Annotated in this window: 107 protein-coding genes and 1 pseudogene (2 of these 108 only partly in view); 58 read left to right on the forward strand and 50 right to left on the reverse strand. The window is 70.8% G+C overall.

Annotated elements, in window-relative coordinates:
• On the reverse strand, positions 1-583 hold the 5' portion of the coding sequence (purM, locus tag G9Q37_RS02365) for a phosphoribosylformylglycinamidine cyclo-ligase (protein ID WP_166224039.1). 449 nt of this gene lie to the left of the window's left edge; the window shows 583 of its 1,032 coding nt (coding positions 1-583); it begins with the start codon at positions 581-583; its stop codon lies beyond the left edge, outside the window.
• Between the two features lie 151 nt (positions 584-734).
• Between purM and G9Q37_RS02370 the strand changes: the two genes are divergently transcribed.
• The 5 genes from G9Q37_RS02370 to folK are packed head-to-tail and all read left to right on the forward strand — an operon-like array spanning position 735 to position 5,305.
• On the forward strand, positions 735-1,832 hold the full coding sequence (locus G9Q37_RS02370) for an AI-2E family transporter (RefSeq protein ID WP_166224042.1): 1,098 nt from the start codon (positions 735-737) through the stop codon (positions 1,830-1,832).
• On the forward strand, positions 1,829-2,515 hold the full coding sequence (gene hda, locus G9Q37_RS02375; RefSeq protein WP_166224045.1) for a DnaA regulatory inactivator Hda: 687 nt from the start codon (positions 1,829-1,831) through the stop codon (positions 2,513-2,515). Before G9Q37_RS02370 ends, hda begins: the two co-directional genes overlap by 4 nt.
• Positions 2,516-3,184, forward strand: a complete 669-nt coding sequence (locus G9Q37_RS02380) for a histidinol-phosphatase (RefSeq protein WP_166224048.1) — start codon at positions 2,516-2,518, stop codon at positions 3,182-3,184.
• Positions 3,181-4,833, forward strand: coding sequence for a polynucleotide adenylyltransferase PcnB (gene pcnB, locus G9Q37_RS02385; RefSeq protein WP_166224051.1), 1,653 nt, complete (start codon positions 3,181-3,183; stop codon positions 4,831-4,833). Before G9Q37_RS02380 ends, pcnB begins: the two co-directional genes overlap by 4 nt.
• Complete coding sequence (folK, locus tag G9Q37_RS02390; RefSeq protein ID WP_166224054.1) at positions 4,820-5,305, forward strand: 2-amino-4-hydroxy-6-hydroxymethyldihydropteridine diphosphokinase; 486 nt, start codon at positions 4,820-4,822, stop codon at positions 5,303-5,305. The genes pcnB and folK overlap by 14 nt, the downstream gene beginning before the upstream one ends.
• A gap of 14 nt (positions 5,306-5,319) precedes the next feature.
• On the opposite strand, the gene pdxH is transcribed toward folK, so the two are convergent.
• Both pdxH and G9Q37_RS02400 read right to left on the reverse strand, forming a co-directional pair.
• Positions 5,320-5,952 carry a pyridoxamine 5'-phosphate oxidase gene (gene pdxH, locus G9Q37_RS02395; RefSeq protein WP_166224057.1) on the reverse strand — a complete coding sequence of 211 codons (633 nt, stop codon included), beginning with the start codon at positions 5,950-5,952 and terminating at the stop codon, positions 5,320-5,322.
• Positions 5,949-6,575: a gamma-glutamylcyclotransferase gene (locus G9Q37_RS02400; RefSeq protein WP_166224059.1), complete on the reverse strand. Its 627-nt coding sequence runs from the start codon at positions 6,573-6,575 to the stop codon at positions 5,949-5,951. The genes pdxH and G9Q37_RS02400 overlap by 4 nt, the downstream gene beginning before the upstream one ends.
• Before the next feature lie 57 nt (positions 6,576-6,632).
• On the opposite strand from G9Q37_RS02400, the gene G9Q37_RS02405 reads away from it, so the two are divergent.
• Positions 6,633-7,130, forward strand: a complete 498-nt coding sequence (locus G9Q37_RS02405) for an OmpA family protein (protein ID WP_166224062.1) — start codon at positions 6,633-6,635, stop codon at positions 7,128-7,130.
• Positions 7,131-7,200: 70 nt separating this feature from the next.
• On the opposite strand, the gene gloA is transcribed toward G9Q37_RS02405, so the two are convergent.
• Together gloA and G9Q37_RS02415 are read right to left on the reverse strand one after the other, a co-directional pair.
• Positions 7,201-7,614, reverse strand: coding sequence for a lactoylglutathione lyase (gene gloA, locus G9Q37_RS02410; protein ID WP_166224065.1), 414 nt, complete (start codon positions 7,612-7,614; stop codon positions 7,201-7,203).
• A gap of 11 nt (positions 7,615-7,625) precedes the next feature.
• Positions 7,626-8,156: a PaaI family thioesterase gene (locus G9Q37_RS02415; protein WP_205710712.1), complete on the reverse strand. Its 531-nt coding sequence runs from the start codon at positions 8,154-8,156 to the stop codon at positions 7,626-7,628.
• 52 nt (positions 8,157-8,208) lie between these two features.
• On the opposite strand from G9Q37_RS02415, the gene G9Q37_RS02420 reads away from it, so the two are divergent.
• The 17 genes from G9Q37_RS02420 to G9Q37_RS02505 all read left to right on the forward strand — a co-directional run bounded on the left by G9Q37_RS02420 (position 8,209) and on the right by G9Q37_RS02505 (position 27,288).
• Positions 8,209-8,691, forward strand: a complete 483-nt coding sequence (locus tag G9Q37_RS02420) for a MarR family winged helix-turn-helix transcriptional regulator (RefSeq protein ID WP_166224071.1) — start codon at positions 8,209-8,211, stop codon at positions 8,689-8,691.
• Entirely contained in the window at positions 8,678-9,898 is a 1,221-nt protein-coding gene (locus G9Q37_RS02425; RefSeq protein ID WP_166224074.1) for an MFS transporter, read from the forward strand. Before G9Q37_RS02420 ends, G9Q37_RS02425 begins: the two co-directional genes overlap by 14 nt.
• Positions 9,899-10,027: 129 nt before the next feature.
• Positions 10,028-10,306 (forward strand): hypothetical protein, encoded by a 279-nt coding sequence (locus G9Q37_RS02430; protein WP_166224077.1) that lies wholly within the window; start codon positions 10,028-10,030, stop codon positions 10,304-10,306.
• Between the two features lie 19 nt (positions 10,307-10,325).
• The gene (locus G9Q37_RS02435; RefSeq protein WP_166224080.1) at positions 10,326-11,762 is read left to right on the forward strand and encodes a pilus assembly protein TadG-related protein; all 1,437 of its coding nucleotides are present in this window, start codon (positions 10,326-10,328) and stop codon (positions 11,760-11,762) included.
• A 61-nt stretch (positions 11,763-11,823) separates the two neighbouring features.
• Positions 11,824-12,642, forward strand: coding sequence for a hypothetical protein (locus G9Q37_RS02440; protein WP_166224083.1), 819 nt, complete (start codon positions 11,824-11,826; stop codon positions 12,640-12,642).
• Entirely contained in the window at positions 12,639-13,361 is a 723-nt protein-coding gene (locus tag G9Q37_RS02445; protein ID WP_166224086.1) for a hypothetical protein, read from the forward strand. The genes G9Q37_RS02440 and G9Q37_RS02445 overlap by 4 nt, the downstream gene beginning before the upstream one ends.
• Positions 13,358-13,537, forward strand: coding sequence for a hypothetical protein (locus G9Q37_RS02450; protein WP_166224089.1), 180 nt, complete (start codon positions 13,358-13,360; stop codon positions 13,535-13,537). Before G9Q37_RS02445 ends, G9Q37_RS02450 begins: the two co-directional genes overlap by 4 nt.
• A gap of 26 nt (positions 13,538-13,563) precedes the next feature.
• Positions 13,564-14,415: a Flp pilus assembly protein CpaB gene (gene cpaB, locus G9Q37_RS02455; RefSeq protein WP_166224091.1), complete on the forward strand. Its 852-nt coding sequence runs from the start codon at positions 13,564-13,566 to the stop codon at positions 14,413-14,415.
• Between the two features lie 25 nt (positions 14,416-14,440).
• Positions 14,441-15,895, forward strand: a complete 1,455-nt coding sequence (locus tag G9Q37_RS02460; protein WP_166224093.1) for a type II and III secretion system protein family protein — start codon at positions 14,441-14,443, stop codon at positions 15,893-15,895.
• 23 nt (positions 15,896-15,918) lie between these two features.
• A complete protein-coding gene (locus tag G9Q37_RS02465) occupies positions 15,919-17,613 on the forward strand; it encodes a TadA family conjugal transfer-associated ATPase (protein ID WP_166224095.1) in 1,695 nt (564 codons plus the stop codon).
• A gap of 5 nt (positions 17,614-17,618) precedes the next feature.
• Positions 17,619-18,473: a type II secretion system F family protein gene (locus tag G9Q37_RS02470; protein WP_166224097.1), complete on the forward strand. Its 855-nt coding sequence runs from the start codon at positions 17,619-17,621 to the stop codon at positions 18,471-18,473.
• A gap of 7 nt (positions 18,474-18,480) precedes the next feature.
• Positions 18,481-19,359 (forward strand): type II secretion system F family protein, encoded by an 879-nt coding sequence (locus G9Q37_RS02475; RefSeq protein ID WP_166224099.1) that lies wholly within the window; start codon positions 18,481-18,483, stop codon positions 19,357-19,359.
• A gap of 5 nt (positions 19,360-19,364) precedes the next feature.
• The gene (locus tag G9Q37_RS21805; RefSeq protein WP_240936485.1) at positions 19,365-20,579 is read left to right on the forward strand and encodes a DUF192 domain-containing protein; all 1,215 of its coding nucleotides are present in this window, start codon (positions 19,365-19,367) and stop codon (positions 20,577-20,579) included.
• Positions 20,580-20,584: 5 nt separating this feature from the next.
• Complete coding sequence (locus tag G9Q37_RS02490) at positions 20,585-25,540, forward strand: RHS repeat-associated core domain-containing protein (RefSeq protein WP_166224101.1); 4,956 nt, start codon at positions 20,585-20,587, stop codon at positions 25,538-25,540.
• Between the two features lie 2 nt (positions 25,541-25,542).
• Positions 25,543-26,115, forward strand: a complete 573-nt coding sequence (locus G9Q37_RS02495; RefSeq protein ID WP_166224103.1) for a hypothetical protein — start codon at positions 25,543-25,545, stop codon at positions 26,113-26,115.
• Positions 26,116-26,136: 21 nt separating this feature from the next.
• Complete coding sequence (locus tag G9Q37_RS02500) at positions 26,137-26,694, forward strand: hypothetical protein (RefSeq protein ID WP_166224105.1); 558 nt, start codon at positions 26,137-26,139, stop codon at positions 26,692-26,694.
• Between the two features lie 24 nt (positions 26,695-26,718).
• Positions 26,719-27,288 (forward strand): hypothetical protein, encoded by a 570-nt coding sequence (locus G9Q37_RS02505; RefSeq protein WP_166224107.1) that lies wholly within the window; start codon positions 26,719-26,721, stop codon positions 27,286-27,288.
• Positions 27,289-27,294: 6 nt separating this feature from the next.
• On the opposite strand, the gene G9Q37_RS02510 is transcribed toward G9Q37_RS02505, so the two are convergent.
• From G9Q37_RS02510 to G9Q37_RS02520, 3 genes are read right to left on the reverse strand one after another with little or no spacing between them, the layout of a single operon-like run.
• A complete protein-coding gene (locus G9Q37_RS02510) occupies positions 27,295-28,224 on the reverse strand; it encodes a LysR family transcriptional regulator (protein WP_166224109.1) in 930 nt (309 codons plus the stop codon).
• Positions 28,225-28,234: 10 nt separating this feature from the next.
• Positions 28,235-29,569, reverse strand: coding sequence for a sensor histidine kinase (locus G9Q37_RS02515; protein ID WP_166224111.1), 1,335 nt, complete (start codon positions 29,567-29,569; stop codon positions 28,235-28,237).
• A complete protein-coding gene (locus G9Q37_RS02520; RefSeq protein WP_166224113.1) occupies positions 29,566-30,234 on the reverse strand; it encodes a response regulator in 669 nt (222 codons plus the stop codon). The genes G9Q37_RS02515 and G9Q37_RS02520 overlap by 4 nt, the downstream gene beginning before the upstream one ends.
• 117 nt (positions 30,235-30,351) lie before the next feature.
• Here G9Q37_RS02520 and G9Q37_RS02525 point away from each other — a divergent pair, with 117 nt between their 5' ends.
• On the forward strand, positions 30,352-30,735 hold the full coding sequence (locus G9Q37_RS02525) for a cupin domain-containing protein (protein ID WP_166224115.1): 384 nt from the start codon (positions 30,352-30,354) through the stop codon (positions 30,733-30,735).
• Positions 30,736-30,844: 109 nt separating this feature from the next.
• On the opposite strand, the gene G9Q37_RS02530 is transcribed toward G9Q37_RS02525, so the two are convergent.
• Positions 30,845-32,569, reverse strand: coding sequence for a DEAD/DEAH box helicase (locus tag G9Q37_RS02530; protein WP_166224117.1), 1,725 nt, complete (start codon positions 32,567-32,569; stop codon positions 30,845-30,847).
• A 252-nt stretch (positions 32,570-32,821) separates the two neighbouring features.
• Here G9Q37_RS02530 and ettA point away from each other — a divergent pair, with 252 nt between their 5' ends.
• The 7 genes from ettA (at position 32,822) to G9Q37_RS02565 (ending at position 43,476) form a co-directional block, all read left to right on the forward strand.
• On the forward strand, positions 32,822-34,483 hold the full coding sequence (gene ettA / locus G9Q37_RS02535) for an energy-dependent translational throttle protein EttA (protein ID WP_166224119.1): 1,662 nt from the start codon (positions 32,822-32,824) through the stop codon (positions 34,481-34,483).
• The gene (locus tag G9Q37_RS02540) at positions 34,480-35,025 is read left to right on the forward strand and encodes a DUF1415 domain-containing protein (RefSeq protein WP_166224121.1); all 546 of its coding nucleotides are present in this window, start codon (positions 34,480-34,482) and stop codon (positions 35,023-35,025) included. Before ettA ends, G9Q37_RS02540 begins: the two co-directional genes overlap by 4 nt.
• Before the next feature lie 90 nt (positions 35,026-35,115).
• Positions 35,116-37,197: a DUF1631 family protein gene (locus tag G9Q37_RS02545; protein ID WP_166224123.1), complete on the forward strand. Its 2,082-nt coding sequence runs from the start codon at positions 35,116-35,118 to the stop codon at positions 37,195-37,197.
• A 319-nt stretch (positions 37,198-37,516) separates the two neighbouring features.
• Complete coding sequence (locus G9Q37_RS02550; protein ID WP_166224126.1) at positions 37,517-38,449, forward strand: SEL1-like repeat protein; 933 nt, start codon at positions 37,517-37,519, stop codon at positions 38,447-38,449.
• Position 38,450: 1 nt separating this feature from the next.
• Positions 38,451-39,755 carry a hypothetical protein gene (locus tag G9Q37_RS02555; RefSeq protein ID WP_166224129.1) on the forward strand — a complete coding sequence of 435 codons (1,305 nt, stop codon included), beginning with the start codon at positions 38,451-38,453 and terminating at the stop codon, positions 39,753-39,755.
• A 17-nt stretch (positions 39,756-39,772) separates the two neighbouring features.
• Entirely contained in the window at positions 39,773-42,034 is a 2,262-nt protein-coding gene (locus tag G9Q37_RS02560; RefSeq protein WP_277345028.1) for a type I secretion system permease/ATPase, read from the forward strand.
• A complete protein-coding gene (locus tag G9Q37_RS02565; protein ID WP_166224132.1) occupies positions 42,034-43,476 on the forward strand; it encodes an HlyD family type I secretion periplasmic adaptor subunit in 1,443 nt (480 codons plus the stop codon). Before G9Q37_RS02560 ends, G9Q37_RS02565 begins: the two co-directional genes overlap by 1 nt.
• Positions 43,477-43,489: 13 nt before the next feature.
• Here the strand turns inward: G9Q37_RS02565 and G9Q37_RS02570 are convergent, their stop codons facing one another.
• The 14 genes and pseudogenes from G9Q37_RS02570 to G9Q37_RS02630 form a co-directional block, all read right to left on the reverse strand.
• Positions 43,490-44,824, reverse strand: coding sequence for a TAXI family TRAP transporter solute-binding subunit (locus G9Q37_RS02570; protein WP_166224134.1), 1,335 nt, complete (start codon positions 44,822-44,824; stop codon positions 43,490-43,492).
• 60 nt (positions 44,825-44,884) lie between these two features.
• Positions 44,885-46,447, reverse strand: coding sequence for a methyl-accepting chemotaxis protein (locus G9Q37_RS02575; RefSeq protein WP_166224137.1), 1,563 nt, complete (start codon positions 46,445-46,447; stop codon positions 44,885-44,887).
• Between the two features lie 133 nt (positions 46,448-46,580).
• Positions 46,581-46,868, reverse strand: a complete 288-nt coding sequence (locus tag G9Q37_RS02580) for a copper-binding protein (RefSeq protein ID WP_166224140.1) — start codon at positions 46,866-46,868, stop codon at positions 46,581-46,583.
• Positions 46,869-46,884: 16 nt separating this feature from the next.
• The gene (locus G9Q37_RS21810; RefSeq protein ID WP_240936611.1) at positions 46,885-47,313 is read right to left on the reverse strand and encodes a DUF411 domain-containing protein; all 429 of its coding nucleotides are present in this window, start codon (positions 47,311-47,313) and stop codon (positions 46,885-46,887) included.
• Positions 47,293-47,787 (reverse strand): annotated as a pseudogene (locus G9Q37_RS21755) (cupredoxin domain-containing protein); the annotation flags it as partial. The gene G9Q37_RS21810 and the pseudogene G9Q37_RS21755, both read right to left, overlap by 21 nt.
• 10 nt (positions 47,788-47,797) lie before the next feature.
• Entirely contained in the window at positions 47,798-49,183 is a 1,386-nt protein-coding gene (locus tag G9Q37_RS02590) for a multicopper oxidase family protein (protein ID WP_166224146.1), read from the reverse strand.
• Between the two features lie 2 nt (positions 49,184-49,185).
• The gene (locus G9Q37_RS02595; protein WP_166224149.1) at positions 49,186-50,544 is read right to left on the reverse strand and encodes a hypothetical protein; all 1,359 of its coding nucleotides are present in this window, start codon (positions 50,542-50,544) and stop codon (positions 49,186-49,188) included.
• Positions 50,545-50,620: 76 nt separating this feature from the next.
• Complete coding sequence (locus G9Q37_RS02600; RefSeq protein WP_166222750.1) at positions 50,621-51,028, reverse strand: hypothetical protein; 408 nt, start codon at positions 51,026-51,028, stop codon at positions 50,621-50,623.
• A gap of 38 nt (positions 51,029-51,066) precedes the next feature.
• Positions 51,067-51,345, reverse strand: coding sequence for a hypothetical protein (locus tag G9Q37_RS02605; RefSeq protein ID WP_166224152.1), 279 nt, complete (start codon positions 51,343-51,345; stop codon positions 51,067-51,069).
• A gap of 12 nt (positions 51,346-51,357) precedes the next feature.
• The gene (locus tag G9Q37_RS02610) at positions 51,358-52,410 is read right to left on the reverse strand and encodes a glycerophosphodiester phosphodiesterase (protein ID WP_166224155.1); all 1,053 of its coding nucleotides are present in this window, start codon (positions 52,408-52,410) and stop codon (positions 51,358-51,360) included.
• A gap of 53 nt (positions 52,411-52,463) precedes the next feature.
• Positions 52,464-53,207, reverse strand: a complete 744-nt coding sequence (locus tag G9Q37_RS02615; RefSeq protein ID WP_166224158.1) for an amino acid ABC transporter ATP-binding protein — start codon at positions 53,205-53,207, stop codon at positions 52,464-52,466.
• A gap of 10 nt (positions 53,208-53,217) precedes the next feature.
• Complete coding sequence (locus G9Q37_RS02620) at positions 53,218-54,321, reverse strand: amino acid ABC transporter permease (protein WP_166224161.1); 1,104 nt, start codon at positions 54,319-54,321, stop codon at positions 53,218-53,220.
• A 4-nt stretch (positions 54,322-54,325) separates the two neighbouring features.
• Complete coding sequence (locus G9Q37_RS02625) at positions 54,326-55,498, reverse strand: amino acid ABC transporter permease (RefSeq protein ID WP_420810317.1); 1,173 nt, start codon at positions 55,496-55,498, stop codon at positions 54,326-54,328.
• 123 nt (positions 55,499-55,621) lie between these two features.
• Positions 55,622-56,659, reverse strand: a complete 1,038-nt coding sequence (locus tag G9Q37_RS02630; RefSeq protein ID WP_166224164.1) for an amino acid ABC transporter substrate-binding protein — start codon at positions 56,657-56,659, stop codon at positions 55,622-55,624.
• A gap of 350 nt (positions 56,660-57,009) precedes the next feature.
• Here G9Q37_RS02630 and G9Q37_RS02635 point away from each other — a divergent pair, with 350 nt between their 5' ends.
• From G9Q37_RS02635 to G9Q37_RS02645, 3 genes are all read left to right on the forward strand, one after another.
• Positions 57,010-58,731 carry a long-chain fatty acid--CoA ligase gene (locus G9Q37_RS02635; protein ID WP_166224167.1) on the forward strand — a complete coding sequence of 574 codons (1,722 nt, stop codon included), beginning with the start codon at positions 57,010-57,012 and terminating at the stop codon, positions 58,729-58,731.
• Positions 58,732-58,746: 15 nt separating this feature from the next.
• The gene (locus G9Q37_RS02640) at positions 58,747-59,001 is read left to right on the forward strand and encodes a hypothetical protein (RefSeq protein ID WP_166224170.1); all 255 of its coding nucleotides are present in this window, start codon (positions 58,747-58,749) and stop codon (positions 58,999-59,001) included.
• A gap of 97 nt (positions 59,002-59,098) precedes the next feature.
• Positions 59,099-59,458, forward strand: coding sequence for a hypothetical protein (locus tag G9Q37_RS02645; RefSeq protein WP_166224173.1), 360 nt, complete (start codon positions 59,099-59,101; stop codon positions 59,456-59,458).
• Here G9Q37_RS02645 and G9Q37_RS02650 read toward each other — a convergent pair.
• Complete coding sequence (locus G9Q37_RS02650; protein WP_166224176.1) at positions 59,446-60,255, reverse strand: DUF2189 domain-containing protein; 810 nt, start codon at positions 60,253-60,255, stop codon at positions 59,446-59,448. The two genes, G9Q37_RS02645 and G9Q37_RS02650, sit on opposite strands and share 13 nt — an antisense overlap.
• 85 nt (positions 60,256-60,340) lie before the next feature.
• Here G9Q37_RS02650 and G9Q37_RS02655 point away from each other — a divergent pair, with 85 nt between their 5' ends.
• The gene (locus G9Q37_RS02655; protein WP_166224179.1) at positions 60,341-61,084 is read left to right on the forward strand and encodes a 2OG-Fe dioxygenase family protein; all 744 of its coding nucleotides are present in this window, start codon (positions 60,341-60,343) and stop codon (positions 61,082-61,084) included.
• 4 nt (positions 61,085-61,088) lie between these two features.
• The gene (locus G9Q37_RS02660; protein WP_166224181.1) at positions 61,089-61,496 is read left to right on the forward strand and encodes a YkvA family protein; all 408 of its coding nucleotides are present in this window, start codon (positions 61,089-61,091) and stop codon (positions 61,494-61,496) included.
• Between the two features lie 10 nt (positions 61,497-61,506).
• On the opposite strand, the gene G9Q37_RS02665 is transcribed toward G9Q37_RS02660, so the two are convergent.
• Genes G9Q37_RS02665 through G9Q37_RS02675 form a run of 3 tightly spaced genes read right to left on the reverse strand, consistent with a single transcriptional unit; the run spans position 61,507 to position 62,682 of the window.
• On the reverse strand, positions 61,507-61,824 hold the full coding sequence (locus G9Q37_RS02665) for a hypothetical protein (RefSeq protein WP_166224184.1): 318 nt from the start codon (positions 61,822-61,824) through the stop codon (positions 61,507-61,509).
• Entirely contained in the window at positions 61,811-62,104 is a 294-nt protein-coding gene (locus tag G9Q37_RS02670) for a BrnT family toxin (protein WP_166224187.1), read from the reverse strand. Before G9Q37_RS02670 ends, G9Q37_RS02665 begins: the two co-directional genes overlap by 14 nt.
• Positions 62,105-62,154: 50 nt before the next feature.
• The gene (locus tag G9Q37_RS02675; RefSeq protein WP_166224190.1) at positions 62,155-62,682 is read right to left on the reverse strand and encodes a cupin domain-containing protein; all 528 of its coding nucleotides are present in this window, start codon (positions 62,680-62,682) and stop codon (positions 62,155-62,157) included.
• A 94-nt stretch (positions 62,683-62,776) separates the two neighbouring features.
• On the opposite strand from G9Q37_RS02675, the gene G9Q37_RS02680 reads away from it, so the two are divergent.
• Positions 62,777-63,352 carry a DUF2889 domain-containing protein gene (locus G9Q37_RS02680; RefSeq protein WP_166224193.1) on the forward strand — a complete coding sequence of 192 codons (576 nt, stop codon included), beginning with the start codon at positions 62,777-62,779 and terminating at the stop codon, positions 63,350-63,352.
• Positions 63,353-63,460: 108 nt separating this feature from the next.
• Positions 63,461-64,363, forward strand: coding sequence for a c-type cytochrome (locus G9Q37_RS02685; RefSeq protein ID WP_166224196.1), 903 nt, complete (start codon positions 63,461-63,463; stop codon positions 64,361-64,363).
• Positions 64,364-64,402: 39 nt separating this feature from the next.
• Here G9Q37_RS02685 and G9Q37_RS02690 read toward each other — a convergent pair whose 3' ends face one another.
• The 6 genes from G9Q37_RS02690 to G9Q37_RS02715 all read right to left on the reverse strand — a co-directional run bounded on the left by G9Q37_RS02690 (position 64,403) and on the right by G9Q37_RS02715 (position 70,027).
• Positions 64,403-65,596 (reverse strand): serine hydrolase domain-containing protein, encoded by a 1,194-nt coding sequence (locus G9Q37_RS02690; protein WP_166224199.1) that lies wholly within the window; start codon positions 65,594-65,596, stop codon positions 64,403-64,405.
• Positions 65,593-66,615: a methionine synthase gene (locus G9Q37_RS02695; protein ID WP_166230879.1), complete on the reverse strand. Its 1,023-nt coding sequence runs from the start codon at positions 66,613-66,615 to the stop codon at positions 65,593-65,595. The genes G9Q37_RS02690 and G9Q37_RS02695 overlap by 4 nt, the downstream gene beginning before the upstream one ends.
• Positions 66,616-66,722: 107 nt before the next feature.
• A complete protein-coding gene (bktB, locus tag G9Q37_RS02700) occupies positions 66,723-67,907 on the reverse strand; it encodes a beta-ketothiolase BktB (protein WP_166224202.1) in 1,185 nt (394 codons plus the stop codon).
• A 60-nt stretch (positions 67,908-67,967) separates the two neighbouring features.
• Entirely contained in the window at positions 67,968-68,531 is a 564-nt protein-coding gene (locus G9Q37_RS02705; protein WP_166224205.1) for a histidine phosphatase family protein, read from the reverse strand.
• A 22-nt stretch (positions 68,532-68,553) separates the two neighbouring features.
• Entirely contained in the window at positions 68,554-69,333 is a 780-nt protein-coding gene (locus tag G9Q37_RS02710) for an SDR family NAD(P)-dependent oxidoreductase (protein ID WP_166224208.1), read from the reverse strand.
• A gap of 10 nt (positions 69,334-69,343) precedes the next feature.
• Complete coding sequence (locus G9Q37_RS02715) at positions 69,344-70,027, reverse strand: RluA family pseudouridine synthase (protein WP_166224211.1); 684 nt, start codon at positions 70,025-70,027, stop codon at positions 69,344-69,346.
• A gap of 34 nt (positions 70,028-70,061) precedes the next feature.
• Between G9Q37_RS02715 and G9Q37_RS02720 the strand changes: the two genes are divergently transcribed.
• Together G9Q37_RS02720 and gshA are read left to right on the forward strand one after the other, a co-directional pair.
• Positions 70,062-71,048: a tRNA dihydrouridine synthase gene (locus G9Q37_RS02720; protein ID WP_166224214.1), complete on the forward strand. Its 987-nt coding sequence runs from the start codon at positions 70,062-70,064 to the stop codon at positions 71,046-71,048.
• A 35-nt stretch (positions 71,049-71,083) separates the two neighbouring features.
• The gene (gene gshA, locus G9Q37_RS02725; protein WP_166224217.1) at positions 71,084-72,652 is read left to right on the forward strand and encodes a glutamate--cysteine ligase; all 1,569 of its coding nucleotides are present in this window, start codon (positions 71,084-71,086) and stop codon (positions 72,650-72,652) included.
• Between the two features lie 21 nt (positions 72,653-72,673).
• Here the strand turns inward: gshA and G9Q37_RS02730 are convergent, their stop codons facing one another.
• Entirely contained in the window at positions 72,674-73,156 is a 483-nt protein-coding gene (locus tag G9Q37_RS02730) for an SRPBCC family protein (RefSeq protein ID WP_166224220.1), read from the reverse strand.
• A gap of 147 nt (positions 73,157-73,303) precedes the next feature.
• Between G9Q37_RS02730 and ylqF the strand changes: the two genes are divergently transcribed.
• Positions 73,304-74,254, forward strand: a complete 951-nt coding sequence (gene ylqF / locus G9Q37_RS02735; protein ID WP_166224223.1) for a ribosome biogenesis GTPase YlqF — start codon at positions 73,304-73,306, stop codon at positions 74,252-74,254.
• Between the two features lie 49 nt (positions 74,255-74,303).
• Complete coding sequence (locus G9Q37_RS02740) at positions 74,304-74,897, forward strand: NAD(P)H-dependent oxidoreductase (RefSeq protein ID WP_166224226.1); 594 nt, start codon at positions 74,304-74,306, stop codon at positions 74,895-74,897.
• A 1-nt stretch (position 74,898) separates the two neighbouring features.
• Here G9Q37_RS02740 and G9Q37_RS02745 read toward each other — a convergent pair whose 3' ends face one another.
• From G9Q37_RS02745 to G9Q37_RS02760, 4 genes are all read right to left on the reverse strand, one after another.
• Positions 74,899-75,438, reverse strand: a complete 540-nt coding sequence (locus G9Q37_RS02745; RefSeq protein ID WP_205710713.1) for a DUF4399 domain-containing protein — start codon at positions 75,436-75,438, stop codon at positions 74,899-74,901.
• Between the two features lie 105 nt (positions 75,439-75,543).
• Entirely contained in the window at positions 75,544-75,684 is a 141-nt protein-coding gene (locus G9Q37_RS02750; RefSeq protein WP_166224229.1) for a hypothetical protein, read from the reverse strand.
• An 86-nt stretch (positions 75,685-75,770) separates the two neighbouring features.
• Positions 75,771-76,352, reverse strand: coding sequence for a DsbC family protein (locus G9Q37_RS02755; RefSeq protein ID WP_166224232.1), 582 nt, complete (start codon positions 76,350-76,352; stop codon positions 75,771-75,773).
• 25 nt (positions 76,353-76,377) lie between these two features.
• Positions 76,378-76,812 carry an RcnB family protein gene (locus G9Q37_RS02760; protein WP_240936489.1) on the reverse strand — a complete coding sequence of 145 codons (435 nt, stop codon included), beginning with the start codon at positions 76,810-76,812 and terminating at the stop codon, positions 76,378-76,380.
• 308 nt (positions 76,813-77,120) lie between these two features.
• Between G9Q37_RS02760 and G9Q37_RS02765 the strand changes: the two genes are divergently transcribed.
• The 5 genes from G9Q37_RS02765 to pcp all read left to right on the forward strand — a co-directional run bounded on the left by G9Q37_RS02765 (position 77,121) and on the right by pcp (position 85,391).
• Positions 77,121-79,238 carry an Ig-like domain-containing domain gene (locus G9Q37_RS02765; protein ID WP_166224235.1) on the forward strand — a complete coding sequence of 706 codons (2,118 nt, stop codon included), beginning with the start codon at positions 77,121-77,123 and terminating at the stop codon, positions 79,236-79,238.
• A 195-nt stretch (positions 79,239-79,433) separates the two neighbouring features.
• Entirely contained in the window at positions 79,434-80,900 is a 1,467-nt protein-coding gene (locus G9Q37_RS02770) for a hypothetical protein (protein ID WP_166224237.1), read from the forward strand.
• The gene (locus tag G9Q37_RS02775; RefSeq protein ID WP_166224240.1) at positions 80,897-83,878 is read left to right on the forward strand and encodes an Ig-like domain-containing protein; all 2,982 of its coding nucleotides are present in this window, start codon (positions 80,897-80,899) and stop codon (positions 83,876-83,878) included. Before G9Q37_RS02770 ends, G9Q37_RS02775 begins: the two co-directional genes overlap by 4 nt.
• Positions 83,879-83,923: 45 nt before the next feature.
• The gene (locus G9Q37_RS02780; RefSeq protein WP_166224243.1) at positions 83,924-84,679 is read left to right on the forward strand and encodes a tRNA-uridine aminocarboxypropyltransferase; all 756 of its coding nucleotides are present in this window, start codon (positions 83,924-83,926) and stop codon (positions 84,677-84,679) included.
• Positions 84,680-84,719: 40 nt separating this feature from the next.
• Positions 84,720-85,391, forward strand: a complete 672-nt coding sequence (gene pcp / locus G9Q37_RS02785; protein ID WP_166224246.1) for a pyroglutamyl-peptidase I — start codon at positions 84,720-84,722, stop codon at positions 85,389-85,391.
• 9 nt (positions 85,392-85,400) lie between these two features.
• Here the strand turns inward: pcp and G9Q37_RS02790 are convergent, their stop codons facing one another.
• Positions 85,401-85,727: a hypothetical protein gene (locus tag G9Q37_RS02790; RefSeq protein WP_166224249.1), complete on the reverse strand. Its 327-nt coding sequence runs from the start codon at positions 85,725-85,727 to the stop codon at positions 85,401-85,403.
• A gap of 75 nt (positions 85,728-85,802) precedes the next feature.
• On the opposite strand from G9Q37_RS02790, the gene G9Q37_RS02795 reads away from it, so the two are divergent.
• Together G9Q37_RS02795 and G9Q37_RS02800 are read left to right on the forward strand one after the other, a co-directional pair.
• Positions 85,803-86,825 (forward strand): phosphotransferase enzyme family protein, encoded by a 1,023-nt coding sequence (locus G9Q37_RS02795; protein WP_166224252.1) that lies wholly within the window; start codon positions 85,803-85,805, stop codon positions 86,823-86,825.
• A gap of 13 nt (positions 86,826-86,838) precedes the next feature.
• Positions 86,839-88,014: a hypothetical protein gene (locus G9Q37_RS02800; protein WP_166224255.1), complete on the forward strand. Its 1,176-nt coding sequence runs from the start codon at positions 86,839-86,841 to the stop codon at positions 88,012-88,014.
• Here the strand turns inward: G9Q37_RS02800 and G9Q37_RS02805 are convergent.
• Complete coding sequence (locus G9Q37_RS02805) at positions 87,974-89,791, reverse strand: glutamine--tRNA ligase/YqeY domain fusion protein (RefSeq protein WP_166224258.1); 1,818 nt, start codon at positions 89,789-89,791, stop codon at positions 87,974-87,976. The genes G9Q37_RS02800 and G9Q37_RS02805 overlap by 41 nt on opposite strands.
• A gap of 74 nt (positions 89,792-89,865) precedes the next feature.
• Between G9Q37_RS02805 and G9Q37_RS02810 the strand changes: the two genes are divergently transcribed.
• Positions 89,866-90,963, forward strand: a complete 1,098-nt coding sequence (locus G9Q37_RS02810; RefSeq protein ID WP_166224261.1) for a DUF2157 domain-containing protein — start codon at positions 89,866-89,868, stop codon at positions 90,961-90,963.
• Positions 90,964-90,966: 3 nt separating this feature from the next.
• Here the strand turns inward: G9Q37_RS02810 and G9Q37_RS02815 are convergent, their stop codons facing one another.
• The gene (locus tag G9Q37_RS02815; RefSeq protein WP_166224264.1) at positions 90,967-92,850 is read right to left on the reverse strand and encodes a choice-of-anchor I family protein; all 1,884 of its coding nucleotides are present in this window, start codon (positions 92,848-92,850) and stop codon (positions 90,967-90,969) included.
• 124 nt (positions 92,851-92,974) lie between these two features.
• Positions 92,975-93,589 carry a DUF924 family protein gene (locus tag G9Q37_RS02820; protein ID WP_166224267.1) on the reverse strand — a complete coding sequence of 205 codons (615 nt, stop codon included), beginning with the start codon at positions 93,587-93,589 and terminating at the stop codon, positions 92,975-92,977.
• Between the two features lie 112 nt (positions 93,590-93,701).
• Here G9Q37_RS02820 and G9Q37_RS02825 point away from each other — a divergent pair, with 112 nt between their 5' ends.
• Complete coding sequence (locus tag G9Q37_RS02825; RefSeq protein ID WP_240936490.1) at positions 93,702-94,085, forward strand: hypothetical protein; 384 nt, start codon at positions 93,702-93,704, stop codon at positions 94,083-94,085.
• A gap of 15 nt (positions 94,086-94,100) precedes the next feature.
• Here G9Q37_RS02825 and G9Q37_RS02830 read toward each other — a convergent pair whose 3' ends face one another.
• Genes G9Q37_RS02830 through G9Q37_RS02840 form a run of 3 tightly spaced genes read right to left on the reverse strand, consistent with a single transcriptional unit; the run spans position 94,101 to position 96,255 of the window.
• Positions 94,101-94,910, reverse strand: coding sequence for a LytR/AlgR family response regulator transcription factor (locus G9Q37_RS02830; protein WP_166224270.1), 810 nt, complete (start codon positions 94,908-94,910; stop codon positions 94,101-94,103).
• Positions 94,907-95,950 carry a sensor histidine kinase gene (locus G9Q37_RS02835; RefSeq protein WP_240936492.1) on the reverse strand — a complete coding sequence of 348 codons (1,044 nt, stop codon included), beginning with the start codon at positions 95,948-95,950 and terminating at the stop codon, positions 94,907-94,909. Before G9Q37_RS02835 ends, G9Q37_RS02830 begins: the two co-directional genes overlap by 4 nt.
• A gap of 23 nt (positions 95,951-95,973) precedes the next feature.
• Entirely contained in the window at positions 95,974-96,255 is a 282-nt protein-coding gene (locus G9Q37_RS02840) for a 2TM domain-containing protein (RefSeq protein ID WP_166224276.1), read from the reverse strand.
• Between the two features lie 170 nt (positions 96,256-96,425).
• On the opposite strand from G9Q37_RS02840, the gene G9Q37_RS02845 reads away from it, so the two are divergent.
• Positions 96,426-97,259, forward strand: coding sequence for an undecaprenyl-diphosphate phosphatase (locus G9Q37_RS02845; protein WP_166224279.1), 834 nt, complete (start codon positions 96,426-96,428; stop codon positions 97,257-97,259).
• Here G9Q37_RS02845 and G9Q37_RS02850 read toward each other — a convergent pair.
• From G9Q37_RS02850 to mutS, 4 genes are read right to left on the reverse strand one after another with little or no spacing between them, the layout of a single operon-like run.
• Positions 97,243-99,165 (reverse strand): PAS domain S-box protein, encoded by a 1,923-nt coding sequence (locus G9Q37_RS02850; protein WP_166224282.1) that lies wholly within the window; start codon positions 99,163-99,165, stop codon positions 97,243-97,245. The genes G9Q37_RS02845 and G9Q37_RS02850 overlap by 17 nt on opposite strands.
• Positions 99,166-99,174: 9 nt before the next feature.
• The gene (locus tag G9Q37_RS02855; protein ID WP_240936493.1) at positions 99,175-100,053 is read right to left on the reverse strand and encodes an alpha/beta fold hydrolase; all 879 of its coding nucleotides are present in this window, start codon (positions 100,051-100,053) and stop codon (positions 99,175-99,177) included.
• A gap of 13 nt (positions 100,054-100,066) precedes the next feature.
• Positions 100,067-100,894 carry a proteasome-type protease gene (locus tag G9Q37_RS02860; RefSeq protein WP_166224285.1) on the reverse strand — a complete coding sequence of 276 codons (828 nt, stop codon included), beginning with the start codon at positions 100,892-100,894 and terminating at the stop codon, positions 100,067-100,069.
• Positions 100,891-103,491, reverse strand: coding sequence for a DNA mismatch repair protein MutS (mutS, locus tag G9Q37_RS02865; RefSeq protein WP_240936612.1), 2,601 nt, complete (start codon positions 103,489-103,491; stop codon positions 100,891-100,893). The genes G9Q37_RS02860 and mutS overlap by 4 nt, the downstream gene beginning before the upstream one ends.
• Positions 103,492-103,733: 242 nt before the next feature.
• On the opposite strand from mutS, the gene G9Q37_RS02870 reads away from it, so the two are divergent.
• Genes G9Q37_RS02870 through G9Q37_RS02890 form a run of 5 tightly spaced genes read left to right on the forward strand, consistent with a single transcriptional unit; the run spans position 103,734 to position 107,888 of the window.
• Complete coding sequence (locus G9Q37_RS02870; RefSeq protein ID WP_166224288.1) at positions 103,734-104,504, forward strand: endonuclease/exonuclease/phosphatase family protein; 771 nt, start codon at positions 103,734-103,736, stop codon at positions 104,502-104,504.
• Entirely contained in the window at positions 104,501-105,706 is a 1,206-nt protein-coding gene (clsB, locus tag G9Q37_RS02875) for a cardiolipin synthase ClsB (RefSeq protein ID WP_166224291.1), read from the forward strand. Before G9Q37_RS02870 ends, clsB begins: the two co-directional genes overlap by 4 nt.
• Positions 105,703-106,677 carry a lysylphosphatidylglycerol synthase domain-containing protein gene (locus G9Q37_RS02880; RefSeq protein ID WP_166224294.1) on the forward strand — a complete coding sequence of 325 codons (975 nt, stop codon included), beginning with the start codon at positions 105,703-105,705 and terminating at the stop codon, positions 106,675-106,677. Before clsB ends, G9Q37_RS02880 begins: the two co-directional genes overlap by 4 nt.
• Positions 106,678-106,687: 10 nt before the next feature.
• A complete protein-coding gene (locus G9Q37_RS02885) occupies positions 106,688-107,206 on the forward strand; it encodes a helix-turn-helix domain-containing protein (RefSeq protein ID WP_166224296.1) in 519 nt (172 codons plus the stop codon).
• The gene (locus G9Q37_RS02890; protein WP_166224299.1) at positions 107,199-107,888 is read left to right on the forward strand and encodes a nucleotidyl transferase AbiEii/AbiGii toxin family protein; all 690 of its coding nucleotides are present in this window, start codon (positions 107,199-107,201) and stop codon (positions 107,886-107,888) included. The genes G9Q37_RS02885 and G9Q37_RS02890 overlap by 8 nt, the downstream gene beginning before the upstream one ends.
• A gap of 12 nt (positions 107,889-107,900) precedes the next feature.
• Here the strand turns inward: G9Q37_RS02890 and G9Q37_RS02895 are convergent, their stop codons facing one another.
• Positions 107,901-108,662 carry a sensor histidine kinase gene (locus tag G9Q37_RS02895; RefSeq protein WP_166224302.1) on the reverse strand — a complete coding sequence of 254 codons (762 nt, stop codon included), beginning with the start codon at positions 108,660-108,662 and terminating at the stop codon, positions 107,901-107,903.
• A gap of 173 nt (positions 108,663-108,835) precedes the next feature.
• Between G9Q37_RS02895 and G9Q37_RS02900 the strand changes: the two genes are divergently transcribed.
• A protein-coding gene (locus G9Q37_RS02900; RefSeq protein WP_166224305.1) for a helix-turn-helix transcriptional regulator crosses the window boundary here: on the forward strand, positions 108,836-108,957 show its beginning. It continues 868 nt past the right edge of the window; the window shows 122 of its 990 coding nt (coding positions 1-122); it begins with the start codon at positions 108,836-108,838; its stop codon lies beyond the right edge, outside the window.

Raw genomic sequence — 108,957 nt, forward strand, 5'->3', positions numbered from 1 at the left:
GCGAGAAGCCGTTGGAGTGCACGCCGTGCGAGGCCAGGCCCAGCACCACGTCGCCCTCGGCCACGTTCTGGCCCGTGAGGATCTTGGATTTTTCAACTGCGCCCACGCAGAAGCCGGCCAGGTCGTATTCGCCCGCCGGGTACATGCCGGGCATTTCGGCGGTCTCGCCGCCGATCAGCGCGCAGCCCGAGAGCTCGCAACCCTTGGCGATGCCGCCGACCACGGCCGCGGCCGTGTCCACGTCGAGCTTGCCGCAGGCGAAGTAGTCGAGAAAAAACAGCGGCTCGGCGCCCTGCACCAGCACGTCGTTGACGCTCATGCCCACCAGGTCGATGCCCACGGTGTCGTGCATGTTCCATTCGAAGGCCAGCTTGAGCTTGGTGCCCACGCCGTCGGTGCCGCTCACGAGCACGGGTTCGCGGTAGCGCTTGGGCACCTCGAACAGCGCACCGAAGCCGCCGATGCCCGCGAGCACGCCTTCGCGCATCGTCTTCTTCGCCAGCGGCTTGATGCGTTCGACCAGGGCGTCGCCCGCGTCGATGTCGACGCCGGCGTCTTTGTAGGACAGGGGGGTGGTGCTCATGAGGAGGGGGCGCGGGGGCAGGGCCGCGGGCTGTGAACGGGGGGAGGGCGCACGCCCGGGGGCCGGGGGGTGACCGATAGAATCCGAAACCGGATTTTACGGGCTCGGTCCGGGCCCCGGCCGGGCCCCGATGGCGCCAAGCCCCCACCGCATGACCTTCACCCCCATCCAAACCCGCGTCGCCGCCTGGCTGGGCATCGCCCTGGTGGCCGTGCTCGTGCTCGTGCTGCTGGCGCCGGTGCTCATGCCCTTCCTGGTGGCCCTGGTGATCGCCTACGCCATGCACCCGCTGGTCGAGCGCCTGGCCGCGCGCGGCTGGCCGCGCTGGCTGGGCGCGGGGCTGTCGGTCACGCTGCTCATGCTGGTGCTGCTCGCGGTGTCGCTGCTCATCGTGCCGGTCATCACGCAGCAGATCCCGCTCCTGAGCGAACAGGTGCCGGCCTTGTTCGACCGCATCGGCGCGGGCCTGTCGGCCCTGGCCGCGCGCTTCGGCTTCGAGCTGCGGCTCGACCTGAGCCAGCTGCGCCAATGGGCTTCGCAGCTCGTGAGCGGCAAGGAAAGCGAACTGCTCGCCGGCCTGCTGTCGTCGCTGCGCATCGGCGGCAGCGCGCTGGCCGCGCTGTTCGGCAACCTGTTCCTCATGCCCATCGTGGCCTTCTACCTGCTGCTCGACTGGCGCGCCCTGATGGCGCGCTGCCGCGCCCTGGTGCCGCCGCGCTGGCGGGAGTCGGTCCAGGACTTCCTCAACGAGACCGACGAGGTGCTGGGCCGCTACCTGCGCGGCCAGCTCATGGTCATGGGCATCCTCGCGGTGTTCTATTCGGTCGGCCTGTTCGCGGTGGGCCTGAACCTGGCGCTGCCCATCGGCGTGTTCACCGGCCTCGCCACCTTCGTGCCCTACCTGGGCTTCGGCCTGGGCTTCGTGATGGCCGTGCTGGCCGCGCTGCTCGAGTTCCAGTCCTTGAGCGGCGTGGCGCTGGTGGTGGGCGTGTACATGGTGGGGCAGCTGATCGAGAGCTACTTCCTCACGCCGCGCCTGGTGGGCGAGGCCATCGGCCTGCACCCGATTTCGGTGATCTTCGCGCTGCTGGCCTTCGGCCACCTGCTGGGCTTCGTGGGCGTGCTGATCGCGCTGCCCGCGAGCGCGGTGCTGCTGGTGGCGCTGCGCCGGCTCAAGCGCCAGTACCTCACGAGCGACCTGTACCTGAAGGCGCCCGTGGGGCACAAGGAACCACCCCGACTGCCATGAAGCAACTCGCGCTCGACATCGGCCTGGCGCCGCTGCCCACGCTGGACAACTTCGTGGCGGTGGGCAACGAGGCCGCGCTCGAGCACCTGCGGCTGTGGGCCCGCAACCCCCAGCGCTCGCCCGTGCCCACCTTTTTGTGGGGCGAGAGCGGCTGCGGCAAGACCCATCTGCTGCGGGCCGTGCGTGAAGCGCTGCGCGAGCAGGGTGCGTCTGTGGGCTGGATGGATGCCTCGAGCTTCGATCCGCCCGATTACGACGAGCGCTGGGAAGCCGTGCTGCTCGACGACGTGCAGCTCTACACCGCCGCCCAGCAGGCCGCGGCCTTCAACTGGTTCGTCAACGCGCAGAGCCCGGCTCACGGGCCTGCGCGCTGGGTGCTCGCGGCCTGCGACCGGCCGCCCGCCGACCTGCTGCTGCGCGAAGACCTGCGCACGCGCCTGGGCTGGGGCCACGTGTTCCAGCTGCGCGCGCTCGGCGAAACCGAGCGCCGCGCCGTGCTGCGCCGCGCCGCCGACGAGCGCGGCGTGTTCCTGGGCGACGAGGTGATGGACTTCATGCTCAAGCGCTTCTCGCGCGACCTCTCCAGCCTGATGCTGCTGCTCGAACGGCTCGACGGCTACGCGCTGCGCACCCAGCGCGGCATCACCATCCCCCTCATCAAATCCATGCTGGAAGACGAGTGAATGCGACTCGCCCTGTTTGACCTCGACCACACCCTGATCCCGCTCGATTCCGATCACGCCTGGGGCGAGTTCACCGTGCGCCTGGGCTGGCGCGACGCCGAGGCCTTCCGCCGTGCCAACGACGGCTACTACCAGGCCTACAAGGCCGGCTCGCTCGACATCCATGACTACGTGCGCTTCGCCACCGGCGCGGTGCGCGAGCGCGGACTGGCCGAAGGCCGGCGCGCGCACGAGCGCTTCATGGCCGAGGTGATCCGCCCCGCCATGACCGAGGCCGCGCGCGCCCTGGTGCGCCGCCACCAGCAGGCCGGCGACACGGTCATCATCGTCACCGCCACCAACGCCTTCGTGACCCGGCCCATCGCCCAGGCCTTCGGCGTCGAACACCTGATCGCGATCGACCTCGAAACCGATCCGCGCGGCGAGTACACCGGCGCCATCGCGGGCGTGCCCTCGTTCCGCGAGGGCAAGGTCGCGCGTGTGGAACAATGGCTCGCCGATCGCGGCCTGCGCTGGTCCGATCTGGCGCACAGCACCTTCTACAGCGACTCGATGAACGACCTGCCGCTGCTCGAGAAGGTGCACGAACCGGTGGCCACCAACCCCGACGAGCGCCTGCAGGCCCTGGCGCAAGCGCGCGGCTGGCGCATCCTGAACCTCTTCGAATGATCAAGAAATTCATCGACAAGCTGCTGGGCAAGTCCCGCGGCCCCCGCGCGGGCGCGCGCTTCGGCAAACGCGAAGACGTGCCGGCCAGCGTGCACGGCATCAACCCCAAACTGGTGGACCCGCGCGCGCTCGAGGTGGTGCACACCCTCAAGCAGGCCGGCTTCGAGGCCTACATCGTGGGCGGCGCCGTGCGCGACCTGCTGCTCGGCCTGCGCCCCAAAGACTTCGACGTCGCCACCAGCGCCACGCCCGAGCAGGTCAAGGGCCTGTTCCGGCGCGCCTTCATCATCGGCCGGCGCTTTCGCATCGTGCACGTGGTGCATGGCCGCGGGCGCGAGCACGAGGTGATCGAGGTTTCGACCTTCCGCGCCTACCTCGACAACGCCGACGCCGAGCAGGTGGCCGGCAACGAGCGCACCAGCAAGGGCGAGCTCTCGGGCATGAAGCACGCCGTGGACGCGAGCGGGCGCGTGCTGCGCGACAACGTCTGGGGCCCGATCGAGCAGGACGCGGCGCGCCGCGACTTCTCGGTCAACGCCATGTACTACGACCCCGAGACGCAGACCGTGGTCGACTTCCACCACGGCATCCGCGACGCGCAGAAGAAGCTGCTGCGCATGATCGGCGACGTGCCCACGCGCTACCGCGAAGACCCGGTGCGCATCATCCGCGCCGTGCGCTTCGCGGCCAAGCTCGCGCCGCTGGGCTTCAAGCTCGATGCCAAGACGCGCGAGCCGCTGATCGCCTCGGTGCAGCTGCTGCAGGACGTGCCGCAGAGCCGCCTGTTCGACGAGATGCTCAAGCTGCTGCAGACCGGCCACGCGCTGGCCAGCGTGGCCCAGCTCAAGGCGCTGGGCGTGGACCGCGGCATCTACCCGCTGCTCGACATCGTGGTGCAGCGCGCCGACGACCCCTTCGTGAAGCTCGCGCTGCAGGACACCGACCGCCGCGTGGGCGAGGGCAAGCCCGTGGCGCCGAGCTTCCTGCTGGCCTGCGTGCTCTGGGCCGACGTGCGCCGCGGATGGGAGCGCCGCCTCGAAGCGCGTCCCGGCCACAAGCCCGTGCCGGCCTTTGCCGCGCTGCAGGACGCCATCGACGAGGCCTTCGACGCGCGCATCGGCGACGTCTCCGGCCGCGGCAAGCTCGGCGCCGACATGCGCGAGATCTGGCTCATGCAGCCGCGCTTCGACAAGCGCACCGGCAGCGGCGTGTTCACGCTCGTGGAGCAGCCGCGCTTCCGCGCCGGCTTCGACTTCCTGCGCCTGCGCGCGCAGGTCGGCGAGTGCGACGAAGAACTCGCGCACTGGTGGGAAACCTTCAGCACCGCGAGCGACGAGCGCCGCCAGGACATGATCGACGCCCAGCGCAACGCGGGACGCGGCGCGCCCAAGGCGCGGCGCGTCAAGCGCGGTGACGCCGACCATCCGGCCAGCGCGGCGGCGCCGGTCGACGACGACCCGCGCTGGCGCGAGCCCGCGGGCGACGAGGGCGAAGGCCCCGAAGCCGATGCCGAGGCCGCGCCGCTGGCCGAAGGCGAAGCCGCGCCCGCCAAGAAGCGCCGCCGCCGCCGCCGCAAGCCCAACGGCGCCCCGCGCGCCGAGGGCGGCGCCGACAACGGCCCGCCCGGTGGCGGCGATGCGCCCGCCTGAATCGCGCCCGCCGGTCCAGGCCTTCGTGGCCCTGGGGGCCAACCTCGGTGACGCCGCGCAGGCCGTGCGGCAAGCCCTGCTGGCGCTGGAGCACACGCCGGGCCTGCGGCTCGTGAAGGCGTCCAGCCTCTACCGCACCGCGCCCTTCGAGGCCAGCGGCCCCGACTTCATCAATGCCGTGGCCGAGGTCGCCACCACGCTGCACGCGCCCGCGCTGCTCGGCGCGCTGCAGGCGATCGAAAACGCCGCGGGCCGCGAGCGGCCCTACCGCCACGCGCCGCGCACGCTCGACCTCGACCTGCTGTTCTACGGCGACGGCACCATCGATTCGACCGCGCTCACGGTGCCGCACCCGCGCTGGCGCCAGCGCGCCTTCGTGCTGCACCCGCTGGCCGAGATCGCGCCGCAGCGTGTGCCCGCGGCCTGGCTGTCCGCCGTCGCCGACCAGCCGATCGAGCGGCTGACCGGCTGAGGCGCCGGGTCGGCTCAGGGAGCGAGCCGCTCGCGCACCCAGGCGCCGCCATCGAGCCGGTAGCGCAGCCGGTCGTGCAGCCGGCTCTTGCGGCCCTGCCAGAACTGCCAGGTGTCGGGCACCAGGCGGTAGCCGCCCCAGTGCGGCGGGCGCGGCGGCTTGAGCAGGAACTGCGCGCCGTACTTCGCGGCGTTGGTCACGAGCACCGTGCGGCTCTCGATCACCTCGCTTTGCGGGCTCGCCCAGGCGCCGATGCGGCTGTCGAGCGGGCGGCTGTGGAAGTAGGCGTCGCTTTCTTCGTCGCTGGTCTTCTCCACCCGGCCTTCGATGCGCACCACGCGCTCGAGCTCGACCCAGTGGAACTGCAGCGCCGCGAACGGATTGCCCGCGAGCTCGCGGCCCTTGCGGCTCTGGTAGTTGGTGTACCAGACGATGCCGCGCGCGTCGTAGCCCTTGATGAGCACCACGCGCGTGCTGGGCCGCAGGTCGGAACCCACGGTGGCCAGGGTCATGGCGTTGGGCTCGGGCACCTCGGCCGCGATGGCTTCTTTCAGCCATTGGTCGAACTGCTGCAGCGGGTCGGCGTGCGAGGCGTCTTCGCTGAGTTCGGCTTTTTCGTAGCTCTTGCGCAGGTCGGCGATGTTCATGGTGTGGTGGGTGTGGGGAGGTCGTCGGCCAGGCGCAGCAGTTTTTCGAGCGCGTGGTCGTGGATGCCGTGGGCCTTGAGGCCATGGAAGGTCTGGCGAGCGTAGTCCAGCGTGGTGCCGTAGCGGCCGCACGAGACCGAAAAAATCTCGCGGTAGCGCTCGGGCGGCAGCTCGCCGGTGTAGCTCGGGCTGCGGTGCGAGAGCGTGAACGCCAGCGCACGCACCTCGCCCTGCGGCGTGCGTGCGCGCAGCCATTTGGGGTCGTAGACGGGGTTGGGCATCTCGCGCGCCCACAGGCGCGGCATGAGGCCGGCCACCTGCTCGCGCGGCACGCGCAAGGCCAGGCCGTCGCAGCTGCCGCCGGCCATGAGCGCGAACACCAGGCCCGGGCATTCGGGCGTGCCGCGGTTGACGCGGCTCCACATCTGCAGGCAGCGGTGGTAGCCGTGCACGCGGGCGGGGCGGGTTTCGGCGGCTTCGAATTCGGGCCGCCACACCAGCGAGGCGTAGGCGAACACCCAGAGGTCGGCCTCGGGGCCCTGGGTGTGCCAGTCGGCCAGGGTGTCGGCCATCATGGCCAGGCCGTCGCGTTCCGCGGGGTTCCAGGTCGTCAAACGCTTCATGCCGATTCACTAGAATGCCGGGTTTTCCCCGAACACCCGATCACAGGAGTCCATCGCATGGCCACACAGGATAACGAACCCGAACAACGCGTCGTCGCGGTGGTGCTCATTGCCCTCATCGTGCTCATCATCGGCGGTGTGCTGGGCCTGGGCGTGTTCTCGGCGCGCGGCGCCAAGCCCGCCAAGGCCGCGGCGGCGCCCGCCGCGGTGGTCGTCTCGGCCACCGACGCGAGCGTGGTGGTGGAAAACGGCGTGGTGAAGTTCTACTTCGCCACCGGCAAGGCCGACCTGGCCCCGGGCGCCCTGGTGGCGCTGGCCGAGTCCATCGAAGCCGCCAAGGGCGGCGCCCGCCTGGTGCTCTCGGGCTTCCACGACGCCACCGGCGACGCCGCCTTCAACGCCGAACTGGCCAAGCAGCGCGCCCTGGCCGTGCGCGACGCGCTGGTCGGCGCCGGTGTGGCCGAAGCCAGCCTGGAGCTCAAGAAGCCCGAGGTGACCACGGGCAGCGGTGCCGACGCCGAGGCGCGCCGCGTCGAGGTCGTGATCGTGCGCTGAACGCGCAGCGCAGCGCCATGCAAAAGGCCCGGTGTCCCCGGGCCTTTTGTTTGGGCGCTCGCGCCGCTGGTCAGCGCAGGCCCTGGCCGCTGGCCTGGTCATCGGCGCGCTGGATCAGCTCGATCTTGTAGCCGTCGGGATCGGTCACGAAAGCGATCACCGTGGTGCCGCCTTTCACCGGGCCGGCTTCGCGCGTCACGTTGCCGCCCGCGGCCTTGATCTTCTCGCAGGCCGCGTAGGCGTCGGACACGCCCAACGCAATGTGGCCGTAGGCCGTGCCCATCTCGTACTGCTCCACGCCCCAGTTGTAGGTGAGCTCGATCTCGGCCTGCGCCGGGTTGCTCTCGAAGCCCAGGAAGGCGAGCGAGTACTTGTACTCGGGGTTGTCGGAGGTGCGCAGCAGCTTCATGCCGAGCACGTTCGTGTAGAAGTCGATCGAGCGCTGGAGGTTGCCCACGCGCAGCATGGTGTGGAGGATTCGCATGGGCCGTATTGTCAGCGCGTCTCGAAAACCAGGCAGGTCGTCGTGGCATGCGCGTACAGCGTGCCGTCGGGCCCCACCAGCCGGGCCTCGGCCGTGGCGAGCTGGCGGCCGCAGTGCACCACCTGGCCGATGGCGCGCACGCGCGGCACCTTGGGCGTGAGCGCGCGCACGATGTTCACGCCGAGTTCGGCCGTGGTGTAGGCGCGGCCGGGCGGCATCTTGGTGTGCACGGCGCAGCCCAGGGCCGAGTCGAGCAGGGTGGCGAACCAGCCGCCGTGCACCGTGCCCATGGGATTGAAATGGCGGGGCAGGGGCGTGCCCTGGAAGGTCGCGGTGCCGTCGCCCACGCCCACGATGAGGAAATCGAGCGTGGGCGCGATGGCCGCATAGGGCAGCTCGCCGCGCAGCATGGCGTGCATCAGCTCGAGGCCGCTTTTGCCCGCCACCTGATCGGGCAATGCCACGCCCGGTCCCGGGCCCTTGGCCAGTGCGGCCAGCACGGCCTCTTCGTCGGCCAGCCATTGCTGCAGGGTATCGCTCATGGAAATCTCCGATTCGGTTGCATATGCATTGATTGTAGATACAATTGATCGCATGTCAGCTGTCACACCCGCGTCAAGCAGCCCCCCGGCGGTGCGCCCGCAGGGCTGCACCAACTTCAAGCTGCGCCAGCTGGTGCGGGTGGTGGGTGCGCACTACGATGCCGAGGTCGGCAAGACCGGCCTCAAGACCACGCAGTACACGCTGCTCTCGCACATCACCAAGCTCGGCCCCATCCGGGCGGTGGAGCTCGCGCAGCAGATGCACATGAGCGCGTCCACGCTGTCGCGCAACCTGCGCCCGCTGATCGAGGCCGGCTGGGTCGAGCAGGCCCCCGGGCCCGACGCGCGCAGCTGGTTCATCCAGGCCACGCCCGAGGGACAGGCCAAGCGCAGCGAAGCCCAGCGCCGCTGGCGCGCGGCGCAGGAAGCGCTCAACGCGCGCCTGGGCCCCGAGCGCGTGGTGGCCTTGCATGCGTTGATCGACGAATCCCTGCAGATCCTCGACGAGGAAGGAGCCGGCCATGGCCTTGAATGAACCCCGCGCCCGCCTGTGGTGGCTGGTGCTGCTCGCGGCCGCGGGCACTTTTGCGCTCACCATGGGCACGCGCCAGACCATGGGCTTCTTCCTGTCGCCCATCAACACCGCCACCGGCCTGGGCGTGGCCAGCATCAGCCTGGCCTTCGCCTTCGGCCAGCTCTGGTGGGGCCTCACGCAACCGTTCGCGGGCGCCTTCGCCGACCGCGTGGGCGCGGGCCGCGTGCTGCTGCTGGGCGTGAGCCTGGTGGCGCTGGGCACCTTCCTCACGCCCTTCATGACCAGCACCTGGGGCCTGATCCTGTCGCTGGGCATCCTGGCCGCGGGCGGCGCGGGCATGGCCGGGCCTTCGGTGCTGATGGCCGCCACCAGCCGGCTGATGCCGCCCGAGCGCCGCGGCCTGGCCACGGGCGTGGTCAACGCGGGCGGCTCTTTCGGCCAGTTCCTCATGGCGCCGCTGGCCGCCGCGCTCACCGCCAGCCTGGGCTGGGTGGGGGCGCTGCAGGCGCTGGCCTTCATCGTGCTGCTGGCCCTGCCCGCGGCCCTGGTGCTGCGCGGCGGGCCGATGGCCACCGCCGGTGCGCCCGCGGCCGCGGCGCTGCCGGCGCGCGAGGCCCTGGCCCGGGCGCTGCGCCACCCGGGCTACCTCATGCTGTCGGCGGGCTTTTTCGTTTGCGGCTTCCACGTGGCCTTTCTCGCCACGCACCTGCCCGGCGTGGTCGCGGCCTGCGGCCTGCCCGCACCCGTGGGCGCCTGGGCGCTGGGCATCATCGGCCTGTTCAACATCATGGGCAGCCTGGCCATGGGCTGGGCCGTGGGGCGCTGGCGCATGAAGTCGCTGCTGTCGCTGGTGTACGCCACGCGTGGCCTCGCGGTGCTCGTGTTCCTGCTCGCGCCCAAGACCGAGGCCGTGATGCTGGTGTTCGCCGCGGTCATGGGCTTCACTTTCCTGTCGACCGTGCCGCCCACGGTGGGCCTGGTGGCCAAGTTCTTCGGCGTGGGCAACCTGGCCATGCTGTTCGGCGCGGTGATGTTCGCGCACCAGATCGGCGGCTTCCTCGGGGCCTGGCTGGGAGGGCGCGTGTTCGAGGCCACGGGCAGCTACGACTGGGTCTGGTATGTCGACATCGTGCTGGCCGTGGGCGCGGCCCTGGTGCACCTGCCCATCACCGAGGCCCGTCCCGCGCCCCGCGTTGCGGCGGCCTGAGCCATGACTTTTGTGTTTGCGATCGGCCGCGCGATACCTCCCCGATGTAATGGCTGAGCGTGCTTTCCTCCTAGCATTCGCGGCGCCACAAGGCGGCACACCGTCCGCCAGGCATTCAGGAGGGACACCATGGGTTTGCACGCACGCCGCCCTGGCCGCCGCTGTCACCGCGGCCAGGGCATGACCGAATACATCGTCATCGTCGCGCTGATCGCGGTGGCGGCGATCGCGGTCTACCAGTTCTTCGGCCAGACCATCCGCAACCAGACCGCGGGCATCGCGCTGGAGGTCTCGGGCCAGTCGGCCAGCACGGCCATTCAGCAATCCAAGACGGCCGCCGACGCGGCCCTGGCCGAAGGCAACAAGAAGAAGGGCCTGGGCAGCTACCAGAACGACGAGTCGCGCTAGTCGCGCCCGTCGCTGCGCCATGCAAGCCCCCTGCCGCTTCGCGCGCGGGCCGGGTTGCACCGGAAGAAGGCGGGGGCGGAGCGCCCGCCAGCAAGGCCAGGCGCTGGTCTACGGTCTGTTCGTCCTCGTGGGCGGGCTGGCCGCGCTGTTCTTCCTGTTCAACACCGGCCAGCTCACCCGCGAAAAAACCCAGCTCGTGAACACGGCCGACGCCGTGGCCTACAGCGCGGGCGTGATGAACGCGCGCGCCCTCAACCATGCGGCGTACACCAACCGCGCCCTGATCGCCAATGAGGTGGCCATCGCGCAAATGGTGAGCCTGTCGTCGTGGGCGCAGTATGTGCAGACGCATGCCGACAGCACGGCGCAGCTGGGCTGCTCGGTGCCCCAGTACGCCGAGCCCACGGCCAAGGCCATGCTGATGTACGCGCCCGTGTGCATCGGCCTGTACTACGCCAATGCCTATGGCTTCGTGGAGCCCGTGGCGCAGGCCGTGGAGCAGGCCACCGAGGCGGCCGTGCTGCCCGCCGAAGCGGCCAAGCTGGCCCTGCAGGCGGCCCAGGCCACCATGGCCGCGGCGCTGCCCGGCATGCGACAGGCCGTGATGGAGGAAGTGGCGCGGGCCAACTACGCCGACGACGGCGAGGTGCATGTCGATGCCGTGCCGCTGGCCGATGGCTACCTCGACTTCGACGGCCGCCCCTTCATGCACCGCTACAGCGGCGACGAACGCGAGCGCTTCAAGCAGGCCACGCTGGCCGCCGCGGGCCTCGACCCCTTCCTGCCCACGCGCAGCTGGCGCAGCGAATCGGGCTATCCCACCTGCGTCGACCTCGGGGGCGGGCACAACGACCGCGTGGAGCGCGCCGGCGGCACCACGCTGGTGGGCTACGACGAATGGCGCGCGCTCGACACGGTGTCGATCTGGCGCTTTCGGCTGCGCGGGCGCTGGGTGCCGCGCTGCCGCGCCAGCGAGCAGGCGCTGGGCGAGGGCGCGCAGGCCGCCAACACCGGCGATGGCGACGGCGACAACGGCGATGCGCCGGGCGCGCGCACCAACCCCAGAGCCACCGCGCAGGCCTCGTCGAACGACTGGCGCTACAGCGGTCTGCCGGGCTTCTTCGAGCTCTCGGCCGCCGCGCGCTCGCAGGCCGGCGGCGACCCGCGGCTGGACTTCGCGGTGCGTGTCACGCGCGCGGCCGACCAGACGCGCACCTCCGATGCGCGCGCGCAGGTGCCGGCCTCGGCGCGGCTCAACCGCTACGCCGCGCGGCCCGCGCGCGCGGTCTACGCCGGTGTGTCGGCGTCGCAGGCCTACTTCGAGCGGCCCACGCCCCGCGACGACGGCAACGCCGAACTCGCGAGCCTGTTCAACCCGTACTGGCAGGCGCGGCTGATCGACGCCTCGCCCTACCTGGGCCGCGCGGGCGCGCTGCAGGGCGTGGTGATGCCATGAGCGCCGCCGGGCCGTTCCCAAGGCGCTCAGCCCCGCAGTGCACGGCACGGAGGGTAGGCCAGTGAGCACGCCGGCCTTCCTCCTCGCGACCGTACAGAAGCCCGCGGGTCGACGGCCGCGCCAGCGCGGCCAGGCGCTCACCGAGTTCCTCGTGGTCGCGCTGGCCCTGGTGCCGCTGTTCCTGCTCATGCCCTGGGTGGCGCGCTACCAGGACGTGGCGCACAGCACCCTGCTGGCCGCGCGCCACGCGGCCTTCACCGCCATGGCGCGCCACGCCGCGGGCGGCGGCTTCGAGCCCGAAGCGCAACTCGCGAACGAGCTGCGCCAGCGCTTCTTCGCCGGCGTCGACGCACCGATCCGCAGCGGCGAGACCCCTCGCGGCGCCCCGGCGTTCTGGCAGCGGCCCGACGGCACGCCCCTGGTGCGCCCGGCCGAGGACGTGACGCTGGCCTTCGGCCCGGGCCCCGGGGGCGCCACGCACGGCGAGGCCTTCTCCGCCGCGGGCGACGGCCGCGCCTTTCCCTTGCACGGCGCGCTCTCGCTGCAAAGCCGCGGCCTCTACACCGCGCGCGTGCAGGTGCGGCTGGCCGATCTGCCGCCGGGCCTGCGGGCCTACCAGCCCTTCGATCGGATCGGCCTGGTGGTGTCGCGCCGCACCAGCCTGCTCATCGACGGCTGGGGCGCACGCGATCCCGCCCAGGTGCAGGGCCGGCTCGACAACCCGCTGGTGTTTCCCGGCAGCGTGCTGCGCCCGCTCTCGGGCCTGGTCGATCCCCTCATGCAGGCGATCGAACTGCCCGGCGGCATCGGCGCACCCCGGCTGGGCCAGCTCGACTTCTGGCAGGACGTGGTGCCGCCCGACCGCCTGCGCCAGCCATGAGCATCGACCGTCTTGCACCGCCCGGGCGGTGGCTCTGTGCGCTGGGCGTGTATGTCCTGCTGGCCGCGTCCGCGAACGCCGAGCGCCGCTGGCCCGAGCTGGCGCTGCCCGCGGCCGTGAGCCGCTCGCCGATCACCGACGGGCTGGAACTCAATGGCGTGCCGCTGCGCGTGCAAAGCCTGCGATCGGCCTTGTCGGCCCCCGCGCTCGCGGCCGCCCTGCGCGCCAGCCTGGGCGGTGCGGTGGTCGAAAGCCGCCTGGGCCGGCAACGCGTGCTGGGTCATGCCCATGGCGGCTTCTACACCACCGTGCAGATCGACGAGGGCGAGGCCGCGTCGGGTGGCTCGCGTGCCTTGCTGGTGACCGCCGACCTCGCGCGGGCGGCCGGGCAGCGCGAGCACCAGCAGGCGCTGGTGCGGCGCTGGCTGCAACGGCTGCCCGCGGGATCGCAGCTGCTGAGCCACACCCGCGCGCGCGACGGCGATCGCTGGTCGAACCAGCTTGTCTACCGCAACGGCCTGAGCCAGGCGCTCAACGCCCGAGCGCTCGGCACCGCGATGAAGGATCTGGGCATGGCGCTGCGGCACACCGCCGAGACCGGGCGCGTGCTGCTGTTCGAGGGGCCGGGCCGCGAAGCGCTGGCCGTGATCGGCCGCCTGCCCGACGGGCGCGCGAGCGTGGTGCTCACCACCGTCACCCCGCGGGAGCCGCTGCCGTGAAGGCCCGACCCCGCGCGCGCGGCCAGTCGAGCCTGGAGTACGTGGTGGTCTGCGCCGCGCTGGCCCTGGCGCTGGGCATCGGCATGGGCAGCGACGCCAGCGTGCTGGTGCAACTGCTCGACGCCCTGCGCGTGGCCTACCAGCGCTTCGGATTTGCGCTGTCGCTGCCCTGGTGAACCCCTTTGTTTTTGTCCATCCGCCCATGAAACCGCCCGCCGCCTTCACCCGCCTCAAGCCCAACCGACTCTGGATCGTGCTCGGCGTGGCCCTGTCCATCGGCCTGGCCGCCGCGCTCGGTGCGCGCAGCTACCTGGCCAGCCAGCTCGCCGCGATCGAGGCCCAGGGCAAGGGGCGGATGGTCGAGGTGGTGGTGGCCAAGGTCGACCTCGCCAAAGGCGAGCGCCTGAGCAGCGACAACCTCGCACTGCGGCCCGTGCCGGCCGACTTCGTGCACAGCCTGGCGCTGCGGCCCGAGCAGTTCGACCGCGTGGACGGCAAGGCGCTGGCGTTCGACGCCAAGGGCGGCGAAGCGATCCTGCTGGGCATGGTGGAAGGCACGCGCGTGCCCACCTTCTCCGCGCGCGTGGCCCCGGGCCGGCGTGCGCTGACGGTGCCGGTCGACGAAATCAACGCGATCTCCGGCCTGCTCGAGCCCGGCGACCTGATCGACCTCGTGCTCACGCTCGAACACCAGGGGCGCAAGCGCGTGTTCCCCTTGCTGCAGGCCGTCACGGTGATGGCCACGGGCCAGCGCGCCCTGGACGATCCGCGCAGCGGCGAGTCGCGGCTGTACGCCACGGTCACGCTCGACGCCGACCCGGCCGAGGCGCGCAACCTGATCGCCGCGCGCGAGCTCGGCAAGCTCACCGCGCTGCTGCGCCATCCCCAGGACAAGGCGCCGCTGCCCGGCGCACCGCGAGACCTGCTGGCCTGGCTCGCGGGCGGCGGCGACCCGCTTGCGCGCGAAGTGCCCGTGCTCTACGGCGGGCGCGCCGGCAAGGTGGCCGCGGGCGACCTGCACCTGGGCGCGCGCCCGGCTGAGCCCAGACCCTGACCCCACCCCTTTCACGGACCTTCCCATGCCGCATGTGCCCCGCACCGCGCCGCTGCTCGCCGCGCTGGTTCTGTTGCCATGGCCGTCGCTCGCGCGGCCGGCCGACACGCTTTATGCCGACAGCCCGCCGCCGCGCATTGGCGCGGCGCCCCCCACCCGCCGTGCCGCGCGGCCCGTGCGCCCCGCTTACGCACCCATCCGCGAGACCGAGAGCGAGGCCGCGGACGTGGCGGAGATCGAGATGTTCGTGGGCGAGTCGCGCGTGTTCCCCACGCCGGGCGTGGCACGCATCGCGGTGGGCAACGGCAGCCTGCTCACGGCCGCCGCGCTCGACGACCGCGAGGTGATCCTTTTTGCCAACGGCGCGGGCACCTCGTCGCTGTTCGTGTGGAACGCCGACGGCCGGCACCAGCGCATCAAGGTCCACATCGTCGCGGGCGACGTTGGCCGCGTGGCGCGCGAGGTCGCGGCCTTCCTGGGCGCCATTCCCAACGCGCGCGCCTCGGTGATCGGCGACAAGGTGATCGTCGAGGGCGAGCAGCTCTCCGACCTCGACCTCGCGAAGATCGAGGTGCTGGCCAAGACCTACCCGCAGATCGTCAACTTCACCAACCGCCTCGGCTGGGAGCAGATGGTGCTCATGGACGTGAAGGTGGTCGAGTTCCCCGTCAACGAGCTGCGCGAGATCGGGCTGAAGTGGACGGCCATGGGCGGCGCGGCCGTGGGCGGCATCTGGTCGCCCGGGCACCGCGGCCCGGTGGCGCCCTACCAGATCGGCGTGCCCTCGGGCACCGGCGGCCTGCCCATCACCAACGCCGACGGTTCGGCCAGCGGCATTCCCGTGCCGCGCGCGCTCACGCTGCTCAGCGCGGTCAACGCGGGCCTGGGCGCGCAGCTCAACCTGCTGCTGCAGAACGGCCACAGCACCGTGCTCGCCGAGCCGCAGCTGTCGGCGCGCAACGGCGCCAAGGCGAGCTTTCTCGCGGGCGGCGAATACCCGTACACCGTGTCCACGGTCAACGGGCCCACGGTGCTGTTCAAGCCCTATGGCGTGCGGCTCGACATCCAGCCGCGCGTCGACGCGAGCGGTGTGATCCGCGCGACCGTCGAGACCGAGGTGAGCCAGATCGATCCCTCGGTGAGCACGCCCGCGGGGCCGGCGCTGCTGTCGCGCAAGACCAGCACCGAGTTCAACGTGCGCGACGGCCAGACCCTGGTGCTCAGCGGCCTGATCCAGCGCGAGCAGGCCGGCCAGGTCGACAAGGTGCCGCTGCTGGGCGACCTGCCCGTGCTCGGCGCGCTGTTCCGCTCGCGGCGCTTCCAGAACAAGGAGACCGAGCTGGTCGTCTTCGTCACGCCCACCGTGGTCGATGCGCACACGCCCGCGCTGGCCGAGCGCGTGCAGCGCACCGGCGAGCGCCTGCGCTCGCAACTGGGCCCGCCGCCGCACCTGAGCGAGCCCTTGCAGCCCCTTCCCTGAGCCCCCATCCCCTGGAGACCCCCATGTTGGAGATACAGATCGAGTTCCCCGACGGCAGCCAGCACACCCTGCAGGCGCCCGACGATTGCGGCATCGGCAAGGGCGCGCACAACGAGGTGCGGCTCGACAGCTGGCGCGTGGGCAAGGAGCACGCACGGCTGTTCGCCACGCCCGCTGGGTTGCTGATCGAAGACATGGGCGCGCTCGGCGGCGTGCTGGTCAATGGCAGCCGCATTGACGCGCAGCACGGTCCGCTGCAGCCGCACGATGTGATCGGCATCGGCCCGTTCCGCCTGCGGGTGTCGCAGCGCGCGGCAGCGCCCGCGCCCGCGGTCGAGGCCGCTGCGCCGCAAAGCGCGCCCCCGCCGTGCCCGGTGCCCGACGCCACGCCCACACCTGCGCCCGCTTCGGACCGCGAGACCCTGCAGCGCGGCTTCGAATGGCGCCGGCGCATCCACGGCAAGCTGATCGACACCATGGACCTGCGCCGCCACGACGTGTCCGCCATGAGCGACGATCGCCTGCGCCGCGAAACCGAGAACCTCTTGCGCCAGATCCTGGCCGAGCTCGACCCCGAGATCCCGCCCGACATCGACCGCGCGCTGCTGTGCCGCCAGGTGCTCGACGAGGCCATCGGCCTGGGGCCGCTCGAAGCCCTGCTGGCCGACGAGGGCGTGACCGAGATCATGGTCAACCGCCACGACGAGATCTACATCGAACAGGCCGGCCGCCTGCGGCGCCACCCGCTGAGCTTCACGGGCGACCGCGCGGTCATGGGCGTCATTGAACGCATCGTGGCGCCGCTTGGCCGGCGCATCGACGAATCCTCGCCCATGGTGGACGCGCGGCTCAAGGACGGCTCGCGCGTGAACGCCATCATCCCGCCGCTGGCGCTCAAGGGCGCCTGCCTCACCATCCGCAAGTTCGCGCGCCACAAGCTCACCGCCGACGACCTCGTGCGCTTCGGCTCCATCAGCCCCGCGATGGCGCGCTTCCTCGAGGTCTGCGTGGTGGCGCGCAAGAACGTGGTGGTCTCGGGCGGCACCGGCTCGGGCAAGACCACGCTGCTCAACATCCTGTCCAACTTCATCCCCGCGGGCGAGCGCATCGTCACGGTCGAAGACGCGGCCGAACTGCGGCTGCACCACGAGCACCTGGTGAGCCTCGAATCGCGGCCCGCGAACGCCGAGGGCAAGGGCGCGGTGCCGATCCGCGAGCTCGTGCGCAACACGCTGCGCATGCGGCCCGACCGCATCGTCGTGGGCGAATGCCGCGGCGGCGAAACCCTGGACATGCTGCAGGCCATGAACACGGGCCACGACGGCTCGCTCACCACCCTGCACGCCAACACGCCGCGCGATGCGCTCGCGCGGCTCGAAACCATGGTGCTGATGGCGGGCATGGACCTGCCGCTCACGGCCATCCGCGAGCAGGTGGCCTCGGCCGTGCACCTGATCGTGCAGCAGACGCGGTTCGCCTGCGGCTCGCGCCGCGTCACGAGCATCACCGAGGTCTGCGGCATGGAAAGCGGCAAGCTGCAGCTGCAGGAGCTGTTCCGCTTCGAGCCCCAGGGCTATGGCGGGCCCGACGGCCGCATGCGCGGGCACTTCACGGGCTGCGACGCCGTGCCCTCGTTCTACGAAACCCTGCGCGCCCTGGGCCAGGCGCCCGCGCTCGACATCTTCAAGCCGGTGACCGCGCCGGTGCACGAGGGCTGAGCGCGATGAATGCCCGCCTGTGGCTCATCACCGCCGTGGTGGCGGTCTCGGCCGCGCTGCTGGCCTGGTTCGTGATCGATGTCGGCACCGGTTCGCTCGCGCGTTACCGCGCGGCCTTCACCGAACGCACGCGCTTCCAGGCGCAGGAGTTCTTCCTGTTCATCGAGCCGCAAAAGCTCTTCGTGGCCAACCTCGCGGTGATGGCCCTGGGTGCGCTGCTCACCTGGTTGCTCACCGGCAGCGCGTGGCTGGCGCTGCCCGCGTTCTTCGCGCTGGCCCTGCTGCCGCGCTGGGTGTACGCCACGCTGCGCGCGCGCCGCCTGCGCTGCTTCGAGCACCAGCTGCCCGACGCGCTGATGATGCTCGCGGGCGGCATGCGCGCGGGCGTGGGGCTGACCTCGGCGCTGCAGCAACTGGTGGCCGAAAGCGCCCCGCCCCTGGCCCAGGAGTTCGCGCTGCTGCTGCGCGAGCAGCGCCTGGGCGTCACGCTCGAGCAGGCGCTGACGCACCTGGCGCGGCGCATACCCACGCCCACCACGACGCTGGTGGTCTCGGCCATGCGCGTGGCCACCGAGACCGGCGGCGCGCTGGCCGAAACGCTGGAGCGCACATCGCACACGCTGCGCGCGCGCCTGCAGATGGAGGGCAAGATCGGCGCGCTCACCGCCCAGGGCCGGCTGCAGGCCTGGGTGGTGGGCCTGCTGCCGCTGCTGCTCATGGCCGTGCTCAACCGCATGGAGCCCGAGGCCATGGCGCTGCTGTGGCACACGCCCCTGGGCTGGGGCACGCTCGCGCTCATCGGCGTGCTCGAGGTGCTGGGCATCGTGGTGATCCGCCGCATCGTCGCCATCGACGTCTGAGCCCGCCATGCTGACCCTGATCGCCCTGGGTTTTGCCGTGCCGGTGGCGCTGATCGCGTGGGTGCTCGCGCGCGCCGCGGCCGCCGTGCCCGACGAAGACCGCCAGTACAAGGACGCACCGCCGCTGGGCTTTCGCCTCGTGTGGTGGCCGATCCAGTGGATCAGCCACTACCTGGAGCCCCTGCTCACCGACCGCGCGCAGGGCGCGCTCGCCGCGCGCTTGCGCAAGGCCGGGCTCGACTACACCATCCACCCGGCGCAGTTCGTGGCCGCGCGCACCGTGGGCGCGCTCGCGGTCGCGGCGCTCGCGGCCTGGGGCGTTCACGCGATCGCGCCCGCGCGGCCCCAACTGTTGCTGCAGGCCTTGCCCGCGGGCGCGCTGCTGGGCTGGCTCTGGCCGGGCCTGTGGCTGCGCGACCGGCTCCAGGCGCGCCAGCGCGAATTGCTCAAGACGCTGCCGTTCTTCCTCGACCTCGTCACCCTGTGCGTCGAAGCCGGGTTGAACCTGCAGGGCGCGCTGGTGCAGGCCGTGGCCAAGGGCCCGCCCGGCGTGCTCAACGACGACATCCAGCGCGTGCTGCGCGACATCCGCGCCGGCAAGCCGCGCGCCGAGGCGCTGCGCGCCATGGCGCAACGCCTGGACGAGCCCGTGGTGGGCCACTTCGTGACCGCGGTGGTGCAGGCCGAGAGCATGGGCATGAACCTCGGGCCGGTGCTGCGCGCACAGGCCGACCAACGCCGCAGCGAACGCTTCCTGCGCGCCGAAAAGCTCGCCATGGAAGCGCCCGTGAAGATGCTCTTCCCGCTGCTGGCCTTCATCTTTCCCTGCACCTTCATCGTGCTGTTCTTCCCGATCGCGATGAAGTTCATGCACTCGGGCCTGTGAGCGCCATGGCCGCCCCCCGACCCCGCGCCGTGCTGCACACCGCCACCGGCCGGCACCCCCTGCACCTGCATCTGGCCGACCGCTTTCTGTCGCGCACGCGTGGCCTCCTGTTCGCGCCGCCGCTGCCTGATGGCCAGGGCCTGCTGCTGTTGCGCTGCGCCAGCGTGCACACCGGCTTCATGCGTTCTTCGATCGACGTGGTCTACCTCGATGCCGGTGGTGCGGTGCTGCGCTGCGTGCCCGAGCTGGCACCCTGGCGCCTGAGCGCCTGCGGCCCGCTGCCGCCGGGCCGCGGCCGGCACACGCTCGAACTGCCCGCGGGCAGCATCGAGCGCCTGGGCCTGCGCCCCGGCGACCGGCTCGAACACCCGCTGTTCGCCACCGGCCTGCCGCGCCCTTCACGCCCGCGCACGCCGCGGCGCGAACGCGGGGCGACCCTGGTGGAGTTCACCGTGGTGGGGCCGGTGATCACGCTGCTGGGCCTGGCGCTGCTGCAATACGGCCTGCTGTTTTTCGCGCGCAATGGCTTCAACCACGCGGCCTTCATGGCCGCGCGCGCGGGCGCGGTGGGCAATGCCAGCCTGGCCAGCGTGCAGGCGGCCTACGTGCGCGCGCTGGTGCCGCTGTACGGCGGTGGCCGCGACAGCGCGGAGCTCGCGCAGGCCCATGCGCGGGCCGCGGCCGACGTGGCGGCCCACACCCGCATCGAGCTGCTCAACCCCAGCCGCGCCAGCTTCGACGACTGGAACGACCCTGCGCTGCAGCGCGCGCTGGGGCAGGGCCGGCGCGTCATTCCCCACGCGAACATGGCCTTCAGGAACCCGGCCGAGGTGCGTGCGTCTTCGGGCCAGAACATCCACGACGCCAACCTGATCCGGCTGCGCATCACCCAGGGCTACGCACCCCCGGTGCCGCTGGTGCGCCAGCTCTACAGCCAGTACCTGCGCTGGCAGGACCCGGGCACCGACGCCTTCCGCACGCAACTGATCGCGGCCGGGCGCATCCCCATCGTGGCGCACGTGACCCTGCAGATGCAGTCCGATGCGATCGAGCCCGACACGCCCTCGACGCAGCCCGCGGGCGAGGGCGGCGGCACGCCGGCCGGCGAGGGCGGTGCGGGTGGTGGCGGTGGCGCGGGCGGGGGCACGGACCCGGGTCCGTCCGATGGCGCTGGCGACCCGGGCGGGGGTGGTTCGGCCGTGTGTGGCGTAGCGGGGTGAGCACCATGAAACGGACCATGGCCTTGCTGGCCCTGCTGCTGTGCACGACCCTGGCGGCCCACGCCGCCTGCGACCCCACCCAGATGTGCTGCGCCGGCGGCGACGGCGCGGGCCTGGGCAGCCCCTGCGGCGGCGCGGGCGTGGCCACGCTGGGCAATGCCTCGGGCACCGACCAGGGCGTGGGCAACCCGATCCACGTCATCGGCGGCAACAAGCACCAGCGCGAGGTCGACATGGCCGCGCTGCCCGGCGTGCTCGGGCTCGAACTCGTGCGCCACTACAACAGCGCCGAACACGGCAAGGGCGTGCTCGGGCGCGGCTGGCGGCTGAGCTACGAGAGCGAACTCAGCGTGCGCGGCGACGGCCTGCAGATCGTGCAGGGCGACGGCACGCGGCTGCGCTTCGAGCGCGTGCCCCAGCGCCCCGACACCTACCGCACCCGCGAGCCCCTGCAAGGCCGGGTGCGCGCGCAGGCCGTGGCCGGCGGCACCCAACACGTCTGGACCTGGGCCGACGGCCGCGAACTGCGCTTCGACCCCCGGGGCCGGCTCGAACAGATCCGCGTGCCCAGCGGCGAATTCCTGAGCCTGCGCCACGACGAACGCGGCTGGCTGCGCGAGGTCATCGACCCCGCGGGGCGGCGGCTCGTGCTGCACTACCCGGGCCGCCGCGGCGAACACAGCGAAGACGGCTTCCGCGGCGTGTACGCCATCGACACCCCCGTGGGCCGTTTCGGCTACGCGCACGGCGCCGCGCTGCCCGCGGGCTCGCGCGCCGACCCGCGCGAACGCATCGCCAGCCTGGTGCGCGTCACCGCCCCCGCCGCCGCGGGCCAGCCCGCGCGCGTGCGCCACTACCACCACGAAGACCCGCGCTGGCCCGTGCTGCTCACCGGCATCAGCGAACAGCAGGGCGAGCCGCCCCCGCAGCGCCTGAGCACCTGGGCCTACGACGCGCAGGGCCGCGCCGTGCTCAGCTTCAAGGGCGAGCGCCGCGCCGGTGCACCCGGCCTCGAACAGGTGCGCCTGCAATGGCTGCCCACGCACGGCGGCCGCGCCGGCCAGGGCCACACCCGGCTCACCAACAGCCTGGGCCAGACCACCGACTACACCACGGCCCTCGTGGCGGGCCAGCCGCGCATCCTGCAGGTGCGCGGCGCGGGCTGCGCCGCCTGCGGGCCGGCCAACGTGCGCTACGCCTATGACCGCCTGGGCCGGCTCGTCGAAGAAACCCGGCTCGACGCGCGCGGCCGGCCCGTGCTCACCCAGCGCAGCGAGCGCGACGCGCAGGGCCGCGTCACGCAGCGCAGCCTCGTGCGCTACCGCCGCGGCCGGCCCCTGCCCGCGCAATGGCGCGTGCGCTACGCCTACGCGCCGCTCGACACGAGCGACCCCGACGCGCTGCCCGAGCCGCAGCCGCTGCGCATCGAGCGCCCGAGCGTGGTGGCGGGGCGGGTGCACACGCTGCGTCTGGCCTACAACGCGGCGCGGCAGCTGCTGCGGGTGGACGAGAGCGGGTACAGCCCGGTGGACGGGCAAGGCCGCGTCGTGCCCAACGGCGTGGCGATCGAACGCAGCACCGGATACGGCTACGCGACCATCAACGGGCGCAGCGTGCGCGTGCAACAGGACGGGCCCCTGCCCAACGGGCCGCTGAACAGCCCGGCCGACTCGGACATCACGCGCTACGGCTGGGACGCGCGCGGCGACCGGGTGGTGCAGATCACAGGGCCGGGGGGTGAGGGGGTGCGCATGGCGCGCGAGCCGGACACGGGCCGTTTGCGGCAGGCGCCTGAGGCCGCCGGCCACGGCGCGCCTGCCATCCGCGAAGCCTTCGACGCCGCAGGCCGGCTGCTGTGGCAGGCCGACGCGCGCGGCATCCTGCGCCAGGCAAGCTACGACTGCGAAGGCCATCTGCTCGCCACGCGCGTCGTCGGCGCCGGCATCGACCAGCAGGAGCGCTACGAGCGCGATGCCCGGGGCCGCCTGCGGCGCGTGAGCGACGACAGCAGCGCGCATACCGATCTCGTGCGCGACGAAGACGGGCGCCTCGTGGCGAGCATCGATCCCCTGGGCCGCTGGACCCGCTACGAGCGCGAGGCCGCCGCCTTGCGCGTGGTGCAGGCGGCCAACACCCATCAGCCGCTGACCTTGCACCACGCCATCGACGCGCAGGGGCGCTGGCACACCCTCGGCGCCGAGGCCCACGACGGCCGGCGCGTGCTGCGGCGCGTGACGCACCGGCGCTGGTGGGACGACTTCGGCCGCGAGGTCGCGGTGGAGCACCCCGACAGCGGCCGCGAGCTGCGCCGCTTCGACGCCATGGACCGCCTGGTGGGCATGCTGCCCGCCGATGGCAGCCGGATCACGCTCGAGCGCGACACGGCGGGACGCCTCGTGCAGCGCCGGGTGACGCCGCCCGCGGGCAGCGCGAACACGCCCGCGCAGACCGTGCACTACCGCTACCAGGGCGGCGCGCTCGCGGCCGTCGAAGGGCCCGAGCAGACCGAGCGCTACGCGCGCGACGAACAAGGCCACGTGGTCGAGAAGGCCGTGTCGCTGCGGCTCAACGACGGTCGCTGGGTGCGCAGCACCACCCGCTACCGCCGCGACGACCAGGGCCTGCTGGCCGCGCAAAGCCTGCCCGACGGCAGCGAGCTGCAGTTCGAGCGCAACGGCCAGGGCCAGGTGGTGGCGCTGCATTGGCAGGCCGGGCCGTGGGCGCCGTTCGGCGCGGGCCGCGTGACCCTGGCCCGCGACCTGCGGCGCGACCTCATCGGTCTCACGCACATCGCCTACGGCAACGGCATCGAAGGCGATTGGCAGCGCAGCCGCCAGGGTGTGCTGTCGCGCGTGGCGTACACGGCCGCGCCGCACACCGCGCCCGGCCCGCGCGAGCCCCGCGGGCTGTGGGACAGCCGCCTGCGCTTCGATGCCGCGGGCAACGTGCTGATGAGCCGCGACGACGCGAGCGGCCTCGGGGCCGGCGTGGCGCAACTGGCGCTCGCCTACGGCCCGCAGGACCAGTTGCTGCAGGCGGTGCGAAACGCCGGACCCGACGCCCCCGCCACCACCTGGCGCTACCACCACGACAGCCTGGGCGATCGGCTGCTCGCCCAGCAGCCCGGACCCGGTGGCGGTGCGGCGCCCACTGAGCGCGACCCGGGCCGCGACCTGCCACGCGATGGCGCGGGACGGGTGCTGCGCGACGGCACGCGGCAGTACGCCTGGGACGTCCTGGGCCGGCTGACCGGCGTCACGCAGGCGGGCGAGACCACCCGCTACCGCCACGACCACCGCGGACTGCGCGTGGCCGAGCGGGGCCGGCGCTCGCAACACCACCTGCACGACGACGCGCGCCACCGCATCGCCGACCTCGATGCACAAGGCCGCATCACGCGCCAGTACGTGTGGCTGGGCGAGCGGCTGCTCGCGGTGATCGACCCGCCCCAGCCCGTGCCGCTGCGCGCGCCGGCCGAGGGCGTGTGGCAGGCGCTGGGCCGCGCCGCGGCGCTGGCCTGGCAGGGCCTGCGCGGCGCGCGGCCGGCGATACGCTACGTGCATGCCAACCACCTGGGCGCGCCCGTGGCGGCCACCGACGAGCGCGGTGCGACGCTGTGGACCGCGGTGTACACGCCCTTCGGTCAGCGCCTGCCCGCTCCGTGGAGCCTGTCGCGCGGCGGCTTCCGGCTCGACCTGCGCCTGCCCGGGCAATGGGAAGACGAGGCCACCGGCCTGCACGCCAACGACCAGCGCGTCTACGACCCGCAGGCCGGGCGCTACCTCAGCCCCGACCCCCTGGGCCTGGCGGGCGGGCTCAACGCCTACGCCTACGTGGGCAACAACCCGCTGGGCCACGTGGATCCGCTCGGGCTGGTGCTGTTCGCCTTCGATGGCACGGACAACACCAACGACGAGGAATGGCTGCGGGCGCGTGGGGGGTCGGTGTCGAACGTGTGGCGGTTCAGGCAGCTGTACGCCGATGGTTCGGCGCGCTACATCACCGGCGTGGGCACGCTGCACCGCGACCCGAACTACGGCGACATCGTGCCGCCCTGGCTGGACAACGCCCTCAATTACTCGGGCGTGGCGCGCATCGACCGCATGCTGCGGTACTTCAACGACGAGGCCGATCTCGCGCTCGACGACGACGCCGCGATGGCGGTCGACATCGTCGGCTTCAGCCGCGGCGCGTCCGAGGCGCGCGACTTCGCGAACCAGATCGTGGCCGCGACGCGCGATGGCTTCTACCACTACACGGCGATCGGCAGCGACGGCGCGCCGCAGGCCCGCTGCCAGCGCGTGGACCTGCGCTTCATGGGCCTGTTCGACACAGTGCTCAGCACAAACGCCGGCCGCGACTACCAGCTCGCGATCCCCGACGCTTTCACCCACGTGGCGCAGGCCGTGGCCTTGAACGAGTACCGGGGCAACACCCTGCATCCCTACGGGTCGGTGGGCGCCTTCCCGCTGGAATCGATTGCCCAGGCGGCGAACGGTCCCGAGGAGCCCGGGCCGGGGCGCACGCGCATCGAGCGGGGGTTTGTGGGCGCGCACGCCGACATCGGCGGGGGCTTTGGGGAAAGCGAGAACCAGCTGGCCAGGGTGGCGCTGGTGTGGATGGTCGAGCAGGCCGAGGCGGCGGGGATCAGGATGCAGGAGGCCCCCTCCACGGTCATGGCGAACCCGGTCGTTCACGACCGCAGCAACAGCATCCTGACCGGCGCACCCGATCCCGGCGCCGAAGACCGTCAGGTGCGCTACGGCGGCGGTGATCGCGCCACCCAGCGCCAGATGCCCTTCGTCTCGGGCATGAGCTGGGCCGACACCGGGGCCTTCATCGACTACCTGCCGCCCGACGACCCGCAACGGCAGCGCTTCGTGACCGGCACGGTGGACATGGCGGGCTACCTCGACTGGTTGAACCGCAACGGCTACGGCCTGAACCTGAAAGTGGAGTGACGATGGACCCTTTGAACGACGAACAAGCGGCGCGCCGCCGGTGGCTGGCGCTGATGTCCCTATGTTTCTGCGGCCCAGGGTGCACCACGGGCACTGTGGACTCGGAAGCAGGGGGCGTGGATCAGCAGCGGCGGTTTCGCGGGATCGGGCTGGTGCTGGTGGTGGATGCGGTGCCGGGGGTGGAGATGGCCGGCGTGGTGTTCGAGGACGACAAAGGCGCGACCGTATATGCGAAGTCGGTTTTAAGCAGGAGAACCCGCGAAATCATGGCCTTCGGCAGCACGCGAGTGCCTTTGTTCGTGCGGGTCCTGTGGCGTGACCACCCCAAACCCGTCTGGGGCCGCCAGGGCAGCATCGACTACGAGGGTCCCATCATCGGCGACCACACCGTGCCCGTCGCCGCCCGCATCCCCGACGCGGTCCTGCGCGACATCCGCGCCAAGCCCGGCAGCCTGCGCCTGAAGTTCCGCCTCAAACCCGACGGCGTGCTGTTCGGCTGGGACATCGAGCGCGATGGCGGCGGTGTCTCGCGCTTCGACAGCCCGGGCGGGGATTTTCTGGAAACGCGGTACTGAGCGGTAGACAAGGGCACAACCATGCAATCCAAACGAACGCTTTGCCTGGCGCGCCGCCAGTGGTTCGCCGTGATATCCCTGTGTTTCTACAGCGCAGGCTGCACCACGGGTCCGGATGCGCCAACCGTGGACCAGCAGCGGCGGTTTCGCGGGGTCGGGCTGGTGCTGGTGGTGGACGCGGTGCCGGGGGCAGAGATGGAGGGCGTTACCTTCCACGACGAACGGGGAACGTTGATCTTCGCCTCGGCGGTCGTGGCCAGGCGCAACCGAGCGATCATGGCCACCGGCGCCACCCATGTGCCGGAAACGGTTCACGTGGTCTGGCGACAGAACGGGCAATACGACTTCAGCCGCGCCACCTGGTACGGCGGGACGGTCCTCGGTGACCACTCTGTGCCCGTCGCCGCCCGCATCCCCGACGCGGTCCTGCGCGACATCCGCGCCAAGCCGGGCAGCCTGCGCCTGAAGTTCCGCCTCAAACCCGACGGCGTGCTGTTCGGCTGGGACATCGAGCGCGATGGCGGCGGTGTCTCGCGCTTCGACAGCCCGGGCGGGGATTTTCTGGAAACGCGGTACTGAGCGGCCGCGGCCGCGGGAGTGACGATGGGACGCGAACGCAAGAATCCACAAGCGCCGGGCAGTCCCTGGTCGGGGTTGATGCCCTCGGGCGTGACGCCCACGGGCGGGGCGCCGACCGACACCGGCACGCCCCTGAGGCCGGCCGATCTGGTGCGGCGCTTTCGCGGCATGGACTGGTTGATGCTGGTCGATGCGGTGCCCGACACCCGCATGCACAGCGTCACCTTCCACGACGACCTCGGGGCCCTGATCCATGCCTCGGCGCGGGTGACGAGCCGCTACCGCGAGATCCGCGCCTTCGTGCAGCGGCGCGTGCCGCTGAGCCTGCGGGTGGTGTGGCGCCAATGCGGCCACTGCCCGGCGGAGCGCATCGCCTGGGTCGACGACGGCGCGATCGGCGACCACACCGTGCCCGTGGCGGCCCGCATCCCCGACGCAGTACTGATCGACCTGAAGGCCAGGCCCGGCAGCTTGCGCCTGAAATTCCGGCTCGCGCCCGAGGGCGTGCTGTTCGGCTGGGACGTGGAGCGCTACAGCCGCGGCGTCGTGCGCTTCGACTGCCCGGGCGGCGATTTTTCGGAGGCGCGCCGCTGAGCCCGCTCAGGCCACGCAGATCGACAGCGCCTGGTCGACGCGCGCGCGCGTGCTCTGCGTGAGGTGGTCGAGAAACACCTGGGTGCGCCGCGGCACGAATTTGCGGCTGGGCAGGGCGGCATAGAGCGTGAGGCGGTTGGTGATCCAGGGGCTGAGCACGCGCACCAGATCGCCGTCGGCCAGCAGCGGCGCGGCGAGCTCCACCGAGGTGGCGGTGATGCCCGCTCCGTCCAGCGCGGCATGCATCAGCGTGTCGGTGTGGTTGGCCCAGAGCACGGGCTGCACGTCGATCTCGACCGCGCGGTCTTTTTCGTTCGCATTGAGCAGACGCCACTTGCGCGAGCGCCCGCCCGCGGGCTTGAGGCGCAGCACGTCGTGCTGCGCGAGGTCTTCGGGCGTGGCGGGCAGGCCGCGGCGCGCGATGTACTCGGGCGAGGCGAGCAGGATGCCTTCGGTGCTGATGACCTTGCGCGCGATCACGTTGGCGTCGAAGCTGCCGTCGGCGCCGATCAGGGTGACGTCGTAGTCCTCCACCGGCGGCTCGCGGTGGGTCTCGACGTCGATGTCGAGCCGGATCTTGGGGTAGGCCTGCCGAAAGCCCGCGACCATGGGCGCGAGCACGTGGGTGGCCAGCACCGGCGGCGCGAGCACGCGCAGCACGCCCGCGAGTTCCTGGGTCTGCGAACTCACGAGCGCGCTGGCTTCTTCGAGGTCGAGCAGGATCTGGCGCACGCGGTCGAGGTAGATCTCACCCGCTTCGGTGAGCGAGACGCGCCGCGTGGTGCGGTGCAGCAGCCGCGTGCCCAGGTGGTCTTCGAGGTCGGCCACCAGGCGCGTGACCACGGCGGGGGAGAGGTCCATGGCGCGGGCGGCGGCCGCAAAGCCGCCCTCGTCCACCACCTTCTGGAAGGTGCGCATCGAATGCAATCGGTCCATGGGCCGGAGCTTAACCGCGCAGCGGCAGGCCCACGCGCACGCGCAGGCCGCCGCCCTCGGCCCCGTCGAGCTGCAGCTGACCGCCGTGGCGCTGCACGATCTGGTGCACGATGGCCAGCCCGAGGCCGCTGCCCGTGGTCTGTTCGGGGCGCAGGCGCGCAAAGCGCTGCAGCGCGCGCTCGCGGTCGGGCGCGGCGATGCCGGGCCCGTTGTCGCTCACGGCCAGCCAGGCCCAGCCGTCGCGCGCGCGCACCTCCACATCCACGCGGCTGCCGCGCGGCGTGTGGCGCAGGGCGTTGTCGATGAGGTTGTCGACCAGCACACGCAGGTCGTGCGGGTCGCCCATCACGTCCAGCGGCTCGCTGGGCGACAGGCCCAGGTCGACCTCGCGCTCGTCGGCGCGCGCCGAGAAGCTACCCACCGCCTCGGCGGCGAGGCGGTCCAGCCGCAGCGGCTCGGGGCGGTGCTCGCGCACGCCGGGTTCGAGCCGTGCGATCTGCAGCAGCTGGGCCACCAGGTGGGTGGCGCGCGCGATGCCGCGGTCGAGCTCGTCGAAGGCCGCACGGCGCTGCGCCTCGGTCTCGGCGCTGCGGCGCGCGAGCTGGGCCTGCAGCTTGATCGCGGCCAGCGGCGTGTTGAGCTCGTGGGCCACGTCGGCGAGCAGCGCGCGCTGGTCGTTGAGCAGGGTGTCCACGCGCGCGAGCAGCGAGTTGAGCGCGTCGCCCAGCGGCACCAGTTCGTCGGGCAGGGCCTGGGTGGCCACGGGGTGCAGGTGCTGCACGTCGCGCCGGCGCAGGTCGCGCCCCCAGGCATCGAGCGGGGCGAGGGCGCTGTTGACGGCGGTGGGCATGAGCAGCCACATCACCGCCACCAGCAGCGCCAGCGGCGCCAGCAGCCAGGGCACGAATTCGGCGAAGCGCGCGAGGCGGTCGGCCGAGGTCACGGCCACCTGCACGGTCTGGCGCGGATCGGCGAGGGTGTAGACGCGCCATTCCTCGCCGCCCCAGGGCACCACGTGCAGCCCGGGCGGCTGCAGCGCGGGCCCGCCGCCCGCGAGCGAGCTGTACAGCAGCCGGCCATCGGGGCTCCAGATCTGGGTCGTGAAGTGACCGAGGTCGCTCGAGATGGGCTGCGAAGTGGCCAGGGCGTCTGCGGCCGCGCCGGGGTCGCCGGGCGGGGGCACGCCGTGGCGCACCACCGAGTGCGCGATCAGCTGCAGGCTGTTGTCGCGCACATCGTTGAACGCGCCCCAGGCCAGGTGGTGGGTGAGCAGGCCTTCGAGCACGGCCGCAACGATCAGCGCGCCCACCTGCCACGACAGCAGGCGCTGGCGGATCGACCTCATGCCGGACCCGGTTCGACCAGCTTGTAGCCCACGCCGCGCACGTTGCGTATCCAGGCCGCGCCGAGCTTGCGGCGCAGGTGGTGCAGGTGCACTTCGATGGCGTTGCTCGCGACCTCGTCCTGCCACGAGTACAGGCGCTGCTCGAGCTGCTCGCGCGAGAGCACGTGGCCGGGGCGTTCCATGAGCGCGGCCAGCAGGTCGAACTCGCGCGGAGAGAGCTGCACGGGCTGGCCCTCGAGCGTGACCTCGCGGCGCTGCGGCTGCAGCATGAGCGCGCCCAGCCGCATTTCGGGCTGGGGCCGGCCCTGGCGGCGCCGCGCCAGCGCGTGCACGCGCGCGATCAGCTCGTCGAGATCGAAGGGTTTGGTGAGGTAATCGTCGGCGCCCAGGTTCAGGCCGGTCACGCGGTCGTTCACGCCGTCGCGCGCCGACACCACCAGCACCGGGATGTCGTGCTGGTCGGCGCGCAGCCAACGCAGCAGCTGAAGGCCGTCCTGGCGTGGCAGGCCGATGTCGAGCACCAGCACCTCGTGGCCGCCGGCCTCGAGCGCGGTCTGGGCCTCGACGCCGTCGCGCACCCAGTCGACCGCGAAGCCGGCCATGCCCAAGCCACGCTCTAGGCCGGGTCCGAGCATGGGATCGTCTTCGGCGAGCAGGATTCGCATGAACCGAGAGTGTGCGCGAAAAAGCGCGTGTCCCGCGACCCCGTCGGCGGCGCCCGTGCCGGGAAACCTTGTCGGCGGCCCGGGTGGCGCGGCGCGGGATTCGGTTAGTGTCGGGGCATGAGCAGCTTAACCCGCGTCATCCTCTTCACCGACACCGACGGCCGCGCGCGCTTTCGCGAAGAGCGTCTGCCGCTCGACCAGGGCACGCCGGCGGCGCGCCTGTCGGCCCTGCAGCCGGCCACCGGCCTGCAACTGCGCGAGAGCCCGGTGGGTTTTCGCAGCGCCTTCCATTGCACCGAGAGCCCGCAGTGGCTGTTCGTGCTGCGCGGGCGCATGGAGATCGGCCTGCAGGATGGCAGCAGCCGGGTCTTCGGCCCGGGCGAGCATTTCTATTCCGCCGACACGCTGCCGGCCGGCGCCACCTTCGACCCCACCGTGCACGGCCACTGGAGCCGCCAGGTGGGCGACGAGCCGCTGGTGACGGCCTTTGTGAAGGGCTGAGCGACCCACGCAGCGTGGGGGCCGACACGATCCGGCGCCGGGCCGCCCCAAGCCGGATCAGCCCCCTCGGGGGGCAGCGACCCGCGCAGCGGCGGAGCGTGGGGGCGCTTCAGTTGTTTCCGATGCGGCCGAAGGAGGTGCGCAGCGGATCCACCGGACCATCGCCACGCGGGCCGCCGCCGCCGCCCTTGCCCTTTTTCTTGTGGCGGTTGCTCGTGCGCATGGCGTCGATGCCGGTGCGCAGCGGATCGGGCTGGCCGTTGGGGTTGGCCTGGCGCGGCTTGGGGTCGCGGATGCGCAGGCTGCCCAGGTGGGCGTTCGGGCCCGGCTGGCGCTCGTGGCCCTCTTCGCCCTCGAAGCGCGGCGGGCGATCGCCGCGCGGCGGGCGCTGGCGCTGCTGGCCGCCGCCGGCGTTGAAGTTCTGGCCATTGCCCTGGCCCTGGCCCTGCGGGCGCGGGCCCTTGGCCTTGTGGCGGTTCTGGCCGTTGCGGTTCTGGCCCTGACCCTGGCCGTTGCCTTCGCCCTGGCCGCGGCCCGGGCCTTCGTTGGACTTTTTCTCGCGGATGCGCTGCACCATCTCCTGGCGCGCGGCCTTGGCGGCCGCGGCCATCACCTCGCGGCTGGGCGGCTTGCCGGCGCCGCCCCAGAGGGTCTGGCGGCCCATGGCGATGGGCTCGGCCTTCTCGCCCGGTTCGGGCATGAACTCGGCGAACATCTCGACCGGGATCTGCTGCTTGGTGAAGCGCTCGATCTCCATCATGAAGCCCTCTTCGTCGAGGCTCACGAGGTTGACCGCCTGGCCTTCGCGGCCCGCGCGGCCGGTGCGGCCGATGCGGTGCACGTAGTCTTCGCAGATGTTGGGGATGTCGTAGTTGACGACGTGCGGCAACTCGTCGATGTCGATGCCGCGGGCGGCGATGTCGGTGGCCACGAGGGCGCGGATCTCGCCGCTCTTGAAGCCGGCCAGCGCCTGGGTGCGCGCACCCTGGCTCTTGTTGCCGTGCAGCGCCATGGCCGTGACGCCGTGCTTGTTGAGGTACTCGGCCACGTTGTTGGCGCCGAACTTGGTGCGCGTGAACACCAGCACCTGGCTCCAGTTGTGCAGCTGGATGATGTGCACCAGCAGCGCCTTCTTCTTGCCGCGGCCCACGGGGTGGATGACCTGGGTGATGCGCTGCACCGTGGTGTTGGGCGGCGTGACCTGGATGTGCTGCGGGTCCTTGAGCAGGCCGTTGGCGAGTTCGCGGATCTCGTCGCTGAAGGTGGCCGAGAACAGCAGGCTCTGCTTGCTCTGGGGCAGCAGGGCCAGCACCTTCTTCACGTCGTGGATGAAGCCCATGTCGAGCATGCGGTCGGCTTCGTCGAGCACCAGCATCTGCACGGTGGACAGGTCGAGGAAGCCCTGTTGCTGCAGGTCGAGCAGGCGGCCGGGCGTGGCGACCAGGATGTCGACGCCGCGCTTCATGGCGTTGATCTGGGGGTTCATGCCGACGCCGCCGAAGACCACGGCGGAGCTCAGGTCGACGTGCTTGCCGTAGACGCGCACCGACTCTTCGACCTGGGCCGCGAGTTCGCGCGTGGGCGTGAGCACCAGGGCCCGGATGCCGATGCCGCCGAAGCGGTTGGCGCCGCGCGGACCCTGCGAGAGGCGCTGCAGCATGGGCAGCGTGAAGGCGGCGGTCTTGCCGGTGCCGGTCTGCGCGCCGGCGAGCAGGTCGCGGCCCGCGAGCACGGCGGGGATGGCCTCGACCTGGATCGGGGTCGGGGTGTTGTAGCCGTGCTCCTGCACGGCTTGCACGATGGCCGGGGCCAGGTTCAGTTCTTCGAAATTCATTGTGTGAAGCGGCACCCTTCCTGGGTGCTGGGGGGCATCGGCCGCTCGGGGGTGCCGGTTGGGGCGCCGCCCCGCTCAGTCGGGGGCCGATGGATTTCCGGGGGATTGGGCGGCTTCCGCGCGGGAAGCGCGCCCCCAGCAGACAGCTGGTGCCGGGCCAACTGATGTGCCCAGACGGCCCGTATTGTGGCATGGGTCGATAATCCAGGGTTTTGCGCTGTGCCCGGCGCTGCAAATTCTTCACAGACCACCATGGCCCAATACGTCTTCACCATGAACCGGGTCGGCAAGATCGTGCCGCCCAAACGCCAGATCCTCAAGGACATCTCGCTGTCCTTCTTCCCCGGCGCCAAGATCGGCGTGCTCGGCCTCAACGGCTCGGGCAAGTCCACGCTGCTCAAGATCATGGCCGGCCTGGACAAGGAGATCGAGGGCGAGGCCACGCCCATGCCGGGCATCCGCATCGGCTACCTGCCGCAGGAGCCGCAGCTCAACCCCGAGCAAACCGTGCGTGAGGCCGTGGAAGACAGCATGGGCGAGGTGCGCGCCGCGCAGAAGCGCCTCGAAGAGGTGTACGCGGCCTACGCCGAGGAAAACGCCGACTTCGACGCGCTCGCGGCCGAGCAGGCCCAGCTCGAGGCCATCATCGCCACCGCCGGCACCGACTCCGAGCACCAGCTCGAGATCGCCGCCGACGCGCTGCGCCTGCCGACCTGGGACGCCAAGATCGGCCTGCTCTCCGGTGGCGAAAAGCGCCGCGTGGCGCTGTGCTGCATGCTGCTGTCCAAGCCCGACATGCTGCTGCTCGACGAACCCACCAACCACCTGGACGCCGAGTCGGTGGAGTGGCTCGAACACTTCCTGCAGCGCTTCTCGGGCACCGTGGTGGCCATCACCCACGACCGCTACTTCCTCGACAACGCGGCCGAGTGGATCCTCGAACTCGACCGCGGCCACGGCATTCCCTACAAGGGCAACTACTCGAGCTGGCTCGAGCAGAAAGAGGCCCGCCTGGAGCAGGAACAGCGCTCCGAAGACGCGCGCCGCAAGGCCATGAAGGAAGAACTCAAGTGGGTGCGCTCCAACGCCAAGGGCCGCCAGGCCAAGAGCAAGGCGCGCCTGGCCCGCTTCGAGGAACTCAGCGACGTCGAATACCAGAAGCGCAACGAGACCAACGAGATCTTCATCCCCGTGGCCGACCGCCTGGGCAACGAGGTGATCGAGTTCAAGGGCGTGAGCAAGAGCTACGGCGACCGCCTGCTGATCGACAACCTGAGCTTCTCGGTGCCCGCGGGCGCCATCGTGGGCATCATCGGCCCCAACGGCGCCGGCAAGTCCACGCTGTTCAAGCTCATCACCGGCAAGGAACAGCCCGACAGCGGTGAGGTCAAGATCGGCCAGACCGTGAAGATCGCCGCCGTCGACCAGAGCCGCGACGGCCTGGCCGGCGACAAGACCGTGTGGGAAGACATCTCGGGCGGCCTCGACATGATCACCGTGGGCAAGTTCCAGATGCCCAGCCGCGCCTACTGCGGCCGCTTCAACTTCTCGGGCGGCGACCAGCAGAAGCTGGTGAAGAACCTCTCGGGCGGTGAGCGCGGCCGCCTGCACCTGGCCAAGATGCTCAGCGAGGGCGGCAACGTGCTGCTGCTCGACGAACCCTCGAACGACCTCGACGTGGAAACCCTGCGTGCGCTCGAAGAGGCGCTGCTCGAGTTCGCGGGCTCGGCGCTGGTGGTCAGCCACGACCGCTGGTTCCTCGACCGCATCTGCACCCACATCCTGGCCGCCGAAGGCGACAGCCAGTGGTTCTTCTTCAACGGCAACTACCAGGAATACGAGGCCGACAAGAAGCAGCGCCTCGGTGAAGAGGGCGCCGCGCCCAAGCGCCCGCGCTTCAAGTCGCTCGCGTGAACGAAGCCGCCGTCATCGCCGCGACGCGGCACTGGGTGGAGAAGGCCGTCATCGGCCTCAACCTGTGCCCGTTCGCGCGCGCCGTGTGGGTGAAGAACCAGGTGCGCATCGTGGTGAGCCAGGCGCGCCACGTGGACGGCCTGCTCGACGACCTCGACCGCGAACTCGATCTGCTCGCCGCCACGCCGGCCGAGCAGATCGACACCACGCTGATCGTGCACCCCACGCTGTTCCCCGACTTCCTGGTCTTCAACGACTTTCTCGACATCGCCGACGAGGTGGTTGCCGAGCACGGGCTCGAGGGTGTGATCCAGGTCGCGGCCTTCCACCCCGACTGGCGTTTCGAGGGCACCGAGCCCGACGACATCACCAACGCCACCAACCGCGCGCCCTTCGCCACGCTGCACCTGCTGCGCGAAGACAGCGTGGCGCGGGCCGTGGCCACCGAGGGCGGCGACGCCGAGGCCATCGTGGCGCGCAACATCGAAACCCTGCGCCGCCTGGGTGCCGAAGGCTGGGCCAACCTTCTGCCGAAACCGTGAATTGATCGGCCAAAAGGGCCCGATCGATCCTTGTTGGGATACGGTGGCGGGTAGACAATGCGTCCGGCCCCACCGTCGCCCATCCGACTCATGCCCAACGCCCCGCTGCCGGTTTACGAGCAATGCCTGACCGAGGCGCTTGAAGCCTCCCGCCAATGGATCCCCGCCTGGCTCGACCGTCTCCAGGTCCAGCTGCGCGAGCGCGAGGCCATGGCCCCCAACTACCCCGAGCGCAATGCGCTGATCGACGCCTACACGCTGCTGCAGCGCCAGCGCGACAACGTGGCGCGGCACTGGCTGTCGGCACTGGCCGAAGAGCTCGAAGGGGTGTCGGGCGAGGCCGCGGGCCCGGTGCGCCGCACCTCGCTGAGCCTGGACGAGCTCGAGCTCATGGGCGACGACCAGGTGCAGGAGAAGGTCGAGACCGCGCGCGTGCAGCAGCTCGCGACCATGGCCGCCGAGGAGCACTTCAACGAATTCACGGCGCGGCTGTCCACGGCCCAGGGCCTGCGCGCGGTCAACGCCGACGCCAATCCGCTGCGCGTGTCGGTCTACATCGACACGCTCACGGGGGCCCTCAAGGCGCTGCAGATCGCGCCCGCCATGCGCGCGCGCTGGCTGCAGGTGGGCGCCAAGTCGCTCGGCGCAGCGCTGGCCGACATGTACGTGCGGCTCGACAGGATGCTGGCCGCGCGCGGCGTGCAGCCTGCGGGCTACAACGTGGTGACCTCGCCCGATTCGCGGGTCTTCCTCGACGAACAGCTCGAAGGCCCCGACCTGCTCGAAGAGCCGATGTCCGAGCGCGCGGCCCTGCTCACGCTCGACCACCTGCACCAGCTGCTGGTGGGCAGCGAAGAGGTGGGGGGCGACCAGGCCGCCGACGACGGCATGTCGCGCTCGATCGCGGCCGAGGTCGTCACGCTGCTCACGCAGCGCATCACCGGTGACCGCCGCCTGCTGCGGCCGGTGCGCTCGGCGCTGCGCGACATGTCGCCGGCGCTGCACGAGCTCGCGCGCGACAACCCGCGCTTCTTTGCCGACAAGAACAACCCGGCGCGCCGCCTGCTCGACAACGTCACGGCGCGTGGCCTGGCCTTCACCAGCGAGAAGGACGAAGGCTTCAGCAGCTTCCTGTCGGAGCTGCGCCAGATCGTCACCGAACTGCGCCGCCCCGGCGGCAAGCTCGAGGCGCGCTTCCCGGCGCAGCTCGAGCGGCTGCGCCGCTCGCAGGACGAATCGCTGCCGCGCGGCGAGCTCGAGGCGCGCGGCCGTGCCGTGCAGACGCTGGTGCGTGTGGAGCAGCGCAAGCTGCTGGCCGAGAAGGTGGCCGAAGAATTCCGCGCCCGGCCCGACTACCCCAAGGCGCCCGGTCCGGTGCGCCGCTTCCTCACCAGCGTGTGGGCGCAGGTGGTGGCCAAGGCGCGCATCGACGAGAGCGAGCAGCCGCCCATGCTGTCGGGCGATTCCACGGCCAAGCGCTACGTGGACATCCTGTCCGATCTGCTGTGGTCGAGCCAGCTCGCGCTCGCGAGCCAGAACCGGCCGCGCCTGGTGAAGGTGATCCCGCCGGTGCTGCGCACGCTGCGCGAAGGCCTGGATTCGATCGACTACCCGCGCGAGAAGGTCGAGGCCTTCTTCCAGACTCTCATGGGGCTGCACGAAGCGGCCTACAAGACGCAACGCAGCGAGCGCGCGGCGAGCGCGCTCGAGGCCCAGCCCGAGGCGCCGGTCGACCCCGACGCCAGCCGTCTCAACCCCGACGACGCCGAGCTGTGGATGCGCCACCAGGAGGCGCGCGAGACGAACTTCTACGACGACGCGCTGCCCGAGACCACGCAGCCGGCGTTCATGAACACCCTGCCCATGCAGCGCGACTGGTCCGAGATCAAGGCCGAGGTGGCGCTGCGCGACGCCTCGTCGCTCGCGGTGGGCAGCTGGTTCGACCTGGCGCAGGACGAACAGACGCTGCGCGTGCAGCTCACCTGGGCCAGCCCGCACGGCACGCTGTTCCTTTTCGGCACGGCCTCGGGGCGCTCGCTGTCGATGACGCGCCGCGGCGTGGACCGGCTGATCGAGACCCAGAAGCTGCGCGTGGTGGCCGACCACAGCGTGGTCGACGAGGCGCTCGACGCGGTGGCCGAGCAGGCGCTCAAGAACTCGGGGAAGCGCTGAGCGCCAGGGCGCCAGAGGGATGGGGCCGAGCGGCCCCGCACTCGATCTGTGGCCCTTGTGCCACAACCTCAATCCGCCATCAGCGCGGCAAATACGCGCGCAATTACCTGGGTTGGTAACCGCACCAACCGGTGAATTCAATGCCTTGCCGGGTATTGGCAGGCGGTTCAATGCCCGATTTGAACAATTGTCTCGAATCTGATGTATTCGTGACGGTTGTCGCTGCCCTTTTCCGGCCACGTTTGAATTGAGGGCAGGTCGCTACAGTTGCGGCTTCGGCGTTTACCGGAATCCTCCGGGACGCGATCGGGAGCGGAATGTGACAGAGGCCCAAGCAAGCGCCGCGATAACCGGCCGACGCAAGCGCCGGGGTTCCACCCTTGGGCTGGTTCTGCTGATGGCTGCCGGGCTGATCTGGTGGAACTGGCAGACGCTTTGCATTTGGGCCCATTTCGTGCATCCCTTTGCCAGTCCACGCGTGGTTTTTGATGCCGACAAGGCCGCCACCTTGAGCGCCGAACGCCGCGCCGAATTCGAGCGCGAATTGTTCAAGGAGGTGTACATGTGGAACACCTGGAGCCGCCGTTACAACGCCCCGGATGGGCTTGTTCAAAGGGAGGCGCGCTGGCGGGCCATGGCCGCAGAGGGCTTCGAGCTCGCCTATCTGAGTTTGACGGTGTTCGAGCCCAGCACCGTTCAGGTGCACAACCCCTTGCCCGCACTCAATCGGCTGCAAACCTTGGCGCGGCAAGGGGACGCCGGGGCCATGTGTCTGTTTTCCGCCATCAGCGTCATGTTGCCCACGCGCCCGGGCGTCGATTGGTCCAGGCTCAGGGCGCAGGCCAGAGACTGGATGCAGAAAGGGGCGTATCTCGGCCATCCGGACTGCTTCATCCAGCTGGGCGGGCGGTTGCGCACGGGCAACGATGGTTTTCGACAAGACGTGGCGCGGGGCACCGACCTGCTGATCAAGGCGCTTCGAGCGGGCTACCTGCGGGCGGCGGGTTCGTTCTGGAGCGACATCGACAGACAAGGCTTGGACAGCGCACGCAACCGGCGGCTGGTGTACTGCTGGGGTTACCAGATGGCCCAGTACGAATCCTCCGATGCCGACCTGTCGCTGAGGGTGTATCGAAACCAGGCGCCCCGCGAGCAGCAGGCCGCCCTGGACGACGAGAGAAACCAATTGCGTCGATGGCACCCTGCGCTCGACGAATGCATCGCGTTGAACAACGCAACCCCAGGAGAATAGTATGAACACTGGCCCTTCATTCCTGCCGGAAGTCAAGGCGCAATGGCGTGATCAATTGGAATTGTTGCAAAAGGCCAATGAGGTCGCGCAGAAGCAAGTAAATGATGTGCGAAACCAGTTGCCCAGGGGCGGTGCTACCGAAGCCCAATTCGAACAGGCCCAACTCGACCAGCTCGAAGCCGCGCAGAAATACAACAGCTTTCTCGAGCTCGACCGCCAATACATCCGCATGGCGATGGACGCCGAAACGCGCAATCAGCAGCGCAACCTGACGATCATGGAGCACATGCAACTGGCGACCACCCGGGAAACCATGTACGCGCTGTCGGCGGAATTCACCCAGTTCAAGACCGAAAGCCAGGCGTCCTTGCTGATGCTGTCCCCGGTCCAGGCCGGTGGCCACACCTATTACACCGACGGTCGCGTCGAATGGAACAACACCCTGACGGGCATGGCGGGGCAGGCCTGGGAGGGTTTGAAGGACCTCGCCGCCGGCACCAAGGACAGCTTGATCCGGGGGCCTTTCACACCGGCCGAAAACTACGCGATTTGCCAGTCGGCGCTGGGTGGCGTGTTGCCCGAACTGGTGGGCGTGATGATTCCCGCCCCGGGTGGCCGGCCGGGCAGCTTTCTCTGGGACGAAGCGCTGGGCCAGTCCCTCGGCGCAGCAGATCCGGCGGGCGATATGTGCCGCATCGTGTACCCCAAAGGCACCAGCCCACGCGACCTGTGGATCCAGGGTGGGGCCACCGAAGGCGGCGATGCCGCGGCAGGCGATGCTGCTGCGCAGTTCGTGCCGCTGTCGGTGTTGGATGCGACCGTCCTGAAGATGTTTGCCGATGTCCAGATGCAAGCGAAGTGGGATGCCATGGTTGACGCCGTGGCTGCCCTGACGGGGCAAGAGGGGCTGCCTCGCTGGGGCAGTCCCGAATCCTGGTCTCTGCCGCTGGACGGACTGGGGGTTGCAGATTCGGGTGAGGGCACATGGGACGCCGGGTCGGATGCGGAGTCGTTCGCCCCCGGCATCGCCGCCGACCAACTCTGGTACCGCCAAATGGCGGACGATGCCGCGTGGACCGCAGACGACAGCGGTGAGTCTTGGGACGATGAGCCCTGGCTCGACGATGCGGCCCTGGGCGTGGATGGCTTCGCAGCAGGCGGCGGGCAGCCGGTGTTTGGGGATCAGGTCGATGCCCTGGTGCAGGCGATGGTCGACTTCTCGCCGCGCACCGCGGCCCCGCAGGCGCTGGCGGTCACCCCTTACGCCTCGGTGCCGGCGCCCGTGCTGGCGTCGAACTGGACGTGAGTGGCGGTGTGACGTCGGTGGACGGTGACATTTGCGCGGAATCGCGGCCGCCCGAGGCGCGACAGCTGCCTCGTGGCCTGGCCGCCTTGTGTGCCGTGGCCCGCTTCCATCAGTGCCTCGCGGAGCCGGTGGCGCTGGCCCATCGCTTGGCTTTGCCTGCCGGTGGCGCCTGTACCCGCGATGATTTGCTGATCGCGGCGCAATCGCTGGGCCTCAAGGCCCGTTGGACACGCTGGACTGCCGCTCAATTGCACGAGATCCCGTTGCCGGCGGTGGTGTGCCTCAAGGCGGTCGACGGCGCGGATGCGCACGAGCGCCGCGTCGTACTGGCCAGGCAGCGCGGTGAGCGATTGCTGATTCAGGACTTCGACGGCCTGGTGAATGAAGTGCGCGGTGGTGGCGCGGAGGCGACCGCGGCGTCCAGGGCCGGCGTGCAAACGCTCGCGCGCGACGATTTCCTGCGGGTCTGGTCGGGCGACGCCCTGCTCGTCACCCGCCGCGCGGCCATGGCCCCGCGGGCTGAAGGCTTCGACTTCAGCTGGTTCATGCCCAGCCTCGTGAAGTACCGGCGGCTGTTGGGCGAAGTGCTGCTGATCAGCCTCGTGCTGCAGCTGTTCGCGCTCGTCAGTCCGCTGTTTTTCCAGGCCGTGATGGACAAGGTGCTGGTGCACCAAGGCAAGAGCACGCTCGATGTGCTGGTGTTCGGGCTGGTGGTCGTGGTGATGTTCGAGTCGGTGCTCGGCCTGATGCGCACCTATCTCTTCACCCACACCACGCAACGCATCGACGTGGAGCTGGGCGCCCGGCTGTACCGCCACCTCCTGTCGCTGCCGCTGTCGTACTTCGAGGCGCGCCGCGTCGGCGATTCGGTGGCGCGGGTAAGAGAGCTGGAGAGCCTGCGCGGCTTTCTCACGGGCCAGTGCCTCACCGCACTGCTCGACGTGGTGTTCTCGCTGGTCTTTGTGGCGGTGATGCTGGCCTACAGCCCCTTGCTGACACTCATCGTGCTGGCCAGCCTGCCCATGTACGCGGGCGTGATCACCTGGGCGACACCCGTGCTGCGGCGCCGGCTCGATCAGAAGTTCGCGCTGGGTGCGGAGAACCAGTCCATGCTGGTCGAATCCGTCACCGGCATCCAGACCGTGAAGGCTGCCGCGCTCGAACCCCAGTTCGAGCAGCGCTGGGACCGCCAGCTCGCTGCGTACGTGCTGGCGGCGTTTCGCTCGCAGATGGCGGCCAGCACGGCGCAGGAGTCGGTGGGCCTGATCGGCAAGCTGGTGCAGGCGGCCACGCTGTGGTGGGGTTCGCACCTGGTCATGCAAGGGCAGCTCACGGTCGGTCAATTCGTGGCCTTCAACATGTTCGCCGGGCGTGTGTCGCAGCCAGTGATGCGCCTGGCCCAGTTGTGGATGGATGTGCAACAGGCCGGTGTGTCCATGCGTCGCCTGGCCGACGTGCTCGATGCCAAGCCCGATATGGGCTCGGCGCCGCAGCGCCAGCGCGCGACCTTGCCCCGAGTGGTGGGCGCCATCGCATTCAAGGACGTGCGGTTTCGTTACCGCGACCAAGCGCGGCCAGTGCTTGATGGCCTGAGCCTGGAGATCCAGGCGGGTGAAGTGGTGGGCATCGTGGGTCGCTCGGGCTCGGGCAAAAGCACGCTGACCAAGCTCGTGCAATGCCTGTACCGACCCGAGGCCGGACAGGTGCTCGTCGACGGCGTGGACATCGGCACCGTCGATGTGGCGCAGCTGCGCCGCCACATTGGCGTGGTGCTGCAGGACAACCTGCTGTTCAACGCCAGCGTTCGCGACAACATCGCCGTGGCCGACCCAGGCGTTGGGCTGGACGAGGTGATTCGCGCGGCCCGCCTTGCGGGCGCGCACGGGTTCATCAGTGAATGGCCCGAGGGCTACGACACGGTGGTGAGCGAGCAGGGCAGCAGCCTGAGCGGCGGACAGCGCCAGCGCATTGCGATCGCACGGGCGCTCTTCAGCCAGCCGCGCATTCTCATTTTCGACGAGGCCACCAGCGCGCTCGACTACGAAAGCGAGGCTGCCCTGCAGCGCAACATGGCAGCGATTTGTCAGGGCCGCACGGTGCTCATCGTGGCCCATCGGCTCAGCGCCGTGCGGCAGGCCCATCGCATTCTGGTGATGGACCAGGGGCGCCTCGTGGAGGCCGGTTCGCACGACGAGCTCGTGCGCCGGCCAGCCGGGCTCTACGCCCGCCTGTGGGGCCTGCAGGCGTCGGCCGTGCCCACGGCACAGGCCGTCGCCTGATGGCGCGGCGGTCATCGGGGTGGGCCCACCATCTGCGAGCCCTGCGCACCGCCTGGGCGCGCCGCTTTGACGGCGAACCCGCCCACGGATCGCCGCAAGCGCTGGCCTTTCTGCCGGCCCGGCTCAGCGTGCAGGAATCGCCGCCCCATCCGCTGCCCTTGTGGACGGCGCGCGCACTCATGGGCTTGTTCGCCGTGGTACTGGCCTGGTCCTGGTTCGGGCAGGTCGACATCGTCGCGGTGGCCACCGGCCGGGTCATTGTGAGTGAGCGCAGCCACGGCATCCAACCGCGGGAGGACGGGCTGGTTCACCGCGTGTGGGTGCGCGACGGCGACCGCGTGCAGGCGGGGCAACTGCTCCTTGAACTCGATGCCACCGATGCCCGGGCCGACGGTGCCCGTGTGCAGGAGGCGTGGTGCGCCGCGAGCAGCGAGGCCTGGCGCACGGGGATTCTGCTGCGCGCTTTGGAACGGGGCCGACTGCCCGATCGGGAGGTCTTGCAGGAGCCGCTGCCTGCGCCTGCGCAGCACCTGGTCTGGACGCCGGCCGACGCGCGCCGGGCCACCGCGCAGCTGCGGGCCGAATGGGCCGACATCCAGGGTCGCCTCACGCGCGCCCGCGCCGACGCGGAGCAGCGCCGCAGCGAGGGCGAGACAGCGCATGCCTTGCTCGACAAACTCCAGGCCACGCTGCCCATGGCCCGCCAGCGCGAGTCCGACTACCGGTTGCTGGTCGAGAAGGGATTCATCTCGGGCCATGCCACCCAGGACCGCACGCGTGAGCGCGTTGAACTGGAGCGCGACCTGGCGACACAGCAGGCGCGGTGGCGCGAACTGCAGTTGGCGCAGACGCATGCCCTGCAGACGCTGGATGCGATGAAGGCCGATATCCGCCGCGGACTCATCGAGCGCGAGGCCCAGGCGCGCACGCAACGCGAGCAACTGCAGGCCGAGGCCATGAAGGTCGGACAACGCCAACGCCTGACCGAGCTGCGATCCCCGGTGAACGGCACGGTGCAGCAGTTGTCGGTGCACAACGGCGGCGCTGTCGTGGCTGGCGGCCAGTCGCTGATGGTCGTGGTGCCCGAGGCCGACCGGGTGACTGCGCAGGTGAGCATCGCCAACCAGGACATGGGCTTCGTCCGGCCAGGTCAGGACGTCACGGTGAAGCTGGAGGCGTTTCCGTTCACGCGCCATGGCACCTTGCCCGCGACGGTGTCGGTATTGGGCGCCGACGCCGCGGTCGACGAGCGCACCGGCCAGGCCTCGTACCCGGCCTACCTCAAACTGGGCCGATCGAGCCTGATGGCCGATGGGCGCGAGGTGCCGATCACCCCCGGCATGAATCTGGTCGCCGAAATCAAGACCGGTCGCCGCCGGCTGATCGATTACCTGCTCAGCCCCGTTCAGACCCTGGCCGACGAAAGCCTGCGAGAGCGCTGAACGCGAGCGGGCCTCACGCCGGCTGTGCCTTGCGCAAGAGCTTCTTGCGCACCAGGTGGATGTTGTTGCGCAGCGCGTAGAGCTCGTCGGTGTACGACAGCGGCACCACCACCTTCTCGACCTTGCCCTCCATGGCGTCGAGCTGCTCGAGCAGCGCATCGGGCGTGGCCGCGCCGCTTTCGGCGCGCTGTTCGATGTCGCGCAGCTCGGCGTACCAGCGGAACACGCGCGAGCGGATGCGGAAGCTGTAGAGCGGCGGCACGATGCGCGACAGCGGCAGCGCGAGCGCGAGGATCAGGCCCAGCGCCAGCCACATGCGTTCCACCACATTGGCCAGCCAGAACGGCAGGTAGCGCTGCAGGAAGGGCAGGCCGCCCTTCAACGCGCGCTCGGCCTCGGGCGCCACGGGCAGTTCGCTGTGCGCCACGTTGGGGTACTCGCGCGCGCGGTTGAACCAGCCCGCACCGCCATGCAGTTCAACCGCCGTCTGTGCGAACAGCTGCAGCACCGCCGGGTGCGTGCCCGAGCGCGCGAGCAGGCTGGTGGTTGAGGCTACCAGGCGCACGTTGCGCGGCGGCAGGTTCTTGGCCAGGTCCACCATGCCCTGCGGCATGGTCACGGGCGTGAGGTAGCCGAAGCGGCGCGAATACGCCTCGGCCTGGGCGAAGTCGAGCAGCTTCACGCCCGGCGTCTGCAGCAGCATCTGCACGATCAGCGATTCGGGCGCCGAGGCGAACACCAGGGCGTCGAGCTTGCCGTCGAGGAAGGCCACGGTGGCCGGTGTCTGTTCGAGCTGGCTGAGCACGATGTCGCGCGGCGAGACGCGGTTGACCTCGAGCAGGGTGTTGAACAGGCGCGGCACGCCGCTGCCCGGCGTGCCCACGTTGACGCGCCAGCGCGCGAGATCGGCGAGGTTGGTGAGCGTGGCGCTCTTGTTGAGACGGCGCGCCGCGTCTTCGCGGTAGAACAGCCACAGCGGCTCCACGAACAGGCTGCCCAGCGAGACGATGCCGTCCTCGTCGTCGTAGCCGATGTCGGCGGTGCCACCCTGCACGAAGCCGAGGTCGACCTCTTCGCGGCGCAGCATCTCGAGGTTCTGCGCCGAGCCCTGGGTGCGCACCAGTTCCACCGTGATGCCGTTGCGCTTGAGCGCCTCGGCATAGCGCTTGCCGAAGGTGTCGTAGGCGCTTTGTTCGGGGCCGGTGGCCAGCACCACGCGCTTGGGCGGGTTGGGGTTGAGCCACCACCAGGTGAAGGCCAGCAGCGCGATCGTGATGAGCACGATCGGGCTGCCCGAGAGCAGCATCTCCTTGAGCGAGATCAGGGTGTAGCGCAGCGTCTTGGGCATGGTGCCCGCGAACATAGCACGGGCCTGCCCGGGCCCGCGTGGCTGACGCGTTGCCGGGTGTTACCGCAGCTTGAAGATCTGCACCGCCTCGTGCATCACCTGCGCCTGGGTCTGCAGCGAACTTGCGGCGGCCGCGAGCTGTTCGACCATGGCGGAGTTCTGCTGCGTCACCGAGTCGAGCTGGCCCACGGCCTGGTTGATCTGCGCGATGCCGCTCGATTGTTCCTGCGTGGCGTGGGTGATGTCGCCGATCAGCGCATTGACCTGCTCGACCGCGCCCACCACGCTGGCCATGGTCTGGCCGGTGCTGTGCACGAGCTCGCTGCCCCGCTGCACGCGGCCGGAGGACTCGTCGATCAGCGTCTTGATCTCCTTGGCGGCGTCGAGCGTGCGCTGCGCCAGGCTGCGCACTTCGGCGGCCACGACGGCGAAGCCGCGGCCCTGCTCACCGGCGCGCGCGGCTTCCACCGCGGCGTTGAGCGCGAGGATGTTGGTCTGGAAGGAAATGCCGTCGATGACCTGGATGATTTCGCCGATGCGGGCCGAGCTGCGGCTGATCTCGTCCATGGTGTGGACGACCTCGCCCATGGCGGCATTGCCTTCGCGCGCCACGGTCGCGGCGCGCTCGGCGAGCCGCGCGGCTTCGCCCGCGGTGCCCGCGCTTTGCGCCACGGTGCTGTTCATCTGGTCCATGGAGGCGGCGGTTTCCTCGAGGTTGCTGGCCTGGGCCTCGGTGCGCGAGGACAGGTCGTGGTTGCCGCTGGCGATCTCCTGGCTCGCCACCTGCACGCCCTCGACCTCGTGGCGCACGTCGGCCACCACCGCCTGCAGGTTCACATTGAGCTGGTTGAGCGCCTTGGCGAGTTCGCCGAACTCCACCGCGCCGCGTGCCTCGAGGCGCGCCGTCAGGTCGCCCGCGGCCATGGTGTTGGCGAAGCGGATCGCGCCTTCGAGCGGCTTGAGCGTCTGGCGCCGCAGCAGCCAGGCCGCGAACAGCGCCGCACCTACCAGGGGCACGCCCATGGCCAGGTGGGCCTCGGTGCCCAGGCGTGCGCCGGTCTCGCCGATCACCAGCCCGGCGATGGCCAGTCCCACGCTGGTGAGCGTGATGCTGCGGCCCAGCGTGAGCCGCGTGGCGCGTTGCAGCGCGCCGCGCCAGCCCGCCATTTGCACCTGGCCGCGGTGCAGCCGGATGCGGTTCTGGCCCGACTCGCGCTCGGCGCGCATGCGTGCGTAGAGCTGCTCGGCGCCCTGCACCTGCTCGCGGGTGGGTTTGGTGCGCACCGACATGTAGCCCACCGGCTGGCCATTGCTCATGATGGGCGTGGCGTTGGCCATCACCCAGTAGTGGTCGCCGTTCTTGCGCCGGTTTTTCACCAGCGCCGACCAGGGCGAGCCGCTCTTGAGCGTTTCCCACATGTCGCGGAAGGCCTCGGGCGGCATGTCGGGGTGGCGCACCAGGTTGTGCGGCTGCCCGATGAGCTCTTCCCGGCTGTAACCGCTGACCGCGATGAAGGCCGGGTTGCAGTAGGTGATGTGGCTTTGCAGGTCGGTGGTCGACACCAGGGTGACGCCGTCGGGGATGACGAACTCCTGGTGGGTCACGGGCAGGTTGACTCGCATGGCTGATCCTTCTTCTCATGAAGCGATCACCTGACCGCTCCGTATCGGAAGTATCGGCAGCCCTTTGCGCAAATGAAGCGGCAATTTGCAGGATTTGCGCCGGGCAAAACAACTCAATGGCTTTTGATCCAGATCAAGGCTTTTTCTCCAATTTAAGGATGGTGTAAGCCCCATTGCGTTGCTCGGCGGTGAAGCGCACCTGGTCGCCCGCTTTCAGAGGGGTGAGCAGCGCGGGGTCGCTCACCTTGAAGACCATGGTCATGGGCGGCATGTCGAGGTTTTTGATTTCGCCGTGTTTGAGCGTGATTTCCTGTCCGGCGGTATTCACGCGGCGCACCTCGGCGTCGGTGAAAGGCAGATCGGCCGCCAATGCCGCGGCGCTCCAGAGGGCCAATGCCAGAGGGATCATTCGGTGTTTCATGTGGGGAATTCCTGATTCAGCGGAAATAGGATTGGAAAACGCGGGCGTTGCCGTCGCGCAGCACCAGCAGCACGTCGTGGGGGTCTTTGCGGTTGCCATAGACCGCGCCGTCCATGCCCGGGCTGCCCACGGGCATGCCGGGCACCGCCAGGCCGATGGCCTGGGGTTTTTCGGCCAGCAGGCGGCGGATCTCGCGCGCGGGCACGTGGCCCTCGATCACGTAGCCGCCCACCAGGGCCGTGTGGCACGAGCCGTGGCGCTCGGGCATTTGCAGGCGCCGGCGCATGGCGGTGTTGCCGGTGTCGAAGGTCTGCACTGCAAAGCCGTCGGCCTTGAGGTGCTCGACCCAGTCGTGGCAGCAGCCGCAGTTGGGGTCTTTCCAGACCTGCACCACGGGCTGGGCCGCGGCCTGGCCCGCGGCCTTCACGCGCAGGGTGCCGCGCATGCCGGCCTCGAAATGGCCCGCGATCAGGCAGGCGAACTCGAAGTCGCCCGCGCGGTTGAAGTGCCACACCAGCTCGCCCTGTTTGCCGGGCGGCACGTGGGCCATGTAGGGCTCCTCGTGCTGCATGCCCGGGTGCTTCTTCATGAGCTCGGCATGGGCCGCGAGCTCTTCGCGCGTGCCGAGCACGATCTCGTGCATCACCGCGCCCGCGTTCACCGCGCGGATGCGCAGGGTCTCGCCCTGGCGCACCTCGATGTGGCTGGGCGAGAGCTTCATGTCGTCGGTCATGCGCACGGTCACCGTGCGGCGCACGTCCTTGGCATCGCCGGCGATGCCCCAGGGCTTCTGCTCTTTCACCACCGCGGCCGCGCCGCCGTGGTGCGGCGCGTTGCCGTGGGCCCGCGCGGCGGGCAGGGCCAGAGCCAGCGGCAGCAGGGCCGGCAGCGTGATCAGGGTTCTGCGTCGGTTGTTCATGGGGGGCCTTTCAATGGTGGGCATGGCCGCCGGCGGGCTTGCGCGCGCTGGCATCGGCCGGGTTCGGGTTGGGCGCGGCGCGCGGGGCCGCGGGCGCGCCGGTGGTGTCGACCAGCCGGGCCTGCGTGCCCGGCGGCTGGGCGTAGGGACCGGGGTCGCTGTAGTCGCCGGGCTTCTGGTCGGCGCGCACCTTGAACACGGTGAACATGCCGCCCATCTCGATCGGGCCGTAGGGCCCGGTGCCGGTCATCATGGGGAAGGTGTTGGCGGGCAGCTCCATCTGCATCTCGCCCATGTCGGCCATGCCGCGCTCGCCCATCACCATGTAGTCGGGCGCCGCCTTTTGCAGCGGCTTCACCAGCCCGCGGTGGTCCACGCCGATCATCGTGGGGACGCCGTGGCCCATGGCACCCATGGTGTGGTGGCTCTTGTGGCAGTGCATGGCCCAGTCGCCGGGTTCGTCGGCGACGAACTCGATCTGCCGCATCTGGCCCACGGCCACGTCGGTCGTCACCTCGGGCCAGCGCGAGCCGCGGGGCGTGGGGCCGCCGTCGGTGCCGGTCACCTCGAACTCCACGCCGTGCAGGTGGATGGGGTGGTTGGTCATGGTGAGGTTGCCCACGCGCACGCGCACGCGCTCGCCCAGGCGCGCCACCAGCGGGCTGATGCCGGGGAATGCGCGGCTGTTCCAGCACCAGATGTTGTGCTCGAGCATGGTGTTGACCTGGGGCGTTCGGCTGCCGGGCGTGACGTCGAAGGCGTTGAGCAGGAAGCAGTAGTCGCGCTGCACGTCCTCGATCAGCGGGTGTTTGCCCTTGGGGTGCGTGACCCAGAAACCCATCATGCCCATGGCCATCTGCACCATCTCGTCGGCGTGCGGGTGGTACATGAAGGTGCCCGGCCGGCGCGCCACGAACTCGTAGACGAAGGTCTTCCCCACGGGGATCTGCGGCTGGTTGAGACCGCCCACGCCGTCCATGCCGTTGGGCAGGCGCTGGCCGTGCCAGTGGATGGTGGTGTGCTCGGGCAGGCGGTTGGTGACGTAGATCCGCACGCGATCGCCCTCGACCACCTCGATCGTGGGGCCGGGGCTCTGGCCGTTGTAGCCCCACAGGTTCACGTGGAAGCCCGGGGCGACCTCGCGCACCACGGGCTCGGCCACCAGGTGGAATTCCTTGACGCCGTTGTTCATGCGCCAGGGCAGGGTCCAGCCGTTGAGCGTGACCACGGGGTTGTAGGGCCGGCCCGCGCCCGTGACGCCCGGTGGCGTCCAGGGCGCGGCGGTGTCGGCCGAGGTCTGCTGCACGGCCTCGGGCAGGGCGGCCAGGGCCACGCGGCCCACGCTGGCGGCGGCCACCGCGGTGGCCGCGCCGGTGAAGAAGTGTCGGCGTTGCATGTTCAGTGGCCTCCGGCGTCGGGTTGGGCGGCGGCGGCCGCGGGGGCGGCCGTGTCGGGCTGGTAGGGCGCGCCCGCGAGCAGGGCCTGCCAGCTCGCCTGCGCGCGCCACCAGGCGGCGCGCGCCTGTTGCGCGGAGTCGAGCGCGTCCAGGCGCTGGCGCGCGCTGGCCAGCAATTGCCAGGTGCTGTCGAACATGCCGTTGTAGCGCAGCTGGCCTTCCTGCTGCTGCGCGTCGGCCAGGCCCGCGATGTGGCGCTCGGCGTGTTGCGCGAACGCATGGCTCGCCTGCAGCCGGGCCCAGGCGCTGCGCGCCATGGCACGGCGTTCGCTGGCGCGCGCGAGCAGGCGGGCGCGCTGTTCTTCGGCTTCCTGCAGGCGGGCATCGCGCAGCAGGCCGAGCTGGTCGATGTGCGGCGGCATGGCCGGGCCCTGGCCGGGCTCGGGCAGGGCCTGCAGCGCGGCGTCGCGGGCGCTGTCCCAGGCGCGCCAGCGGCCGTCGGGCAGGGCCGCGAAGGCGCGGCGCGCGGGCTCGCGTTCGAGCGCGAGCAGCGGGTCGGCGCGCAGCACGGCGGCCTCGACGCCGCCGTCGGCGGGCAGTCCGGCATCGGCGCGCTCGGGCAGCGCGGGCAGGCCGGGCGGCAGCCGATCGGCCAGGGCCGACACGGCATCGGCCTGCCACAGGCCCATGAGGCCGGCCAGGCGTTCGATCGCGTCGCGCGCGGCCAGCTCGGCGTCGGCGCTGGCCTGCCAGGCGGCGGCTTCGATGGCCTGCTCCTGCATCAGCCGCGCGGCGGGCCAGTTGCCTACGCGCACCATGCGCCGGCCGAGCTCGCTGCCCTGGCGGCTGGCGTCGAGCACCGCGGCGCGCAGGCGGGCACGCTCGCGCGCCGCCACCGCGGTGATCCAGGCGTGCTGCACCTCGCGCACGTGCTCGGCGTAGGCGATGCGCACCCGCGCCTGTTCCAGCGGGTTCATGCCGGCATGGGTGAAGAGCCCGGGCCGCAGGCGCAGCGAAGCGCGCAGGACCTCGCCCACGCCGAGGGGGGTGGCTGTGGCCGCGCGGGCCGGGGCGGGACGGGTGTCGGCCTGTGCGGCTTCCCAGCGCAGCAGGTCGATGTGGCCGCGCGGGAACTCGGCCACGCGCTGGTTGGCCTCGCGCCAGAGAGCGCGGGCGGCCGCAAGGTCGGCCGGGCCGTCGGGGGTGTCAAGCCGTTGCGCAGGTGGCAGGGCCAGGGTGGATGTGGCCACCGGGGTGTCGGGATCGGCGGCGCGCAGGGCGTCGTCGGGCGGCCCGGCCCAGGCGGGCAGGGCCAGGGTCAGCGCACACCACAGCGGCGCCGAACGGAATCGGGTGTTCATGGGGTCTCCTGAGGGTCGAACCGGCGTTCGCCCGGCGCCGGACGGCGTCGAGCGGACGCACCAAGGGTGCGAAACCTCAGGCGATGGGCGGCTTGGTGGGCTGGCGCGGGGCCAGGCTGGCGAAACGCTGCTGGCGCTCGACCCGTGGCGCGTGCTCGATGGCGGTGACCACGACTGCGGACGCGGGCGGGCTCAGTACCGGGCCGTTGCAGACCTCGCAGAGCAGGTGGGCCTGGGCGCCGGCGGGGCCGTGATCGCTGTCTGCGCGCGCATCGGCCTGGGCCGGCGCGGCGTGCGGGCTGCCGTGGTCGTGGTGACCGTTGTGATCGTGAGGGGGTTGATCGTGGGGCGCGATGACCGCGTCGGCGGCGGCCACCAAGGCCGCGGCGCCGTGGGCCTCGAGCATGGACAGGGCCATGGCGTCACCGACCCAGCCGCGCAGGGGCAGCAGGGCGATGAGCAGGGCGATCCAGACGGCACGCATGGGGCGAATGATAGGCGCAGGGCGGCGAAGTTCCGTGCTCAGGCGGCCGCAGCCAGGCGCCGGCCGGCCTGCTCCAGCCAGCCCTGCAGGTGGGCGTGCAGCTCGCTGTGGCTGAACGAGCAGCTCTCGCCGTCGAACAGCGCGCTCGATTCCAGGCGGTCGAGCAATTGGTGGAGCACTTCGGTGAAGCGCGGCGGCAGCGCGGCCAGCAGCTCGGTCTGCGCGCGCAGGCGTTCGGCGGCCTCGTGGGGGCGCAGGCGCTCGGCCTGCAGCGCTTGCAGGGTGTCTCGCGCGGCGTGCAGTCGGGGGTCGTCCATGGGGCGCGGGGCTCAGTGGGTGGTTGCGGTGCGCACGGCTTGCGGGGCCTGGGAGGCCTGGGCCGGCTCCACCGCGGGCGGCAGGGCCAGGCCGCGGCGCATCATCACCGCGCGCAGCCGGTCGGGATGGTCCGTGATGATGCCATCCACGCCCCAGTCGATCAGGCGCTCCATGTCGCTGGTCTCGTTGACCGTCCAGGGAATCACGCGCAGGCCTTCTTCGCGCGCGCGTTCGAGCAGGCGCTGCGAGATGTCGTTGAAGTTCGGCGACCAGAGCCGGCCGCCGGCCGCGGCCACCATGGCGGGCGCGTCCTTGTGGCGCGCGATCTGGGCCCCGGCCGACCAGACCCCGCTTTCAAGGTTGTTCGAGCGCGGCCGCTGGATGGTGAGAAAAGACAGCGGCATCTCGGGCGCCAGGCGCTGGGCGGCCTTGAGCACGCTCCAGTCGAAGCTCTGCAGCGTGCTGCGCCCGGCCATGCCGTGCGCCTGGATCACCGCCATCACCGCCTGCACGAAGGCCTCGGGCGCAGGCGATTCGTGCGGCCGCTCGGGGTTGCGCTTGAGCTCGATGCTGAAGCGCACGTGATCGGCGCGCAGCTTGCGGACCAGCTCGAACAGCGATGCGAGCGTGGGGATGCGCTCGCCGTCCACGGCCTGCTGCTGCGGGAAGTCGCGCGCGTAGCGGCTCGAGGGCACGATGCGGCCGACGTCGAACTCGGCGATCTGCGCGAGCGTGAGCGTGTTGAAGGGCTGGCCGCGCGACTGCAGCCAGCGGCCGCTGGCGTCGCGCGTGATGTCGGGGTTGGGCGTGGTGTCGTGCGAGATCACGGGCACGCCTTCGGCGCTGAGCACCACGTCGAGCTCGAGCGTGCTGACGCCGATGGCCAGCGCGCGCTCGAAGCCCGCGAGCGTGTTTTCAGGGGCGAGTGCGCGGGCGCCGCGGTGGCCTTGCAGGTCGAAGGCCAGGGCGGCGCCGGCACACCACAGCGACAGGCCCAGGGCGGTGGTGCAGCCCCAGCGCAGCCAGGTGAGGCGGCGCGCGGGTGCGGGTTCCAGCGTTGGCATGGCGGTCTCCTTGATGCGCGGGCATTGTGCGCCCGCGCGGTGACCGTCTCAAGTCAATGCCCGAGGATCTTCGACAGGAAGTCCTTGCTGCGCTCGTTCTGCGGGTTGTTGAAGAAGGCCTCGGGCGTGTTCTGCTCGACGATCTGTCCCTGGTCCATGAAGATCACGCGGTCGGCCACGGCCTTGGCGAAACCCATCTCGTGCGTCACGCACAGCATGGTGATGCCCTGGTTGGCGAGCTCGATCATCACGTCGAGCACCTCCTTGATCATCTCGGGGTCGAGCGCGGAGGTGGGCTCGTCGAACAGCATGATCTTGGGCGTGAGGCACAGCGCGCGCGCGATAGCCACGCGCTGCTGCTGACCGCCCGAGAGCTGCAGCGGGTACTTCTGCGCCTGCTCGGCGATGCGCACGCGCTTCAACTGCTGCATGGCGCGTTCTTCGGCTTCCTTCTTGGGCATCTTGCCCACCCACATCGGCGAGAGCGTGAGGTTCTCGAGCACCGTGAGGTGGGGGAACAGGTTGAACTGCTGGAACACCATGCCCACGTTCTTGCGCACCTGGTCGATGGCCTTGATGTTGTCGGTGAGTTCCACGCCGTCGACCGTGAGCGTGCCCTGCTGGTGCTCCTCGAGCCGGTTGATGCAACGGATCAGCGTGGACTTGCCCGAGCCCGAGGGGCCGCAGATCACGATGCGCTCGCCCTTGGCGACCGAGAGGTCGATGTCGCGCAGCACGTGAAAGTCGTTGCCGTACCACTTGTTGACTTTGTCGAATCGGATGATGGGATCGCTCATGTTCTGTCTTTCAACGCGCCTTGCTGGCGGCCAGTTGTTTTTCGACCCACAGGCTGTAGCGCGACATGGCGAAGCAGCCCGAGAAATAGATGAGGGTGATGAAGAAGTAGGCCTCGAGCTTGAACGGGCGCCACTGCACGTCGGAGTTCAGGGCCAGGGCCAGCGCCCCCGTGAGCTCGTAGAGCGACACGATGGTGACCAGGGAGGTGTCCTTGAACAGCGAGATGAAGGTGTTCATGATGCTCGGCACCACCATGGACAGCGCCTGCGGCAGCACGATGAGCCGCTGCGTCTGCCAGTAGCCCAGGCCGAGCGAGTCGGCCGCCTCGAACTGGCCCTTGGGCACGGCCTGCAGGCCGCCGCGCACCGTCTCGGCCATGTAGGCCGCGATGAACAGCGTGAGGCCCGCGATCACGCGCACCAGCACGTCGACCGTGACGCCCTGCGGCACGAACAGCGGGAACATGAACGAGGCCATGAACAGCACCGAGATCAGCGGCACGCCGCGCACCAGCTCCACGTAGAGCACGCAGATGGTGCGGATGGCAGGCAGCTTGGCGCGCCGCCCCAGGGCCACCACCACGGCGAGCGGGAAGGCCAGGAACAGCGAGATCACCGACAGCATGATGGTCAGCGGAAAGCCGCCCCAGAGCTCGGTGCGCACCGGTGACAGGCCCAGCACGCCACCGCCCATGAGCGTGAAGAACAGCGCGAGGATGGCGATCCACAGCGCGATCAGCCAGCGCTTCCAGAAGGCGCGCATGCAGCTCACGACCAGGCCGCCGATGACGAGCAGCGTGGCCACGAGCGGTCGCCATTGTTCGTCGAAGGGGTAGCGGCCGAACAGGATGATGCGGTACTTCTCGGCCACCACGCCCCAGCACGCGCCCACGCCGCGCGCGGCCTGGCAGGCGTCGGCGTCGGGTCGGAACACGGCGCCCGCGATGATCCAGCGCCACAGGCCGGGCAGGGCCCAGACCAGCAGCAATGCGATGAACAGCGTGGTGGCGGTGGAGCGCCAGTCGGCGAAGAGGTTGCGTCGGGCCCAGGCCACGGGGCCCGACTGGCGCACCGGCGACGGCCGCGGCGCGATGGGTTGGAACTGTGCGCTCATGGGATCAGCGTTCCTTGATCGCCATGCGGCGGTTGTAGGCGTTCATCACCAGCGAGGTCGTGAGCGAGGTGCTCAGGTAGACCAGCATGATGATCGCGATGCATTCGACGGCGCGCCCGCTCTGGTTGATGGTGGTGTTGGCGATCGAGACCACGTCGGGGTAGCCGACCACCACCGCGAGCGAGGAGTTCTTGGTGAGGTTCAGGTACTGGTTGGTGAGCGGCGGGATGATCACGCGCATGGCCTGCGGCAGCACCACGAGCTTCATCTTCTGCCGCGGGTTCAGGCCCAGCGCGGAAGCGGCCTCGTCCTGCCCGCGGCTGACCGACTGGATGCCGCCGCGCACCACCTCGGCCACGAAGGACGCGGTGTACATGGTGAGCCCGATCAGCAGGGCCATGAACTCGGGCGTGAGCGCCATGCCGCCGTCGACCATGAAGGCCAGTTGCTCGGGCACGCTCCAGGCGCGTGGCATGCCGGCCACGACCCAGCCCACCAGGGCAAAGGCCACCAGCATGGCCAGCGGCGCCCAGAAGCGGTCGCCATCCTGGCCCGTGGCCTCGAAGCGCTTCTGCACGCGGCGGCGCCAGAACACGCCGGCCACCGCACCCACCGCGAGCCCGCCGAGCACCGCGCCCACCCCCGTGGTGGGCCAGGGAAACGACAGGCCGCCCTTGCTCAGGAACACCAGGCCACCGAAGGCCCAGGCCTCGTTGGCCGCGGGCAGCAGTTCGATGAACACCAGGTACCACATGAGCAGCTGCAGCAGCAGCGGCACGTTGCGGAAGGCTTCCACGTAGCCGTAACAGAGGCCGCGCACCAGCGCGTTGCGCGAGAACCGGCCCACGCCCAGCATGACGCCCAGGACCGTGGTGAGCACGATGCCCGCGATGGCCACCTTCACGGTGTTGAGCACGCCGACCCAGATCGCCTTGCCGTAGCTCTGGCTGGGGTCGTAGTCGATCAGTTTTTCGCCGATGTCGAAGCCGGCATTGGCCCCGAGGAAATCGAAGCCGCTCTGGATGCCGCGCGCGCGCATGTTGAGCTGCGTGTTGTGCGCGAGGTACCACAGGCCGAGCGCGAGCAGCGCCAGCGCGATGACCTGGTAGATCACGCCGCGCGTGGCGCGGCTGTTGAGCGACCAGCGTCGGGAATGGGGAGGGGGGGATGCGGGGATGGTCAAGATGGACCTCGCCGTTGAAGGGCGGACACGAAAGGCGTCCGCCACGGCCAGCGCCGCCGCGAACGCACCGGAGAAGGCGGGTGAGGCCGCCGCGGCGGCCTCACCCGCAGGTGGCGCTCAGCGGATCGGCGGGGCGTAGAGCACGCCGCCCTTGGTCCAGAGGTTGTTGACGCCGCGCGGCAGCTGGATCGGCGTCTTGGGGCCGACGTGGCGCTCGAACTGCTCGCCGTAGTTGCCCACGGCCTTGATGGCGCGGTACGCCCATTCCTTGTCGAGACCCAGCAGCTTGCCGGTGTCTTCGTTGCCCATGCCCAGGATGCGCATCACTGAGGGGTTGGTGCTCGAGCTCTTGAGCTGGTCGACGTTGGCCTGCGTGATGCCGTATTCCTCGGCTTCGATCAGCGCGAAGCCCACCCAGCGCACGATGGCGGCGAAGTCGTCGTCACCGCGGCGCACGGCCGGGCCCAGGGGTTCCTTGGAGATCAGCTCGGGCAGGATCACGTGGTCGTCGGGCACCGCCATGTCCTTGGCGCGCGACGAGGCCAGGCCCGAGGCGTCGGTGGTGTAGGCCTGGCAGCGGCCCGAGGCGTAGGCGGCCAGCGCGGCTTCGAGTTTCTCGAACACCACGGGCTTGAGGCCCAGGTTGTTGGCGCGCGAGTAGTCGGTCAGGTTGAGCTCGGTGGTGGTGCCCGATTGAACGCAGACGGTGGCGCCCTTGAGCTGCTTGGCGCTGTTGACCTTGAGCTTCTTGGGCACCATGAAGCCCTGGCCGTCGTAGAAGTTCACGCCCGTGAAGGTCAGGCCCAGCGAAGCGTCGCGCGTGAGGGTCCAGGTGGTGTTGCGGGCCAGCAGGTCGATCTCGCCCGACTGCAGGGCCGTGAAGCGCTGCTGCGCCGTGAGCGGCACGTAGCGCACCTTGTCGGCGTTGCCCAGCAGGGCCGCGGCCACCGAGCGGCACACGTCCACGTCCATGCCGCTCCACTTGCCCTGGCTGTCGGCGGCCGAGAAGCCCGGCAGGCCGGTGTTGACCCCGCAGTTGAGTTCGCCGCGCTTCTTGATGGCGTCGACGTCCTTGCCCGCGTGCGCGGGCAGGGCGAGCAGCGTGGCGGCAGCGCACAGCGCCAGTGCGGTCAGCTTCTGGGAGGGGGATTTCATGCGGTCACTCCGGGTAGGGAAAGGGATTTCTCGGGCCACCGCCTCGCACCCGTTCGGTGCGGGAGCGGCTGCGGGGCACTGTAGTCCGCGCCTTTTGGGCGAGGGATCGGGGTTTACGTGGGCGGCTCATGCAAAGCTTTTATCGACTTATCGGCAGGCCGGCCCCGCTCGCCACGGTCGGCGGCATTGTCAGCACGTTCCATGCCATTGCCACCGCGCCGGTCGTGAGGCTTAGGTCGCTGCTGCGACAAACCCCGATGCGGTTTCGCAGCGGGCGACCGTATGCTGCTGTCCAGACGCCTAGGCCTTGTGGCCTGTACACAAGGCGCCACGACAGGAGACAAGCCGCCATGCAAGCCGCCCCGTCCGCGCCCGCGCGCGCCCACCACCGTGTCTGGCCGCGCCGGTTGCCGCACGCGCTGCAACCGCCCGCCACCTCGCTCTGGCACAACCTCGTGGTCAGCGCGCTGCGGTACCCGCACAAGCCCGCGCTGGTGTTCTTCGACCGGCAGACCACCTACGCGGAGCTGCTTGCGCAGGCCGAACGCCTGGCGGCGCACCTGCGCACCCAGGGCGTGCAGGACGGCGACCGCGTGATCGTGTTCATGCAGAACTGCCCGCAGTGGATCGTGGCGTACTACGCCGTGCTGCGCGCCAATGCCGTGGTGGTGCCGGTGAACCCCATGAACAAGGCCGACGAGCTCGGGCACTACATCACCGATCCCGATGCCCGGGTGGCCATCTGCGCCGCCGATCTCGCGGGCGAACTGCTGAAGGCCAACGATGGCGTGCCCGAAGGCGCGCGCCTGCGCCACCTGGTGGTGGCGCACTACGGCGACGCCATGGGGCCCGCGGCCGAGGTTCCGCCGGGCTGGCAGGCCTGGCTGGGCAGCCGCCACGAACGGCCCGTGCTGCCGGGCGGCAGCGTGGCCGACTGGGCCGAGGCCCTGGCCTGCACCGCCCCGCTGCCGGCGCACAACCGCGGTCCCGACGACCTCGCCGTGCTGCCCTACACGAGCGGCACCACGGGCCTGCCCAAGGGCTGCATGCACCCGCACCGCACCCTCATGCACAACGCGGTGGCCGCCAACCTCTGGGGCACCACCTCGCCCGAGACGGTGTCGCTGGTGGTGGTGCCGCTGTTCCACATCACCGGCATGGTGGCGGGCATGCACGCGGGCATCTACAGCAGCTCGACCATGGTGCTGATGCCGCGCTGGGACCGCGAACTGGCCGGGCAGCTCATCTCGCGCTGGCGCGTGACCAATTGGACCAACATCCCCACCATGGTGATCGACCTGCTGGCCAGCCCGCGCTTCGACCAGTACGACCTCTCCAGCCTGGTCTACATCGGCGGCGGCGGCGCGGCCATGCCGCAGGCGGTGGCGCAGCGCCTGCTCGAGCAGTTCGGGCTGCGTTTCGTCGAGGGCTACGGCCTGACCGAAACCGCGGCGCCCTCGCACAACAACCCGCCCGACCACCCCAAGCAGCAGTGCCTGGGCATTCCCTTCATGAGCTGCGATGCGCGCGTCGTCGACCCCGACACGCTGCAGGAAATGCCGCCCGGCGAGGCGGGCGAGATCATCATCCACGGCCCCATGGTGTTCGATGGCTACTGGAAGCGCCCCGACGCCACGGCCGCGGCCTTCATCACCTTCGAGGGCAAGCGCTTCTTCCGCTCGGGCGACCTGGGGCGCGTCGACGAGGACGGCTACTTCTTCATCACCGACCGCCTCAAGCGCATGATCAACGCCAGTGGCTTCAAGGTCTGGCCGGCCGAGGTCGAGGCGCTGATGTTCAAGCACCCCGCGATCGCCGAGGCCTGCGTGATCGCCACGCAGGACGCCTACCGCGGCGAGAGCGTGAAGGCCGTGGTGGTGCTGCGCGCCGACGCCCGCGGCCGCACCAGCGAGCAGGACATCCTCGACTGGTGCCGCGAGCACATGGCGGTCTACAAGGCGCCGCGCGAGGTGCAGTTCGTGGACGCGCTGCCCAAGAGCGGCAGCGGCAAGGTGATGTGGCGCTGGCTGCAGGAGCAGGAGGCCGCACGCGCCGCGGCGCCCATCGCCTAGGCACAATCGCGGCCCATGCCGTCCCTCGTCCAAGCCATCCGCCGCCTGTGGCAACCGCGCAATGGCCTGTTCTGGCTCATGCTCGGCTTCCAGGTGCTCTCCAGCTTGCTGGTGCTGTTCATCCAGGTTCGGCAACCGCCGCCGGGGCTGCGCCTGGCGCTGGGTCTGCTTGCCCTTACCAACAGTCTGTTGAGCTGGTGGTTGCTCGCGCGCCTGTGGCGCGAAAGCGATCCCGGTCCGACAAAGGCCACGGATGGGGCGAAACGGTGACAACGGCCGTTACAAGTCGACTGTTTTGTGCTGGAATGTCGCCGCGCGTCGGCCCTTGTGTGCCGGACGTCGCTCGCACCGCGCCGTACCCCACAACATGAAGCAGTTCATTTCCACCCTGTTCGACACCGTGGCCCAGCGGCTGCACGGCACGGATTCCCGGCGCGACGACGACCCCTACCGCCTGGCCCGGGTGCGAAAAGCCATGCTGGAGCTGGTGGGTGACGCCAGCAACTGGGAGGCCGAGCAGCTGCGCCACCGCCTGCTGGTGGCCGAGTCGGCGCGGGCCCTGTGGTTCATGCGGCCCGACCTGCTGCACTGGCTGTGCCGCGCCCAGGACGAACGCGCCGCGATGGACCAGGTGATGGCCCTGCAGCCCCTGTTCGAAGGCCTGATCGAGACCTCGCTGCTGTCGTCGACGCGCCGCGACCGGCGCGACCGCTCTTACGGCGCCTGAGCCGGATCGGCCGGCACCGCGCTGCGGTAGGCGTGCCAGCTCGCGTGCCCGAGCACCGGCCCCACCACGAGCAGGCCCGCCATCAGCGGCAGCGCCAGCGCGGCGCCCGTGAGCAGCACGATCAGCGCGCCCCAGGCGAGCATCACGCCCGGGTTCTCGAGGCAGGCGCGGATGCTCGTGAGGCCGGCCGTGATCGCGTCGGTGCCGCGGTCGAGGATCATGGGAATGCTCACCACGCTGGTGACGAAGATCAGGCCCGCGAACACCGCGCCCACCGAGCACCAGGTGATGAGGAATTCGAGGTTCTCGCCCGACAGCAGCTGGCCGAGCAGGCGCTGCGGATCGGGCATGCTGTTGAAGCTCACCGCGAACACCACGAGCGAGGCGCGGCCCCAGAGCATCTCCAGAATCAGCAGCACGCCGCCGAAGATGGCCAGCGTGCCCTTGGACGGCCACCAGGCACCCAGCGAGTCGCCCAGCCGCGGCGTGCCGCCGCGTTGCAGCATGCGGCTGGCGTGGTAGAGCCCCAGGCACAGCAGCGGCCCCACCAGCAGAAAGCCCGCCGACAGGGCCAGCACATAGGCCGGCGCGGCGCGGAACACCCACAGCAGCGCCTGGCCCATGGCCAGGAAGCACGCGCCGTAGAACAGGCCGATGCCGGGGCAGCGCACGAAGTCGGCCCAACCCGCGCGCAACCAGCGCCAGGGGTCGCTGGCGCGCAGCGCGGCCACGCGCGGGCCGATGGCAGCGGGCGCCGGCCCGGGCGGCGGCGGGGTGGGGTCGGTGGCGGCTTTCATGGGCCGATTGGGCCACCGCCGCGCGCGCACGCGGCCAAGGGCTTACCCGGGGAAGGCCTGGGGTCGCCGGCCTACACTTGCCGGCATGTCCGCCGCCGAGTTTTCTCCCCCTTACCTTTCCCCCAACGCCATCGACACCGCGCTGCGCGAGCGCGGCGTGGGCCTGCTCAGCGGTGAAGACACCGCGGCCTGGATCGGCGTGCCGCTGGCTGAGCTCAGGGCGCTCGAACCCCACTGGGACCGCCTGGTGGCCGACGGCTACCTGAAAGACGGCGGCCGCTACCGCCAGCGCCGCCACAGCTGCTTCGTGGTAGACGGCGGGCGGGTGCAGCCGGTGCCGCACCGCGCCCACTGGCAGCCGGTGGAATACAACGCCCTGCACGGCGGCATGCAGCGCTGGTTCGAGCCCATGGAGCCGGCCATGGTGGCCGCGCCCGCCTGGACGCGGCTGCTGCAGCGCCTGGCCGCCTCGGCCGACGCCTTGCGCGGCGCGCAGCCCTGGTACGTCGAGGCCCACCCGTTCCGCATCGACACCACCGACGGCATCGGCCGCCCCACGCCCGAGGGCGCTCACCGCGACGGGGTGGACCTGGTGGCGGTGTTCCTCGTGGGGCGCCACGCCATCAAGGGTGGCGAAAGCCGCGTGTTCGAGGCCAACGGCCCCAGCGGCCAGCGCTTCACGCTGCGCGACCCCTGGTCGCTGCTGCTGATCGACGACCCGCGCGTGATCCACGAGAGCACGCCCATCCAGCCCGAAGACCCCGAGGGCCACGGCTGGCGCGACACGCTGGTGGTGACGCTGCGCGCCGGCGGCTTCCAGGGCGGCTGAGACCATGGGCGCGATCGCGCGCTTGAAGCAGTGGGCGCGCGGCCTCAAGCGCGACGCCATGACCTTGTGGTTCGCCCGCCGCCACCCCCACACGCCCTGGGCGGTGAAGCTGCTGGTGCTGATCGTGGTGGGCTACGCGCTGAGCCCGATCGACCTGATCCCCGATGCGATCCCGGTGCTGGGCCTGCTCGACGATGCCTTGCTGCTGCCATTGCTGATCTGGCTCGCGCTGCGCTTGTTGCCCGCGCACGTGCGCGAGGAAGCGCGGGCCCAGGCCGATGCCTGGCAGGCCGCGGGCGGACTGCGCCCCCGCAGCCGGCTGGGGGCCGCGGTGATCGTGGGACTGTGGGTGCTGGCCTTGGCGGGCCTGGGGTGGCTGGGCTGGCGCGCGTGGAGCGGCGAGGGCGCCTGAGCGGAGCGCCTCAGCCCTTGCGTCGCCGGCCGCCGTAGGCCGGTGGTGCCGGTTCTTCGGTCCGTACTTCGACAAGCCGGCCCGTCGCATATTTGTGCAGCACGCTGGCGATCAGCGTCTGGTAGGGCATGCCTTCTTCCAGCGCCTTGGTCTGTATGTCCTGCAGATCGCCTGACGTCAGGCGAATGTTCACGCGTCGGTCTTTGATGGACGTGGCACGGGCCGCTGCACGCGCCTTGGCCAGTTCGTTGCGCGTGGCCACCGATCTGAGCTGTCCCTTCTCGAAGGCGGCGAGCAAATCCGATTCGTAGGCGTCAAGCTTGGGCATCGTTGGCTCCGGGGGACAGGTAATCGCGCGTGGCTTTTCGGCTGGGGATGATGGTTTTCAGGAAGCTGTGATCGGTGTCTGGCACAAAGGGCACGAGGTGCACATAGCCATCGAGCGCCACAACAAGGATCTTCTGGCCCGGGTACCGCGAGGCGTTGGGATGGACCACGATGTCGAGCAGGCCGCCATTCTCGATGGCCACCACGATGGCCTCGAAAGAGACGCCGCGTTGGGCCAGCAGGGCTGCGCTTTTTTCGGGACTCCACCGAAATGGCTTCATGGCCGCATTCTAGGCATGTGTGCCGTTACGGCACACACCGCCAAGGCGTCTCACACCCCGCCCGTGGGGTGCGTCGGGTCCACCCACAGCACCGTCTCGGGCTTCTCCACCGGCTCGATGTCGAGGTTGACCGCCACCGCCTGGCCGTCGCTGCGGCACAGCACGCATTCGAGCACCTCGTCGGCGCTGGCGTTGATCTCCTGGTGCGGCACGTAGGGCGGCACGTAGATGAAATCGCCCGGGCCGGCCTCGGCGGTGAACTCGAGCTGCTCGCCCCAGCGCATGCGCGCGCGGCCCTTGACCACGTAGATCACGCTCTCGAGGTGGCCGTGGTGGTGGGCGCCGGTCTTGGCGTCGGGGTGGATGGTGACGGTGCCGGCCCAGAGCTTCTGCGCGCCCACGCGCGCGAAGTTGATCGCGGCCTTGCGGTCCATGCCCGGGGTGGAGGGCACGTTGCCGTCGAGCTGGTTGCCGGGCACCACGCGCACGCCGTCGTGCTTCCAGCGCGGCTCGCCAGGGCCATGCTCGTGGTCGTGGGGGTGGGGGTGGGCATCGTCGTGATGGTGCTCGTGGGCCATGGCGCGCTCCTCGGGGATGACGCAAGTGTGCCAGCGGCGCGGGCGCGATGGCCCGACAATCGCGGGTTTTCCCGCAGCCTCACGGAGACCCGCCTTGCCCCTGCCAGACCCCGCGCCGCGAAAGGCCATGCACACCCGCCGCGTCACCTACCAGGGCTTCAAGCGCGAAGACGGCCTGTGGGACATCGAAGGCGAGCTGCACGACAGCAAGCCCTTCGATTTCCACATCAAGGGCGAGCGCGAGTGGAAGGGCGGCGAGCCGGTGCACCACATGCGCATCCGCGTCACCTTCGACGACGCCATGGTGATCCGCGCCATCGACGTCGCCATGGACGCCTTCCCGCACCAGCCCTGCCCGCAGGCGCTGCCGCCCATGCAGCGCATGGTGGGCGAGGTGCTGGGCAAGGGCTGGCGCCACACCATCCAGCGGCACCTGGGCGGTATCGAGGGCTGCACCCACCTGCGCGAGCTGCTGTTCAACCTGGCCACGGCCGCCATGCAGACGCGCGTGGGCTCGTTCTCGCTGGGCAGCGATGGCCGGCCGCCGCCGCACCTGGGCCAGTGCCGCTCGTGGGACTTCGACGGCCCGGTGGTGGAGAAGGTCTACCCCATGTTCTTCCGCTGGCGGCCGCCGGCCCCGCGCGAGCCCGCGGACCAGGGCGCGATCTGAAAAATTGCTTAACCCGGCGCTGCGGGCGCCTTTCTCCCGCCGCCATGGGTTGACGCCGCGCGAGCGGCCGGCGTGCAATCGCTCCACCCGACGAGGAGGGGTGAAAACATGACCAACAACGCAAAACGCACGCGCTGGTGGCGCGTGCTGGGCATCGGCCTGGGCAGCGTGCTGCTGCTGGCGGCCGCGGCCCTGGCCACCGGCCTGTTCCTGGCCGAACGCAAGATGCAACGCCGCGTGGAGTTGCCCGGACTGCAGGCCGTGGCCTACCGAAGCGACGCCGTTGCGCTGGAGCGCGGGCGCTACCTGTACGCCTCGCGCGGCTGCGTGGACTGCCACGGCGCCAACGGCGCCGGCCGCACCTTTGCCGACGAGGGCGGCCTCGTCATCGCCGGCCCCAACATCACCCCCGGCCCGGGCGGTGTGGTGGCGGCCTACCAGCCGATCGACTGGGTGCGCGCCATCCGCCATGGCGTGAGCCCGCAGGGCCGCGCGCTGATGGTGATGCCCAGCGAGGACTACAACCGCTTCACCGACGACGACCTGGCCGCGCTCGTGGCCCACATCCGCGCGCTGCCCCCGCAAAGCGGCCAGGGCGCGGTGGTGAAGCTGCCGCCGCCCGTGAAGGCGCTCTATGGCTTCGGCGCCATCCAGGACGCCGCGGCCAAGATCGACCATTCCCTGCCCCCGCAACAACCCGTGCCCGAGGGCGTGACGCTCGAACACGGGCGCTACGTGGCCAACATGTGCATCGGCTGCCACGGTGCCTCGCTGGCCGGCGGCAAGATCCCCGGCGGCCCGCCCGACTGGCCCCCGGCCTCGCGGCTCAAGCCGGGCGAGGGCAGCGTGATGGGCCGCTACCCGAACGCCGAGGCGCTGATCGCGCTGTTTCGCAGCGGCCAGCGGCCCGACGGCACGGCGGTGAAGGTGATGCCCTTCGAGTCGCTGCGCGCCATGAGCGAGACCGACCTGAGGGCGCTGCACCTGTACCTGAAGGGCCTGCCCGGCTGAGCGCGCGAAGCGGGCCCGCTGGTGGCAGGCCGGCCCGCTTCAGGCCACCACGGCCCCGTACACCAGGCCGCGCATTGCCCCCCGGTAGTGCACGCGCTGATTCGGCGCCTGCGCCATGAAGACCGCGAACAGGTCGAGCGCCGGATCGACGAAGAAGTGCGTGCCGCCGATGCCGCTCCAGTGGTAGGTGCCCACCGAACCGTGCACCGCCGCCTCGCCCGCCGCGGTGCGCACCGCAAAGCCCAGGCCGAAGCCGTGGCCCGGGGGCAGCAGCGGGTTGTCGGCGTGGGGCACGCTCGCGCCGAGGTGGTCGGCCGTCATGAGCGCCAGGGTGTGCGGCGACACGAGGCGCACGCCACCGAGTTCGCCGCCGTTCAACAGGCATTGCAGAAAGCGCGCGTAGTCGTGCGCGGTGGACATGAGCCCACCGCCGCCCATTTCGAGCCGGGGCACTTCGCGCGGGTCGTGCATGGGCATCTGCACGCCGCCGTCGGGGTCGTGCCCGAAGGCTTCGGCGATGCGGTGGTGCCGATCGGGCGGCACGTGAAAGGCCGTGTCGTGCATGCCCAGCGGGTGCAGCAGGGTTTCGCGCAGGTGCTCGCCCAGGCCCTGGCCCGTGACCACCTCGATCACGCGGCCCAGCACGTCGGTGGCGCGGCTGTAGGCCCAGGCGCTGCCGGGCTGGTGGGCCAGGGGCAGGGCGGCCAGGCGTTCGCAGAGTTCGGCGTTGGTCTGGTCGCGCCGGCCCAGGCCGGCCTGGGCGTAGAGCGCGTTCACATGCCCGTTGCCGGTGAACTCGTAGGTAAGGCCGGCGGTGTGGCGCAGCAGGTCCTGCACGGTGCTGGGGCGGGTGGCGGCCACCAGGGCCACGCCGTGCGGGCCGGGCACGGCCACCTGCTGGCGCAGGAAGCCGGGGATGTACTGGCCCACGGTGTCGCTCAGCTGCAGGCGGCCCTGTTCCACCAGGCGCATGGCCGCCACCGAGACGATGGGCTTGGTCATGGAGTAGATGCGGTAGATCGCATCGGGGCGCAGGGGCTCGTCGCGCCCGGGGTCGCGGCGGCCCACGCAGGCGTCGAGCACCACCCGGCCGCGCCGCGCGATCAGCAGCTGCGCGCCGGGCAGGCGGCCGCGGTCCACCTCGTGCTGCAGCCAGCGCACGATGTGCTGCGTGCGCTCGGGGCACAGCCCCTGTTCGGCCGGGCTGGCCACGGGCAGGCCGTGGGCGCTCATCGGCCGTAGCGCTCGCGCGCCAGCGCCGCGCCCTTGGCCAGGGCGTCGAGCTTGGCCAGGGCCACCTCGCGGCTCATGGGCGCCAGGCCGCAGTTGGTGCAGGCGATGAGCTTGTCGCGCGGCACGTATTGCAGCGCCTGGCCGATGGTCTCGGCCACCTGCTCGGGCGTTTCCACCGTGTCGCTGGCCACGTCGATCACGCCCACCATCACCTCCTTGCCCTGCAGCAGCGCCATCAGCTCGGGCGGCACGTGCGAGTGGAAGCACTCCAGGCTCACCTGGTCGATGCGGCTCTTCGCGAGCGCGGGGAACACCTGCTCGTACTGGCGCCATTCTTCGCCCAGGGTTTCTTTCCACTTCACGTTGGCTTCAATGCCATAGCCGTAGCAGATGTGCACGGCGGTCTTGCAGCTCAGGCCCTGCGCGGCGCGCTCGAGCGCCTTCACGCCCCAGTCGGCCGCTTCGGCCATGTAGACGTTGAAAGCGGGTTCGTCGAACTGGATGATGTCCACGCCATCGGCCTGCAGGGCCAGGGCTTCCTGGTTGAGCAGTTCGGCGAAGGCCATGGCCATCTTCACCTTGTCGCCGTAGTAACGGTCGGCCACGGTGTCGACGATGGTCATGGGGCCGGGCAGCGTGAACTTGAGCGGCTTCTTCGTGTGCTGGCGCGCGAGCTGCGCCTCGAAGGCGTGCACGCGGCCCTTGAGCTTCAGCGGCGCCACCACCTGCGGCACCATGGCGTCGTAGCGGTTGTTGCGGATGCCCATCTTCACCTTGTTGACGAAGTCGATGCCTTCCACGTGTTCCACGAAGCCGTGCACGAAGTGCTGGCGCGCCTGCTCGCCGTCGCCGATCACGTCGAGGCCGGCGTCTTCCTGCGCCTTGATCCACAGCAGCGTGGCGTCGGCCTTGGCCTGCTGCAGCTCGGCGCCCTCGGCCTTCCACTGCGGCCAGAGTTTCTGCGTTTCGGCGAGCCAGGCGGGTTTGGGCAGGCTGCCGGCGATGGCGGTGGTGAACAGCATCTTGTCTCCTGATTTCCTGTCGAGAGGTGCCGCGGAACCGGCTTTGCCGGGCCGCTGGCGCCGCCCCCTGGAGGGGGTCGCGCGCAGCGCGGCGGGGGTGCGCGTCACGCGCGCTCGAATACCGCGGCAATGCCCTGGCCGCCGCCGATGCACATGGTGACCAGCGCGTAGCGCCCGCCGGTGCGCTGCAGCTCGTGCACCGCCTTCACGGTGATCAGCGCGCCGGTGGCGCCGATGGGGTGGCCGAGCGAAATGCCCGAGCCGTTGGGGTTGACCTTGGCGGGGTCGAGGCCGAGGTCGCGGATCACCGCGCAGGCCTGGGCCGCGAAGGCCTCGTTGGCCTCGACCACGTCGATGTCCTTGATGCCCAGCCCGGTTTTCTTGAGCACGGCCTGCGTGGCCGGCACCGGGCCGATGCCCATGTACTTCGGGTCCACGCCCGCGTGTGCGTAACCCACCAGCCGCGCCAGCGGCTTGAGGCCGCGCGCCTTCACCTCGGCGCCGTTCATGAGCACCACGGCCGCGGCGGCGTCGTTCAGGCCCGACGCATTGCCCGCGGTGACGGTTCCGTTCTCTTTCACGAACACCGGCTTGAGCTTGGCCATGTCTTCGAGCGTGGCGTTGGCGCGGAAGTGCTCGTCGGTGTCGAAGGCGACCTCGCCCTTGCGGGTCTTGAGCTTCACGGGAACGATCTGGTCCTTGAAGTACCCGGCCTCGGTGGCGCGCTGGGCGCGGTTGTGGCTCTCGACCGCGAGCTTGTCCTGCTCGTCGCGGGCAATGCCCCACTTGGCCGCGATGTTCTCGGCCGTGACGCCCATGTGGATGGTGTGGAAGGGGTCGTGCAGCGCGCCGACCATCATGTCCACGAGCTGGGTGTCGCCCATGCGCGCGCCCCAGCGCGTGTTCAGGCTGGCATAGGGCGCGCGGCTCATGCTCTCGGCGCCGGCGCCGATGGCGATCTTCGCGTCGCCCAGCAGAATGCTCTGCGCCGCCGACACGATGGCCTGCAGGCCCGAGCCGCACAGGCGGTTCACGTTGAAGGCCGGCGTGCCTTGTGCGCAGCCGCCGTCGAGCGCGGCCACGCGCGAGAGGTACATGTCGCGCGGCTCGGTGTTGACCACGTGGCCGAACACCACGTGGCCCACGTCGTCGCCGCTCACCTGGGCGCGCGCGAGCGATTCGCGCACCACGAGCGCGCCGAGCGCGGTGGGCGGGCTGTCTTTGAGGCTGCCGCCGAAGGTGCCGATGGCGGTGCGCACGGCGCTGACGACGAAGACGTCTGTGGACATGTCGGTTTTCTCCAGGGAATCGATCGGGGAAGGGGAACGCGGCATCCTAAGCCGCGCGGATCAGAAGGCCTGTCGCGCAAGCACGCGCAGGCGCTGGCCATCGGCCTCGGGCCGCGCCACGAAGACCTCGCCCATGGCGGGGTTCTCGCCCGTGAGCGCGGTGATGTTGACCTGGTGGGTCACGAGCATCCAGTTGGCGGGCGCGCGCAGGCCACGCAAGGCCGCGAGCACCGCGCGCGTCTGCGCGTCGCGCTCGCCCGCACCGTCGAAAAAGGAATTGACCGGCGCCCACACCGTGTGGCGGCCGAAGGCGAGCTGTGCGGTGTCGATGCAGCGGCACCAGGCGCTGCTGCGCACCTCGTCGAGGCGGATGCCTTCGCGCCGGAAGGCCTCGCCCACGCGTCGCGCCTGCTCGCGGCCTTCGGCGCTGAGGTTGCGCTGCGTGCCGCATTCGCCCAGGCGGAACCCGGGCGGATCGCCCACGCCGGGCTCGGTGCGCGCGTGGCGCATGAGCACCACGTTGGCGCCCTCGCGCAGCAGGGACCAGAAGTCGCGGTCCTGCGCGAAGGCGCTGCCCGAAGCGAGCAGGGTGGCAGCGGACAGGAATTGGCGTCGTTGCAGCATGGGCTCCTCAGAGGTCGCGGGTTCAGGCGTCGCGCACGTCGGCAACGGGTTGCTGGCCGAAGTCGGCGCGGTCGAGCCAGGCCAGCACGCGCTGCGCCGCGCCCTCGGGCGTGCTCAGCAGGCCTTTCTCGCGCAGATCGACGAAGCGCTGTCGGTCGGGGAAGCCTTGCGGGTCGCCCGCGCGCAGCTGCTGCTGCATGTCGGTGTCGATCACGCCGGGCGCGAGCGAGACCAGGCGCGCGCCGCGCGGGTGCTGCGCTTCGTCGAGCGCGGCGCAGCGCGTGAAGTGGTCGAGCCCGGCCTTGGCCGCGCAATAGGGCCCCTGTGCGGCCATGGCGTTGCGGCCCAGGCCCGAGGAGATGTTGAGCACCTTGCGCGGGCCGGGCCAGCCCGCCTCGGCCCAGGCGCGCGTGGCCGCGAGAAAGGCCGCGGTGAGCTGCATGGGCGCTTCCAGGCCCACGCGCAGCGCGTTGGCGAGCTGCTCGGGCGGGCATTCGTCGATCGGGCCGATGCGCGGGATCACGCCCGCGTTGTTGATCAGCGTGGCGCTGGCGATTTCGGCGGGCCGCAGGCTGGCGAGCCAGTTGGCCAGGCGCTCGCGCGCGCCCGCGGTGTCGGCCAGGTCTTGCGACCACTGCACCAGCGGTGCGCCGGCCGCGTCGGCCTGGGCCTGCAGCTCGGCGCTGATCTGGCGCGACAGGCACAGCAGCAGCCGGTTGGGCGAGAGCAGCTGGCGCGCCATGGCCAGGCCCATGCCGCGCGAGGCGCCGGTGAGCACGGTGAGGTGGTGGGGGGTGGTCATGGTGGGGGCTTCAGAAAGGGCAGGGGCTGTGGAATTCGAGCGGCGCGCCGCTCACGGGGTGGGGCAGCGCGAGCCAGCCCGCGTGCAGCAGCAGGCGGTCGGCGAGCGCGCGCTGGGCCTCGCTGGCGTACAGCGGGTCGCCCACAATGGGGTGGCCGAGGGCCTGCAGGTGCACGCGCAGCTGGTGGGTGCGGCCGGTGACGGGTTCGAGCTCGAGCCGCGTGCCGGGGCCGTGCTGGGGGCTGGCGAGCCGCCAGCGCGTGAGGCTGGGCTTGCCGTGCTCGGCGTGCACGATGCTGCGCGGCCGGTTGAGCCAGTCGATCATGAGCGGCAGCTCGATGGTCTGCCAGCCGTTGGCCGGGTCGGGGTTGCGCAGCTCGCCGGCCACCACCGCGGTGTAGCGCTTGTGCACGCGCCGCTTCTCGAAGTGCATGGACAGCGCGCGCTGCATGGCCAGGCCGCGCGCCAGGATCACCAGGCCCGAGGTCGCCATGTCGAGCCGGTGCACCACCAGCGCGTCGGGCCAGCGCGCCTGGGCGCGCGCGCTCAGGCAGTCCTGCTTGTCGGGGCCGCGGCCGGGCACGGCGAGCAGGCCCGCGGGTTTGTCGAGCACCACGAAGGCCGCGTCCTCGTGAACAAGCGTCAGCGCGTCGCCGGGCAGGGCGAGGGCGGTGGGCGTGGGCAGGCCGGTCATGGGGGGCATTGTCCCCCGAGGACAATATCCCCCCATGCTGCTGCTCGCCCCCATGGAAGGACTGCTCGACGCCACCCTGCGCGATGTGCTCACGCGCCTGGGCGGGGTCGACCGCTGCACGAGCGAGTTCATCCGCATCACCAACACCCTGCTGCCCGAGCGCGCCTTCATCCGCGTGGTGCCCGAGCTGCTCAACGGCGGGCGCACCGCGGCCGGCGTGCCGGTGCGGCCCCAGCTGCTGGGCTCCGACCCGCAGCTGCTGGCCGAGAACGCCGCGCGCCTGGCCACGCTGAACCCGCCGGGCATCGACCTGAACTTCGGCTGTCCGGCCAAGACCGTGAACAACAGCCGCGGCGGCGCGGTGCTGCTCGACGAGCCCGAGCTCGTGGGCCGCATCGTGGCCGCGGTGCGGCGCGCGGTGCCGGCGCAGGTGCCGGTGTCGGCCAAGATGCGCCTGGGCTACCTGGACGACGCGCGCGCCGAAGACAACGCGCTCGCCATCACCGAAGCCGGCGCCGACGAGCTCGTGATCCACGCGCGCACCAAGGCCCAGGGCTACAAGCCGCCCGCGCACTGGGCGCGCATCGCGCAGGTGGCGCAGGCGCTGCCCGCCAAGCGCCCGGTGCTGATCGCCAATGGCGAGATCTGGACCGCCGAGGACGCCGCGCGCTGCCGCGCGCTCACGGGCTGCGAGCACCTCATGATCGGCCGCGGCCAGATCACCGACCCCGGCCTCGCGCACGCCATCCAGGGCGGCGAGCCGGTGCCGTGGTCGCGCATCGTGCCGCTGCTGCCGCTCTTCTGGGCCCGCGTGAGCGCGCGCGTGGAGCGGCGCCACCGCGCGGGCCGGCTCAAGCAGTGGCTCAACTACCTGCGGCACCGCCATGCGGCGGCGCAACAGGCCTTCGACGAGCTGCGCCTACACCACGATCCCGAGGCGATCGCGGCCTGGATCGAGCAGGCCCAGCAGCGCTGGGGCCGCCCGGAAGCGGCCGAAGCACGAAGCGCGCAACCGTGTTAACTTCCGGCCCCCGTTCCGCCAGACCCTTCGCCCCTATGTCTTCCCTGCCACAACGGCTGGCCGCCCTCGGCCCCGAGCGCCTGCGCGGCATGCGCCGCGGGCTCGAGAAGGAAAGCCTGCGTTCGCAGCCTGACGGCAAGCTGGCGCTCACGCCGCATCCCGTGGCGCTGGGCAGTGCGCTCACCCACCCCCACATCACCACCGACTACAGCGAGTCGCAGCTGGAGCTCATCACCGGCGTGCACGCCAGCGTGGAAAGCATGCTGGCCGAACTCACCGAGGTGCACCAGTTCGTGCTGCGCACGCTCAAGGCCCAGGGCGACGAGCGCCTGTGGGTGTCGAGCATGCCCTGCGGTCTGCCGCCCGACGAGACCATTCCCATCGGCCGCTACGGCACGTCCAACGTGGGCCGCGCCAAGAGCGTCTACCGCATGGGGCTGGGCCACCGCTATGGCCGGCGCATGCAGACCATCTCGGGCATCCACTACAACTGGTCGCTGCCCGGCGTGGACAACGACGGCTACTTCGCGCTGATCCGCAACTTCCGCCGCCACGCCTTCCTGCTGCTCACGCTGTTCGGCGCTTCGCCGGCCGTGTGTTCGAGCTTCGTGGAAGGCCGCCCCCACGAGCTGCAGAAGCTCGGCGCGAGCGGCACGCTGTACATGCCGCACGGCACCTCGCTGCGCATGGGCCGGCTCGGTTACCAGAGCGAAGCCCAGGGCACGCTGGCCGTGAGCTACAACGGCCTCGAAGGGTATGCGGCCTCGCTGCACGACGCGCTCACGCGGCCCTGGCCGGCCTACGAAACCGTGGGCATCCGCAACCCCGGTGGCGACTACAACCAGCTCGCCACCACGCTGCTGCAGATCGAGAACGAGTTCTACGGCACCATCCGCCCCAAGCGCGTCATCTTCCCGGGCGAGCGCCCGCTGCACGCGCTGCGCGAGCGCGGGGTCGAGTACATCGAGGTCCGGCTGATGGACCTCAACCCCTTCGAGCCCATCGGCATCGACCCGATGACGCTGCGCTTCCTCGACGTCTTCCTGCTGCACTGTCTGCTCGCCGACAGCCCGCCCGACACGCCGGGCGAGATCCGCGAGCTCGCGCAGAACCAGCACCTGACCGCCGCGCGCGGCCGCGAGCCCGGGCTGGAACTGCTGCGCCGCGGCGCGCCCGTGAAGCTCACCGACTGGGGCCTGGAGATCATCGAACAGCTGCAGCCCATCGCCGACGCGCTCGACGACCTGGGCGGCACCGACGCCCATGCGCTCGCCGTGGCGCACGCGCGCAGCTCGCTGCGCCAGCCCGACCTGCTGCCCTCGGCGCGGGTGCTCAAGGCCATGGCGAGCGATCACGGCGATTCCTTCATCGGCTTCGTGCGCGCGCAATCGCAGCGCACGCACGAGCAGCTGCTGGCCCTGCCCTGGAGCGAGGCGCAACAGGCGCGCTTCGTGGCCATGGCCGAACGCTCGATCGAAGACCAGCGCGGCATCGAGGCCAACGACAGCCTGCCGTTCGAGATCTACCGCCAGGAATACGTGTCGGCCGACCGCCTGGGCCGTGCGCGCGCCGCGGCGCCGGTGCTGGGCGCGCTCACCGTGTGAGGCCCACGGGGCGCCCGGGGCTCAGGCCTCGCCGCCGAACTTCTTGACCAGGTTGGCGATGTACTTGTCGACCAGCTTCTCGAACTCGGCCTCGACCACCGGGGCCACCACCATCTTCATCAGGCCGGGCAGCGGCACGTCCACCGTGCCCTCGATCGCGAGTTCGAGCGCGGTCGACTTGCCCTGATCGCTGATCTTCCAGTGGCCGCCCACCAGGGCGTTGCCCACGCCCTTCACCGGGGTCCACTTCACGGTGCCCGAGCCCTTGGCGGCGTCGAACTTGCTGGTGTACTTGCTGGCGTACACGGTCTGGATGTTCACCTGCGCGGTGCCGACCTTCTCCATTTCCCACTGGTAAGCGCCGCCGCCCAGGTCGGTGAGTTTTTCGACCTTGGGAAAGTGCGCCACCGACGCGGGCACGTCGGACAGCAGCTTGAACACGTCGGCGGCCTTGGCCTTGACGGCGAATTCGTAGCCGAGGTCGATCTTGACGGTGATGGCCATGGGTGCCTTTCGTGCAGCAGCGGTGCGAAGGGGAAGCGAGCGCCGGCCATTCTAGGCAGACTCCCCGGGCCGGGCGCCTGCGGGCTTACCCAGGGCACAATGCGCGACCCTCGCCCCTTTGCCTTTTGCCCCGTTCCTCGCATTCCCATGAGCGTCCAGTGGTTCCCCGGTCACATGCACCTCACGCGCCAGGCCATCGCCGACCGCGTGAAGACCATCGACGTCGTCATCGAGATGCTCGACGCGCGCCTGCCCGGCTCCAGCGCCAATCCGCTGCTCGGTGAGCTCACGCGCAAGCGCGCCACGCTCAAGGTGCTCAACAAGCAGGACCTGGCCGACCCCGAGCGCACGGCGGCCTGGCTCGCGCATTACAACGCCCAGCCAGGCACGCGTGCGATCGCGCTCGACGCGGGCAATCCCGCGCCCGCGCGTGCGCTGGTGGCCGCTTGCCGCGAACTCGCGCCCAACCGTGGCGGCATGGCCAAGCCGCTGCGGGTGCTGATCTGCGGCGTGCCCAACGTGGGCAAGAGCACACTGATCAACACCCTCATGGGCAAGCGCTCGGCCAAGACCGGCGACGAGGCCGGCGTGACGCGCACCGAGCAGCGCGTGGCGCTGGCCGACGACGTGTACCTGTTCGATACGCCGGGCGTGCTGTGGCCGCGCATCGTGGTGCCGCAAAGCGGCATCCACCTCGCGGCCAGTGGCGCCGTGGGCCGCAACGCCTACGACGACCAGGAGGTGGCGCTCGAGCTGCTCGACAACCTCAAGCTTGCCTACCCGGGCCTGCTGCGCGTGCGCTACCCGCTGGGCGACAGCGACGCCGCGCTCGCGGACCGGCCTGCCGAAGACCTGCTCGAAGCCATCGGCCGCCAGCGCGGTGCGCTGGTGAGCGGCGGCCGTGTCGATGCGCAGAAGGCCGCGGAACTCGTGATCGCCGATTTCCGGGCCGCGCTCATGGGGCGCATCACGCTGGAGACGCCCGGGCAGTACCTGGCCTGGCTCAAGGCCGGTCAGGCCGCCGATGCCGAGCGCCAGCGCTTGAAGCGCGAGCGCTTCGGCGACGAGCGGCCGCGCGGACGGCCACGCCGCCGTTGACTTGATCGGCGTCAAGTTGTGCGCCGGCCGGCGCGCGCAAGATGGGTCCATGGCCGACCCGACCTGTGTGCTCCTCATCGAAGGCCATCCCGATGGCGCGCCCCAGCGCCTCAACCGCGCGCTGGCCGACGCCTACGCGGCCGGCGCCGAGGCGGGCGGTCACGCGGTGCGCCGCGTGAGGCTGGCCACGCTGGACATCCCCCTGCTGCGCAGCGCCGAGGACTGGAACCGGGGCGAGGTGCCGGCCGATCTTCGGTCCGTGCAGGACGACCTGGCGTGGGCCCATCACGTGGTGCTGTTCTTTCCGCTCTGGCTGGGCGACATGCCTGCGCTGGTGAAGGCTTTTCTCGAGCAGGTGGCACGGCCGGGCTTTGCGGTGCCGCGGGACCGCATGTCGCCGTTCGCGCAAAAGCCGCTGGCCGGCCGTTCGGCGCGCGTGGTGGTGACCATGGGCATGCCGGCGCTGCTGTACCGCTGGTACTTCCGCGCACACAGCGTCAAGGCGCTCGAGCGCAACGTGCTGGGTTTCGTGGGCTTCGCGCCCGTGCACGAGACCCTGATCGGCCGCGTGGACATCCTGGGCGCGGAAGGCGTGGCGCGCTGGCAGCGCAAGCTCGGCGAGCTCGGGCGCGCCGCGGCCTGAATCACTTCACCGTCACGGTGATGCGCTCGCTCGCCACCACCGGGTGGTGCGGGATGTGGTTCTGATCGCCCAGCACCAGTTGCAGGGTGTGCGTGCCCGGGGCGAGCTGCAGCGTGGTTTCGGTCTGGCCCATGCCGAAATGGCGCACCTGGTCGCTCACCGGCAGGGGGGCGTTGGCATCCCAGGCCGCCACGTCGATCAGCAGGTGGTGGTGCCCGGTGCCGGCCTTTTCCACGCCCGCGGGCGCCACGCCCATGCCCGAGAGGCCGAACACCAGCTTCACGGGGTTGCTCACGGTCTGGCCGTCGCGCAGGTTCACGAAGTACAGGCGCGTGCCCGGCGCCGCGGCCACCTTCTGGTAGCCCGACGACAGCGTGGGCGTGCTGGCCGTGACCGTGGCCGGCGGCGTGGCCGATGCCGAGGCCCGGTCCATGGTCTGCTGCATGGTGCCGGGCCCATGGTGGTGGTGCATGCCGTGACCGGCGCAACCGGCCAGTAGGGTGGTGGCCAGGGCCACCGAAGGCAGAACGCAGGAACGCATGGGGTGCTCCTCAGGCTGATGGACAGGCGCTGCACGGTACGCCGTGCGGGCCGTTGCGTCCATGGTCATCCGACCGTGCACCGGGGGTACGCCGCCGGTGCCCGATCACTTGTTCTTGTCTTTGCCGCGCGGGATCACCGAAGTCATGGGCGCCACGGGGCGGTCGGAGTTGACCGGGCCCTTGGGGGCGCTCGTGTCTTTCTTGGGCTTCTTGCTCATCTTTTCGCTGCGCTGTTCCTTGCCCATGCGGTGCTCCTCGGAGGTTGTGCCAGTCGGCCGATCGCGCGATGGTAGCGGCTGGCGCGAACCGCCTGGCTGTGCCGGATTTGGCTTCAGCCGCCGCTCAAGCCGATGAAGCTGGCCAGTTGCGGCGTGGCCATGGCCCCGCCCGCCGTGCGCGCGCCGCCCTGCGGATCGCGCGCGACGATGAAGGGCACGGCCTCGCCGCCCAGGCGTGTGAGCAGCCGGGTGTTGTTCTCGATCGCGGCCTTGACCTCGGCCGGCACGCTGGCCGAGGCCGAGGTGCCGCCCTGGCCCGCGAGCAGGCTGGTCTCGTGCGCGGCCATGGCCGCGGCCGGGTCGCTGGCGCCGAGGATGGCCGCACCCTGCGGCAGGCTCTTGGCGTTGAGGATGGACACCGGCAGCCACACGAAGCGCGCCTGCTTGAGCAGGGGCTGCGAGGCCTCCCACAGGTGGGCGCAGTGCGGGCACTGGGGATCGAACAGCACGTAGACCGTGTTGGCGGCCATCAGGGCGCCCACGGCAAAGCCCTTGCCTTCGGCGGCCAGCACCTGCAAGGCCTGGCTGCGGTCGATGGGCGGGGCCGGCGGCGCTTCGGGCTCGCGCGAGCAGGCGGTCAGAACGCCCATGGCCGCGAGCGCGGCCATGGCGGGGAGGACGTGGCGGCGTTTCATGCCGCGATGGTACCCAGGCCGCGCGTCACTGGTTCAGCAGCACGTGGGCGATGAGGCCGGTGGCGGCGGCCACGAGCAGGAAGTCGCCGTTGACCTGGATCCAGTGGTGGCCGCGCGGCGGGGTGTACAGCCGCGGGTTGTGGTGCCGCACGACGTAGCGGCTGTGGCGGTACTCGGGCGGCACGTAGTGGCCGCGCGACCAGCGCGGGCCCGTGTGCACGACGCGCACGTCGCGGTGCACCACGCGCGGGCCGTGGTGGTGGATGTGCCGCTCCACGTGGCGGGGCGGGCCGTGGTGGATCACGCGCCGGTCGACGTGGCGCTCCACGTGGCGGTGTTCGATGCGCGGGCCGTCGTGGTGGCGGCGACCGCCGCGGCGGTCGTCGTCGGCGAAGGCGGTGGTGCCCATCGCGAAGGTGGCGGTCGCCACGGCGATCGAGAGCAGGTCGCGGGCATGCATGGTGTCTCCTTTCGGAAGCGTTGGACGAGGCCCCATGCTCGGCGGCGGGTGTGTCGCGCGCGTAAACGCGGTGCAGCCGCGCGGCAAAGTGCGGCCGGCCTTTTGCAACCAGCGGCTGGCAGGCTTGCGCAGTGCAGCAAGGTCGCGCAGGCGACAAATCCCCGGGCGCGTCCCGGCGGGCAGGGCGAAAGCCCTCTGGCGCGGCGTTGCGGGCAGGCCTATAACCGCCGACCGGAGAAGAGCGAGGAGCGCATGAAGCGCCCCGGGCAGCCGCCGCGCTAGCGGCCCATCAGATCAGGAGACAAGCGATGAGCGAGCCTTGCAAACGCCCTCTGCGTTGGGCGTTCCCCCTGGTGTTGCCACTGGCCCTGCTGCCAGCACTGGCCTTGGCCGACGGCGTCGCCGTGCGTTACGACGCCACGGCGTCACCATTCCCGAGCAACCGCTACACCGTGCCCGACTTCGGCAACGCCACGCTGCGCCGTGTGAGCCTGCCCAAGCCCGACTGCGCCACGCGGCCCAGCGACTGCGCCGACATCGACGTGATCAACACGCTCGACGGTTTCTCGACGCAGCCGCGCATCACCGTGCCGTTCACGGGCGATATCGATCCCGCCTCGGTCAACAGCGACAGCATCTACCTGGTCAACCTGGGTGACGTGCTCACCCTGCGCGGCTTCGGCGACAAGGTGGGCATCAACCAGGTGGTGTGGGACCCCGCGAGCAAGACGCTGGCTTTCACCTCCGACGAGCTGCTGCAGGAGCGCTCGCGCTACCTGCTGGTGGTCACGAACGGCGTGCGCGACGCGCAGGGCAAGAAGCTCAAGTCGGCCGACTTCCTGGGCGGTGGCGCGGGCCACACGCGCGAACTGCGCGACGCGCTGCCCATGGCGCGCGGCAGCGGGCGCAACGTGGTGGCGGCCTCGCTGTTCACCACCCAGACGGCCACGGGCGATCTGCTCAAGGTCCAGCGGCGCATCAAGTCCAGCACGCCCGCGCCAGTGAACTTCATGATCGGCAACGGCGGTGCGGTGCGCGCGGTGTTCCCGGTCTCGGGCCTGCAGGGCATCCAGTTCAACCGCCAGACCGGCAGTGCGCCGGCCTTCACGCCCGGCTTGCTGCCCACGCCCGCGCTGCAGGTGGTGCCGGGGGCGGTGGGTCATGTGGCGTACGGCCGCTACGAATCGCCCGAGTACCAGAACGCGGCCAAGGTGATCCCGGCCACCGACACCCTCACGGGCACGCCCCGGCCGCTGGGCAGCCAGTCGCTGGTGTTCCAGCTCTTCCTGCCTTCCTCGCCCAAGCCCGCGGGGGGCTGGCCGGTGGCGCTGTTCGGCCACGGCTTCACCGACAGCATGTACGGCGCGCCCTGGACCGTGGCCTCGGTGTTCGCGTCGCAGGGCATCGCGACCTTGTCCATCAACGTGGTGGGCCATGGCGGCGGCGCGCTCGGCACGCTCAACGTGCTGCCCACGGCCGGCGCGCCCGTGGTCGTGCCCGCGGGCGGCCGCGGCATCGACCAGGACGGCAACGGCAGCATCGACTCGACCGAGGGCGTGAACGCCGCGGCGCCGCAAACCATCGTGAGCAGCCGCGATGGCCTGCGCCAGACGGTGATCGACCTGATGCAGCTCGTGCGCCAGGTCGAGGCCGGCATCGATGTGGACGGCGATGGCACGCGCGACCTCGACCCCAACCGCATCTACTACGCCGGCCAGTCCTTCGGTGGCATCTACGGCACCATGCTGCTGGGCGTGGAGCGCAACATCAAGGCGGGCGTGCCCAACGTGCCCGGCGGCTCGATCACCGAGATCGCGCGGCTGAGCCCGAGCTTTCGCATCCTCACGGGCTTGTCGCTGGCCACGCGCCAGCCCGTGCTCTTGAACCTGCCGCCCACCGCGCAGCTGCCGGTGCCCCTGAACTTCAACGAGAACATCCCGCTGCGCGACCAGCCGCCGCTGGTGAACAATGTGCCGGGTGCGATGGCCATCGCCGAACTGCTTGACCGCAACCAGTGGGTGCAGCAATCGGGCAACCCGGTGTCGTACGCGGCGCTGATCCGCCAGAACCCGCCGCAGGGCCATGCGGCCAAGCCCGTCATCCTGCAATTCGCCAAGGGCGATGTGACCGTGCCCAACCCGACGACCAGCGCGATCGTGCGTGCCGGCGGCCTGCAGGACCGCGTGACCCAGTTCCGCAACGACCTGGCCTTCGCGGCCAACCCTGGCGTGCCCAAGAACCCGCACACCTTCCTCACCAACATCGCGATCCCGGCCGCTGCGCCCTATGCCGTGGCGGCGCAGTCGCAGATCGCGGCCTTCTTCGCGAGCAACGGCGCCCTGGTGATCGATCCCGACGGGCCCGGCCCGCTGTTCGAGGTGCCCATCCAGGGGCCCTTGCCCGAGGGGCTGAACTTCATCCCCTGAGGGATGCTCCCCCGGGCGGACATCGCCCGGGGCCGTTCGATGGCCGTTGGTCCCTGAATCACGCAAAGCTTGCTGCCTTTGCGTTATTCCTTTTGTTTCCCAAACGCATGAGCATCGCCGCACTTTGCCCGGTCCGGGCGGGTGCAGCTGTCGCGCCCGCCCGCGTGCTGGCCGAGAGCCCTAAAGCGATCCTTCATGCGACCCTTCCCCTCCTTGTGCTGGACATTGGTGGCCAGCGGTGCGGCACTGTCGGGCAGTGCCTGGGCGCAAGCGGTGCCGACGCTGCCCCAGTCCTTGCCAGGCGCTGCACAAGCGCTGCCGTCCGGTGACGGCAGCCCCTCGTTTCCCGACCGCAGCCCCAAAGGCCCCGAGGCACGCCCACCCACCCCCGGGGTGCAACTGGGCGATCTGAGCCTGAACGCGAGCGAGGCCAGCTACCGCCGCAACGCATCGAACGAGCGCCTGCACCTGCGCCTGGGCTACGGCAGCTCGATCGGCGGCGGGCTGGGCTTCGACTACGCGCGCATCCTCGACGACCGCTGGGCCTGGGGCCTCAACGCCGCCGTCGGCCCGGAACAGGTCGATGTGGTGGTCAACGGTCTGTACAGCCTCGCCAAGCCCTGGTACCTGGGCGTGTCGGCTGGCTACCTGCGCCGCACCGACACCTACCCCTTCTATTCCGGCCCCGACAAGGCCACCGTCGACCAGGGCAGCTGGCGCGTGAACCTGCAGCGCGAATTCGAGGGCGGTGGCGTGCTCACCGACGCCGGCGTCCAGCTGTATGGCGCCCAGGCCCATGCTCCCGGCAACAACGAGAAGGTGATGCTCCAGGAGACCGCCACCGAACTCGTCTTCATGGTCGATCCGCGCCGCATCGCACCGGGTCGGCTGAGCGGTATGGGCCTGTCGGTGGGCCTGCAGGCCACGGCCGACACGCGGCTCAAGCTCGGCATCGGCCGCGAGACGGTGCGTTACCCCTACCAGGACGGCACCGGCTTTCGCGACGCCCGCACGAGCGCCAGCGCCGACCTGCAGCAACGCCTGGGCGGGTGCTGGCGGCTCGACGCCGGCGTGAGCACCGGCGTGGCCGGCGAGCGCTACCGCGTGGCGCTGGCCCGTGGCCCCTGGTCCGTGGGGCTGGGCCGCCAGATCGGCCGCGACAGCACCCCCGACCAAACGCAGCTCACGTTCGGCGTCAACCTGTCGCTCGGGGGCCGTGTGGCCAGGGCCTGCGGCGGTGCTGCCACCATGCCCGCCCGGGGCGTCGACCGCCTCGACGAGGTGTTCCGCCGGCCCGTGCAGTTGCCCACCACGGTGCTTGCGCGTGTGGACCCGACCGCGAGGCCCTATACGCTCGCCACCATCAACAAGTCCGCCCTCAATGGCGGGCAGGTCAGCGCCACCCCCGACGCGCTGCTCATCCAGCTGCCGGGCGGGCCAGCGCTCGCCGTGTTTGCCTTGTCCGTCAATGGCGCACCCGTGGGGCCGAATGCCACGGGCCTCAACGGCGAACGGCTGGTGAGCGTGATGCCCGATGGCCGTGTCCGCATCGAGGTGCGCGCCTTTCCCAACCCGGGGGCCGGGGTGTCGCAAACCGTCGAGGCGGTGGTGGTGCAGGCCAGCCAGGTCTCCGTCGTGACCTTCAACGTGGTGGGCCAATGAACCGCTTGATCGCCGAGCCGCGCGTGTCTGCGCTTCGTGTCCATGCCTGGGTGGCCGCATCGCGCCGCCTGCCCTGGTTGCTCCGCCGCGCTCTCGGGCTGCTGGTCTGCCTGTCGCCCATGGCCTGGGCGGTCACGATCGGCGGCCTGGCCATCACGGTGACCCCGCTGCTGAAGTTCGATCAGGCGCTCATCGAACGCCGCGCCGACGCGGGCCCTTTCACGCAGGTCGCGGTCGCTTCGTACAGCACGGGTGCCATCACCTACACCAGCACGCGCACGGGCGTGGCCACCGTCGATCCGCGGACCGGAACGGTCACGCCGGTGAGCGTGGGTGAAACGCGCATCCGCGCCACGCAGCAGGCCGTGGCACCGTTCCCCCAGGTCACCACCGAATACACCGTGCGCCTGACCGGCACACCGGTCGTGTTCCAGCCCTGGGTGCTGCCGACCAAGGTCTTCGGCGCTGCGGGCAGTTATGTCATCGGCACCGCGCCGGGCCAGCTGCCGCCGGCCCAGTCCAACAGCGACGCCCGCGTCACCTACCGCAGCCTCACGCCCGACATCGCCACCGTCGCGACCGACACCAGCAACGTCACCACGGTGACCGTGCTCAAGGCCGGCACCGCGAGCCTGGTGGCCGAGCAGGCGGCCACGCGCGTGTTCGACGCCGGCAGCACGGGGCCCACGCCATTCGTGATCCAGGGCGCGCCGGCGGCGCTGACCTGGAGCGATCAGGTGGTGCGCGTCGGCCAGACGCTGAGCCTGAGCCCGCCCTTGTCGCCCAACCCGAGCGGCGCCTTCACCTACAGCGTGGCCGGTGCGTTCGCCTCGGTGGCGGGCAACACCCTGACGGGCGTCAGCGCGGGTGTGACCACGGTCACCGCGCACCAGGCGGCCAGCGGCAACTACGCGGGCGGCGACATCACCCGCACGCTCACCGTGCTGCCGCCAGTGGTCGACATGGGCACCCTCGACGTGCCGTTCGGCACCCCCGATTTCGTGTTGCCGACCAACGTCAGCGGGGTCAGCGGCGCCATCGCGGGCTACGCGCTGACCGCCGGCAACCCGGTGGCCGATCTCAACGGATTCACCGTGATCACCAAGAGCGTGGGCAGCACCGGCTTCACCGCCTACCAGAACGGCGTGGAGATGGCGCGTGGCACCTTGCGCGTGGTCAAGGCCACCCCGGTCATCACGTTCGCGATCCCGGCCAAGACGGTTCACGACAAGCCCTTCGATCTGGCCGCAACGTCCACCAACACCGCCACGCCCATCCGCTACGAAGTGACGGGGGGCACAACCACCGCGGTGCGCCTGATGGGCGATCGCGGCCAGACGGTCTGGATCGCGTCGGGCAACACCTCGGTGCAGATCAAGGCGACGCAGGCCGAGAGCGCCAATTCCGCTGCGGCGCAGGCCACGGCCACGCTGACCATCGGCAGTGGCCAACCGTGGCTGGAGGTGGTGCAGGCCTTGCCGGCCAAGGTGTTCAACGACCAGACCTACGAACTCAAGGTGCGCACCAATGCGCCGCAGAGCTGGAACTTCGCGCTGCGCTCGTCCGACCCCCTGCAGGACACCAGCTTCTACTACCAGGTGCTCGGCGTCACGAGACAGACCGATGGCGTGGACGTGTACCAGCTCAAGTTCTCGAACCCGGCGTCCATCGATCAGACCTATCTCGCGCGCCTGTATCCCCGGGACCCCTGGGGGGCGCCCGGCTTCACGGCACCCAACTTCGATCTCGATTTCGTGCCCTTGAACGACCTCATCCTGTCGTGGACGTCGAGCGTGCCGTCGGACTTCGTGTGGGCGCCCTACGTGTTCAACTGGGGCGAAGACGCGCCGCTGGCCTCGCGGCAGATCCCCAGCCAGATCGTGGTCGATCTGGGCTCCGTGAACAGCGCGGTGGCCGATTACGATGGCAGCGGCCCCGGCGCACCGGCGCTGGTGGTCGTGGGCGCCGGCCAGTACACGCTCAAGGGCTGGATCAGCGGCCATCCCGTGCAGACCACCGTGACCGTGAACCCCAAGGCCACGGTGCTTACCGGCCCCGCGAGCTACAGCCTGAGCATGGACACAGCCCGGCTCGAGGTGTACCCGCCCGTGTCCAGCCGCCCCGGTTCCGCCACCTACACCTATGCCATCAGCGGCGGTGCGCGGCTCGAGACCGACAACGGCCGCACCTACATCGTCCCCACCGTGGCCAATGTGCCCACCACGCTCACGGTGACGCAGCAGGCGACAGGCAACTACGCCGCGGGCGTGCTCAACATCCCCGTGTTCGTCGCGGCGGGCACGCCCGTTGCATTGACCTTGCCCGCGCAGATCACACGCACCTACGGTGATGCGCCGCTGTCCTTCAACCTGCCCACCGGCTTCGACCCCGCGAGCCCCGTGCAACTGTCGTTTGCCGACAGCCAATCCAATCCCCTGGGCGCGATTGCGCAGGCGCAGATCGGCAACAACCGCCTGCAGATCGGCTTCCTCAACGCGGGCGCCACGCAACTGACCGTGTCGCAGGGCAGCACCAGCGCCACCACCACCATCACGGTGCTCCAGGCCGATCCGCACCTGGCCTACACCAGTGCGGGCCCGGTCACGCTGCAGCAGCCCATGTGCATCTGGATCACCGCGCCGGTGTACTTCCCGCTGCTCAACCAGGGCATCCGGGCCGGCATACCCGGCGCTGCCGTGATCTCGTCGGCGGAACTGCGTTCGCTGAGCGACGGCGCCGTGGTTTATGCGGTGCGCAATGCCCCGCCCGGTTCGCTGACGTTCGCCGGCTCCTACGACGTCGCGAACGTCCAGGGTGCCTATCCGGGCGGCTACAACGGCGGTGATCCGGGCACCCCGTTCACCCTGCAGATCGACCAGGCGGCAACGCCCAACTACAGGGCGGGCAGCATCTCCTTGCCTGGGGAGATCGTCATCAAGGGCTTCCCGGCCGACTTCCAGCAGACCTGCGGCGGTTGAGGCCGCGGCGCGTGCGCGGGGCACAGGCGCTACAGTCGCGCCTCCATGTCCCATGCCGTTTCCCGCCTGCGCGCCGCGCGCCTGGCCGCTGCCTCCAAACCCTTCAACGCACGCGGCTCTGCGCCCGGCCGCTGCGAGCGCTGCCGGCTCTATGGCCCGTATTGCATCTGCGGTCTGCGCCCCCGTGTGGCCACGCGTGTGGGTGTCTGTCTGCTCATGGGCGACATCGAGGCCATCAAGCCGAGCAACACGGGTTGGCTGATCGCCGACCTCGTGCCCGACACCTGGGCGTTTGCGTGGTCGCGCACCGTGATCGACCCCGCGCTGATCGCCTTGCTCAACGACCCGCAGTGGCAGCCCTTCGTGGTGTTTCCGGGGGAGTTCGTGGAGCCCTCGCGCGTCATCACCGAGCTGCCGCCTGCTGCCGCCGCCGACAACGGCGGGACGGCCACAAGGCGGCCCTTGTTCGTGCTGCTCGACGGCACGTGGTCGGAAGCGCGCAAGATGTTCAACAAGAGCCGCTACCTCGACGCGTTTCCCGTGCTAAGCCTGCACCCCGATCGCGTCTCCAACTACCGGTTGCGCCGGTCCGCGCGCGACGACCATTTCTGCACCGCCGAGGTCGCGGCCATGTGCCTGCAACTGGCCGGCGAGCCGCTGGCCGCCGAGACGCTCGACGCCTACCTCGGGGTGTTCACCGAGCACTACCTCAAAGGCAAGCAGAACCGTCCGGTGGACCCGGCCAGCGATGCCCACCAGCGCCTTGCCGCCCTGAACGCAGACCGGATCGCGAAGGCCTGACACCCGCAGTGCGGTCGGCGGCTGCGGTAGATTCGGCGCGATGTCGCCTTCCGCCCCCCGCTCCAGCGCCTCGCGTCCCACGGTTCTGCTCACCGGCTTCGATCCGTTCAACGGCGCCTCGGTCAATCCCAGCTGGCAGGCCGTGCGGGCGCTGCACGGCGAGGAGCTCGTGGGGCACGCTGTGGTGGCCGCCGAATTGCCCACGGTGTTCGGGGAATCGCTGCACGTGCTGCGGGCGCTGTTGCACGCGCACCGGCCCGCGCTGGTGGTGTGCGTGGGCCAGGCCGGCGGGCGCGCCGCGATATCGCTCGAGCGTGTGGCCATCAACCTCGACGACGCGCCCATCCCCGACAACGCCGGCGCCTGCCCGGTCGACACACCGGTGTGCGCGAACGCCCCCGCCGCCTATTTCACCGGCCTGCCCATCAAGGCCATGCGGGCCGCGCTGCAGCAGGCCGGCGTGCCGGTGGAGGTGTCGCAGACCGCGGGCACCTTCGTGTGCAACCACGTCTTCTACGGCCTCATGCACGCACTGGCCACCGAACCCGCGCTGCGCGGGGCGCGCGGGGGCTTCGTGCACGTGCCCTGGCTGCCCGAGCAGGGCTCGCCCGGCATGCCACTGGACCTCATCGTGCGCGGCCTTCGCCTGGCCCTGGTGCAAGCGCTGAGCGTGCGGCACGACGACCGCGCGGCCGCCGGCGCCACGCATTGAGTCCGTTCCTCAGGCCTGCCACACACCGAAGCCCGCCGAGCGCAGGTCGATGCCGATTTCGATCTCCTTGGCCACGGCGTCCTCGTAGCGCATGGGGTTGAAGCCCTCGTACAGATCGGGCAGCAGGCGCAGGCCGTACCGGAACACGTAGGCATTGGACTGTATGCCGGCCTTGTGCTTGTCGAAGCGCAGGTCCGGGTCCAGCCCCGTCATGCCCACGTACACGCAGGGCTTGCCCGCCACATAGCCCGGGTTGTTCTGGCGGAACTTGCGCTCGCCCAGCACATCGGGGTGCAGTTCGATCACGTACACGTGGTGGTGGGGGCGGCGGCTCACGGGCTGACCTTCTGGCGACACCCGCGAGTATCGGGGCAGCGCCTAGAATCGCGCCCCCTTTGCGCGGAGCCGCCCATGTCCCTGGAGATTGCGCAGTCGACCCCCACCGCCGCGGCCATCGCCCGCGTGGTGCAGGCGGGCTACCCCCTGGGCGAAGTGGTGAGCGGCGAGTTCCTGCGCCGCAGCTTCAACCAGGTGTACCGGCTCACCCTGGCCGATGGCCGCCACGTGGTGGCGCGCCTGTGTGCCGAGCGCCCGCGCGGCGAACCCGCCCTGCGTTTCGAGGCCGACGTGCTGCAGCACCTGCGCGCGCGCGGCTGCCCCGTGGCCGCGAGCCTGCCCACGGCGAGCGGTGAGGTCGCCCTGAGCGTGGCGTTGCCCGAGGGCGAGCGCGCGCTCATGCTGTTCGAGCACCTGGAAGGCGAGGCCACGTCGGACCTGCCCGCCAACCTCGAGGCCTTCGGCCGGGGCCTGGCGCGACTGCACGCGGCGGGCGAGGGCATGCAGAGCCCGGCCCCCCACTACACGCTCGATCTCGACCACCTGCTGCTGCGGCCGTTGCAGCGGCTGCTGCGCGCACCCACGATGACGGCCGAACTGCGGCCGCAGTTCGAGGCCCTGGGCCTGCGCCTGCACGGGCGCATCCGCGCACTCGGCGAACTCACGCAGGTGCTGTGCCACGGCGATGCGCACAGCGACAACAACTTCGTGCAGGTGCAAGGCGATGGCGCGCGCGAGGCCGTGTTCTTCGACTTCGACGAAACCGGACCGGGTTACCTGGCCTACGAACTCGCCGTGTACCCGTGGTGGCTGCATCCGCGCTCGGTCGATGGCCAGTGGAGCGACAAGGCGCTCGCTCGCTGGAACCACTTCATCGCGGCCTACCAGGCCGTGCGGCCCCTGCGCGACGCCGACCGCGCCGCCCTGCCGCTGTTCGTGGCCGTGCGCCAGTTCTGGCTGCTGGGCGAGTACGCGGGGCGTGTGCCCGTGTGGGGCTCGCAGGCCATGCCGCTCGACTTCCTGCAGCGGCAGGTGAAGGTGTTCACGCAGTGGGAGACGCTGGGCCTGGCGCTGCCTAGAATGGCCCAGAACGATTGAGGGAGGAGGGTGCATGAGCGCGAACGCGGGCGAAACGTCTGCAGCCGATTTGGCGAGTACCGAAGTGTCGCCACCAGAACCCTGGGCACCGGTCCGGCGGTCGCTGCAACAGATGCGCGATGTTCCTTGGGCAGCGCTCGGCGCCTTGGCCACAGGCTCGGGCGTTGCGCTGTTAACCGTTTACTTCCACGCGATGGGATTCGTCCCTGCGGATATTCCTGCCATCTTGGGCGCCAGCGTGTTCGTCGCCATGGCGGCTCTGGCGCTATTCGCCTGGGTACTCATGTCCTTGGCTGCGCCGCTGTGGGCACACCAAGCTGGTCAATTGGCTATCACGCAGGACATGGCGAACGGGCGTGTGGACATTGCGGGCTTTTGGGGGCTGCCATCGCTGCAGGCGCTTGGTGTTGGCTTGTTCTTTCTGTGGCTAGGCGGGCAGTCAACATTGGAATGCCTTTCGAGCGCGGGCCCCCTCGCAGGTGTGGGCGCCGTCTTGGCCTTTTCTGGCGCGCTGGCTTGGTACTGGTGCGAATCGCAGGTGCGGGTTGATAGGCGCACGAGACTGAAGCGGCTGCTTAGTGCGGGTGGCGTCTGCCTCGTGAGCGTGCTTCCGGTCTCGGCCCTGTTGATCTTGTTTTGGCCCGCTAATGGTGCGGGTTGGGGCCACGTCGCAGTTATGGCAGCAGCGTGGGTGATCATGGTCGGCGCAGCAGCCGCTGTGCGCCACGTGCCTGTCTGGGCCAGTGCGCTGTGCATCACGGCCATTTTCCCGGCGCTTGCGATCTCATTGCCCCTGTTCTTGGGCTCGCCACTGAATTTTCCGAACAAGGTCGCTGAACTCGTTGGTTTGAGGACAGCGCGGGCTGTCGAGCTGCGTGTGCCAGCCACTACCTGCCGCCTGATCAAAAGCGCGCACGACGCCCATTTCAGCCCCCAAACGCTGCTCTGCGAAGAAGGCGAATGGCACCCGGTTCAAGCCCAGGTGCTGGTTAACCTCGGGCCGCGATGGTTGATCGAACTGCCCCTTGCTTCAGGACGCGATCAAGCAGCTGGCACCGGACTTCGGGTCACAGTGCCCGCCGAGGGTATCCAAATCGTGCAGCGGCCCGCATCCTCACCAGCCGCCTCGTGCACGCGTCGGTGGCGGCTCACTTCCCCCACGAATCCTTCAAGCCCGTCACCCGGTTGAACACCGCCTTGCCGCCCACGCCGTGGTCCACGCGGTCGGCCACGAAGTAGCCGTGGCGTTCGAACTGGAACTTGTCGTCGGGCCGCGCGTTCGCCAGTGAGGGCTCGACCCAGGCCTGCACCACCTTCAGGCTGTTCGGGTTCAGCGCGGCCAGAAAGTCCTTGCCGCCCGCGTCGGGGTGCGGATCGCTGAACAGGCGGTCGTAAAGGCGCACTTCGGCGGCCACGCCGTCGGCCACGCCCACCCAGGTGATCGCGGCCTTGGCCTTCACGCTGTCGGCACCCGGGGTGCCGCTCTTGGTGCCGGCAATGACCTTCGCGTGCACCTCGGTCACGCGGCCGTCGGCGTCTTTCGCACAGCCCGTGCATTCGATGACGTAGCCGCCCTTGAGCCGCACGATGTTGCCCGGGAACAGGCGCTTGTAGCCCTTGGGTGGCACCTCTTCGAAGTCCTCGCGCTCGATCCACACCTCGCGGCCGATCTTGAACACGCGCTCGGGCGGCGGCGTCTGGCCCTCGGCGATGGCGCTGTGGGGCAGGGCGGGCTGGGTGCAGTCTTCGGTGTGGCCGTCGCTGCCGAACACCTCGGCCCAGTTGGTCATCACGAGCTTCACCGGGTCGAGCACGGCCATGGCGCGGTGGGCCTTGTTCTCCAGGTCTTCGCGCAGGCAGCCTTCGAGCACGCTGTAGTCGATCCAGCTGTCGCTCTTGGTCACGCCGATGCGCTCGGCGAAGAGCTGGATGCTCTCGGGCGTGTAGCCGCGCCGGCGCAGGCCCACGATGGTGGGCATGCGCGGGTCGTCCCAGCCGCTCACGCGCTGCTCGTTCACCAGTTGCGCGAGCTTGCGCTTGCTGGTGATCACGTAGGTGAGGTTCAGGCGCGCGAACTCGTACTGCCGCGGCGGCGGGCTCGCGAGCAGGCCGGCTTCGGTGAGGCGCTCGAGCAGCCAGTCGTAGAAGGGGCGCTGGTCTTCGAATTCCAGCGTGCAGATGCTGTGGGTGATCTGCTCCAGCGCGTCCTCGATCGGGTGCGCGTAGGTGTACATGGGGTAGATGCACCACCGGTCGCCCGTGTGGTGGTGCGTGGCGCGGCGGATGCGGTAGATGGCCGGGTCGCGCAGGTTGATGTTGGGCGAGGCCATGTCGATCTTCGCGCGCAGCACGGCCGCGCCGTCGGCGAGCTGGCCGTCGCGCATGGCGCGAAAGCGCGCCAGGTTCTCGGCCGGCGTGCGGTCGCGAAACGGGCTGTTCTTGCCGGGCGTGGTGAAGTCGCCGCGGTTGGCGCGCATCTCGTCGGCGCTTTGTTCGTCCACGTAGGCGTGGCCGCGCTCGATCAGCGCCTCGGCCGCGCGGTACATGAAGTCGAAGTAGTCGCTGGCCTGGTAGAGGTGGCGCGTGCCGTTTGCGTCCCACGTGAAGCCGAGCCACTGCACCGCGTCGATGATGCTGTTGACGAACTCGGTGCTTTCCTTCTCGGGGTTGGTGTCGTCGAAGCGCAGGTGGCAGATGCCGCCGTAGTCGCGCGCCAGCCCGAAGTTCAGGCAGATGCTCTTGGCGTGGCCCACGTGCAGGTAGCCGTTGGGCTCGGGCGGAAAGCGGGTGCGGATTTTCGCGGGGTCGGGCTGGCCGCCGGCCTGGTGCGCGGCGTCGCCGGGGCTGCCGGCCCAGCGGCGGCTGGCGTAGGTGCCTCGGTCGAGGTCGTTCTCGATGATCTGGCGCAGGAAGTTGCTGGCCTTGGTGTCGCCTTCGGTGGGCGCGGGTGCGGCAGGGGAAGTCATCCCGGGATTCTAGGGACCGCGGCGGGGCAGGGGCCCGGGCGCTGCGCTATCGTGCGCGGCAGGAGGGACATGCCATGAGCGAAGCCGCACCAAGCCACACGCCGGACCGCCAGCACCGCATCACCATCGACCGCGCCCGGCTGCTGGCCGCCGCCGAGGCGGGCGACATCTCGCCCGCGCAGGCCGAGCGCCTGTGGGCGCGCTGGGCGGGCGACGCGATCGCGCCGCCGCGGTTCAGCTTCGTGCATGTGCTCTATTACTTCGGCGGCCTGCTGGCCATCGGCGCCATGACGCTGTTCATGACCCTGGGCTGGGAGCTGTTCGGCGCCGCCGGCACCCTGCTGCTTTCGCTGGGCTACGCGGCGGGGGCGGTGGCGGCGGCGCGCCACCTGCTGCGCCGCGGGCTGCACATTCCCGCGGGCATCCTGGCCACCATTGCGGTCTGCCTGGTGCCGTTGGCGGCCTGGTCGGTGCAGAGCGGGCTGGGCCTGTGGCCCGAGGGCGGGCCCGAGAGCTACCGCGATTACCACCGCCTGATCGACTGGCGCTGGCTCACGCTGGAGTTCGCCACGCTGGCGGCGGCGGTGGTCATGCTGTGGTGGCTGCGCCTGCCGTTCATGGTGATGCCCCTGGCCGTCACGCTCTGGTACCTGAACATGGACGTGGCCCACATGCTGACGCGCCAGTCGGGCTTCGACTGGCAACTCACGCGCGACGTCTCGCTGGTGTTCGGCCTGTTCACCTGCGCGATCGCGGTCTGGGTCGACCTGCGCTGCCGCCTGGCCAGCGACCCACGCGACCGCCAGGACTTCGCCTTCTGGCTCTACCTGTTCGGCGCCCTCATGGCCTGGGGTGGGCTCAGCCTGCACGACAGCGGCAGCGAGCTGGGCAAGCTGCTGTACGCGCTGATCAACGTGGCGCTGGTGTTCCTGGGCGCGGCCATCGGCCGGCGCGTGTTCACCGTGCTCGGGGCCATCGGCGTGGCGGGCTACCTGGGCTACCTGAGCCACAAGGTGTTCGCCGACAGCCTGCTGTTTCCCTTCGCGCTCTCGCTGCTGGGGCTGGGCATCGTGGCGCTCGGGGTGTGGTGGCAGCGGCACGAGGCGCGCATCCATGCGCGCCTCGCGGCCGGGCTGCCCGCGGCGCTGCGGCCGCTGGCCGAACCGCGCTGAGGCTCAGCGCACGCCGCCCGTGGCGTTGATGCGGTAGACGGCGGTGGTGCCGCTCACCTCGTTGCCCACCACCAGCAGCGGCACGCCGATGGGCGAGCGCGCGGCCGGGATGAACACCAGGCCCTCGGGACCCAGGTCGCCCGCGGTGGCCAGCACGGTGCCGGGGTCGGCCGTGGTCCAGTCTTCACGCGTGTTGAGGTAGTCGAGGCGCCGGGGCGCGGTGGGCACGGTGATGTCGTACACCAACACGCCGCCCATGCGCTCCAGGCCGATGAAAGCCAGGGTGCGGCCGTTCACCTGGCCCACGGCAATGCCTTCGGGCTCGGGGCCCTTGGCGTCGCTGCGGCTGTCCTTGGCGCTGCCTTCGTCGTGGCCCGAGTTGAAGAAGTCGGCGCAGGGGATGCTGCGTGCGCTGCCGAGCTTGCAGTCGGCGCTGGCGAGGAAGCGCTCGAACTCGGCGCCCGAATCCCACACCAGCTGGCCGTCGGCGTTCCAGATGCTGAACGAGCGCGCGCCGTAGCTGTAGAGGTGGTCGTACATCAGGCGGTTGCCGGCCGGGTTGGCCGCGCCGGTGGCGTCGAACAGCATGGGCGAGCCGTCCGGGTTGGTGCGGTAGCCCATGGTCCAGGTGACGTTGAGCCGGCCCAGGTTCTCGTCGTTGCGGCAGGCGCCGGGGTTGCCCGCGATCGCACCGCAGTGGCCGAAGGTGACGGGGTCGAGCAGCCCGCCCGCGGCCAGCGCATTGAGCTGGGGCGGCAGGTCGTTGCCGGCGCGGCCGGCCCAGCCGCTGCGGTTGACCAGGTGCTTGACGCGGAACTCCTCGACAAAGCCCTTGCTGGCGTCGCCGGCCCAGTAGGCGGCGTTGTCTTCGCCCCAGGCGCGCGCGTCGCCTTCGTTGGCCGTGACCAGGTAGGTCTGACCGCCGGCGCTGTAGCTGGCGATCGAGTCGGGCAGGTACAGGCCGCGCACGCCGGGCCAGGTGCGGATATTGATGGTGCCGCCGTCGGTGTCGGAGGCGTCGAGCTCGTTGCCGGCCACGCCGTGGTCCTTGAAGCCCAGGGGCAGGATGTCGGTGACCGTGGCGCTGGCGATGTCGATCTTGGCGAAGGCGTTGTTCTCCTGCAGCGTGGCCCAGGCGGTGCGGCCGTCGGCCGAGACGGTGATGTACTCGGGCTCGAGGTCTTGCGCCACGGTGGCGTTGGGGCCGTAGACGCGCACGCCCGCGGCCTGCAGCGCGGCCTTTTGCGCATTGAAGGCGCTGAAGCCGGCGGTGCGCACCACGGGCGTGGCGGGGGTGCTCACGTCCACGATGCTGATGCTGCCTTCGGGGTCGATCTGGTAGTCGTCGCTGGGCTCGCCTTCGTTGGCCAGCAACACGGTGCGGCCATCGGGCGTGAAGGTGATCATGTCGGGCTGCGCGCCCACGGCGGCCGAGCCGAGCAGGGCGAGGTCGGCGGCGCGGAACAGGGCCACGCGGCCGGGGTCGGTCTTCACGGGCGCCTGGATCGCCACGGCCACCAGGCCGTCGTGCACCGCCACGCTGTTGATCTCGGCGCCCGCGAGCACCGCGGTGGCGTCGATCTCGCCGATCTTGACCGGGCTGGCGGGCACGCGCAGGTCGAGCACATCGACCTTGCCGGCCTGGGCGTTCACCATGAACAGGCGCTGGCTCGCGGCGTCGTAGGCCGGGATCTCGGCGGCCGACACGCCGAACAGGCCGGTGCTGTAGCCGCCGATTTTTTCGAGCTGCACGCGCAGCGGGGTGTCGGTGGGCGGGGTTGCGGGCGTGGCTCCACCGCCGCCACCGCCGCAGGCCGCCAGCACGGCAGCGGCGATCAGGGTGGCGGTCAGCGTGCCGGCGGAGGTCCAGCGGGTTCGGGGCGTCATCGGGTCGGGTCCTTGTGCGGGGAAAAACAGCACAGGGTTGTAAAAAGCCCGCATGACCGCCGTGCGGCTGAACGGTGTCTTTTCGATGACAGGCGGTCACACCGGCGGCCGACCGCTACCGCGCTCATTGCCCGAAACGGGGCCCATCTTTCAGGAATTCGTCCTCTTCCGCCGTGTTCTGCCGGCCCAGCACCGCGTTGCGGTGCGGGAAGCGCCCGAAGCGCGCCACGATGTCGCGGTGCAGCACGGCGAACTTCAGGTGGTGGTCGAGCTCGGCGTGCAGCGCCGGTTCGGCGCCCGCGCGCAACTGGTCGAAGCAGCGCACGCACAGGTCCTGCAGGGCCAGGTCTTCGGCGTGCATGAAGGGCATGTAGAGGAAGACGCGGCCCACGGTGGCCAGGGCGCGGTCGGTACCGGCCTCGACCGCCTGGGCCGACAGGGCCTGGGCGCGGCGGTCGCCCTCGAAGGCGCGGGCCTGGCGGCGGAACAGGTTGCGCGGCAGCTGGTCGAGCAGCAGCACCAGGGCCAGCCGGCCCTCGGGCGTGTCGGCCCAATCGGCCAGACCGCCGGCCAGTGCCTGCGCCACCTCGGCGCCGAAGCGGGCGCGCAGGTCGTCGTCCTGCTCGGGCGTCGAGCGGAACCACAGCGCCTGGCGCGACGCGCTGGGCCAGTCGCGGGCCAGGCCATCGCCGAACCAGTGGTCGAGCAGGGCGCGGGCGGGGGCGGGCAGTGGGCTCATGGGCGTGGCGTTTACGTGTTGCAACAGCTTTGACGCGGCGTGCGGAGTGTGGTGCCCCGGATTCTTGTGCAATACCCCCCACGGCACACCGCCGTCCCTCGGAGTCCCCACGATGAACACCCCGTCCTTCACCGCAACGCGCACCTGGGCCAAAGGCCTGGCCATGATCGCCTTGGCCGCCGGCGGCTGGGCGCTCGCCGGCAGCGCACAGGCGCGCGACGTCTACTGGTCGATCGGCGTCAATTCGCCCGGCGTGGCCGTGGGCGTGTCGAACGCGCCGCCGCCGGTGGTTTACAGCTACCCCTCTTACGGCTACCCCGTGTACGAGCCGCGCCCGGTCGTGGTGTACCCGCGCCCGGTGGTGGTTCACCCGCGCCCCGTGGTCGTGCAGTCGTACCCGGTGTACCCCGCGCCCTACTACGGTTACCGCGACGACCGCCGCTGGCACAAGCACCGCCACGGCCATCGCCACGGCCACCGCGGCTGGGACGACTGATCCCCCGCCGCCGCTTCACATCGCGCGGAAGCGGTCGGCGTAGAGGCGGCTGATGCCGAAGGCCTCCGACAGGCCGCGCAGCGTCAGCCGCCATTTGCCCGCCTCGTCGCGGGTGACGCGATGGATGGCGTCCGCCCGCACCACGGTGCCGCGGTGGATCTGCCAGAACACCTCCGGATCGAGCTGCGGCAGGATTTCCTTGAGCGGCGTGCGGATGAGGTATTCGCGCCCGGCCGTGAGCACGCGCAGGTACTTGTCGGCCGCGTCGAAGGCCAGCACCGCGTCGATTGCGATGCGTTCCACCGCCGCCGTGCCGCCCGCGCCCACGCCCACCATGAGGTGGCGCAGCCGCGCCGGTTCGCGCGGCGCGGCGGCTTGCAGCAGGGCGCGCAGGCCGGCCCACTCGGCGTCGAGCGGCGCCGCCGGGGCAAGGGCCTCACGGGCCCGAAGCGCGGCCTGCACGCGCGCCACGGTGCGCTGCAGGCGCTCGGCCTGCACCGGCTTGAGCACGTAGTCCAGTGCCTGGGCCTCGAAGGCCTGGATCGCGAAGTGGTCGTGCGCGGTCACGAACACCAGCACCGGCAGCGGCTGCTCGGGCGGCCACCCGTCGGCGATGGCGGCCGCGGCGTCCAGCCCGCTCAGCGCGGGCATGCGGATGTCCAAGAACAGCACCTGCGGCCGCAGCGCGAGCGCCTGTTCGACGGCACTCGCGCCGTCGCCCACGCAGGCCAGCACCTGCAGCCCGGGCCAGGCGCGCGCGAGCTCGGCCTGCAGGGCCTGGGCCAGCAGCGGCTCGTCTTCGGCGATCAGGGCGGTGGCGTTCATGGCCTGGCCTCGGGGGTGAGCGGCAACACCAGCTCGGCCTGTGTGCCCTGGCCGGGCGCGCTGCGCCACTCGAAGCGCGCGGCGTCGCCGTGCAGGGTCTGCAGCCGCTCGCGCACCTGGGCCAGGCCGAAGCCCTCGCCCGGCGCGGCCTCGCTGCCCACGCCGTCGTCGCTCACGCTCAGGTGCAGCGCGCCCCCGGCTTCGCGCGCGGCCACGCGCAGCGTGCCGCCACGCGCGCTGGGCTCTAGGCCATGGCGGATCGCGTTTTCCACCAGCGGCTGCAGCAGCAAGGCCGGCACCGGGCGCTCGGCCAGCGTGTCGGGCAGATCGAGCTGCGCCTGCAGGCGCGGCCCCATGCGCACGGCCATGAGCGCCAGGTAGTCGTCGAGCCGCGCGAACTCCTCGCGCAGCGTGTGCCGGCCGCCGCGCGCCTCGGTGCGCGAGGCCGCGAGCGTGGCGCGCAGGAAGTCGTTGAGCCGGTCGAGCATCTGGATCGCGCGCGGCGGGTCGGCGGCGATCAGCGCGCGCAGGTTGGCCAGGGTGTTGAACAGCATGTGCGGCTCGAGCTGCGATTCGAGCAGGCGCAGCCGCGCTTCGCTGGCCTGGCGCAGGGCCTCCTGCTGATCGAAACGTGCCTTGGCCAGCAGCTCGCGGCTGGTGAAGAAGTAGGTGCCGAACACGCCCAGCGCGAGCGACATCAGCAGGAAGCCCACGGTGCTGCGCGGCAGGCCGCTGAGCGAATTGAGCGCGGGCCGGCCCAGCAGCAGGTTGCCGCTGGCCATGCCGAACCCGTAGCCCGCGAACACCGCCACCACGACCAGCACCGCCATCGAGCCCAGCCCGAGCCAGCCGCGCGCCCGCAGCAGGCGGCGCCCGACCTCGATGCCGGCCCAGATGCCCATGCCGATGAGCTGGGCGTAGAGCAGGTTCTCGCCGAACGGGTGCGCGTGGCTGGCGGTGATGGCCAGGGCGATCAGGGTGTTGAGCACCGCCGCAAAGAGCGCGCGGTTCACCCAGGAGCGCGGGCGGTGGTCGGACATGGGCGCAGTATGCACGGCGCCCATCAGGCGCGGCGTTGCTGTTGCAGGCGTTCGCGCTCCTGGGCCAGCCAGCGCTCGTGCAGGCCGCCGCCGCCCAGCTTCACCCACACCACCAGCCCGTGCACCAGCAGGCCCAGGCCCCAGCCCATGGCCGGGAACACCGCCCAGTCGCGCCCGCTGCGCCAGGACAGCCAGGCGAGGCCGGCATTGACGGCGAGGAAGACCAGGGCGTGCAGGGTCCAGCCCAGGCGCGCGGCCACGCGGCGGCGCGCGGTGCGTTCGAGGTCGTGGTCAAGGGGGTTCATGGCGGGCTCCGGGGGGTTGCGATGGACCGCACTGTGGGCGTGCGTCCGCCCTTGCGCCACGGGCCTGCGACGGGGTGTCGGTGCGGTGCCGTGAAACCGCGCCGACGCGGTGCGAAATGCGGGCCCTGGCGCGCGCGTACGATCTCGGGTTTTCACTCACCGCTCAGCGCATGGACCCGATTCTGTTGATCAAGGCCGCCCTCATGGGCGTGGTCGAAGGCCTCACCGAGTTCCTGCCCGTCTCGTCCACGGGCCACCTCATCCTGGCGGGCACGCTGCTCGGCCTGCACGACGAAAAGGCCAAGCTGTTCGAGGTGGTGATCCAGGTGGGCGCGATCTTCGCGATCCTGTCGGTCTATGCGCAGCGCATCCTGAGCACGCTGCGCGGCCTGCCCGCGGGCGACGCGGTGGCCAGCCGCTTCACGGCCAACGTGCTGATCGGCTTCCTGCCCGCGGCGGTGCTGGGCTTCCTCTTCATCGGCGTGATCAAGAGCGTGCTGTTCAACCCCGTGGTGGTGGCGACGAGCTTCATCCTCGGCGGCTTCGTGATGTTGTGGGTGGAGGCGCGCCACGCGCGCGGCGCGCCGGTGCATGTGCAGACCATCGACGACCTGCGCTGGACCGACGCGCTCAAGGTGGGCCTGATCCAGTGCCTGGCGCTGGTGCCCGGCGTGAGCCGCTCGGGCGCGACCATCATGGGCGGCATGGTGGTGGGCTGCAGCCGCCGCGCGGCCACCGAGTTCAGCTTCTTCCTCGCGCTGCCGGTGCTCATGGGCGCGGCCGTGCTCGATCTGTACAAGCACCGCGACCTGCTCACCGCGGCCGACCTGCCGTTTTTCGCCACCGGCCTGTTCGTGTCCTGGCTGTCGGCGTGGCTGTGCGTGCGCTGGCTGCTGCGCTTCGTGTCCACGCACACCTTCGTGCCTTTCGCGTGGTACCGCATCGCCTTCGGCGTGCTGATCCTCGTGACCGCCTGGGGCGGCTGGATCAACTGGACAGCGTGAAGTAGAAACGCGCGCCCTGGCCCGGCGCGGCCTCGGCGCGCAGCTCGCCGCCGTGGCGCAGCACGATGCGCCGCGCCGTCGCCAGGCCGATGCCCAGGCCCTTGAACTCGTGCGGCATGTGCAGGCGCTGGAAGGGCTGGAACAGCTTGTCCGCGCGCGCCATGTCGAAGCCCGCGCCGTTGTCGGCCACCACGAACTCGCGTGCGCCGTCCGCGGTGTGCAGGCCCACATGGATGCGCGCGTGCGGCGTGCAGCCGGTGTACTTCCAGGCGTTGTGCAGCAGGTTCTGCAGCAGCGCTTCCACCAGCGGCGGGTCGGCCATGGCGAGCAGGCCGGGCTCCACGTGCCAGTCGACCTTGCGCTCGGGCTCGCTGGCCGCGAGTTCGCGCAGCTGCCGGGTGGCCACCGCCGACAGGTCGACCGGTTCGCGCTGCAGCTCGCCGCGCGCCATCTGCGCGAGCTTGAGCAGGCCGTCGATCAGCTCGCCCATTTTCTTGCTCGCCTCTCGGATGCGTTCGAGGTGCTTGCGGCTGTCGTCGCTGAGCGCGGGGTTGTCTTCGTCGAGCGCCTGGGCGAAGCCGTTGATGATGCGCAGCGGCGAGCGCAGGTCGTGCGCCACCGCGTACGAATAGCTTTCGAGCTCGTCGTAGGCCGCGCGCAGGGCCTGGGTGCGTTCCTGGATGCGCGACTCCAGCGAGGCGTTGAGCTCGGTGATGTGCAGCTCGGCGAGCTTGCGCTGCGTGATGTCGAGCACCGTGCCGATGCCGTTGGTGACGCGGCCCTGCGCGTCGCGTTCGAACTCGCCACGCACCAGGTACCAGTGCCAGTCCTCACCGAAACGCAGCCGGTATTCGATGTCGTAGCGCGCGCCGGTGCGGATCGCGGCAGCCCAGCGATGGCGCACGCGGTCGCGGTCGTCGGGGTGCGTGCGCTCGAGCATCTCGACGTCGCTGAAGCGGGTGCCGGGCAGGCCCAGCGCCCGGTCGGATTCGCCGAGCACGGTGAACAGGCGCTCGCGCGCGTCGTAGACCCAGCTCGCCATGCCCGCGAGCTGCTGGGCCTGCCACAGCAGCCGCTCGCTGGTGCGCAGCGCCTGCTCGGCGGCCTTTCGGCGCGTGATGTCCTGCACCACCACGATCTCGTAGTCGGGCGAGCCGTCGGGCTTTCGCATCAGCGAGATGCTCAGCAGCACCCAGACCACCCGGCCCTCGCGGTGGATGTAGCGCTTCTCGAGCGTGTAGGTGTCGATCTCGCCGCTGATGACGCGCGCGAGATTGGCCTGGTCGAGCCCCAGGTCGTCGGGGTGGGTGAATTCGCGCCAGTGGGTGCGCATGAATTCGTCGCGGGTGTAGCCGATCAGGTCGCAGTAGGTCTGGTTCACGCGCAGCCAGCGTCCGTCGAGCGTGGTGTGGGCCATGCCGGTGGCGCTGTGCTCGAAGTTGTCGAGCATCTGGCGCTGGCTTTGCTGCGCGAGTTCGATGGAGGCGCGCAGCAGGCGGTTGTGGCGCTGCATCAGGCCGATCGAGCCGACCACCACGGTCTGTGTCAACAGGAACCAGAAGTTGAGCCACAGGGCTTCGCGCGGGTCGCTGATGGCCAGGCTGAAGTAGGGCTTGACCATGAGGTAATTGACCATGAGCATGCCCAGCACCGTGCTGAGCATGCCGACACGAAAGCCGCCGTAGAGCGCGCACACCGCGCCCGCGAGCGTGATGGTGACGAAGCGGCCGCCCGATTCCGCGGGCGCCAGCGCCATGCGCATCCAGGTGGCGAGCACCGTGAGCACCACGGCCACCGCGGCACGCAGCCACCAGGGGTGGCGCTGCGGCTGCCAGTCGGCAAGGCGGCCGAGCCAGCCTTGCGGCGGCAGGGCTTCGTCAGGCGCTGGGCGGGCGGTGGGGTTCACGGGCTCAGGTTACACCGCCGCCTGCGGCCCGCAGGTGGGAAATCCCCTAGGGCCGGCCATCGCGCGCAGCAGTTCGTCGAGCGTGGCCGCGGTCTCGATGGGCCGCTCCATGGGAAACAGGTGGCTGCCTTCGACCATGCGCAGCCGCGGCGAGCCGGGCCCGCCCACCAGCCGGTGCGTCATGGCCATGCCCACCTGCTGCATCTCGAGCGAGCGCGTGCCGCCGATGAAGCCCACCGGGCACTGCAGCGGGTGGCGGCGCAGCAGCCGGTCGAGGTTGTGCGGCAGCGTGTTGTAGATGGCGGTCTCGACCTCGCGCGTGAAGCTCAGCACGCGCTGGCGGCCCTGGGGCGTGTCGGCCTCGTGCGTGCCGTGGTCCACGTAGTCCTGCAGGCACTGGGGGTGCCAGTGCGCGAAAGCGCGCTTGTGCCGCAGGTGCTCGATCACCGCGGCGGCATCGGGCCACTGGTGGCGCCGGCGCCGGCTCACGCGGCCGGGCGACACCGCGCCCACGAGCTGGGTGCGCTTGATGAGTTCGAGCGTGCGCGCGCGCCAGCCGCCGAGCACGGGCGAGTCGATCAGCACCACGCCGCGCACGCGCTGGCCGCCCAGCCGCGGGTGGCGCGCCGCGCACATGAGGCTCAGGAAGCCGCCCAGCGAATGGCCCACGAGCCACAGGTCCTGGCGCGCCTGTTCGGCCTCGGCGCTGGCGAAGTCGGCCAGCTGCTGCACCAGGTGCGGCCAGTTGCTCGTGACCGGGTAGCGCGGGTCGTGGCCGAAGCGCTCGGGCGCGCGCACCGTGTGGCCGCGCGCGCGCAGGCTGCGAAACAGCAGCTGGTAGGTGCCGGCGGGAAAGCTGTTGGCGTGCGAGAAGACGATCAGGGACACGGCGCGGGCGGGCTCAGATCAGCTTCTCGCGCGGGTTGGTGATCTTCTTGACCGGGCCGTGCCGGTCGGCGCGCGTGAGCAGCGGCACCTCGGTGTGGGCGTCGTCCCAGGTCGGGTCCTCGAGGCTGTCGAACACCTCGCGCAGGCGCTGGCCCCACGAGTTGCGCACCATGCGGAAGTAGGGGTTGTTGTCGTCGATGCAGACCACCTTGTCGGTGGCGAGCTTGTCGGCCTCGTAGACCACCATGTCCAGCGGCAGGCCCACGGACAGGTTGGACTTGAGCGTGGAGTCCATGGACACCAGCGCGCACTTGGCGGCCTCGTCGAGCCCGGTGTCGGGGTTGATCACGCGGTCGAGCACGGGCTTGCCGTACTTCGACTCGCCGATCTGGAAGAAGGGCGTCTCGGCCGTGGCCTCGATGAAGTTGCCCGCCGAATACACCTGGAACAGCCGCATGCCCTCGCCGCGGATCTGGCCGCCCAGGATCATGGAGACGTTGAAGTCGACGCCCGCGCGCTGCAGCGCCTCGCCGTCGCGGTGCCACACGTGGCGCACCGCCGAACCCAGCACGCGCGCGGCGTCGAACATGCTGCGCGCGTTCCAGATGGTGATGGGCTCGCCGCCCTCGTGGTCGTCGAGCTGCTCGACCTGCAGGATCTCGCGAACCGACTGCGAGATGCTCAGGTTGCCCGCCGAGAGCAGGCACATGAAGCGGTCGCCCGCCTTCTCGTAGACGATCATCTTGCGAAAGCTGCTGATCTGGTCGAGGCCCGCGTTGGTGCGCGAGTCCGACAGGAACACCATGCCGGCCTTGATCTTCACGGCGACGCAATAGGTCATTGGATTTCTCCCGTCTGCTGGACGAGCTTGCGGAGTTGGTAGAGCTGGTCCAGCGCGTCGCGCGGACTCAGGGTGTCGGGGTCGAGGGCCGCGAGGGCGGCCACCGCGGGGTGCACCTCGGGCGCTTCGGCCACGGGGGGCGGTGCGAACAGGTCGACCTGGGTCTGTTGCTCGGCGCTGTGGGCCTCGAGCGCCGCGAGCGCATGGCGCGCGTGCTGCACCACGGGCGCGGGCACGCCGGCCAGCCGCGCCACCTGGATGCCGTAGCTGCGGCTGGCAGGGCCGGGTTCGATCTGGTGCAGGAACACGATGCCCTTGCTGCCGCCTTCGGTGGCACTCACGTGCACGTTCACGGCCGCGTGGTGCGTGGCCGGGAATTCGGTGAGCTCGAAGTAGTGCGTGGCGAACAGCGTGAAGCAGCGCGCCTTGTCGTGCAGGTGGGCTGCGATGCCGCCGGCCAGTGCCAGGCCGTCGAAGGTGGAAGTGCCGCGGCCGATCTCGTCCATCAGCACCAGGCTGTTGGGCGTGGCCGCGTGCAGGATCTGCGCCGCCTCGGTCATCTCGACCATGAAGGTCGACTGCGCGTTGGCGAGGTCGTCGGCCGCGCCGATGCGGGTGTGGATGGCGTCGATGGGCCCGAGGCGGCAGGCGCTCGCGGGCACGTGGCTGCCCATGCTCGCGAGCAGCACGATCACCGCCACCTGGCGCATGTAGGTGCTCTTGCCGCCCATGTTGGGGCCGGTGATGACCTGCATGCGCGACTTGGGCGTGAGCACGGTGTCGTTGGCGATGAAGCCGCCGCTGGTGGTCTCGGCCAGCCGCGCCTCCACCACCGGGTGGCGGCCGCCGCGGATCTCGATGCCCGGTTCGCTGGTGAAGCTGGGCGCGCACCAGTTGAGCGTGAGCGCGCGCTCGGTGAGGGCGCACAGCGCATCGAGCGTGGCGAGCGCGCGCGCCAGGCGCGTGAGCGCATCGATGAAGGGCTGCAGGTCGTCGAGCAGCCGCTCGTACAGCCACTTCTCGCGCGCCAGCGCGCGCTCCTGCGCCGACAAGGCCTTGTCTTCGAAGGCCTTGAGCTCGGGGGTGATGAAGCGCTCGGCGTTCTTGAGCGTCTGGCGGCGCTTGTAGTCGTCGGGCACGCGGTCGAGCTGGCCCTGGGTGACCTCGATGTAGAAGCCGTGCACGCGATTGAATTGCACGCGCAGGTTGGCGATGCCGGTGCGCGCGCGCTCGCGCGCCTCGAGCTCGATCAGGAACGCATCGCTGTGGTTCTGGATGCCGCGCAGCTCGTCGAGCTCGGCGTCGAAGCCGTCGGCGATGACGCCGCCGTCGCGCACCAGCGCCGCGGGCTCGGGCAGCAGCGCGCGCTGCAGCAGTTCGGCGCAGCCCGCGGGCGGCTGCAGGTGCTGCGCGGTCTGCGCGAGCAGGGCGTCGGTGCCCAGCGGCGCGAGCGCCTGCGCGAGTTCGGCCGCGCGCGCGAGCGTGAGCCCCAGGCCCACGAGCTCGCGCGGCTTGGCCTGGCGCAACGCGGTGCGCGCGGTGATGCGCTCGACGTCGCTGCAGCCCTTGAGCCGGGCGCGCAGCGCCTGCCACGCTCCCGAGCGCAGCGCGGCGATCGCGCCCAGGCGCGCGCGCGCCTCGCTGCGGTCGCGCCGGGGTTCGAGCAGCCACTGGCGCAGCGCGCGGCTGCCCATGCCGGTGGCGCAGGTGTCCAGCAGCGAAAACAGCGTGGGGCTGCTCTCGCCGCGCAGCGTCTGCACCAGCTCGAGGTTGCGGCGCGTGTTGGGTGGCAGGTCGATGCGCTCGTCGGCGCGCGCCACCTGCAGGCTGCGCACGTGCGCGAGCGCGCGGCCCTGCGTGTGCTCGGCATAGGCCAGCAGCGCGCCCGCGGCCGCGTGCGCCGGGGCCAGGCCCTCGGCGCCCCAGGCGGCCAGGCTCGCGGCCTGCAGCTGATCGAGCAGCTTGCGCTCGCCCAGGGCGGCGTCGAAGGCCCAGGCCGGGCGCAGCACCGCCACCAGCTTGCCACCCTGCGGCGTGGGCTGGCCCGCGAGCGCCTGCACGCGCTGCTCGAAGGCGGGCGTGCTGTCGGCGCTGTAGATGAGCTCACCGGGCGCGACGCGCGCGACCCAGTCGGCGAGTTCGTCGCTCTCGCACTCGGCCAGGAACACGATGCCCTGGGTGAGCGAGAGCCAGGCCAGACCGCAGCCGGTGCGCGCGCCCGCATGCACCGCCATCAGCAGCGACTCGCTCTTGTCGGACAGCAGCTCGGCGTCGGTCAGCGTGCCGGGCGTGACCACGCGCACCACCTTGCGTTCCACCGGGCCCTTGGCCGTGGCCACGTCGCCCACCTGCTCGCAGATGGCCACCGATTCGCCGAGCTTGATGAGCCGCGCGAGGTAGGTGTCGACCGAGTGGAAGGGCACGCCCGCCATCACCACCGGCCGCCCCGCCGACTGGCCGCGCTGGGTCAGCGTGATGTCGAGCAGCCGCGCCGCCTTCTCGGCGTCTTCGTAGAACAGCTCGTAGAAGTCCCCCATGCGGTAGAAGAGCAGCGTGTGCGGGTGCCCGGCCTTGAGGGCCAGGTACTGCTGCATCATGGGGGTGTGGGCGGCCAGGGGGTCTGTCACGGTGGGCGGCTCGGGCGCGAAAAACAGCCGAAGACTTTAGCCGATCCGCCGCGGCCGCCCGCCCGGCGCGCCCAAGCATCGCGCGCCCCGGCTGTCAATCGGCGCGCCCGCCGTCGTTGGCCGCGACCGCATCGCTTTTACCCGCTGTTGCCCCATGGCCGCGCAGGCGCGGCCAACATCCTTCCATCGTCGATCCAGGAAGGAGTTGCGGCATGCCGCTGCACCGGGACGGCCGGAGCCTTCGGGTGCTCACGGTCAATATCCACAAGGGCTACAGCCTGTTCAACAAGCGCTTCGTGCTGCACGAGCTGCGCGAGGCGGTGCGCGCGATCCGCAGCGACGTGGTGTTCCTGCAGGAGGTGCGCGGCGCCAGCGAACCGGGCGCGCGGCAGCAACAGGCCGCGCAGTACGAGTTCCTGGCCGACAGCATCTGGAAGGACCACGCCTACGGCCGCAACGCCGTGGCGCCGCGCGACAGCTACGGCAACGCGGTGCTGTCGCACTTTCCCATCGTGCACAGCCGCAACCACCGGCTCTCGGTGGAGCGCATCGTGCCGCAGCGCGGCGTGCTGCACTGCGTGGTCAACCGCGACGTGATGCCGCCCGTGCACCTGATGTGCGTGCACCTGGGCCTGCTCGAGGCCGACCGCCAGCACCAGCTCGAGGCCCTGAGCGCGGTGGTGCAGGCCGAGGTGCCCGCGGGCGAGCCGCTGATCGTGGCCGGCGACTTCAACGACTGGCGCCAGAAGGCCGACGCGCGCTTGCGCCGCATCGGCCTCACCGAGGTGTTCCGCCACACCCACGGCCGCCACGCGCGCAGCTTTCCCGCGGCCTGGCCGCTGCTGCGGCTCGACCGCATCTATGTGCGCGACGTGAAGGGCGTGCGGCCGCTGCCGCTGCCGCGCCACCCCTGGGCGCGCCTGTCGGACCACGCCCCGCTCGCGGCCGAGATCGAGCTCGACAGCCCGGAGGCCTCGCCATGAACTCGCGTTGGGTGCCGGGCAACCGGTTCGAACTGCTCTGCTGCGGCGAGGCCTACTACCCGCGCGTGTTCGCGGCGATCGAGGCCGCCGAGCACGAGGTGCTGCTGGAGACCTTCATCTGGTTCGACGATGCCGTGGGCCGGCAGCTGCGCGCCGCGCTGCTGCGTGCGGCCGAGCGCGGCGCGCAGGTGCACGTGCTGATCGACGGCTGGGGTTCGCCCGACCTGGGCGAGGCCTTCACGCGCCCGCTGCTCGACGCCGGCGTGCAACTGCGCGCCTTCGAGCCCGCGCGCCGGCTGTTCGGCACGCGCATCAACATGCTGGGCCGCATGCACCACAAGCTGGTGGTGGTGGACGGGCGCGTGGCCTTCGTGGGCGGCATCAACTACTCGCGCGACCACCTCACCGACGACCCCATGGGCAAGCTCGACTACACGGTCGCCATCGAAGGCCCGCTGGTGTCGCAGATCCAGGCCTTCTGCCGCACCAACATCCACCGGCCGCAACCGGCGCGCGCGCAATGGCTGCGCCACTGGATGCGGCTGCGCCGGCAGGCGCGCACGGCCGCGCCGGTGGACGACGGCGCCATGGCGGCCTTCGTCACGCGCGACAACCGCGCGCACCGCAACGACATCGAGCGCCACTACCGCGCGGCCATCCGCAGCGCGCGCGAGCGCATCGTGATCGCCAACGCCTACTTCTTTCCGGGCTGGCGGCTGCTGCGCGACCTGCGCCGCGCCGCGCGCCGCGGCGTGCAGGTCGATCTGATCCTGCAGGGCCAGCCCGACATGCCCTGGGTGCGGCGCACCAGCATGCTGCTCTACGAGCACCTGCTGCGTGCCGGCGTGCGCATCCACGAGTACATGGAGCGCCCGCTGCACGCCAAGGTGGCGGTGATCGACGGGCAATGGGCCACCGTGGGCTCGAGCAACCTCGACCCCACCAGCCTGAGCCTGAACCTCGAGGCCAACGTGGTGGTGCGCGACCAGGTCTTCGCACGCACGCTGGGCGAGGCGCTCGACGGGCTGCTGGCGCACCAGTGCGAGCCCGTGCGCCTGCCCACGCCGGGCCGGCTGCGCTCGGCCTGGATCGGCGTGCGCAGCTTCTTCGTGTTTCATGCGCTGCGGCGCTTTCCGCGCTGGGCGCGCTGGTGGCAGGACCCGGCGGCGCGCGTGGTGCCGCTGCGGGTGGAGACGACATGAACTTGCCCTCGGCCCTGCGCCGCAGCGCGCCCTGGCTGGTCGCGGCCGTGGTGCTCGGGCTGGTGGCGGTGCAGGCGCGCGAGGTGGACTGGCCCCAGGTGCGCGGCGCCTTGAGGCAGCTGCCGCTGCCCACGATCGGCCTGTCGGTGCTGATCGCCGCCGCCGCGCATGCGGTCTATGCGGCCTTCGACCTCGTGGGCCGCGCGCTCACCGAGCCGCGCATCGGCCGCTGGCGCACCTGGGGCATCGCGGCCATCGTCTATGCCTTCAACCTCAACCTGGGCGCGCTCATCGGCGGCCTGGGCATGCGGCTGCGGCTCTACACGCGCTGGGGCCTGCCGCCGGCCACGGTGGCGCAGATCGCGGGCCACTGCGTGCTCACCAACTGGGTCGGCTGGTGCTGGGTGGCGGGGCTGGTGCTGCTGCTGGCGCCGCCGTCCTTGTCGGCGGGCTGGGCCCCGGGCCCGCAGGCGCTGCGCGCGGCAGGGGCCGGTGTGCTGCTGCTGGCCCTGGCCTACCAGGCCGTGTGCAGCGTTTCGCGCCGCAAGACCCTGCAATGGCGCCGCCACACGCTGGAGCGTGCGGGCCCGCGGCTGGCCCTGCTGCAGGCGGCGGCGGGCGCGGTCAACTGGCTGCTCATGGCCCTGAGCCTGTGGAACCTGCTGCAAGGGCGGGGGGGCTTTGCGGTGGCGCTGGGCGCGATCGTGCTCGCTGCGGTGGCGGGCATTCTGGTGCGCGTGCCGGGCAGCGTGGGCGTGTTCGAGACCGTGGTGGTGACCGCGATCGCGGGCGCCGTGCCCACGCACGAGGCGCTCGCCGCGGTGCTCGCGTTCCGCGCCGTGCACTACCTGCTGCCGCTGGCGCTGGCCTTGCCGGCGTACGGGCTCATCGAATGGGCGGGCAAAGACCCCAAGCGCGGGACGAACAAAAGATGCAAAGAACAAGATACAAAAAGAAGGCGATTTGCATAAAATGCATTGCATGCCGAGCTATCCCGCCGTTTCCGATGAAAGCGCTTCGCTGCTGAAGGAGCTCGGGGCCCGCCTGCGCCTGGCGCGCAAACGGCGGGGCTGGAGTGCCGAGGCACTCGCGCAGCGGGCGGGCATCACGCGCGTCACGCTGAGCCGGCTCGAAGTGGGGGAGCCGGCGGCCACGAGCCTGGGCACGCTGGCGAGGGTGATGGGCGCGCTGGGCATGGCCGGTGACCTTGCACTGCTGGCGCGGGACGACCGTGTCGGGCACGACAGGCGCGATGCGCTTTTGCTGGCGCCTCGCAAGCCCGCCCTGCCCAGGCGCATCTCGCTCAAACGCCTGCCGCACCTGCGCTCGGTGGCCGCATGGCATCTGCCCGATCCGGACACCCGGCTCAGCCCCGAGGAAGTGCTGAGCCTGTACGAACGCAATTGGCGCCACATCGAACCCGCAAAGATCGTGGGCGAGGAAGCAGCCTTGTTGCGCAAGCTCACGAGCACCATTGGCAAGGGGGTGTTGCTTGTTTGAACGCGAACACCACCGGCGCATCGCCGCCCTGCTGGAAGCGATCGACGCGGCCTTTCTGCTCAAGCACCGTTGCTTCTTCGGCGGTGGAACGGCGATCGCTCTGTCGTGTGGCGAGTACCGGGAGTCGGTCGACATCGACTTCATGTGCGCGTCCATCGACGGGTACCGGGGCCTGCGTGAAGCGGTGCGCGAGAAGGACCCGGGCTGGTTGTTCCAGCGGCCGGTGCAGCTGCGCCGCGAACCCCTCGTCGATCAGTACGGCATCCGCATGGCGGTGGCGGTCGACGAGGTACCGGTGAAGGTCGAGCTCGTGTTCGAGGCCCGCATCGCCTTCAAAGACCCCCTGCCTGAGGACCGCATCTGTGGTGTCTGGCGAATGGCCGCTGAAGATCTGGTGGCGTCCAAGCTCATGGCCAATGCCGATCGCTACGCCGATGATGCGGTGATGAGCCGCGACCTCATTGACCTGGCGATGTTCCTGCCCGATGGTCTTGTGCCGGCGCCGGGCGTGGAGAAGGCGCGTCGCGCCTATGGGGGCGCGATCGACAAGGCCTTCACCCGCGCCCGGCAGGGCTTGCTCGAGCGCGAGGGGCGGCTGCAGAAGTGCATGAAGGCCATGCACATGGTGGTGCCGGAGGCCACGCTGCGAACGCGGATTGCCGCTCTGCACCTGGGCGCGTAGCGCCACTGGCATTCAATCCGGCGTGGGCAGGTAAACCCACACCGCCACGCCGAAGCCGCTGCGCGCCTCGATCCACAGCCGGCCGCCGTGGCGCTCGACCACACGCGCGGCCACGGCCAGGCCGCGCGCGGGTGCGTGGCCCGCTGGCCGCGCCGCGGTGCGCGGGAAGGGGTCGAGCAGGGTGTCGGGGTCGGCGCCCAGCAGGTCGCGCAAGCGGTCGTGCACGCACCAGGCCTGGCGTTCGGCGTCGTGGCGGATGTGCAGCGTGTGCGGCCGGTCGGCCGGCGCGTGCTCGGCCGCGTGCGCGAGCAGTTCACGCACGGCCAGGGTGAGCAACGGTGCCTGCGCATGCGGCCTGGGCAGCGGCTCGCAGACCCATTGCAGGTGGGGGTGGGCCGGCGCGAGCCGCTGCTGCTCCGCAGCCATCAGGGCATCGAGGTCCACCGGCGCGCACGCGAGCTCGGCGTGGTGGGCCTGCACCAGTTCGAGCAGGCGCGTGATCATGTCGCCGAGCTGGGTCGCCGCGCTGGCAATGCGGTCCAGGCGCTCGCGGCTGTCCGGGCTCAGGCGGCTGTCGGGGTCGGCCGCGATCAGCGCCGCGAAGCCGTTGATGGCGCGCAGCGGCGGGCGCAGGTCGTGCGCCAGGGCCTGGCCGAGCTGGCGCCAGGGGTGGCGTGCCGGTGCGCCATCGGTGTCCGCCGGCGCGGGCGGCAATGCCTTGGCGGGCTCATCGCCGGGCCAGCGGGTGTTGCCAAAGTCGCGAGAAGACGCCATCGGGGTGTGCGGTTTGGCCGGTTTGGACGTGGCGGAAAGCCGGTGACACAGGGCGGCACCGGTGTGCCGCTAGCATGCTTGCAATTGGATACAGATGTCGTTTCCCACACCCGAACCGGCCAGTCTAGGCAGCGCCTGTGCGCCCGCCCAGTTCTGCGGCTGACCGTCTGCGAATGAAGACCCTGCCTGATCCCGCGGCCGCCGCCGTCGCTGTGCCGACGGTCGAGGCCCTGACCCTCGCGCTCGACGCCGGCGTGGACCTGGGCGTGCGCTGGAACCCCGGCGAAAGCCTGCT

Origin of the sequence: Hydrogenophaga crocea (genome assembly GCF_011388215.1) — a bacterium.
GTDB classification, from domain to species: Bacteria; Pseudomonadota; Gammaproteobacteria; order Burkholderiales; family Burkholderiaceae_C; genus Hydrogenophaga; species Hydrogenophaga crocea.

What these genes read in the sequence shown, in the direction of transcription:
- G9Q37_RS02610 (WP_166224155.1), bottom strand. Translation starts at nt 52,410, where the DNA reads ATGCCAACGCTGGAACCCGCACCCGCGCGCCGCCTCACCTGGCTGCGC.
- G9Q37_RS02665 (WP_166224184.1), bottom strand. Translation starts at nt 61,824, where the DNA reads ATGCCCAAGCTTGACGCCTACGAATCGGATTTGCTCGCCGCCTTCGAG.
- G9Q37_RS02835 (WP_240936492.1), bottom strand. Translation starts at nt 95,950, where the DNA reads ATGTCCGACCACCGCCCGCGCTCCTGGGTGAACCGCGCGCTCTTTGCG.
- G9Q37_RS02420 (WP_166224071.1), top strand. Translation starts at nt 8,209, where the DNA reads ATGTCAGCTGTCACACCCGCGTCAAGCAGCCCCCCGGCGGTGCGCCCG.
- G9Q37_RS02460 (WP_166224093.1), top strand. Translation starts at nt 14,441, where the DNA reads ATGCCGCATGTGCCCCGCACCGCGCCGCTGCTCGCCGCGCTGGTTCTG.
- G9Q37_RS02590 (WP_166224146.1), bottom strand. Translation starts at nt 49,183, where the DNA reads ATGCAACGCCGACACTTCTTCACCGGCGCGGCCACCGCGGTGGCCGCC.
- G9Q37_RS02530 (WP_166224117.1), bottom strand. Translation starts at nt 32,569, where the DNA reads ATGAATTTCGAAGAACTGAACCTGGCCCCGGCCATCGTGCAAGCCGTG.
- G9Q37_RS02730 (WP_166224220.1), bottom strand. Translation starts at nt 73,156, where the DNA reads ATGGCCATCACCGTCAAGATCGACCTCGGCTACGAATTCGCCGTCAAG.
- G9Q37_RS02635 (WP_166224167.1), top strand. Translation starts at nt 57,010, where the DNA reads ATGCAAGCCGCCCCGTCCGCGCCCGCGCGCGCCCACCACCGTGTCTGG.
- mutS (WP_240936612.1), bottom strand. Translation starts at nt 103,491, where the DNA reads ATGATGCAGCAGTACCTGGCCCTCAAGGCCGGGCACCCGCACACGCTG.
- G9Q37_RS02640 (WP_166224170.1), top strand. Translation starts at nt 58,747, where the DNA reads ATGCCGTCCCTCGTCCAAGCCATCCGCCGCCTGTGGCAACCGCGCAAT.
- G9Q37_RS02415 (WP_205710712.1), bottom strand. Translation starts at nt 8,156, where the DNA reads ATGAGCGATACCCTGCAGCAATGGCTGGCCGACGAAGAGGCCGTGCTG.
- G9Q37_RS02870 (WP_166224288.1), top strand. Translation starts at nt 103,734, where the DNA reads ATGCCGCTGCACCGGGACGGCCGGAGCCTTCGGGTGCTCACGGTCAAT.
- G9Q37_RS02605 (WP_166224152.1), bottom strand. Translation starts at nt 51,345, where the DNA reads ATGGACGACCCCCGACTGCACGCCGCGCGAGACACCCTGCAAGCGCTG.
- G9Q37_RS02555 (WP_166224129.1), top strand. Translation starts at nt 38,451, where the DNA reads ATGAACACTGGCCCTTCATTCCTGCCGGAAGTCAAGGCGCAATGGCGT.
- G9Q37_RS02715 (WP_166224211.1), bottom strand. Translation starts at nt 70,027, where the DNA reads ATGACCGGCCTGCCCACGCCCACCGCCCTCGCCCTGCCCGGCGACGCG.
- G9Q37_RS02580 (WP_166224140.1), bottom strand. Translation starts at nt 46,868, where the DNA reads ATGAAACACCGAATGATCCCTCTGGCATTGGCCCTCTGGAGCGCCGCG.
- G9Q37_RS02515 (WP_166224111.1), bottom strand. Translation starts at nt 29,569, where the DNA reads ATGAGGTCGATCCGCCAGCGCCTGCTGTCGTGGCAGGTGGGCGCGCTG.
- folK (WP_166224054.1), top strand. Translation starts at nt 4,820, where the DNA reads ATGCGCCCGCCTGAATCGCGCCCGCCGGTCCAGGCCTTCGTGGCCCTG.
- G9Q37_RS02505 (WP_166224107.1), top strand. Translation starts at nt 26,719, where the DNA reads ATGGGACGCGAACGCAAGAATCCACAAGCGCCGGGCAGTCCCTGGTCG.
- clsB (WP_166224291.1), top strand. Translation starts at nt 104,501, where the DNA reads ATGAACTCGCGTTGGGTGCCGGGCAACCGGTTCGAACTGCTCTGCTGC.
- G9Q37_RS02860 (WP_166224285.1), bottom strand. Translation starts at nt 100,894, where the DNA reads ATGACCTATTGCGTCGCCGTGAAGATCAAGGCCGGCATGGTGTTCCTG.
- G9Q37_RS02820 (WP_166224267.1), bottom strand. Translation starts at nt 93,589, where the DNA reads ATGAGCCCACTGCCCGCCCCCGCCCGCGCCCTGCTCGACCACTGGTTC.
- G9Q37_RS02405 (WP_166224062.1), top strand. Translation starts at nt 6,633, where the DNA reads ATGGCCACACAGGATAACGAACCCGAACAACGCGTCGTCGCGGTGGTG.
- G9Q37_RS02370 (WP_166224042.1), top strand. Translation starts at nt 735, where the DNA reads ATGACCTTCACCCCCATCCAAACCCGCGTCGCCGCCTGGCTGGGCATC.
- G9Q37_RS21805 (WP_240936485.1), top strand. Translation starts at nt 19,365, where the DNA reads ATGGCCGCCCCCCGACCCCGCGCCGTGCTGCACACCGCCACCGGCCGG.
- G9Q37_RS02690 (WP_166224199.1), bottom strand. Translation starts at nt 65,596, where the DNA reads ATGAGCGCCCACGGCCTGCCCGTGGCCAGCCCGGCCGAACAGGGGCTG.
- G9Q37_RS02880 (WP_166224294.1), top strand. Translation starts at nt 105,703, where the DNA reads ATGAACTTGCCCTCGGCCCTGCGCCGCAGCGCGCCCTGGCTGGTCGCG.
- G9Q37_RS02750 (WP_166224229.1), bottom strand. Translation starts at nt 75,684, where the DNA reads ATGGGCAAGGAACAGCGCAGCGAAAAGATGAGCAAGAAGCCCAAGAAA.
- G9Q37_RS02600 (WP_166222750.1), bottom strand. Translation starts at nt 51,028, where the DNA reads ATGCGTGCCGTCTGGATCGCCCTGCTCATCGCCCTGCTGCCCCTGCGC.
- G9Q37_RS02675 (WP_166224190.1), bottom strand. Translation starts at nt 62,682, where the DNA reads ATGGCCCACGAGCACCATCACGACGATGCCCACCCCCACCCCCACGAC.
- G9Q37_RS02800 (WP_166224255.1), top strand. Translation starts at nt 86,839, where the DNA reads ATGAGCGCGAACGCGGGCGAAACGTCTGCAGCCGATTTGGCGAGTACC.
- G9Q37_RS02720 (WP_166224214.1), top strand. Translation starts at nt 70,062, where the DNA reads ATGCTGCTGCTCGCCCCCATGGAAGGACTGCTCGACGCCACCCTGCGC.
- G9Q37_RS02770 (WP_166224237.1), top strand. Translation starts at nt 79,434, where the DNA reads ATGCGACCCTTCCCCTCCTTGTGCTGGACATTGGTGGCCAGCGGTGCG.
- G9Q37_RS02575 (WP_166224137.1), bottom strand. Translation starts at nt 46,447, where the DNA reads ATGCGAGTCAACCTGCCCGTGACCCACCAGGAGTTCGTCATCCCCGAC.
- G9Q37_RS02650 (WP_166224176.1), bottom strand. Translation starts at nt 60,255, where the DNA reads ATGAAAGCCGCCACCGACCCCACCCCGCCGCCGCCCGGGCCGGCGCCC.
- G9Q37_RS02465 (WP_166224095.1), top strand. Translation starts at nt 15,919, where the DNA reads ATGTTGGAGATACAGATCGAGTTCCCCGACGGCAGCCAGCACACCCTG.
- pcp (WP_166224246.1), top strand. Translation starts at nt 84,720, where the DNA reads ATGTCGCCTTCCGCCCCCCGCTCCAGCGCCTCGCGTCCCACGGTTCTG.
- G9Q37_RS02780 (WP_166224243.1), top strand. Translation starts at nt 83,924, where the DNA reads ATGTCCCATGCCGTTTCCCGCCTGCGCGCCGCGCGCCTGGCCGCTGCC.
- G9Q37_RS02615 (WP_166224158.1), bottom strand. Translation starts at nt 53,207, where the DNA reads ATGAGCGATCCCATCATCCGATTCGACAAAGTCAACAAGTGGTACGGC.
- G9Q37_RS02490 (WP_166224101.1), top strand. Translation starts at nt 20,585, where the DNA reads ATGAAACGGACCATGGCCTTGCTGGCCCTGCTGCTGTGCACGACCCTG.
- G9Q37_RS02425 (WP_166224074.1), top strand. Translation starts at nt 8,678, where the DNA reads ATGGCCTTGAATGAACCCCGCGCCCGCCTGTGGTGGCTGGTGCTGCTC.
- G9Q37_RS02840 (WP_166224276.1), bottom strand. Translation starts at nt 96,255, where the DNA reads ATGAACCCCCTTGACCACGACCTCGAACGCACCGCGCGCCGCCGCGTG.
- G9Q37_RS02655 (WP_166224179.1), top strand. Translation starts at nt 60,341, where the DNA reads ATGTCCGCCGCCGAGTTTTCTCCCCCTTACCTTTCCCCCAACGCCATC.
- G9Q37_RS02795 (WP_166224252.1), top strand. Translation starts at nt 85,803, where the DNA reads ATGTCCCTGGAGATTGCGCAGTCGACCCCCACCGCCGCGGCCATCGCC.
- G9Q37_RS02565 (WP_166224132.1), top strand. Translation starts at nt 42,034, where the DNA reads ATGGCGCGGCGGTCATCGGGGTGGGCCCACCATCTGCGAGCCCTGCGC.
- G9Q37_RS02810 (WP_166224261.1), top strand. Translation starts at nt 89,866, where the DNA reads ATGAGCGAAGCCGCACCAAGCCACACGCCGGACCGCCAGCACCGCATC.
- bktB (WP_166224202.1), bottom strand. Translation starts at nt 67,907, where the DNA reads ATGTCCACAGACGTCTTCGTCGTCAGCGCCGTGCGCACCGCCATCGGC.
- G9Q37_RS02510 (WP_166224109.1), bottom strand. Translation starts at nt 28,224, where the DNA reads ATGGACCGATTGCATTCGATGCGCACCTTCCAGAAGGTGGTGGACGAG.
- G9Q37_RS02815 (WP_166224264.1), bottom strand. Translation starts at nt 92,850, where the DNA reads ATGACGCCCCGAACCCGCTGGACCTCCGCCGGCACGCTGACCGCCACC.
- G9Q37_RS02380 (WP_166224048.1), top strand. Translation starts at nt 2,516, where the DNA reads ATGCGACTCGCCCTGTTTGACCTCGACCACACCCTGATCCCGCTCGAT.
- G9Q37_RS02895 (WP_166224302.1), bottom strand. Translation starts at nt 108,662, where the DNA reads ATGGCGTCTTCTCGCGACTTTGGCAACACCCGCTGGCCCGGCGATGAG.
- G9Q37_RS02525 (WP_166224115.1), top strand. Translation starts at nt 30,352, where the DNA reads ATGAGCAGCTTAACCCGCGTCATCCTCTTCACCGACACCGACGGCCGC.
- G9Q37_RS02430 (WP_166224077.1), top strand. Translation starts at nt 10,028, where the DNA reads ATGGGTTTGCACGCACGCCGCCCTGGCCGCCGCTGTCACCGCGGCCAG.
- G9Q37_RS02545 (WP_166224123.1), top strand. Translation starts at nt 35,116, where the DNA reads ATGCCCAACGCCCCGCTGCCGGTTTACGAGCAATGCCTGACCGAGGCG.
- ylqF (WP_166224223.1), top strand. Translation starts at nt 73,304, where the DNA reads ATGAGCGTCCAGTGGTTCCCCGGTCACATGCACCTCACGCGCCAGGCC.
- G9Q37_RS02645 (WP_166224173.1), top strand. Translation starts at nt 59,099, where the DNA reads ATGAAGCAGTTCATTTCCACCCTGTTCGACACCGTGGCCCAGCGGCTG.
- G9Q37_RS02620 (WP_166224161.1), bottom strand. Translation starts at nt 54,321, where the DNA reads ATGAGCGCACAGTTCCAACCCATCGCGCCGCGGCCGTCGCCGGTGCGC.
- G9Q37_RS02495 (WP_166224103.1), top strand. Translation starts at nt 25,543, where the DNA reads ATGGACCCTTTGAACGACGAACAAGCGGCGCGCCGCCGGTGGCTGGCG.
- G9Q37_RS02660 (WP_166224181.1), top strand. Translation starts at nt 61,089, where the DNA reads ATGGGCGCGATCGCGCGCTTGAAGCAGTGGGCGCGCGGCCTCAAGCGC.
- G9Q37_RS02845 (WP_166224279.1), top strand. Translation starts at nt 96,426, where the DNA reads ATGGACCCGATTCTGTTGATCAAGGCCGCCCTCATGGGCGTGGTCGAA.
- G9Q37_RS02685 (WP_166224196.1), top strand. Translation starts at nt 63,461, where the DNA reads ATGACCAACAACGCAAAACGCACGCGCTGGTGGCGCGTGCTGGGCATC.
- G9Q37_RS02885 (WP_166224296.1), top strand. Translation starts at nt 106,688, where the DNA reads ATGCCGAGCTATCCCGCCGTTTCCGATGAAAGCGCTTCGCTGCTGAAG.
- G9Q37_RS21810 (WP_240936611.1), bottom strand. Translation starts at nt 47,313, where the DNA reads ATGCGCGGCACCCTGCGCGTGAAGGCCGCGGGCCAGGCCGCGGCCCAG.
- G9Q37_RS02825 (WP_240936490.1), top strand. Translation starts at nt 93,702, where the DNA reads ATGAACACCCCGTCCTTCACCGCAACGCGCACCTGGGCCAAAGGCCTG.
- gloA (WP_166224065.1), bottom strand. Translation starts at nt 7,614, where the DNA reads ATGCGAATCCTCCACACCATGCTGCGCGTGGGCAACCTCCAGCGCTCG.
- hda (WP_166224045.1), top strand. Translation starts at nt 1,829, where the DNA reads ATGAAGCAACTCGCGCTCGACATCGGCCTGGCGCCGCTGCCCACGCTG.
- G9Q37_RS02400 (WP_166224059.1), bottom strand. Translation starts at nt 6,575, where the DNA reads ATGAAGCGTTTGACGACCTGGAACCCCGCGGAACGCGACGGCCTGGCC.
- G9Q37_RS02805 (WP_166224258.1), bottom strand. Translation starts at nt 89,791, where the DNA reads ATGACTTCCCCTGCCGCACCCGCGCCCACCGAAGGCGACACCAAGGCC.
- G9Q37_RS02475 (WP_166224099.1), top strand. Translation starts at nt 18,481, where the DNA reads ATGCTGACCCTGATCGCCCTGGGTTTTGCCGTGCCGGTGGCGCTGATC.
- G9Q37_RS02570 (WP_166224134.1), bottom strand. Translation starts at nt 44,824, where the DNA reads ATGCCCAAGACGCTGCGCTACACCCTGATCTCGCTCAAGGAGATGCTG.
- G9Q37_RS02470 (WP_166224097.1), top strand. Translation starts at nt 17,619, where the DNA reads ATGAATGCCCGCCTGTGGCTCATCACCGCCGTGGTGGCGGTCTCGGCC.
- G9Q37_RS02705 (WP_166224205.1), bottom strand. Translation starts at nt 68,531, where the DNA reads ATGCTGCAACGACGCCAATTCCTGTCCGCTGCCACCCTGCTCGCTTCG.
- G9Q37_RS02710 (WP_166224208.1), bottom strand. Translation starts at nt 69,333, where the DNA reads ATGACCACCCCCCACCACCTCACCGTGCTCACCGGCGCCTCGCGCGGC.
- G9Q37_RS02445 (WP_166224086.1), top strand. Translation starts at nt 12,639, where the DNA reads ATGAGCATCGACCGTCTTGCACCGCCCGGGCGGTGGCTCTGTGCGCTG.
- gshA (WP_166224217.1), top strand. Translation starts at nt 71,084, where the DNA reads ATGTCTTCCCTGCCACAACGGCTGGCCGCCCTCGGCCCCGAGCGCCTG.
- G9Q37_RS02595 (WP_166224149.1), bottom strand. Translation starts at nt 50,544, where the DNA reads ATGAACACCCGATTCCGTTCGGCGCCGCTGTGGTGTGCGCTGACCCTG.
- G9Q37_RS02760 (WP_240936489.1), bottom strand. Translation starts at nt 76,812, where the DNA reads ATGCATGCCCGCGACCTGCTCTCGATCGCCGTGGCGACCGCCACCTTC.
- G9Q37_RS02435 (WP_166224080.1), top strand. Translation starts at nt 10,326, where the DNA reads ATGCAAGCCCCCTGCCGCTTCGCGCGCGGGCCGGGTTGCACCGGAAGA.
- G9Q37_RS02520 (WP_166224113.1), bottom strand. Translation starts at nt 30,234, where the DNA reads ATGCGAATCCTGCTCGCCGAAGACGATCCCATGCTCGGACCCGGCCTA.
- cpaB (WP_166224091.1), top strand. Translation starts at nt 13,564, where the DNA reads ATGAAACCGCCCGCCGCCTTCACCCGCCTCAAGCCCAACCGACTCTGG.
- pdxH (WP_166224057.1), bottom strand. Translation starts at nt 5,952, where the DNA reads ATGAACATCGCCGACCTGCGCAAGAGCTACGAAAAAGCCGAACTCAGC.
- G9Q37_RS02775 (WP_166224240.1), top strand. Translation starts at nt 80,897, where the DNA reads ATGAACCGCTTGATCGCCGAGCCGCGCGTGTCTGCGCTTCGTGTCCAT.
- G9Q37_RS02630 (WP_166224164.1), bottom strand. Translation starts at nt 56,659, where the DNA reads ATGAAATCCCCCTCCCAGAAGCTGACCGCACTGGCGCTGTGCGCTGCC.
- G9Q37_RS02745 (WP_205710713.1), bottom strand. Translation starts at nt 75,438, where the DNA reads ATGCGTTCCTGCGTTCTGCCTTCGGTGGCCCTGGCCACCACCCTACTG.
- G9Q37_RS02765 (WP_166224235.1), top strand. Translation starts at nt 77,121, where the DNA reads ATGAGCGAGCCTTGCAAACGCCCTCTGCGTTGGGCGTTCCCCCTGGTG.
- G9Q37_RS02740 (WP_166224226.1), top strand. Translation starts at nt 74,304, where the DNA reads ATGGCCGACCCGACCTGTGTGCTCCTCATCGAAGGCCATCCCGATGGC.
- pcnB (WP_166224051.1), top strand. Translation starts at nt 3,181, where the DNA reads ATGATCAAGAAATTCATCGACAAGCTGCTGGGCAAGTCCCGCGGCCCC.
- G9Q37_RS02670 (WP_166224187.1), bottom strand. Translation starts at nt 62,104, where the DNA reads ATGAAGCCATTTCGGTGGAGTCCCGAAAAAAGCGCAGCCCTGCTGGCC.
- ettA (WP_166224119.1), top strand. Translation starts at nt 32,822, where the DNA reads ATGGCCCAATACGTCTTCACCATGAACCGGGTCGGCAAGATCGTGCCG.
- G9Q37_RS02755 (WP_166224232.1), bottom strand. Translation starts at nt 76,352, where the DNA reads ATGAAACGCCGCCACGTCCTCCCCGCCATGGCCGCGCTCGCGGCCATG.
- G9Q37_RS02500 (WP_166224105.1), top strand. Translation starts at nt 26,137, where the DNA reads ATGCAATCCAAACGAACGCTTTGCCTGGCGCGCCGCCAGTGGTTCGCC.
- G9Q37_RS02830 (WP_166224270.1), bottom strand. Translation starts at nt 94,910, where the DNA reads ATGAACGCCACCGCCCTGATCGCCGAAGACGAGCCGCTGCTGGCCCAG.